The 115,343-nt window shown below is 60.5% G+C and carries 92 protein-coding genes, 4 tRNA genes and 1 pseudogene (1 of these 97 running past the window's edge); 49 read left to right on the top strand and 48 right to left on the bottom strand.

Features of this window, described 5'->3' with window-relative positions; genetic code table 11:
• A protein-coding gene (locus U0004_RS00485; RefSeq protein ID WP_051991465.1) for a UvrD-helicase domain-containing protein crosses the window boundary here: on the top strand, positions 1 to 341 show its end. The gene continues 1,720 nt to the left of window position 1, outside the view; 341 of the gene's 2,061 nt are visible here — the last part of the coding sequence; the start codon falls outside the window, past its left edge; its stop codon occupies positions 339 to 341.
• A gap of 7 nt (positions 342 to 348) precedes the next feature.
• Here the strand turns inward: U0004_RS00485 and U0004_RS00480 are convergent, their stop codons facing one another.
• Positions 349 to 705, bottom strand: coding sequence for an addiction module antidote protein (locus tag U0004_RS00480; protein ID WP_052140027.1), 357 nt, complete (start codon positions 703 to 705; stop codon positions 349 to 351).
• Positions 702 to 1,088: a type II toxin-antitoxin system RelE/ParE family toxin gene (locus U0004_RS00475; protein ID WP_070257801.1), complete on the bottom strand. Its 387-nt coding sequence runs from the start codon at positions 1,086 to 1,088 to the stop codon at positions 702 to 704. Before U0004_RS00475 ends, U0004_RS00480 begins: the two co-directional genes overlap by 4 nt.
• A 160-nt stretch (positions 1,089 to 1,248) precedes the next feature.
• Between U0004_RS00475 and U0004_RS00470 the strand changes: the two genes are divergently transcribed.
• The 22 genes and pseudogenes from U0004_RS00470 to ahpF all read left to right on the top strand — a co-directional run bounded on the left by U0004_RS00470 (position 1,249) and on the right by ahpF (position 26,914).
• Positions 1,249 to 1,467, top strand: a complete 219-nt coding sequence (locus U0004_RS00470; RefSeq protein ID WP_034753936.1) for a SlyX family protein — start codon at positions 1,249 to 1,251, stop codon at positions 1,465 to 1,467.
• Positions 1,468 to 1,621: 154 nt separating this feature from the next.
• Complete coding sequence (locus tag U0004_RS00465; protein WP_231958558.1) at positions 1,622 to 3,787, top strand: M3 family metallopeptidase; 2,166 nt, start codon at positions 1,622 to 1,624, stop codon at positions 3,785 to 3,787.
• 226 nt (positions 3,788 to 4,013) lie between these two features.
• On the top strand, positions 4,014 to 6,167 hold the full coding sequence (locus U0004_RS00460) for a M3 family metallopeptidase (protein ID WP_070257803.1): 2,154 nt from the start codon (positions 4,014 to 4,016) through the stop codon (positions 6,165 to 6,167).
• A 109-nt stretch (positions 6,168 to 6,276) separates the two neighbouring features.
• Positions 6,277 to 6,489 (top strand): VF530 family protein, encoded by a 213-nt coding sequence (locus tag U0004_RS00455; protein WP_034780902.1) that lies wholly within the window; start codon positions 6,277 to 6,279, stop codon positions 6,487 to 6,489.
• Positions 6,490 to 6,500: 11 nt separating this feature from the next.
• Positions 6,501 to 6,779: a DUF4404 family protein gene (locus tag U0004_RS00450; protein WP_034753883.1), complete on the top strand. Its 279-nt coding sequence runs from the start codon at positions 6,501 to 6,503 to the stop codon at positions 6,777 to 6,779.
• Positions 6,780 to 7,060: 281 nt separating this feature from the next.
• Positions 7,061 to 9,322, top strand: coding sequence for a YgiQ family radical SAM protein (locus U0004_RS00445; protein ID WP_034781012.1), 2,262 nt, complete (start codon positions 7,061 to 7,063; stop codon positions 9,320 to 9,322).
• A gap of 291 nt (positions 9,323 to 9,613) precedes the next feature.
• Positions 9,614 to 9,718 (top strand): annotated as a pseudogene (locus U0004_RS30075) (zinc-ribbon domain-containing protein); the annotation flags it as partial.
• A 168-nt stretch (positions 9,719 to 9,886) separates the two neighbouring features.
• A complete protein-coding gene (locus U0004_RS00435; protein ID WP_139144207.1) occupies positions 9,887 to 10,651 on the top strand; it encodes a hypothetical protein in 765 nt (254 codons plus the stop codon).
• A gap of 49 nt (positions 10,652 to 10,700) precedes the next feature.
• The gene (locus tag U0004_RS00430) at positions 10,701 to 11,426 is read left to right on the top strand and encodes a hypothetical protein (RefSeq protein ID WP_139144208.1); all 726 of its coding nucleotides are present in this window, start codon (positions 10,701 to 10,703) and stop codon (positions 11,424 to 11,426) included.
• 66 nt (positions 11,427 to 11,492) lie between these two features.
• Complete coding sequence (locus U0004_RS00425) at positions 11,493 to 12,608, top strand: zinc ribbon domain-containing protein (RefSeq protein ID WP_139144209.1); 1,116 nt, start codon at positions 11,493 to 11,495, stop codon at positions 12,606 to 12,608.
• 8 nt (positions 12,609 to 12,616) lie between these two features.
• Positions 12,617 to 13,696, top strand: a complete 1,080-nt coding sequence (locus tag U0004_RS00420) for a zinc ribbon domain-containing protein (RefSeq protein WP_070257807.1) — start codon at positions 12,617 to 12,619, stop codon at positions 13,694 to 13,696.
• Between the two features lie 161 nt (positions 13,697 to 13,857).
• Entirely contained in the window at positions 13,858 to 14,739 is an 882-nt protein-coding gene (locus U0004_RS00415) for an EamA family transporter (RefSeq protein ID WP_070257808.1), read from the top strand.
• Between the two features lie 208 nt (positions 14,740 to 14,947).
• Positions 14,948 to 15,907, top strand: a complete 960-nt coding sequence (locus U0004_RS00410; RefSeq protein WP_070257809.1) for a sugar ABC transporter substrate-binding protein — start codon at positions 14,948 to 14,950, stop codon at positions 15,905 to 15,907.
• 84 nt (positions 15,908 to 15,991) lie between these two features.
• Positions 15,992 to 17,542: a sugar ABC transporter ATP-binding protein gene (locus tag U0004_RS00405; protein WP_070257810.1), complete on the top strand. Its 1,551-nt coding sequence runs from the start codon at positions 15,992 to 15,994 to the stop codon at positions 17,540 to 17,542.
• Positions 17,543 to 17,559: 17 nt separating this feature from the next.
• The gene (locus U0004_RS00400) at positions 17,560 to 18,531 is read left to right on the top strand and encodes an ABC transporter permease (protein ID WP_034780885.1); all 972 of its coding nucleotides are present in this window, start codon (positions 17,560 to 17,562) and stop codon (positions 18,529 to 18,531) included.
• A gap of 14 nt (positions 18,532 to 18,545) precedes the next feature.
• A complete protein-coding gene (locus U0004_RS00395) occupies positions 18,546 to 19,604 on the top strand; it encodes a LacI family DNA-binding transcriptional regulator (protein WP_070257811.1) in 1,059 nt (352 codons plus the stop codon).
• Complete coding sequence (rbsK, locus tag U0004_RS00390) at positions 19,601 to 20,509, top strand: ribokinase (RefSeq protein WP_070257812.1); 909 nt, start codon at positions 19,601 to 19,603, stop codon at positions 20,507 to 20,509. Before U0004_RS00395 ends, rbsK begins: the two co-directional genes overlap by 4 nt.
• A gap of 13 nt (positions 20,510 to 20,522) precedes the next feature.
• On the top strand, positions 20,523 to 20,915 hold the full coding sequence (gene rbsD / locus U0004_RS00385; RefSeq protein ID WP_070257813.1) for a D-ribose pyranase: 393 nt from the start codon (positions 20,523 to 20,525) through the stop codon (positions 20,913 to 20,915).
• 134 nt (positions 20,916 to 21,049) lie between these two features.
• On the top strand, positions 21,050 to 23,893 hold the full coding sequence (locus U0004_RS00380; protein WP_231958562.1) for an EAL domain-containing protein: 2,844 nt from the start codon (positions 21,050 to 21,052) through the stop codon (positions 23,891 to 23,893).
• 170 nt (positions 23,894 to 24,063) lie between these two features.
• On the top strand, positions 24,064 to 24,468 hold the full coding sequence (locus U0004_RS00375; RefSeq protein ID WP_034780875.1) for a DUF3597 domain-containing protein: 405 nt from the start codon (positions 24,064 to 24,066) through the stop codon (positions 24,466 to 24,468).
• Between the two features lie 188 nt (positions 24,469 to 24,656).
• Entirely contained in the window at positions 24,657 to 25,220 is a 564-nt protein-coding gene (gene ahpC, locus U0004_RS00370) for an alkyl hydroperoxide reductase subunit C (protein ID WP_034780873.1), read from the top strand.
• 98 nt (positions 25,221 to 25,318) lie between these two features.
• On the top strand, positions 25,319 to 26,914 hold the full coding sequence (gene ahpF / locus U0004_RS00365) for an alkyl hydroperoxide reductase subunit F (RefSeq protein ID WP_034780871.1): 1,596 nt from the start codon (positions 25,319 to 25,321) through the stop codon (positions 26,912 to 26,914).
• Positions 26,915 to 26,984: 70 nt separating this feature from the next.
• Here ahpF and U0004_RS00360 read toward each other — a convergent pair whose 3' ends face one another.
• The 8 genes from U0004_RS00360 to U0004_RS00325 form a co-directional block, all read right to left on the bottom strand.
• The gene (locus U0004_RS00360) at positions 26,985 to 27,323 is read right to left on the bottom strand and encodes a CzcE family metal-binding protein (protein WP_070257814.1); all 339 of its coding nucleotides are present in this window, start codon (positions 27,321 to 27,323) and stop codon (positions 26,985 to 26,987) included.
• 136 nt (positions 27,324 to 27,459) lie between these two features.
• Complete coding sequence (locus U0004_RS00355; RefSeq protein ID WP_070257815.1) at positions 27,460 to 28,086, bottom strand: ATP-binding cassette domain-containing protein; 627 nt, start codon at positions 28,084 to 28,086, stop codon at positions 27,460 to 27,462.
• Positions 28,077 to 29,174 carry a hypothetical protein gene (locus U0004_RS00350; protein WP_231958567.1) on the bottom strand — a complete coding sequence of 366 codons (1,098 nt, stop codon included), beginning with the start codon at positions 29,172 to 29,174 and terminating at the stop codon, positions 28,077 to 28,079. The genes U0004_RS00355 and U0004_RS00350 overlap by 10 nt, the downstream gene beginning before the upstream one ends.
• Positions 29,175 to 29,286: 112 nt before the next feature.
• Positions 29,287 to 29,363, bottom strand: a tRNA-Asp gene (locus tag U0004_RS00345).
• Between the two features lie 57 nt (positions 29,364 to 29,420).
• Positions 29,421 to 29,496, bottom strand: a tRNA-Val gene (locus U0004_RS00340).
• Between the two features lie 217 nt (positions 29,497 to 29,713).
• Positions 29,714 to 29,790 (bottom strand) — tRNA-Asp (locus U0004_RS00335).
• A 54-nt stretch (positions 29,791 to 29,844) separates the two neighbouring features.
• Positions 29,845 to 29,920: transfer RNA gene (locus U0004_RS00330), tRNA-Val, on the bottom strand.
• 100 nt (positions 29,921 to 30,020) lie between these two features.
• Positions 30,021 to 32,195 (bottom strand): S9 family peptidase, encoded by a 2,175-nt coding sequence (locus U0004_RS00325; protein WP_070253902.1) that lies wholly within the window; start codon positions 32,193 to 32,195, stop codon positions 30,021 to 30,023.
• Positions 32,196 to 32,380: 185 nt separating this feature from the next.
• Here U0004_RS00325 and dinB point away from each other — a divergent pair, with 185 nt between their 5' ends.
• Positions 32,381 to 33,535, top strand: a complete 1,155-nt coding sequence (gene dinB / locus U0004_RS00320) for a DNA polymerase IV (protein ID WP_034781190.1) — start codon at positions 32,381 to 32,383, stop codon at positions 33,533 to 33,535.
• Between the two features lie 118 nt (positions 33,536 to 33,653).
• The gene (locus U0004_RS00315; RefSeq protein WP_034754435.1) at positions 33,654 to 34,550 is read left to right on the top strand and encodes a recombination-associated protein RdgC; all 897 of its coding nucleotides are present in this window, start codon (positions 33,654 to 33,656) and stop codon (positions 34,548 to 34,550) included.
• A gap of 136 nt (positions 34,551 to 34,686) precedes the next feature.
• Here the strand turns inward: U0004_RS00315 and U0004_RS00310 are convergent, their stop codons facing one another.
• A complete protein-coding gene (locus U0004_RS00310) occupies positions 34,687 to 37,431 on the bottom strand; it encodes a TonB-dependent receptor (RefSeq protein ID WP_070253900.1) in 2,745 nt (914 codons plus the stop codon).
• A gap of 520 nt (positions 37,432 to 37,951) precedes the next feature.
• Complete coding sequence (locus tag U0004_RS00305) at positions 37,952 to 38,437, bottom strand: asparaginase domain-containing protein (RefSeq protein ID WP_070253898.1); 486 nt, start codon at positions 38,435 to 38,437, stop codon at positions 37,952 to 37,954.
• Positions 38,438 to 38,615: 178 nt separating this feature from the next.
• Here U0004_RS00305 and U0004_RS00300 point away from each other — a divergent pair, with 178 nt between their 5' ends.
• The gene (locus U0004_RS00300; RefSeq protein WP_034781196.1) at positions 38,616 to 39,389 is read left to right on the top strand and encodes a hypothetical protein; all 774 of its coding nucleotides are present in this window, start codon (positions 38,616 to 38,618) and stop codon (positions 39,387 to 39,389) included.
• Here U0004_RS00300 and U0004_RS00295 read toward each other — a convergent pair.
• The gene (locus U0004_RS00295; protein ID WP_070253896.1) at positions 39,377 to 40,390 is read right to left on the bottom strand and encodes a D-2-hydroxyacid dehydrogenase family protein; all 1,014 of its coding nucleotides are present in this window, start codon (positions 40,388 to 40,390) and stop codon (positions 39,377 to 39,379) included. The two genes, U0004_RS00300 and U0004_RS00295, sit on opposite strands and share 13 nt — an antisense overlap.
• A 356-nt stretch (positions 40,391 to 40,746) precedes the next feature.
• Between U0004_RS00295 and U0004_RS00290 the strand changes: the two genes are divergently transcribed.
• Positions 40,747 to 42,618 (top strand): phosphoenolpyruvate carboxykinase (GTP), encoded by a 1,872-nt coding sequence (locus U0004_RS00290; protein WP_034781200.1) that lies wholly within the window; start codon positions 40,747 to 40,749, stop codon positions 42,616 to 42,618.
• A 276-nt stretch (positions 42,619 to 42,894) separates the two neighbouring features.
• On the opposite strand, the gene uvrA is transcribed toward U0004_RS00290, so the two are convergent.
• Positions 42,895 to 45,744 carry an excinuclease ABC subunit UvrA gene (uvrA, locus tag U0004_RS00285; RefSeq protein WP_070258657.1) on the bottom strand — a complete coding sequence of 950 codons (2,850 nt, stop codon included), beginning with the start codon at positions 45,742 to 45,744 and terminating at the stop codon, positions 42,895 to 42,897.
• A gap of 381 nt (positions 45,745 to 46,125) precedes the next feature.
• On the opposite strand from uvrA, the gene ssb reads away from it, so the two are divergent.
• The 6 genes from ssb to U0004_RS00255 all read left to right on the top strand — a co-directional run bounded on the left by ssb (position 46,126) and on the right by U0004_RS00255 (position 51,591).
• Positions 46,126 to 46,635 carry a single-stranded DNA-binding protein gene (ssb, locus tag U0004_RS00280; protein WP_034781209.1) on the top strand — a complete coding sequence of 170 codons (510 nt, stop codon included), beginning with the start codon at positions 46,126 to 46,128 and terminating at the stop codon, positions 46,633 to 46,635.
• A 283-nt stretch (positions 46,636 to 46,918) separates the two neighbouring features.
• Positions 46,919 to 47,143 (top strand): hypothetical protein, encoded by a 225-nt coding sequence (locus U0004_RS00275; RefSeq protein WP_131688859.1) that lies wholly within the window; start codon positions 46,919 to 46,921, stop codon positions 47,141 to 47,143.
• Positions 47,144 to 47,277: 134 nt separating this feature from the next.
• Positions 47,278 to 48,399 carry a tRNA lysidine(34) synthetase gene (locus U0004_RS00270; RefSeq protein ID WP_070258659.1) on the top strand — a complete coding sequence of 374 codons (1,122 nt, stop codon included), beginning with the start codon at positions 47,278 to 47,280 and terminating at the stop codon, positions 48,397 to 48,399.
• 108 nt (positions 48,400 to 48,507) lie between these two features.
• Complete coding sequence (locus U0004_RS00265) at positions 48,508 to 49,593, top strand: DUF455 family protein (RefSeq protein ID WP_070258661.1); 1,086 nt, start codon at positions 48,508 to 48,510, stop codon at positions 49,591 to 49,593.
• On the top strand, positions 49,590 to 50,348 hold the full coding sequence (locus U0004_RS00260; protein ID WP_070258663.1) for a nucleotidyltransferase domain-containing protein: 759 nt from the start codon (positions 49,590 to 49,592) through the stop codon (positions 50,346 to 50,348). The genes U0004_RS00265 and U0004_RS00260 overlap by 4 nt, the downstream gene beginning before the upstream one ends.
• Positions 50,323 to 51,591, top strand: a complete 1,269-nt coding sequence (locus U0004_RS00255) for an MFS transporter (protein WP_167468616.1) — start codon at positions 50,323 to 50,325, stop codon at positions 51,589 to 51,591. Before U0004_RS00260 ends, U0004_RS00255 begins: the two co-directional genes overlap by 26 nt.
• A gap of 6 nt (positions 51,592 to 51,597) precedes the next feature.
• Here U0004_RS00255 and U0004_RS00250 read toward each other — a convergent pair whose 3' ends face one another.
• The 3 genes from U0004_RS00250 to U0004_RS00240 all read right to left on the bottom strand — a co-directional run bounded on the left by U0004_RS00250 (position 51,598) and on the right by U0004_RS00240 (position 56,670).
• Positions 51,598 to 52,026, bottom strand: coding sequence for a hypothetical protein (locus U0004_RS00250; protein ID WP_070258665.1), 429 nt, complete (start codon positions 52,024 to 52,026; stop codon positions 51,598 to 51,600).
• A gap of 134 nt (positions 52,027 to 52,160) precedes the next feature.
• On the bottom strand, positions 52,161 to 55,742 hold the full coding sequence (locus U0004_RS00245) for an ABC transporter permease/M1 family aminopeptidase (RefSeq protein ID WP_070258745.1): 3,582 nt from the start codon (positions 55,740 to 55,742) through the stop codon (positions 52,161 to 52,163).
• A 10-nt stretch (positions 55,743 to 55,752) separates the two neighbouring features.
• Entirely contained in the window at positions 55,753 to 56,670 is a 918-nt protein-coding gene (locus U0004_RS00240; protein ID WP_070258667.1) for an ABC transporter ATP-binding protein, read from the bottom strand.
• A gap of 254 nt (positions 56,671 to 56,924) precedes the next feature.
• Here U0004_RS00240 and U0004_RS00235 point away from each other — a divergent pair, with 254 nt between their 5' ends.
• Complete coding sequence (locus U0004_RS00235; protein WP_070258671.1) at positions 56,925 to 57,434, top strand: GNAT family N-acetyltransferase; 510 nt, start codon at positions 56,925 to 56,927, stop codon at positions 57,432 to 57,434.
• 6 nt (positions 57,435 to 57,440) lie between these two features.
• On the opposite strand, the gene U0004_RS00230 is transcribed toward U0004_RS00235, so the two are convergent.
• Positions 57,441 to 58,289: a MipA/OmpV family protein gene (locus tag U0004_RS00230; protein ID WP_081345816.1), complete on the bottom strand. Its 849-nt coding sequence runs from the start codon at positions 58,287 to 58,289 to the stop codon at positions 57,441 to 57,443.
• A 177-nt stretch (positions 58,290 to 58,466) separates the two neighbouring features.
• Between U0004_RS00230 and U0004_RS00225 the strand changes: the two genes are divergently transcribed.
• Positions 58,467 to 59,033: a GNAT family N-acetyltransferase gene (locus tag U0004_RS00225; RefSeq protein WP_070258749.1), complete on the top strand. Its 567-nt coding sequence runs from the start codon at positions 58,467 to 58,469 to the stop codon at positions 59,031 to 59,033.
• The gene (locus U0004_RS00220; protein WP_070258673.1) at positions 59,030 to 59,767 is read left to right on the top strand and encodes a metallophosphoesterase family protein; all 738 of its coding nucleotides are present in this window, start codon (positions 59,030 to 59,032) and stop codon (positions 59,765 to 59,767) included. Before U0004_RS00225 ends, U0004_RS00220 begins: the two co-directional genes overlap by 4 nt.
• Here the strand turns inward: U0004_RS00220 and U0004_RS00215 are convergent, their stop codons facing one another.
• The 5 genes from U0004_RS00215 to U0004_RS00195 all read right to left on the bottom strand — a co-directional run bounded on the left by U0004_RS00215 (position 59,768) and on the right by U0004_RS00195 (position 68,268).
• Complete coding sequence (locus U0004_RS00215; RefSeq protein ID WP_034781227.1) at positions 59,768 to 61,111, bottom strand: sigma-54-dependent transcriptional regulator; 1,344 nt, start codon at positions 61,109 to 61,111, stop codon at positions 59,768 to 59,770.
• A complete protein-coding gene (locus U0004_RS00210) occupies positions 61,104 to 63,014 on the bottom strand; it encodes a sensor histidine kinase (protein WP_070258675.1) in 1,911 nt (636 codons plus the stop codon). Before U0004_RS00210 ends, U0004_RS00215 begins: the two co-directional genes overlap by 8 nt.
• A 121-nt stretch (positions 63,015 to 63,135) precedes the next feature.
• A complete protein-coding gene (locus tag U0004_RS00205) occupies positions 63,136 to 64,128 on the bottom strand; it encodes a porin (protein ID WP_070258677.1) in 993 nt (330 codons plus the stop codon).
• A gap of 108 nt (positions 64,129 to 64,236) precedes the next feature.
• On the bottom strand, positions 64,237 to 65,550 hold the full coding sequence (locus U0004_RS00200; protein WP_034781235.1) for a dicarboxylate/amino acid:cation symporter: 1,314 nt from the start codon (positions 65,548 to 65,550) through the stop codon (positions 64,237 to 64,239).
• Positions 65,551 to 65,934: 384 nt separating this feature from the next.
• Positions 65,935 to 68,268, bottom strand: coding sequence for a catecholate siderophore receptor Fiu (locus tag U0004_RS00195; protein WP_070258679.1), 2,334 nt, complete (start codon positions 68,266 to 68,268; stop codon positions 65,935 to 65,937).
• A gap of 291 nt (positions 68,269 to 68,559) precedes the next feature.
• Between U0004_RS00195 and nudC the strand changes: the two genes are divergently transcribed.
• Entirely contained in the window at positions 68,560 to 69,399 is an 840-nt protein-coding gene (gene nudC, locus U0004_RS00190; RefSeq protein ID WP_081345818.1) for an NAD(+) diphosphatase, read from the top strand.
• Positions 69,400 to 69,473: 74 nt separating this feature from the next.
• A complete protein-coding gene (folE, locus tag U0004_RS00185) occupies positions 69,474 to 70,040 on the top strand; it encodes a GTP cyclohydrolase I FolE (protein WP_034781250.1) in 567 nt (188 codons plus the stop codon).
• A 54-nt stretch (positions 70,041 to 70,094) separates the two neighbouring features.
• Here folE and U0004_RS00180 read toward each other — a convergent pair whose 3' ends face one another.
• A complete protein-coding gene (locus tag U0004_RS00180) occupies positions 70,095 to 70,937 on the bottom strand; it encodes an AraC family transcriptional regulator (RefSeq protein ID WP_231958568.1) in 843 nt (280 codons plus the stop codon).
• Positions 70,938 to 71,108: 171 nt separating this feature from the next.
• Here U0004_RS00180 and U0004_RS00175 point away from each other — a divergent pair, with 171 nt between their 5' ends.
• The gene (locus U0004_RS00175) at positions 71,109 to 71,534 is read left to right on the top strand and encodes a hypothetical protein (protein ID WP_070258683.1); all 426 of its coding nucleotides are present in this window, start codon (positions 71,109 to 71,111) and stop codon (positions 71,532 to 71,534) included.
• Between the two features lie 35 nt (positions 71,535 to 71,569).
• Here the strand turns inward: U0004_RS00175 and U0004_RS00170 are convergent, their stop codons facing one another.
• On the bottom strand, positions 71,570 to 71,935 hold the full coding sequence (locus U0004_RS00170) for a hypothetical protein (protein ID WP_034781254.1): 366 nt from the start codon (positions 71,933 to 71,935) through the stop codon (positions 71,570 to 71,572).
• A 313-nt stretch (positions 71,936 to 72,248) separates the two neighbouring features.
• Here U0004_RS00170 and U0004_RS00165 point away from each other — a divergent pair, with 313 nt between their 5' ends.
• Positions 72,249 to 73,901 carry a methyl-accepting chemotaxis protein gene (locus tag U0004_RS00165; RefSeq protein WP_034781259.1) on the top strand — a complete coding sequence of 551 codons (1,653 nt, stop codon included), beginning with the start codon at positions 72,249 to 72,251 and terminating at the stop codon, positions 73,899 to 73,901.
• A gap of 4 nt (positions 73,902 to 73,905) precedes the next feature.
• Here the strand turns inward: U0004_RS00165 and U0004_RS00160 are convergent, their stop codons facing one another.
• On the bottom strand, positions 73,906 to 74,331 hold the full coding sequence (locus U0004_RS00160) for a hypothetical protein (protein ID WP_070258685.1): 426 nt from the start codon (positions 74,329 to 74,331) through the stop codon (positions 73,906 to 73,908).
• Between the two features lie 177 nt (positions 74,332 to 74,508).
• Here U0004_RS00160 and U0004_RS00155 point away from each other — a divergent pair, with 177 nt between their 5' ends.
• A complete protein-coding gene (locus tag U0004_RS00155) occupies positions 74,509 to 75,207 on the top strand; it encodes a glutathione binding-like protein (protein WP_070258687.1) in 699 nt (232 codons plus the stop codon).
• Between the two features lie 7 nt (positions 75,208 to 75,214).
• Here the strand turns inward: U0004_RS00155 and uraH are convergent, their stop codons facing one another.
• Both uraH and U0004_RS00145 read right to left on the bottom strand, forming a co-directional pair.
• Positions 75,215 to 75,625 carry a hydroxyisourate hydrolase gene (uraH, locus tag U0004_RS00150; RefSeq protein ID WP_070258689.1) on the bottom strand — a complete coding sequence of 137 codons (411 nt, stop codon included), beginning with the start codon at positions 75,623 to 75,625 and terminating at the stop codon, positions 75,215 to 75,217.
• 11 nt (positions 75,626 to 75,636) lie between these two features.
• Positions 75,637 to 76,131: a GlcG/HbpS family heme-binding protein gene (locus U0004_RS00145; protein ID WP_070258691.1), complete on the bottom strand. Its 495-nt coding sequence runs from the start codon at positions 76,129 to 76,131 to the stop codon at positions 75,637 to 75,639.
• A gap of 138 nt (positions 76,132 to 76,269) precedes the next feature.
• On the opposite strand from U0004_RS00145, the gene U0004_RS00140 reads away from it, so the two are divergent.
• Complete coding sequence (locus tag U0004_RS00140) at positions 76,270 to 76,980, top strand: heavy metal response regulator transcription factor (RefSeq protein ID WP_070258693.1); 711 nt, start codon at positions 76,270 to 76,272, stop codon at positions 76,978 to 76,980.
• On the top strand, positions 76,977 to 78,377 hold the full coding sequence (locus tag U0004_RS00135) for a heavy metal sensor histidine kinase (RefSeq protein WP_081345817.1): 1,401 nt from the start codon (positions 76,977 to 76,979) through the stop codon (positions 78,375 to 78,377). The genes U0004_RS00140 and U0004_RS00135 overlap by 4 nt, the downstream gene beginning before the upstream one ends.
• Before the next feature lie 156 nt (positions 78,378 to 78,533).
• Here U0004_RS00135 and U0004_RS00130 read toward each other — a convergent pair whose 3' ends face one another.
• From U0004_RS00130 to U0004_RS00120, 3 genes are all read right to left on the bottom strand, one after another.
• Positions 78,534 to 81,872 (bottom strand): DEAD/DEAH box helicase, encoded by a 3,339-nt coding sequence (locus U0004_RS00130; RefSeq protein ID WP_231958569.1) that lies wholly within the window; start codon positions 81,870 to 81,872, stop codon positions 78,534 to 78,536.
• 174 nt (positions 81,873 to 82,046) lie between these two features.
• Entirely contained in the window at positions 82,047 to 83,753 is a 1,707-nt protein-coding gene (locus U0004_RS00125) for a methyl-accepting chemotaxis protein (RefSeq protein WP_070258697.1), read from the bottom strand.
• A gap of 206 nt (positions 83,754 to 83,959) precedes the next feature.
• Positions 83,960 to 84,850: a LysR family transcriptional regulator gene (locus tag U0004_RS00120; protein WP_070258699.1), complete on the bottom strand. Its 891-nt coding sequence runs from the start codon at positions 84,848 to 84,850 to the stop codon at positions 83,960 to 83,962.
• Between the two features lie 113 nt (positions 84,851 to 84,963).
• Between U0004_RS00120 and U0004_RS00115 the strand changes: the two genes are divergently transcribed.
• Both U0004_RS00115 and U0004_RS00110 read left to right on the top strand, forming a co-directional pair.
• Positions 84,964 to 86,145, top strand: coding sequence for a serine hydrolase domain-containing protein (locus U0004_RS00115; RefSeq protein ID WP_217495264.1), 1,182 nt, complete (start codon positions 84,964 to 84,966; stop codon positions 86,143 to 86,145).
• Entirely contained in the window at positions 86,142 to 87,332 is a 1,191-nt protein-coding gene (locus U0004_RS00110; protein WP_070258701.1) for an MFS transporter, read from the top strand. The genes U0004_RS00115 and U0004_RS00110 overlap by 4 nt, the downstream gene beginning before the upstream one ends.
• Here the strand turns inward: U0004_RS00110 and U0004_RS00105 are convergent.
• From U0004_RS00105 to U0004_RS00095, 3 genes are all read right to left on the bottom strand, one after another.
• Positions 87,297 to 87,842 carry a DinB family protein gene (locus U0004_RS00105; RefSeq protein ID WP_070258703.1) on the bottom strand — a complete coding sequence of 182 codons (546 nt, stop codon included), beginning with the start codon at positions 87,840 to 87,842 and terminating at the stop codon, positions 87,297 to 87,299. The two genes, U0004_RS00110 and U0004_RS00105, sit on opposite strands and share 36 nt — an antisense overlap.
• 18 nt (positions 87,843 to 87,860) lie before the next feature.
• Complete coding sequence (locus tag U0004_RS00100; RefSeq protein WP_034781292.1) at positions 87,861 to 88,460, bottom strand: MarC family protein; 600 nt, start codon at positions 88,458 to 88,460, stop codon at positions 87,861 to 87,863.
• A 116-nt stretch (positions 88,461 to 88,576) separates the two neighbouring features.
• Positions 88,577 to 89,365: an AraC family transcriptional regulator gene (locus tag U0004_RS00095; RefSeq protein WP_115057387.1), complete on the bottom strand. Its 789-nt coding sequence runs from the start codon at positions 89,363 to 89,365 to the stop codon at positions 88,577 to 88,579.
• Positions 89,366 to 89,467: 102 nt separating this feature from the next.
• Here U0004_RS00095 and U0004_RS00090 point away from each other — a divergent pair, with 102 nt between their 5' ends.
• The 3 genes from U0004_RS00090 to U0004_RS00080 all read left to right on the top strand — a co-directional run bounded on the left by U0004_RS00090 (position 89,468) and on the right by U0004_RS00080 (position 94,121).
• A complete protein-coding gene (locus U0004_RS00090; protein WP_070258705.1) occupies positions 89,468 to 90,382 on the top strand; it encodes a DMT family transporter in 915 nt (304 codons plus the stop codon).
• 41 nt (positions 90,383 to 90,423) lie between these two features.
• On the top strand, positions 90,424 to 92,037 hold the full coding sequence (locus tag U0004_RS00085; protein ID WP_070258707.1) for a toxin-antitoxin system YwqK family antitoxin: 1,614 nt from the start codon (positions 90,424 to 90,426) through the stop codon (positions 92,035 to 92,037).
• Between the two features lie 350 nt (positions 92,038 to 92,387).
• Complete coding sequence (locus U0004_RS00080; protein WP_070258709.1) at positions 92,388 to 94,121, top strand: methyl-accepting chemotaxis protein; 1,734 nt, start codon at positions 92,388 to 92,390, stop codon at positions 94,119 to 94,121.
• 1 nt (position 94,122) lies between these two features.
• On the opposite strand, the gene U0004_RS00075 is transcribed toward U0004_RS00080, so the two are convergent.
• Both U0004_RS00075 and U0004_RS00070 read right to left on the bottom strand, forming a co-directional pair.
• Positions 94,123 to 95,274 carry an AI-2E family transporter gene (locus tag U0004_RS00075; RefSeq protein ID WP_034781298.1) on the bottom strand — a complete coding sequence of 384 codons (1,152 nt, stop codon included), beginning with the start codon at positions 95,272 to 95,274 and terminating at the stop codon, positions 94,123 to 94,125.
• Positions 95,275 to 95,437: 163 nt separating this feature from the next.
• Entirely contained in the window at positions 95,438 to 96,448 is a 1,011-nt protein-coding gene (locus U0004_RS00070) for a hypothetical protein (RefSeq protein WP_139144242.1), read from the bottom strand.
• A 94-nt stretch (positions 96,449 to 96,542) separates the two neighbouring features.
• On the opposite strand from U0004_RS00070, the gene U0004_RS00065 reads away from it, so the two are divergent.
• A complete protein-coding gene (locus U0004_RS00065; protein ID WP_139144243.1) occupies positions 96,543 to 96,941 on the top strand; it encodes a hypothetical protein in 399 nt (132 codons plus the stop codon).
• On the opposite strand, the gene U0004_RS00060 is transcribed toward U0004_RS00065, so the two are convergent.
• The 12 genes from U0004_RS00060 to dnaA form a co-directional block, all read right to left on the bottom strand.
• The gene (locus U0004_RS00060) at positions 96,920 to 97,981 is read right to left on the bottom strand and encodes a GGDEF domain-containing protein (protein ID WP_070258715.1); all 1,062 of its coding nucleotides are present in this window, start codon (positions 97,979 to 97,981) and stop codon (positions 96,920 to 96,922) included. The genes U0004_RS00065 and U0004_RS00060 overlap by 22 nt on opposite strands.
• 204 nt (positions 97,982 to 98,185) lie before the next feature.
• Complete coding sequence (locus tag U0004_RS00055) at positions 98,186 to 99,106, bottom strand: bifunctional helix-turn-helix transcriptional regulator/GNAT family N-acetyltransferase (RefSeq protein ID WP_070258717.1); 921 nt, start codon at positions 99,104 to 99,106, stop codon at positions 98,186 to 98,188.
• Between the two features lie 22 nt (positions 99,107 to 99,128).
• Entirely contained in the window at positions 99,129 to 100,133 is a 1,005-nt protein-coding gene (locus U0004_RS00050) for a hypothetical protein (protein ID WP_070258719.1), read from the bottom strand.
• Complete coding sequence (locus U0004_RS00045; protein ID WP_071653727.1) at positions 100,096 to 100,818, bottom strand: TnsA endonuclease N-terminal domain-containing protein; 723 nt, start codon at positions 100,816 to 100,818, stop codon at positions 100,096 to 100,098. The genes U0004_RS00050 and U0004_RS00045 overlap by 38 nt, the downstream gene beginning before the upstream one ends.
• Positions 100,819 to 101,059: 241 nt before the next feature.
• Positions 101,060 to 101,482: a helix-turn-helix domain-containing protein gene (locus U0004_RS00040; RefSeq protein WP_070258721.1), complete on the bottom strand. Its 423-nt coding sequence runs from the start codon at positions 101,480 to 101,482 to the stop codon at positions 101,060 to 101,062.
• A gap of 785 nt (positions 101,483 to 102,267) precedes the next feature.
• Complete coding sequence (locus U0004_RS00035) at positions 102,268 to 102,951, bottom strand: DUF2026 family protein (RefSeq protein ID WP_115057386.1); 684 nt, start codon at positions 102,949 to 102,951, stop codon at positions 102,268 to 102,270.
• A 45-nt stretch (positions 102,952 to 102,996) separates the two neighbouring features.
• Positions 102,997 to 103,287: a hypothetical protein gene (locus tag U0004_RS00030; RefSeq protein ID WP_139144244.1), complete on the bottom strand. Its 291-nt coding sequence runs from the start codon at positions 103,285 to 103,287 to the stop codon at positions 102,997 to 102,999.
• A 116-nt stretch (positions 103,288 to 103,403) separates the two neighbouring features.
• Positions 103,404 to 104,846, bottom strand: a complete 1,443-nt coding sequence (locus U0004_RS00025; protein ID WP_139144245.1) for a hypothetical protein — start codon at positions 104,844 to 104,846, stop codon at positions 103,404 to 103,406.
• The gene (locus U0004_RS00020; RefSeq protein ID WP_139144246.1) at positions 104,843 to 109,771 is read right to left on the bottom strand and encodes an NACHT domain-containing protein; all 4,929 of its coding nucleotides are present in this window, start codon (positions 109,769 to 109,771) and stop codon (positions 104,843 to 104,845) included. The genes U0004_RS00025 and U0004_RS00020 overlap by 4 nt, the downstream gene beginning before the upstream one ends.
• Before the next feature lie 268 nt (positions 109,772 to 110,039).
• Positions 110,040 to 112,538 (bottom strand): DNA topoisomerase (ATP-hydrolyzing) subunit B, encoded by a 2,499-nt coding sequence (gene gyrB, locus U0004_RS00015; RefSeq protein WP_034781301.1) that lies wholly within the window; start codon positions 112,536 to 112,538, stop codon positions 110,040 to 110,042.
• 153 nt (positions 112,539 to 112,691) lie between these two features.
• Positions 112,692 to 113,798 carry a DNA polymerase III subunit beta gene (gene dnaN / locus U0004_RS00010; protein ID WP_034754341.1) on the bottom strand — a complete coding sequence of 369 codons (1,107 nt, stop codon included), beginning with the start codon at positions 113,796 to 113,798 and terminating at the stop codon, positions 112,692 to 112,694.
• Positions 113,799 to 113,948: 150 nt separating this feature from the next.
• Positions 113,949 to 115,343 carry a chromosomal replication initiator protein DnaA gene (dnaA, locus tag U0004_RS00005; protein WP_034781304.1) on the bottom strand — a complete coding sequence of 465 codons (1,395 nt, stop codon included), beginning with the start codon at positions 115,341 to 115,343 and terminating at the stop codon, positions 113,949 to 113,951.

Here is a 115,343-nt window from a genome sequence, read left to right as displayed (position 1 = left end):
CGAAAGGTCTCGAGTTTCCGCACGTGTTTCTGGTCGGCGTGGAAGAGGGCATCTTGCCGCACAAGGGCGACCCTGACGCGCCGGCCGAAACCATCGCCGCGCGCATCCAGGAAGAGCGGCGTTTGATGTATGTGGGCATTACGCGGGCCCAGCGCACCTTGCACATTACGTGGTGCAAGAAGCGCAAGCGGGCTGGCGAGCAAGTCCATTGCGACCCGTCGCGCTTCATCAAGGAAATGGAACTCGACGTGGGCGACGCCGTGCCGACGGAAGCGGAAGTGATTTCGCCCAAGGAGCGTTTGGCGCGCATGAAGGCGCTGTTGGCCGCGCCGAAAGGGTAAGCGGCGCTCAGGCTTCCACTGCGCCGTCTGGCGTGGTTTTTGGCACGATGGCCAGCTGCATGCCCAGCGCATCGAGCATCTTTAAAATGGTTTCGAAGCGCGGCTTGCTGCCTTCGCGCAAGGCTTTATACGCGCCTTCGCGCGTGATGTCGGCCCTGGCCGCCACCTTGCCCATGCCGTAGGCACGCACCACGTCGTTCATGGCGGACTGGAACAGTTCGGCATTGCCGGTGGCGACGATTTCGCTCATGTAGGCGGCCACGGCGGCCTTGCTGGTCAGGTGTTGTGTCGGGTCAAATTTGCTCAGTCCCAATGCTTCCAGGTCGTCGAGGTCGAAGGTGTCGTGGTCGATGTCGTGGTTCATTTCTTTCGTGCTCCTGTGGAGGGGCTTGCCGCCGCTTTTTTGAGGGCCGCCTGCCGGGCTTTCAGCTCCCGGAGGATCGCTTGCGCCTGCTTTATGTCGCGCTGCTGGCTGGATTTGTTGCCGCCCAACAGCAGCAAGATCAGGGTGCCCCGGTTCGTTTCATGAAAATACACGCGCCAGCCCGGTCCCGTCTGTAAAAAGCGCAGCTCGCACACGCCTTCACCCACTGGCCGCCAGTCGCCCTTTTTGCCGTGCTGTAAGTGCTTGATGCGCGCGTCGATGGCGGCGGCCGCAACATCTTGCAGCGAGTCTTCCCAGCGCCGGTATTCGGCCGTCTTGCGCGTGTCGATCAGCGGTGGTTCGGGTGGCGTGGATGCAGTCATTGTAATCGTTTGTTCTCATTCGTCAAGCGATTTGAGGGGGCCAAACGAAAGAATAGGCAGCAATGGCCGTCTGACCGATGGCGAATGGACGAGGTTTGTCCTGGCTCACGCTACTGCGGCGGTAGAATGCCGCTTTCAGTCAGAAATGAGCAGAAGCACCATGGACAATGCAGAACAGATGGAAGTACGTTTCGTCGATATTGAAATCAAGCTGGCGCAGCAGGAAGACCTGGTCGAGTCGCTGAACCAGATGGTGTACCAGCAGGGCAAGCGCATCGACCAGCTCGAGGCGATGCTGCACAAGCTGGGTGAACATGTGCGCGACGGGGCGCAGCAGGCAAATGGCGGGCTGGTCAACGAACGTCCGCCGCATTACTAAATCGGCATCGTGAAGCAGGACGCATGAAAACCATTCATTACCCGCCGACCCGTTAAGGTCAGTCGTTGCGGGTGACGCAAGTGTGTCAGGCTGTTATTATTTCAAGCTGGCCCGCGACACAATCGCGGCTCTCTTGTGCTCCTAGAAAGTAGACATGACCCGTCCAACAATGCTCGTCATCGCCGCCAGCCTGATGCTGGCGCCAGCCGCTGCCGCTTTTGCCGCCACCGCCACCACAGCACCTGCCACTGCCGCTACCGCGGCGGCAACGCTGCCCGCTTCGAACCCGTTTGCGCAGGCCAGCAGCCTGCCATTCAACTATCCGCCGTTCGACAAGGTGCAGGACGCCGACTACGCGCCCGCCTTTACGGCAGGCATGGCCGCCAACCTGGCGGAAATCAACGCGATTGCGAATAACAAGAAGCCAGCTACCTTCGACAACACCATCGTGGCCATGGAACGCTCGGGCCAGCTGCTGAGCCGCGTGCGCACCGTGTTTTCCGTGATGTCCGGTTCGAATACGAATGAGACGATCCAGGGCCTGGAGCGCGAATTGGCGCCGAAAATGGCGGCCCATAGCGACGCGATCATGCTCAACGACAAATTGTTCAAGCGCATCGACACCCTGTACGCCAAGCGCGACAAGCTGGGCCTGGATGCGGAATCGAAACGCCTGCTGGAACGCTACCACACCGATTTTGTACGCGCCGGCGCCAAGCTGTCGGCGGCGGACAAGGAAAAGCTGCGCGCCTATAACGGCCAGCTGGCTGCCCTGTCGACCAAGTTCGCGCAGAACGTGCTGAAGGAATTGAACGCCTCGGCCGTCGTCGTCGATACGCGCGAAGAACTCGACGGCCTGTCGCCGGCCGCCATCGAGGTGGCTGCCGGCCTGGCCAAGAAGCGCGGCCTGGATGGCAAGTATGTGATCGCTCTCGTCAATACGACGGGCCAGGCGCCGCTGTCGCTGCTGACCAACCGCGCCTTGCGCGAACGCATCATGGCCGCTTCGCAAGCGCGCGGCAGCCGTGGCGGCGAGTTCGACAATACCCAGGAAGTGCTGGAACTGGCAAAACTGCGCGCCGAACGTGCCGCGCTGATGGGCTATCCGAACTACGCAGCGTATTCGCTGGAAGACCAGACGGCGCACGACACGACCGCCGTGAACGCGCTGCTGGGCGAGCTGGCAAAACCGGCCGTCGTCAATGCGCGCCGTGAAGCGGACGATATCCAGAAGGTCATCGATGCAGGCAAAGGCGGCTTCAAGGTGGGCGCCGCCGACTGGGCCTTCTACAGCGACAAGGTGCGTGCCGAACGCTACAACTTCGACGAGACTCAGTTGAAACCGTACTTTGAAATGCACAGTGTGCTGACCAAGGGCGTGTTCTTTGCTGCTGGCAAATTGTATGGCTTGACCTTTAAGCAGCGCACCGACTTGCCTGTCTACACGTCCGACATGCTGGTGTACGATGTCTTCAATGAAGACGGCACGCAGCTGGCCATCTTTACGCTCGACCCTTACGCGCGCAGCAACAAGCGCGGCGGCGCCTGGGCGAATGCCTACGTGGGCCAGTCGACCTTGCTGAACCGCAAGCCCGTCATCGCGAATAACCTCAACATTCCAAAGCCGGAAGCGGGCCAGCCGACCCTGATGACGTTTGACGAAGTCAACACCATGTTCCACGAATTCGGCCATGCGCTGCACGGCATGTTTTCGAACGTGAAATACCCGCGCTTTGCCGGCACCAGCGTGCCGCGCGACTTCGTCGAATACCCGTCGCAAGTCAATGAAATGTGGGCGCTGTGGCCGGAAGTGCTGCAAAACTATGCCAAGCACTATCAGACGGGCGCGGCTATCCCTGCCGAACTGCTGGCGAAAGTGACGGCGGCCGACAATTTCAACCAGGGCTATAAAACCACGGAATACCTGGCATCGGCCCTGCTGGACCAGCGCTGGCACCAGCTGACCCCGGCACAGATCCCGACCGACGTGCTGGCGTTTGAAAAAGCCGCCTTGACGGATGCCGGCGTCGATTTCGCCCCGGCGCCGCCGCGCTACCGCACCACGTATTTCTCGCACGCGTTCGCGGGCGGCTATTCGGCCGGCTACTACGCGTATCTGTGGTCGGAAAAGCTCGATGCCGACACGGTCGAGTGGTTCAAGGAGAACGGCGGCCTGACGCGCAAGAACGGCGACTGGTTCCGCAGCAAATTGCTTTCGCGCGGCGGCAGCGCCGATGCGCTCGACATCTACCGCAACTTCCGCGGCCGCGATGCGAAGATCGAGCCGCTGCTGGAACGCCGTGGCTTGAACGGCAAGTAAGTGGTGTAATGCCGGCGTCAACGCCGGGTCAATGAAAATGGCTGCCAAGGGATTGGCGGCCATTTTTATTTGGAGTTTTTGATTGTAAACCGTGGTAAACCGCGCATTTGGCGTGATACACCACAGGATCGCCCATGTTGGATGACGCCTGTGTGACAGGCTGCTATGATCTGCCACTGGCCCGCGACGCGATCGCGGTTCTTCCCCGCGCTTCCTGAAAGATGTCATGATCCGTCCACAACTGCTCGTCATCGCCGCCAGCGTCATGCTGGCCCACGCCGCTCCGTCCGCCATGGCTGCCACCACCGCAAAATCCGCGCCCGCCGCTGCCGTCAGCGCCCAGAACCCCCTGCTCAAAGCCAGCCCGCTGCCATTCCAGATGCCGCAGTTCGGCTTGATCAAGGATGCGCATTATGCGCCGGCGTTTGCCGAAGGCATGAAACGCCAGTTGGCCGAAGTCAACGCGATTGCCAGCAACCGCCAGGCGCCCACGTTTGAAAACACCATCGTGGCCCTCGAGCGCACGGGGCAGCTGCTGCACCGCGTGCAAAGCATCTTCAGCAACATGACTTCCACCAACACGAACAGCGTGCTGGAAGCGGTGGAAGTGGACGTGTCGCCGAAGCTGGCCGCGCACGCCGATGCGATCACCCTGAATCCGAAACTGTTTACCCGCATCGACACCCTGTACGCCAAGCGCGACAAGCTGGGCCTCGACGCCGAATCCCTGCGCTTGCTGGAACGCTACCACACGGATTTCGTGCGCGCCGGCGCCAAGCTGTCCGATGCGGACAAGGAAAAATTGAAAGCCTACAACGCCGAGCAGGCGGGCCTGGAAACTGCCTTCGCGCAAAACGTGCTGAAGGAAACGAATGCCAAGAGCATCGTCGTCGACACGCGTCTTGAGCTGGCCGGCATGACGGACAGCGATATCGATACGGCCGCCTCGGCAGCCAAGGAGCGCGGCTTGACGGGCAAGTTCGTCATCGCCCTCGTCAATACCAGCGGCCAGCCGCCGCTGGCCGTATTGACGGATCGCAAGACGCGCCAGCGCCTGATGGATGCGTCGCTGAACCGCGGCAGCCAGGGCGGCGAGTTCGACAACCGCGCCATCGTGCTGAAGCTGGCCAAATTGCGCGCCGAACGGGCCACCCTGCTCGGTTACGCCAATTACGCCGCCTACTCGCTGGAAGACCAGACGGCCAAGACGACCACGGCCGTCAACACCCTGCTGTCGGAATTGGCGAAACCGGCCGTTGCCAACGCGCGCCGCGAAGCGGCCGACCTGCAGCAAGTGGTCGATGCCGAGAAGGGCGGCTTCCAGGTGGCGGCCGCCGATTGGGCCATCTACACGGACAAGCTGCGCAAGCAACGTTTCAATTTCGATGAAAACGAGCTGAAACCGTACCTGGAATTGAACAGCGTGCTGAACAATGGCGTCTTCTTTGCCGCCAATAAACTCTACGGCATCAGCTTCAAGCAACGCACTGATCTACCGGTGTATAACCCGGACGTGCGCGTCTACGATGTGCTCGACGCCAACGGCAAGCCGCTGGCCCTGTTCATCGCCGACTTCTATGCACGCGGCAACAAGCATGGCGGCGCGTGGATGAATGAATACGTGTCGCAATCGTCGTTGATGGGCACGCATCCGGTGGTGGCCAACCAATTGAACATTCCGAAGCCGCCCGCCGGCCAGCCGACCTTGCTGACGTTCGATGAAGTGACGACCATGTTCCACGAATTCGGCCATGCGCTGCACGGCATGTTTTCGAACGTGAAATACCCGCGCTTTGCCGGCACCAGCGTGCCGAGCGACTTCGTCGAGTATCCATCGCAAGTCAATGAAATGTGGGCCGTCTGGCCGGAAGTGCTGCAAAACTATGCCAAGCACTACCAGAGCGGCGCGGCGATGCCGCAGGAATTGCTCGACAAGGTCACGGCGGCAAAGAAATTCAACCAGGGTTTCATGACGACGGAATACCTGTCGGCGGCCCTGCTGGACCAGCGCTGGCACCAGCTGGCGCCGAGCCAGATCCCGACCGATGTGTTGGCCTTTGAGGCGGCATCGCTGAAGGATGCAGGCGTCGATTACGCGCCCGTGCCGCCGCGCTACCGCACCAGCTACTTCTCGCACAGCTTCTCCGGCGGCTACTCGGCAGCGTATTACGCCTACCTGTGGTCGGAAAAGCTGGACGCGGAATCGGTCAACTGGTTCAAGGAAAACGGCGGCCTGACGCGCAAGAATGGCGACTGGTTCCGCAGCAAATTGCTGTCGCGCGGCGGCAGCGTCGATGCGCTGCAACTGTTCCGCGACTTCCGCGGCCGCGATGCCACCGTGGAACCATTGCTGGAACGCCGCGGCTTGAACGCGAAGTAAGGCGTCCCCATCAGAAGCTTGCGTTGCGTTGACATGGCGCACGCAAGCTTTCCGTGCCGGCGGCGTAGAATTGAGTAAGATGTAAATAAGAAGGCAGTCGAAAGAGTATATGAGTCAGCAAGATTTGAATGGCATTACCCTGGAAGGTATCGTGACGCGCCTGCAAGCCCATTACGGCTGGGACGGCTTGGCCAAGCACATCGATATCAATTGCTTCATCAGCGATCCCAGCATCAAGTCGAGCCTGAAATTTTTGCGCAAGACCCCGTGGGCCAGGAGCAAGGTGGAACAGCTGTACCTGGACACGCAATTTACTGACTGACAGGAAAAAACATGGATAGCAAACTCAAGGAATCGCTGCAACAACTGCATTCGACACTGGAAACCAGCGGCCCCGTCGATGAAGAACTGCATGGTTTGCTGCAAAAACTCGATGTCGACATCAAGTTGCTGATGGAAAAGCGCGCCGCGCAGGAACAGGAAGAAGAATCGACCACCTATGGACTGGCCGAGCGGAGCCAGGAATTGTCGGCCAAGTTTGCCGTCAAGCATCCGAAACTGGAGCCGGCCTTACGCGAATTGGGTGAAATTCTCGCGAATATGGGGATTTGATCGGAGTCGATCGCTGTGCGCTGATCGGGGTCCGTCGCTACGTGATCGCAATGCGCCCCACTGGGGCGCGTTGCCCCGACGGGTCTGACCCCAAGGGCCTCTTTCTCCCAAGTAATTGAAAAATAAACGTTTTTTGTACTGAAATCCAACAGTAAAAAGCAGGCCGTCAGGTTGGAAATGGCCAATTCCGGTACAATCCGTACCCTATGAGCTCCCCTACCAATTTATTTGCGACCGTTCCCAAGCGGTCTGCCCGCGCTGCCGTGGCGCCTTTCCTGCCGATGTCGCGTGCCGAGATGGACGCGCTGGGCTGGGACCAGTGCGACGTCATCCTCGTCACGGGCGACGCCTATATCGACCATCCGAGTTTCGGCATGGCCCTGGTCGGCCGCCTGCTCGAAGCGCAGGGTTACCGCGTCGGCATCATCAGCCAGCCGGACTGGCTGTCGGCCGACGCCTTCCGCATCCTCGGCAAGCCGCGCCTGTACTACGGCATTACCGCCGGCAACATGGATTCCATGGTCAACCAGTACACGGCCGACCGCAAGATCCGCTCCGACGATGCCTACACGGCGAACGCCGAACCGAACAAGCGCCCGGACCGCGCCGTCACCGTGTACGCCCAGCGCGCGCGCGAAGCGTATCCCGACGTGCCTGTGGTCATCGGCAGCATCGAAGCGTCGCTGCGCCGCATCGCCCATTACGATTACTGGTCGGACAAGGTCCGCCGTTCCGTCTTGCCCGATTCCAAGGCTGATTTGTTGATCTTTGGTAATGCCGAGCGGGCGCTGGTCGACCTGACCCATCGCCTGGCCGCTGGCGAATCGATCAAGGATATCCGCGACTTGCGCGGCACGGCCTTCATGGTGCCGTCCGGCTGGCTGCCCGGCGACGACTGGGGCGTGCACAATTCCACCCGCGTCGACGTGCCCGGCAAGATCGATCCGCACTACAGCCCGTACGAGATGGTGCAGGAAGACAAGACTGCCTGCGCCACGGAAAATGCCTCGAAATCGGCCGAAGTCATCAAGCCGATCCGCATCATGAGCCGCGAAGAGCGCCTGGCCATGGCCAAGGAAAAGCATGACAAGACGGTCGTGCGCCTGCCTGCCTACGACGTCGTCAAGGACGACCCCGTCATGTATGCGCACGCGTCGCGCGTGTTCCACCTGGAATCGAATCCCGGCAATGCGCGCGCCATGGTGCAGGCGCACGGCGAACGCGACGTGTGGCTCAACCCGCCGCCGCTGCCGCTGGCCATGGACGAGATGGATGGCGTGTACGACATGAACTATGCGCGCGCGCCGCACCCGAGCTATGGCAAGGCGCATATCCCCGCCTGGGAAATGATCCGCTTTTCCGTCAATATCATGCGCGGCTGCTTCGGCGGCTGTACTTTCTGCTCGATCACGGAACATGAAGGCCGCATCATCCAGAGCCGTTCGGAACCGTCGATCCTGCGCGAAATCGAGCATATCCGCGATAAAACCAAAGGTTTTACGGGCACCATTTCCGATATGGGCGGTCCGACGGCGAATATGTATCGCCTGGCGTGCAAGGAAAAAGAGATCGAAGTCTCGTGCCGCCGCCTGTCCTGCGTGTATCCGTCCATCTGCGTGAACCTGGGCACGGACCACAGCAAGCTCATTTCCCTGTACCGCAAGGCGCGTGCCATTCCCGGCATTAAGAAAGTCTTGATCAGCTCGGGCTTGCGCTACGACCTGGCCGTGCGTTCCCCCGAGTACGTCAAGGAACTGGTGACGCACCACGTCGGCGGTTTGCTGAAGATTGCCCCTGAGCACACGGAAGAGGGCACCTTGTCGAAGATGATGAAGCCCGGCATCGGCGCGTATGACGAGTTCAAGGAAATGTTCGACCGTTTCTCCCTGGAAGCGGGCAAGAAGCAGTATTTGATCCCTTACTTTATCGCCGCCCATCCGGGCACGACGGACACGGACATGCTGAATTTGGCCCTGTGGCTGAAGAAAAACAATTTCAAGCTGGACCAGGTGCAAACCTTCATGCCCACGCCGATGGCCATGGCGACGACCATGTATCACACACGCAAGAATCCTTTGCGCAAGGTGACGGCAGACTCGGAAGTGGTGGAAACGGCCCGCAGCGGCAAGATCCGCCGCACGCATAAAGCCTTCCTGCGCTATCAGGACCCGGCCAACTGGCCGATCCTGCGCGAAGCACTGGTCAACATGGGCCGTGGCGACTTGATCGGCAATGGCGACAAGCATTTGATCCCGGCCTGGACGTCGTCGGAATCGGGCGGCCTGGCCGCAGGCGAACGCAGCCGCCAGACGCATGGCGCCGGCACGCCGGACAAGTTCAAGGTCACGCCAGGCAAGAACCGTATCGCCCTGGGCGGCACGGCCGCCGCACCGAAGGCGAGCGCCGTCGAATCGAAGGTGCGTCCATCGATCTTGTCGACCATCAAGACCAAGGCCAAGCCGGCCGCCGTGCCGATGGGCCGTGGTAGCAAGCCGCCAGCCAAGGGCGGCCATCCCGCGCCGGCACGGGGCGGACGCAAGTAAGCCAGCGTCACTGTTCTCGGCACCTGGGGCATCCTCTCGAAACCCGGCAACGCGTACTGCGTTGCCGGGTTTTTTGCTATCTGCGCCCCGGGATGGCGTGGCGGCAAGCCTTGGCAGCAGGATTTTTACCAATATTTAAAAAATGAATAGAGCAAAAGGCAATTTTCCCTTGTGGCAACTCAGTGTTTGAAAATATACTCGTTGGATATTTAGCCGTACGGCAACAAAGCTGCCATTCTGGCAAGCGCCAGCGTACGCGCCACCCAGTGTTTAGATGAAAAGAGATGCCAATTGAAATGCCTTTCCTGCCAGGCCGAGAATAAGCCGGGCGCAAAATTCTGCTCTTCCTGCGGCACGACGTTTGCCGCCGCTCCTGCCGCCGTCCCGCTGCCGGGCAAAGCCTGTGGCCAATGCGGCCATGACTGCAAGCCCGATGCCAAGTTCTGCCCCAAGTGCGCATTCAGCTTTGCCGTGGCGCCAGTGGCATCGCTGGCACCGGTTTTTGAGCCGATTATTGATCCCATTCCTGCGCCGATTCCTGAGCCGATTCCTGAACCAGTGCGTGTGTTCGTTCCTGAGCCCGTGCCTGTGGCAGAAGTGGTCGCGGAAGCTGTCCCGGAACCGATTCCCGTTTCCATCCCGGCGCCTGTCGCGCCGCCGCCACCGCCCGTGCTGGAAAAGCGCCGTGCCGATCCCGTGCCTGCACCGGAACCAGAAGCCACTCCCGCACCCGTGGCAGACAGCGTTCCCGACACGCCGCTTGACAGCCAACCGGGCGGCAACCGCATGAAACTGATCGCCGCAGCCGTCGCCGCGGTGGTGCTGCTGGGCGGTGCTGGCGCTTACTATTTCTTGTCAGGCAAGCCGGCTGCACCGGCATCCGAACTCGCTCCAGCCTTGCCCGCGCTGGAAGACCCTGCGCCTGCCGCCGAGCAGCCGCTGGCCATCAGCGACCCTGCGCTCGATGGCGCCACGACGGCCGATTTTGCCGCGACACCTGCTGCGGAGCCTGAGCCTGAGCCAGCGGCAGCTCCCGCACCTGCTCCGGCGCCAGCGCCGGCACCGGCACCCGTCGTGGAAAAACCAGCCAAGCCCGTCAAGGTGACCCCGCCACCGGCGCCTGTCAAACAGACGACCGGCCTGGAAAGCGTCATCACGGACAGCCTGTCGGAAGCGAGCCATTGCATGAGCCAGCGCAAATACGACTGTGCCATTGCCAACGCGAATGCCGTGTTGCGCATGGACACGGGCAACCGCTACGCGCTCGATATCAAGCGCAAGGCGAAAGAAGCGCAGGACAAGGCGCTGTCGCAAATCCAGATCGAGTAAGCCGCGCTGCTTGCCTTCCATTCCTATTTTGATCTTTCCGGAGAATAACGTGAAAAACTTGAAACAAATTGCCAAGCCCATGGTGGCGATGCTGGTCGTGTCCTCGATGCTGGCCGGCTGCGCCGCGCCGGGCGGCCCTGGCGCCACCGGCAATACCACCACCGCAGGCACGGAAGCGGCCAGCGGCGAATGCAATACGGCCATGCTGGCCGGCATCGGCGCTGTCGTGGGCGGCTTGCTGGGCGGCGGCAACAACACCGTGCGCGGCGCGGCACTGGGTGCCAGCCTGGGCGCGCTTGCCTGCGTGGCCTTGAATTATCAAAGCCAGCAAGTCAAGACGGCGCAGCAGGTGCAGACCGACTACAAGGTGGCCAACAAGGGCAAGCTGCCCGAGCAGTCGACCCTGGTGAAGTACGAGACGGGCTTTACGCCATCTTCCGTGCGTCCGGGCCAGAAGGCGCAGACCAATTCGTATATCGAAGTGGCGGCCGGCACGCGCGATCCGAACCCGCTGGTGGAAGAGGAATTGAGCCTGTACAAGCCAAATGGCGAGCTGATCAAGACCGTGCGCAAGGTCGTCAGCAGCAATAACGGCAGCGGCGCCTACAAGGGCGGCTTCTCGATTCCCATGCCGGAAGGCGTGCCGCAGGGCATTTACCCGGTGCGCACGGCGCTGTACCTGAATAGCAAGCGTGTCGGCGGCCAGGACGTCAAGCTGCAGATCGTCCAGCGCCAGGCGCCCGCGAGCGAACTGCAACTGGCGCTCGCCTACTAACACCTTGGTACCACGGGGCGGCCCGGCATGCCGCTCCATTCCCGATTCATTTCCACTAGGCTTTACATGACCACTTCCACCGAAGCACATAACCCTCTTCCCTTTTCCTCCGCCGTGGGCTCGCTGATCGAAGCGACCGATGCCATCAAGAACTTCCGCGCGATTGCCCTGCTGGCCCTGACCTTCATCGGCGCCGTGCTTGTCGGTGGCGTGCTGGCGACGCTTGCCGGCGGCATGAGCAGTCCGCTGCTGGCCTTTTTCGGCGGCTTGATGGCCTTCCTCGTGATGTTCTACGGTTCCAACGCCGTGGGCATCCTGCTGATGCGCGATGCGCAAGGCCAGCCGGGCATGAGCCTGGTGGATGCCGTGCTCGTTTCGCTGTACACGAGCCACCGCCTGATCGCGGTCGTCTTCCTTGAATTCCTGATCGTGCTGGCGGCCATGATCGCCATCGCCATCATCTTGTTCGTCTGCAAGATCCCCGTGCTCGGCCCCGTGCTGTACACGGTTGTCTTCCCGCTGTCGGCCATCGTGCTGGGCGTGCTGGTGTTTGCGCTGTTCTACGTGATGCTGCCGCTGGCCGGTCCTGCCGCCTGGTCGGGTGCCAGCGTGTTCCAGATCATTGCCCGTCTGAACCTGATCGTGCGCACCAAGCTGGTGTCCGTGATTTTGCTGGAAGTGCTGCTGTTCCTGATCACCTCGTTTGTGGCCCTGCTGATCTTTGGTGTGCTCGGTACCGGCGTGTCGCTGACCAGCGGCATGTCCGCAGGCATCCTGGGCCTGGGCGGCCAGATGAATATGTATTCCCTGGCTTCGGGTCTGAGCGGCGGTTCCGGCTACATCATCGCAGCCGGTCTGGGCGGTGGCTTGCTGCTGGCGGCTGCGGCCGTAGTGCCTGGCCTGATCTTTACCAAGGGCGTGTGCATCATTTACCTGAACGCCACGCGCAATGTCGATTTCAGCGCCTCCGAAGCAAGCCTGAACGACGGTCTGGCGACGGTCAAGAAAAAAGCCGAGGAAGCGCGTGAACGCGCGCGCGCCCTGGCCGAGCAGGCGACTGCCCCAGCCGCACCTGCCACGCCGGCTGCCGCACCTGTTGACAGCCTGCAATGCCCAAGCTGCAAGGCACCGGTCGCGTCCGATGACGTGTTCTGCGGCGAATGCGCGCATAAACTCAAGTAAGGCATACCATGGCTCACTTCTGCACCAAATGCGGCACCGCCCATGTCCCCGGCGCGCGCTTCTGCGATGAATGCGGCAAGGCCGTGAACGCCGCAGCAGCCGCGCCGGCGCCCGCCGCGCCCGCCAGGCCGGCTGGTGTGCAGCGGCGCCACCTCATCCTTGCCGGCGGTGCGCTGGCGGTGGTCATCGTGGCCGGTGGCGTCCTGGCGTGGCTGCTGGCGCCAGAGGCGGCCTCGGCCAGCAGTTTCAGCCGCGCCATCGATACCCACCTGGCGGCCGACGAGGCGGTGCGCGACAAGCTGCTGTGCCTCACCAACTTGCCGTACCAGAAGGAAGAGATCCGCGTGGCCTCGTATGACAGTTCGACCCGGCAATGGCTCGATATTCTCGTGCGTAGCGGACTGTACAACGCTCCCGTGGAGCAAAGCAGCGGTGGCTGGGTTGCGCAATCGCAATTTGTCTACGCGCTGGCAGCCCCGGGCAAGGCGGCCTTGCGTGGCGACAAGCTGTGCGTGGCCAAGGGCGTGAAAGTGGCCAAGGTCAGCGGCTATGACCAGGTGCGCGACCTGGGCGCACAGCACGTGGCGATGGCCAAGGCCACCCTGGCATTGACCGATGAGGCGGCATGGTTCGCCAAGTCGGCGGACCGCGCGCTGATCCTGCAACGCTTGCCGGATGGCGACCTGGAAGTGCGGTTGCCGCTGGCGCTGGTCGACAAGCAGTGGCAAGTCATCGACGAAGCGCAGATGAGCCAGGCGGCCATGACCGGTGTGATAGGCACTGCGCCGGCTGGGCAGGGCGCGGGCATGCTGGACAAGCTGAAGAGCGCGTTCCGCTTTGGCGGCCACCCGGCGGTGGGGAAATGGCAGGCGGCGATGGGCAATGTTCTGGAATTTACAAGTGACAGCGTGATCAATAACGGGACGTCGACCAAGGCCACCTTCAGCACCAAGGGCAATACCGTGACGATCACGCCGGAAGGCGCGGGCGAGGCGGCCATGGACATTATCGTCAGCGACGATGGCAGCACGGCGCAGATCAGCATGGGCGGCATGCGGGTGACGACCCTGCGGCGCATGCGCGATTAAGCGGCGATCCAGGCGGTGCAGTTTGCCGCCTTGTATCCATCACAGAGCCCGGCCATGCCGGGCTTTTTTACGCTTGTCAGCCGGCGGCGCAGCGAATGGTTTATCTTGACATCAAGATAGTTCGCGTCCACACTCACTTTATCTTAACGTCGAGATAGTCCATGCCTGCCTCCACTGCCCGTCCCGCCTGGGGCGACATTCTGCTCACGGCGCTGGCGCCCCTGATCTGGGGTTCCACGTACATCGTCACGTCCGAACTGCTGCCGCCGGACCGGCCCTTCACGGCGGCCCTGATCCGCGTGCTGCCGGCCGGCTTGCTGTTGCTGCTGCTCATGCGGCGCCTGCCCGCGCGGCGCGACTGGGTTCGCGTGCTGCTCCTGTCCGCGCTGAATATCGGCGTGTTCCAGGCCTTGCTGTTCGTTGCCGCCTACCGCTTGCCGGGCGGCCTGGCGGCCGTGGTGGGGGCCATCCAGCCGCTGCTGGTGATGGGTCTCGCCTGGGGTGTGGAAGGGCGCCGTCCGGCCCGCCTGGCCTTGCTTGCCAGCGTGCTGGGCGTGGCCGGCATGGGCGTTTTATTGTTGTCGCCGCGCACGGTATGGGAACCCGTCGGCATCGCCGCCGCGCTGGGCGGCACGGCCTGCATGGCGGCCGGCACCTACCTGACGCGGCGCTGGAAGCCGGACTTGCCCGTGCTGGCGCTGACGGGCTGGCAATTGCTGCTCGGTGGCCTGATGCTGGCGCCTGTCGCCTGGCTGGCCGACGCACCGCTGCCGGCCTTGTCGCTGCAGCAAGTATTGGCCTACGCCTATCTGTGCCTGGCCGGCGCCCTGCTGGCGTATGCGCTGTGGTTCCGCGGTATCGCCAGGCTGTCGCCCGTGGCCGTGTCCTCGTTGGGCTTGCTCAGTCCCCTGATGGCCGTGGTGCTGGGCTGGGCCGTGCTGGGGCAGGCCATGACGGGCTGGTCGATGCTGGGCTTGCTGCTGGTGCTGGCCAGCGTGCTGGCCGTGCAGTGGGCCAGCGCCCGTCCCGCAACAAAGTCCTGACTTCCGCGCATTTCCCTTCGGCAGGCTGATCGCATCGGCCTGTTTGTTTCCCTCTGGGCGCTGCCTTTTTGCTGCACCGCACATACAGTTTTGCTTGCACTGGTATGGGGCATTGAGGCACTATTCGCTTCGCGCAAACGTTTGCGCGCAACGAATTTCCTAAAAAGCATGCAGTACACGTGCTTGACCAACAACTCTGGAGACGCTCATGACATCCCGTATTCGCCTGAAAATGATTGCCGCCGCTGTCCTCGTGTGTGCCTTGCCCGCCGTGCCGGCGATGGCGCAGACGCCAGCCAAACCAAAGGTGGCATTGGTGATGAAGTCGCTCGCCAATGAATTTTTCCTGACCATGGAAAATGGCGCCAAGGCGCATCAGAAGGCCAATGCCGCCAAGTACGACTTGCTGTCGAACGGCATCAAGGATGAAACGGATACGTCGAGCCAGATCAAGCTGGTCGAGCAAATGATCGTTTCGCGCGTCAACGCGCTGGTGATCGCCCCGGCCGACTCGAAAGCGCTGGTGCCGGTGCTGAAGAAAGCCATCGACGCGGGCATCATCGTCGTCAATATCGACAACAAGCTCGACGCGGGCGCCCTGAAAGAGAAGGGCATTTCCGTGCCATTCGTCGGCCCGGACAACCGCAAGGGCGCCAAGGTGGTCGGCGATTACCTGGCCCAGCAGATCAAGAAGGGCGACCCCGTCGGCATCATCGAAGGCGTGTCCACCACCTACAATGCGCAGCAGCGCACCCTGGGCTTCCAGGACGCCATGACGGCGGCCGGCGCAAAAGTTGTCAGCGTGCAGTCGGGCCAGTGGGAAATCGCCCCAGCCAATACGGTGGCGGCCGCCATGCTGAACGCCAATCCGAATATCAAGGCTTTGCTGTGCGGTAACGACAACATGGCCATCGGCGCCATTTCCGCCATCAAGGCGGCCGGCAAGACGGGCAAAGTGCTCGTCGTCGGCTACGACAACATCAACGCCATCAAGCCGATGCTGGCCGATGGCCGCGTGCTGGCTACCGCCGACCAGTTCGGTTCGCAGCAAGCCGTGTTCGGCATCGAGACCGTGCTGAAAGCCCTGGCGCAGAAGAAGAAACAGGCCGAGCTTGGTGGCGTCATCGAAACCAAGGTCGAACTGGTCGCCAAGGGCGCCAAGTCCTGATCGTTTGATCCCGCCGGGGTCGGCGCCTGCGTACTCACCGAGTAGGCGGCGCCGGCCCCGCCGCCACTACCGCGGAGTTTTATCATGCCCACCGACATTCCCCCGGCGCCAGCCGCCATTCCCCTGTTAACGCTCGACAACATCGGCAAGTCCTATGTCGGCCCCGTCCTCGGTGGCGTGGGCCTGCGCTTTGCCCCTGGCCAGGTGCTGGCGCTGACGGGTGAAAATGGCGCGGGCAAGAGCACGCTGTCGAAGATCATCTGCGGCCTGGAGCAAGCCACCACGGGCACGATGTTGCTCGACGGCAAGCCCTACCAGCCCGCCTCGCGCGGCGCCGCCGAAGCGCTGGGCATTCGCATGGTGATGCAGGAACTCAATCTGATTCCCACCCTGTCGATCGCGGAAAACCTGTACCTGAAAAATCTGCCGCAGCGTTTCGGCTTCATCGACCGTGCGCGCCTCGAACGCGACGCGCGCGAACAGATGGAAAAAGTGGGCCTGGGCGGCCTCGATCCGTGGACTTTGGTCGGCGAACTGGGCATCGGCCACCAGCAGATGATCGAAATCGCGCGCAATCTGATCGGCGCCTGCCGCCTGCTGGTGCTCGATGAGCCGACGGCCATGCTGACGCACCGCGAAGTGGAATTGCTGTTCCTGCAAATCGAGCGCCTGAAGGCCGAAGGCGTGTGCATCATCTATATTTCCCACCGCCTGGAAGAACTCAAGCGCGTGGCCGACCGCATCGCCGTGCTGCGCGACGGCCAGCTCGTGTGCGACGACGATATCGCGGGCCACTCCGCCGCCGACCTGGTCAGCCTGATGGTGGGCCGCTCGGCCGACGATGCCGTCGACTTGAGCGGCCGCACCATCGGCGCGCCGCTGCTGCGCGTGCGCGGCCTGGCGCGCGGCAAGGTGGTCAATCCGACCTCGTTTGACTTGCGCGCCGGCGAAATCCTTGGCATCGCCGGCCTGATCGGCTCGGGCCGCACGGAATTGCTGCGCTTGATCTTTGGCGCCGACCGCGCCGACGCCGGCGACGTGTATCTGGGCGACAGCGCAACGCCCGCCGCCTTGCACTCGCCGCAGGCCGCAGTGAAAGCCGGCATCGCCATGATCACGGAAGACCGCAAGGGACAAGGCTTGTTGCTGCGCCAGTCGATTGCCGTCAACACGACCCTGGCCTCGCTCGATACCGTCAGCGGCGCCGGCTGGCTCAACGATACGGCCGAAGCATCGGTGGCCGACGACTATATCCAACGCCTGGGTATCCGCTCGCGCAACAGCGCGCAAACGGTGGCCGAGCTGTCCGGCGGCAACCAGCAAAAGGTGGTGATCGCCCGTTGGCTGTACCGCGACTGCCCCGTGATGCTGTTCGACGAGCCCACGCGCGGCATCGATATCGGCGCCAAGTTTGATATTTATCAGGTGCTGGCCGAACAGGCGCGCCAGGGCAAGGGCCTCGTCATCGTCTCGAGCGACTTGCGCGAACTGATGCTGATCTGCGACCGCATCGCCGTCATGAGCGCGGGCAGCATCGTCGACACCTTCGAGCGCGGCGCCTGGAGCCAGGACGCCCTGCTGTCAGCCGCCTTCTCCGGCTATTTGACCCCCACTTCCACTCCAGCTGCGGCCTGATCGCCGGAAAGATTCCCATGACCACCAATTCCTCTCCTTCGTATCTGCAGCGCAGCCTGGCCGACCTGAAAAACTATGCGGGCCTGATCGGTGCCCTGGTCGCCATGTGCGTGCTGTTCTCGTTTGCCAGCGAAAACTTCTTTACCCTGGCGACCTTGAGCACCCTGTCGAACAACATCCCCACCCTGGTGGTGATGGCCGTCGGCATGACGTTCGTGCTGATCATCGGCGGCATCGATTTATCGGTCGGTTCCGTGATGGCGCTGGCCGCTTCCGTGCTGTCGCTGGCCGTCGTGCATTGGGGCTGGCCCGTGTGGAGCGCGGCCCTGCTGGGCATGTTCGTTGCCGCCCTGTGCGGCGCCACCACGGGCCTGATTTCCGTCGGCTGGCGCATTCCCTCGTTCATCGTCTCGCTGGGCGTGCTGGAAATGGCGCGGGGCCTCGCGTATCAAGTGACGAACTCGCGCACGGAATACATCGGCAGCGCCGTTGACGGCATCAGCTCGCCGATCGCGTTCGGCCTGTCGCCCGCTTTCATCGCCTCGATCGCCATCGTTGTCATCGGCCACCTGGTACTCACGCGCACGGTGCTGGGACGCCACTGGATCGGCATCGGCACGAATGAAGAAGCCGTGCGTTTGTCCGGCATCAATACAAAACCGTCGAAAGTACTGGTGTTTGCCTTGATGGGCTTTCTGGCCGGCGTGGGCGCGCTGTTCCAGGTGTCGCGCCTGGAAGCGGCCGACCCGAACGGCGGCGTGGGCATGGAATTGCAAGTGATCGCCGCCGTCGTGATCGGCGGCACGAGCCTGATGGGTGGGCGCGGTTCCGTCATCAGCACCTTTATCGGCGTGCTGATCATTTCCGTGCTGGAAGCGGGCCTGGCGCAAGTGGGCGTGTCCGAACCCGTGAAACGCATCGTCACGGGCCTGGTGATCGTCGCCGCCGTGGTGCTCGACACCTACCGCCGCCGCGGCGAACGCGCCTAAGCGCCACATCGCCCATGGCAACCATCAAACAAGTGGCGCAGGCGGCGGGGGTGTCGTTTACCACCGTCTCGCACGTCCTCAACAATACCCGCCCAGTCAGCGACGAGGCGCGCCGCGCCGTGCTGGCGGCGGCGGAGCAATTGCATTACGTGCCCAGCGCGCTGGCGCGTTCCTTGCGCAGCCGCAGCACGGGCACTATCGGCCTGATCATTCCGAATAATACGAACCCGTATTTCTCGGAAGTGGCGCGCGGCATCGAGGACAGTTGCTACGCGGCCGGCTACAGCGTGATCCTGTGCAATTCCGATGACGACCCCGTCAAGCAGCGCGACTATCTGAACGTGCTGCTGACCAAGCGCTGCGACGGCCTGATTCTGTCCGCGCTGGCCGACAGCGATGGCGAATTGCTGCGCAAGATGAAGGTACCGGCCGTGCTGCTCGACCGCGCGCCCAGCGACCTGTCCATCGATGCCGTGGCCGTCGACAACCGCGCCGGCGGTGCCCTTGCCGCGCGCCATCTGCTGGGCCTGGGACGCCGGCGCCTCGCCTGCATCGCCGGTCCCCGCGAAGTGAGCATCTCGAATGACCGCATAGCCGGCGTGCGCAGCGCCATGGCGGAGGCGGGCGTGGCTCTGGCCGATACGCTGTGCCGCCATGGCGATTTTACGAGTGCGGGCGGCTATGCGGCCGCGCTGGACTTGCTGGCGCTGCCGCCAGGCCAGCGCCCCGACGCCTTGTTCTGCTGCAATGATTTGATGGCCTTTGGCGCCTTGCGCGCCGCCGCCGAGCGCGGGATTGCCGTGCCCGTGGACTTGGCCGTCGTCGGCTTCGACGATATCGACCTGGCCAGCTTCGTGCATCCGGCCTTGACCAGCGTGGCGCAAAATACGCGCGAACTGGGCCGCATCACGGCCGCCTGCCTGCTGGCGCGCATCGCCGATCCCGCCTTGCCGCGCCAGCAGCGCAGCATTGCGCCGGAACTGCACGTGCGCGGCTCCAGCGTGGCTGCCGCTGTAACTTCTTCCGCACCTACTTCTTCACCTGCAACTGAACTGATGGGAATGACATCATGATCGTGGTTATCGGCAGCATCAATATGGACCTGGTCTTGCGCGTGCCGCGCATGCCCCTCCCCGGCGAAACCCTGACGGGCGGCGCTTTTCGCACCATTCCTGGCGGCAAGGGCGCCAACCAGGCCGTCGCCTGCGCCCGCCTGAGCGGCAAAGTGGCGGGCGCCCAGCAAGTGGCCATGGTCGCTTGCGTGGGCGACGACGCGTTCGGTACCACCCTGCGCGCGGCGCTGGTGGGCGACGGCATCATCGATAGCCACATCACCACCTTGCCGGGCGTGGCGTCCGGCATCGCTTCCATCCTGGTGGACGACAACGGCCAGAACAGCATCGTGATCGCTGGCGGCGCCAACGATCTGCTCAGCCCTGCGCACATCGACGCGGCGCAAGGCTTGATCGAACAGGCGGATATTGTCGTGCTGCAGCTGGAAACGCCGATGGCCACCGTCGTGCACGCGATCAAGCTGGCCCGTTCGCTGGGCAAGACCGTGGTGCTGAACCCGGCCCCGGCCGCCAGCCTGCCGGAAGGCGTGCTGGAACTGGTCGACTACCTGATCCCGAATGAAATCGAAGCGGCCATGCTGGCCGGCGTCAGCCCGGAAGGCGCGGATGCCAAGGCGCTGGCCGCGGCGCTGCAAAAGCTGGGCAGCGACAACGTCATCATCACCCTCGGTTCCAAGGGCGTGCACGCGGCCCTGTATGGCGGCGATTTCACGTTCCCCGCCGAAGTGGTGAAAGCCGTCGACACGACGGCTGCCGGCGACACCTTCATCGGTGGTTTTGTGGCAGGCCTGGCGTCCGGCATGGATGAGGCGGAAGCGATCCAGCAAGGCCAGCGCGCGGCCGCCTGGAGCGTCACCAAGCCCGGCGCGCAAACGTCGATCCCCCACTTGCACGAGCTGTTCTAACGACACCACGCCCATGAAAAAATCACCGCTGCTTAATATTTCACTGTCGCAACTGATCGCTTCGCTGGGCCATGGCGACATGCTCGTCATCGGCGACGCGGGCCTGCCGTCGCAGCCGGGCGTGCCCCTGATCGACCTGGCCCTGACGCGCGGCATCCCCGGCTTCATCGATACCGTCAACACGGTATTAAGCGAAATGCAGGTGGAATACCATTTGCTCGCCAGCGAGTTGCCGCAGCATAATCCGGCCATGGCGGCGCAGGTGGCGGCCCTGGCTTTGCCCGATGCGCGCCAGGTGACGCACGACGAGTTCAAGCAATTGAGCAAGGGCGCGCGCGCCATCGTGCGTACGGGCGAGTGCAGTCCGTACGCCAACGTGATTTTGGTGGCCGGCGTCGTGTTCTAGCGCAAACAAACGCGAAATTGTTTGCCAAAAACATCAACGCTATTGTCCTCACTGAAATAATTATCCATCGGCAAAAGGGGCGGCTACAATAGCCTTACCCCTGCCAGCTCGGCAGCTTCCTGTGGTGTTCCGCCATGCCGATGAAAGCCCCCGACGCTTTCCGCTTTGTCTTGCCGCTCGCCGGCAGGCTGGCGCACGGCTGGCGCGGCTTTTTCCTCCTGCTGCTGTGCCTGGCCACACCAGCCCGGGCGCTGGAACCCGTTACCCTGCAACTCAATTTCACGCACCAGTTCCAGTTTGCCGGCTATTATGCGGCCATCGAGCAAGGCTATTACCGCGAGGCGGGGCTGGAGGTGAAGCTGGTCGAAGGAGGTGGTGGACGGCTGGCCGAGGCGGCCGTGTTGACGGGCCAGGCCGAGTATGGCGTGGGCAACAGCACCTTGTTGCTCAGCCGGCTGGCGGGCAAGCCCGTGGTGGTGCTGGCCGTGGTGTTCCAGCATTCGCCCAGCGTGCTGCTGATGCGCCAGCATGGCGGCGCGCCCGACGTGCGCAAGCTGGTGGGGGCGCCCGTCATGATCGGTACGGCCGCCGACGTGGCGCTTGCGGCTGATGAAGTGTCGCTGTTCCTGGCGAAAATGGGCGTCGCGCCGCAGCAGATGCGCCACTTGCCGCCCAGCTACCGTATCGAGGATTTGATCGATGGCAAGGTCGATGCGATTGCCGCATATTCCACCAACGAACCGGATTACCTGGACCGGGCGGGCTTTTCCTACTACCAGTTTACGCCGCGCACGGCCGGCATCGATTTCTACGGCGACAACTTGTTTACCAGCGAGCACGAAATGCGCCGCCATCCCGAGCGTGTCAAAGCGTTCCGCGCGGCCAGCTTGCGCGGCTGGCAATATGCGATGGCGCACCGCGAGGAAATGGCGCGCGTGATTCTTGCCAAGTACAGCCAGCGCCACGACCGCGCGCACCTGCTGTACGAGGCGCAGCAGATGGAATTGCTGCTGCAGCCCGTGCTGGTGGAGCTCGGCTACATGAATCCCCAGCGCTGGCAGCACATCGCCGACACGTATGCCAGCATGGGCGTGCTGCCGCGCAATGCCACGGACAGCCGCGTCTACAAGGGGTTTTTGTACCGTGCCGTGCCAGGCGCCGACCTGGGCTGGCTGTACCTGTCGCTGGGCCTGGCGGGCAGCTTGCTGGCCGTGTCGGCCGCCTTTCACTTCAACAACCTGGCGCGCGAGCGCCGCCGCACGGAGGACACCATCCGCCAGGGAGAATTGCGCTTTCGCACCATCTTCGAGGAAGCGCCCATGGGCATCGCCCTGATCGATACCGTGAGCGGACAGTTTCTCGACATCAATCCGCGCTACCTGGCCATCAGCGGGCGCAGCCTGGAACACATGAAGCAAACGAGCTGGATGGAAATCAGCCATCCCGACGATGTGGCCGGCGAGCAAGAGCAGGTGGCGCAGTTGCTGGCGCGCAGCCTGCAGGGCTTTCGCCATGCCAAGCGCATCGTGCGGCCCGATGGCGGCGTGGTGTGGGTCGACGCTTCCGTGACGGCCATCGCCACGGCGCGTCACGGTGGCCCGCACCACCTGTGCATGCTGGAAGACGTGACGGACAAGCGGCAAACGGAAGCGCTGATCTGGCAGCAAGCCAATTTCGATACCCTGACGCAATTGCCGAACCGGCGCATGTTCCACGAGCGCCTGCGCCAGGCGTTGGCCCAGGGGCGGCGCGATGCGAGCCGCGTGGCCATCCTGTTCATCGACCTCGACCACTTCAAGGAAGTCAACGACACCCTGGGCCACCACCAGGGCGATATCTTGCTGATCGAGGCGGCGCGACGCATCCGCGTGGGCGTGCGCGAGACGGACACGGTAGCGCGCCTGGGTGGCGATGAATTCACGGTAATCCTGTCCGACCTTGATGATCTGCAGCAAGTTGACCGCATCGCGCGGCAGATACTCGATGGCTTGCTGGCGCCGTTTCTGCTGGGACAGGAGCAGGCGTTCGTCTCGGCCTCGATCGGCATCACCCTGTATCCGGACGACGCGGGCACGATCGAGGATTTGCTCAAGCAGGCGGACCAGGCCATGTATGTGTCGAAAGGGGCGGGGCGCAACCGCTACAGTTACTTTACGCCTGCCATGCAGGTGGCGGCCGTCAACCGCATGCGCATGGGGGCGGATTTGCGCACGGCCCTGCGCGAACAGCAGATGCAGCTGTATTACCAGCCCATCGTCGAGCTGCATAGCGGCAAGCTTGCCAAGGCGGAAGCCTTGCTGCGCTGGCACCATCCGCAGCGGGGTGTGGTCTGCCCGCCGGATTTCCTGGCGCTGGCCGAAAGCAGCGGCCTGATCGTGGAGATCGGCGACTGGGTGCTGCACACGGCGGCCGCGCAACTGCTGCACTGGCGCGCGCAGGGCCATGCCATCGGTTTGCCGGGGCTGCAACTGTGCCTGAACCAGTCGCCGCTGGAGCTGCAGCGCGAAGTGGAGGCGCCCGGCACCTGGCTGCGCCAGCTGATGGCGCTCGATGTGCCGGCCTCGGCTATCGTGCTCGACATGCGCGAAGATGTACTTTTACCTAGCGGCAATAGCATGGCGCCACGCCTGCAGCACTTGCGCGAAGCGGGCCTGCAGATCGCCCTCGACGACTTCGGCAGCGGCCATGCCTCGCTGACGCAGCTGCAGCAGTGCGGCATCGATTACCTGAAGCTCGATGGCGTGCTGGTGCGCAAGCTGGCGCCCGGTGCCAGCGAACTGGTACTGTGCGAAGCCATCGTCACTATGGCCCACAAGCTGGGTTTGCAGGTCATTGCCGAAGGGGTGGAGACCGAAGAGCAGCGCGCGCTGCTGCTGGAGATCGGCTGCGATTTTGCGCAAGGCGAGCTGTTTGCGCCGCCGCTGACCATCGAAGCGTTCGATGCCCTGCTGCACGCGCAGCGGCCCTTGCACCCTTGAAACAGGCGTCGCATGTCACCAGATCTGACGCAAGCCTGCGGGACAGGGCTCCCGGCTTGAACGGGCTTATACTCGACGGGCTGGCGCCTGCGCCCGGCTTTGCTGTCACCGGTACCTACACCGGGTGCGCAGGCAATATTTCTTCCATTCACTCAACTCGAGGTGACCTCATGGGCATTTTCAGCAATATCTACAACAAGATCTTCCACCATTCGTCCGACGCTGCCCCGGCAGCCACGCCGGCCGCCGCCACGACAGCACCTGCCGCAGCACCGGCGGCCGCACCTGCACCTGCTGCACCAGCGGCTGCCGTGCCCGTGGTGGACGTGGAAGTGGTGCTGGTCGACCTGGCCAGCAAGAACGCGGAAAAACTCAATTGGCGCACGTCCATCGTCGACCTGATGAAACTGCTTCAACTCGACAGCAGCCTGGCTTCGCGCAAGGAACTGGCGCAAGAGCTGCATTTCACGGGTGACACCAATGATTCGGCCAGCATGAATATCTGGCTGCACCGCCAGGTGATGATCAAGCTGGCGGAAAACGGTGGCAAGGTACCGGACGAACTGAAGAACTAAACACCTGGCGGTGGCAGGGGTATCCACTGTCACCGCTATCCAATCCCGTGCGAACTGCCTATCATGGAGTTCCCATGGCGTCGTGATAGCTAAAACTAATTGAAACTATTGTGACAATCAATTTTGCATATGGAATAAAACCCCTTACACTAGGGTCTTACTGATTCACCACACGAGAGGAAATGACTATGTCGCTCATCAATACCCAAGTTAAACCATTCAAGGCAACCGCATTCCACAATGGCAAATTCGTCGACCTGACGGAAGCGTCGCTGAAAGGCAAGTGGTCGGTATTCGTGTTCTACCCAGCCGACTTCACCTTCGTTTGCCCAACCGAACTGGAAGATCTGGCCGATCACCACGCTGAATTCCAGAAGCTGGGCGTCGATGTCTACGGCATCTCGACCGATTCGCATTTCGCGCACAAAGCATGGCACGACACCTCGGACGCGATCAAGAAAGTGCAATACGCACTGATCGGCGACCCAACGGGTACCCTGTCGCGCAACTTCGAAGTCATGATCGAAGAAGAAGGCATGGCACTGCGCGGTACCTTCGTCATCAACCCGGACGGTTTCATCAAAGTACTGGAAGTGCATGACAACGGCATCGGCCGTGACGCATCGGAACTGTTGCGCAAAGTTAAGGCAGCTCAATACGTTGCCGCTCACCCAGGCGAAGTTTGCCCAGCCAAATGGACGGAAGGCGCAGCAACCCTGACCCCATCGCTGGACCTGGTTGGCAAGATCTAAGTCTCGATGCAGCACGTAGCAAACAAGTAGTTACCGCGATGCCGGACCGGGCGTCCGGCCCGGCATTCGCCTAAATATTTGTAAAGGAAGAAAAAATCATGTTAGATGCAACCCTCAAAACCCAACTGAAATCCTACCTGGAAAAAGTGGTGTATCCGCTTGAGCTGGTCGCCTCTCTCGATGACAGCGCAAAAGCCCGCGAGATGAAGGAATTGCTCCAGGAAATAGTCCTGTTGAGCGACAAGATCACGCTGGTCGAGCGCCTTGACGCTGGCGTACGGGCCCCGTCGTTCAGCATCAACCGTACCGGCTCCGACATCGGCGTGCGTTTCGCCGGTGTGCCGCTGGGCCACGAATTTACCTCGCTGGTGCTGGCGCTGCTGCAAGTGGGCGGCCACACCATCAAGTTCGACGACGCCGTGATCGAGCAGATCCGCAACCTCGACGGCGATTACGAGTTTGAAACATTTATTTCGCTCTCCTGCCATAACTGCCCGGAAGTGGTGCAGGCATTGAATGCCATGGCCGTGATCAACCCGCGCATCAAGGTCACCACCATCGATGGCGGCGTGTTCCCGAAAGAAGTGGAAGCGCGCCAGATCATGGCCGTGCCGATGATGTTCCTGAATGGCGAGCACTTTGGCCAGGGACGCACGAATGTCGAGGAAATCCTCGCCAAGCTCGACACCAACGCCGGTGCACGCCAGGCGGAAGCGTTGAACAAGAAAGACGTCTTTGATGTACTGATCGTCGGCGGCGGCCCTGCCGGCGCGGCAGCGGCCATCTACGCGGCCCGCAAAGGCATCAAGACGGGCGTGCTGGCCGAGCGTTTCGGCGGCCAGGTGCTCGACACCCTTGCCATCGAGAATTTTATTTCGGTCAAGGAAACGGATGGTCCGAAGTTCGCCATGGCGCTGGAACAGCACGTCAAGGAATACGAAGTCGACATCATGAATACCCAGCGCGCCGCGAAATTGACGCCAGGCAAGTTGGTGCAGATTGAAACGGCCAATGGCGCCATCTTGAAAGCCAAGACCGTCATCCTCGCCACCGGTGCCCGCTGGCGCGAAATCAACGTGCCGGGCGAGAAGGAATACCGCAACCACGGTGTCGCCTACTGCCCGCACTGCGATGGTCCGCTGTTCAAGGGCAAGCGCGTGGCCGTGATCGGCGGCGGCAACTCGGGCGTGGAAGCGGCGATCGACCTGGCCGGCCTGGTGAAGCACGTGACCCTGATCGAATTCGGCGCGGAACTGCGCGCCGATGCGGTGCTGCAACGCAAGCTGCACAGCTTGCCTAACGTGACCGTGATCACGTCGGCGCAAACGACCGAAATCCACGGCGACGGCAAGATCGTCAATGGCCTGAGCTACACGGACCGGGTCAGCGGCGAGTCGAAAAAGGTCGAACTGGAAGGCGTCTTCGTGCAAATCGGCCTGGTGCCGAACACGGAATGGCTGAAGGGCACGGTAGCGTTATCGCGCCACGGCGAAATCGAAGTCGATGCACGCGGCCAGACTTCGATCCCCGGCGTGTTTGCGGCCGGCGACGTCACCACGGTGCCGTACAAGCAGATCATCATCGCCACCGGCGAAGGCGCCAAGGCAGCTTTGTCCGCCTTTGACCACCTGATCCGCTCGGATGACGAGGAAGTGGTCGAAGAGTCCGCAGCCAAGGAAGCACTGACGGCGTAACTATTAGCCGTATCAAGAAAAACCGGAACTGCCGCAAGGTGGTTCCGGTTTTTTTATGCATAGAAGAAACTTAGCTGCCCGCGTACAGCGGGTTGCCGGCCACATACACTTGAATCCCATCGACGGGCATGTCCTTCGGCGCGATCTCGGCCAGGGCGAAGACGGTCTTGTTGCTGAAGGTTTGCACGTGCCACGTAAAACGCTGGCCGGCGCGCGCGATGGTGACGGTTTCGCCGTGCGTGACATTGATGTGGCGCGTGTCGGGCTGCAGGTCGATGCTGCGTTGGGCGGCGGCGTGCGGGGCGCTGCTGCCATAGTCGGCGGCCGTGCCTGTCGGACCGGCCGCGATGGCCGAGGCGGCGAAGGCGGCGCACAAAATCGCCAGGGCGCTGCGGTGGGTGTTCAACATAGTAATCTCCAAGAATAAGCCTGGCGCGGTGAATAAGCGCGCCGTGTTATGGGTAATGGCTGCACCGGGATCGCCGGATTTTGCAACACGGCATCGTAAGCTGTCCTTGGTCGATCTGCAAAGCTGTATTTCCTGTCTATATTTCCACCGTGGCCGCCAGCGGCACATCCGGCGCCAGGTGGCTGGTCAGCACGATGCACTGGCGCGCCAGGCGGGCGGGATCGGCCAGGCGAGCGCGCAGGTACAGCATGGCCGCCGCATCGAGGCCGTTGAACGGTTCATCGATCAGCAGCAGGCGCACGGGCAAGGCCAGGGCCAGCGCCAGTTGCAGTTTTTTATGCTGGCCCAGGGACAGGGCGTTGATGCTTTGCTGCAAGGTCGACGTCATGGCAAACGCGCTCAGCTCGTCGTTCAGCAGGGACTGGTCGCTGCCCGGATACAGGGCCAGGTGCAGGTCGAGAAATTCGTGCACTTGCAGCCAGGGCAGGGCGGGTAGGTCGCCGCCGCAATAGAAGGCCAGGGCGCGGTAGGCCAGCGGCATGGCGACGCTGTCGACGTCATTCAGGCGGATGGCGCCGCGCGCGGGCAGCAGGGCGCCGCCTGCCAGCTTCAGCAAGGTCGTCTTGCCGGCCCCGTTCGCGCCGCGCAGCCAGTTGATGCCGGGGCCGAATTGCAGATTGCAGCCCTGGAAGACGCTGTGCGTGGGGAAGTGGAAATCGAGGTGTTCGATCTGCAGGGTGGGGGACGACAGGTTCAATTCCATAATTCGCTTCCGATGGCGCTCAAGGCAAGGATGGACAGGACGATGAGGGCGACTCGGCCACGCGCCGTGAGGCGGGGCAGGCCGACGATGGCCAGCAGGGCCAGGCTGGCGGTGATGGCGTACACGCTGGTGACGCGCTGCCGCAAGGCGGCGGGATCGGTGGCGTACAGCAAGACGGCGCCTGCCAGTAGCACGGCAAACGGCGGCAGCAGGCTGGCCGTGCAGGCCAGGCGCGTCAAGGCCGTGCTGGCCATGGGCCAGGCGTTCAGCGTGGGGCGCAGCACGGCGATCTGCTCGCGCACGGCCTTGTCGCCCCGGTCCGTCAGAATGACCAGGCTGGCGCTGGCCAGCAAACCCAGCAGTGGCGCCGGCACGAGCGGTGCGCGCAGCAGCCAGGCCAGCATGCTGGCGCCAGCCGTGGCCAGCAGCACGCTTTGCTGCAGGCCGATCACATTGTCATTGCGCCAGAACGGCAGCCAGAACAGCTGGCGCCACAGGTACGCGGTGCGCCAGCGGGGCCGTTGCGGCACGTACGTCGTCATCGTTGGCGGGCGCGCCCTTGCTGCGGGCCGCGGCGCGCGCAGCCGCTGCGCCACGATGAGCGTTGTCAACAGCCAGGCCAGCAGCCAGACGGCGATGGTGGCAGCGATGCCGGGCGCGGCAATCGGGCGCAGCCAGGGAGGCGATTGCGCCAGCCAGATGCTGGCCGAGACGGCATAGGCGAGGCCCAGCGGCAGCATCAGCAGGCCGGCCACGGCGACATCCGCTTGCCAGCGCAGGCGCGGCGGCAAGGGCAGCTGGCGCAGCCAGGCGGCGAGGGGGGCCGGCAATAATCGCTTGCGCAGCAGCCAGGCGGGCAGGCATGTGAACAACGCTTGCGCGCCCAGCAGGCCCAGGGCGGCGGGCCAGGGCAGGCCCACGGCGAGAAAGCCGGGCAAGGCGATGACGCTGAGTAAGCCCAGCAAGACGGGGCCGGCCAGGAAAAAGAAGATTTCCATGGAACTGGTCAGGCTGGCGGCAAATTGCAGCAAAGCATGATGGGCCAGGCGCAGCCGCAGAGCGATATAGGGATGAGTACTACGGGGCAAGCGCATCGAGGCAGGAGCGGCAGAGTCAGCAGGAGCGCTGATTCTAGAGCATTTGTGGTCCCGAAATGGGAAAAGCCCTTCGGTTCTGGGAACCAAAGGGCTTTTCTTTTATTGGCGGAGCGGACGGGACTCGAACCCGCGACCCCCGACGTGACAGGCCGGTATTCTAACCAACTGAACTACCACTCCAAGCTCGTATGATCTGTGTTGCTGATCCATGAAGCACTGGATAATTTTCTGTATTGGTGGTGGGTGCTGAGAGGCTCGAACTCCCGACCTACGCCTTGTAAGGGCGCCGCTCTACCAACTGAGCTAAGCACCCGCATACCCAGAAAACTATCCCGACGTTTGTCACCACGTCTGGAAGAGGCACTATTATAGGGGGCGCTTTCCCCCTTGTGCAACTATTCTTATGGGATAAAAGCTTTTTTTTGCTGAAAAACGCAAAAATATTCGGGGCGAGGGAGGGTTGACGCTTTTTCTGCTTCTGAAATGGGAAAAGCCCTTCGGTTCAGAGAACCAAAGGGCTTTTCTTTTATTGGCGGAGCGGACGGGACTCGAACCCGCGACCCCCGACGTGACAGGCCGGTATTCTAACCAACTGAACTACCACTCCAAGCTCGTATGATCTGTATTGCTGATCCATGAAGCACTGGACAGTTTTCTGATTTGGTGGGTGCTGAGAGGCTCGAACTCCCGACCTACGCCTTGTAAGGGCGCCGCTCTACCAACTGAGCTAAGCACCCGTTGCTTGTCTCAGAAAACCATCCCGACGTTTGTCACCACGTCTGGAAGAGGCGCTATTATAGGACGGGCGAAATCCTTCTGCAAGCGCTTTTTTTCACTTTACTCTGTAATACCCCATTGCGATAGCATCCACGCCATATTGAACGCATTCTCGGCGATGGCGTTATAGCGGCCCGAGGCGCCGCCGTGGCCGGCGCCCATATTCGTTTTCAGCAGCAGGGGATTGCCATCCGTTTTGTACGCGCGCAGCTTGGCTACATACTTGGCCGGTTCCCAGTACATGACCTGGCTGTCGTTGAGGCCCGTCGTCACCAGCATGGCTGGGTAATTTTTGCGCGCAATGTTGTCGTACGGCGAGTAGCTGAGCATGTAGTCGTAGGCCGCCTTCTGGTTCGGGTCGCCCCATTCCAGGTACTCGCCCGTCGTCAGCGGCAGGCTGGCGTCCATCATGGTGTTCATCACGTCGACAAACGGCACGGCCGCATGCACTGCGTGGAACAGGTCCGGGCGCATGTTGACGACGGCGCCCATCAGCAAGCCGCCCGCGCTGCCGCCCTGGATGATCAGGCGGTTCGGGCTGGTCCATTTTTCGCGCACCAGGTAGTCGGCGCTGTCGATGAAGTCATTGAAGGTGTTTTTCTTCTTCATCAGCATGCCGTCCTCATGCCAGGCTTCGCCCATGTCGGTGCCGCCGCGGATATGGGCCTGCGCATAGATGACGCCACGGTCCAGCAGGCTGATGCGGCTGATGGCAAAACTGGCTTCCGTGGAAATGCCATACGAACCATACGAGTACAGCAGCAGCGGCGCGGAACCGTCGAGCTTGACGCCTTTCTTGTAGACGATCCACAGCGGTACTTGCACGCCATCGCGCGCCTTCACCCACAGGCGCTGCGTGGTGTACCGGCTGCCGTCAAAGCCGCCGACGATTTCCTGCTGCTTCAGCACCGTGCGCTTGCCGTCTTGCATGCTGACGTCGATGATGGTGGGCGGCGTGACGGGCGACTGGTAGGACATGCGAAATTGCGTGGAGGAAAATTCCGGTGTTCCGACGGATGTCGCCAGGTAGACGGGGTCGTCGAACTGCACCGTTTTCCAGTTTTTATGCGCGAAATCAAGGATGCGCGCGCGGTTCAGGGCACGGGCCTTTTCCATCACCACCAGGTAGCCCTGGAAGACGTCGATGGACTGGATCACGGCATCCTTGTTGTGCGGTACGACGGTCTTCCAGTTCTTCGGCTGCGGCGCGGACAGCGGCGCGCTGACGATACGGAAATTCTTCGCCTCCTTGTTGGTCAGAATATACAGCTGGCCGTCGCGGTGCTCAATGCCGTAGCGGTGGCCTTTTTCACGCGGCAGCACGCTCTGGAAACTGCCTTGCGGCGTGCTCGTTGGCAGCAGCAGCACTTCGCTCGTATCCGTGCTGCGCGCGGTGAGCACAAAGTAGCGATGGTCGCGCGTGCGGCTCACGCCGATGGCGAACTGTTCCACAGGCTCGTGGTAGACCTGCTGCAAGGTGCCGCCCAGCGGCAGGCGGAACAATCGGTCCGCGCGCTTGGTCGTGGCGTCTTCCTGCGTAAGCATCAGGGTGGCGTTATCCGCCGCCCAGGCCAGCGATGTCACGCGCGGCATGCTGTCGCCCAGCAACTTGCCCGTCTTCAAATCCTTGACATGCAGCTCGTACTGGCGGAAACCCGTCGTGTCGGTGGTGTAGGCCAGCAATTGTTCATTCGGGCTGATGCTGAATGCGCGCACGGCAAAGAATTTGTGGCCTTCGGCCAATTGATTCTGGTCCAGCAAGATTTCCTCAGCCGCCTGCGCATCGTAGGCGCCACCAGCGCCGACGGGGCGGCGGCAGTGAATCGGGTATTGCTTGCCCGCTTCCGTGCGCGTGTAATAGTAGAAATTGCCCTGGCGCGCAGGCACGGACAGGTCCACTTCCTGCATGCGGCCCTTGACCTCCGCAGTCACCTTGTCGGCCAGCGGCTGGATCGGCGCCGTGACGGCGGCCGTGTAGGCGTTTTCCGCATTCAGGTAATCGATCACGGCAGGATCGGTTTTCTTTTGCAGCCAGCGGTAGTCGTCCGTGACGAGCGTGCCGTGGCGCGTTTCCTGCCACGCCGTCTTGGCGGCGACAGGCGCGGTGGCGAAGGTGGCGGCAACGGTGTTGGTGGCGTCGGCCAGCGCGGATGGCGCCAGCGTGGACAGAAGCAGGGCCGGCAGGATGGATAACCAGGCGGACCGGCGGCGCGAAGCGTGATGTGCTGTGGACAAGGCAACTCCCTAGGTTTCGTTGTTGTGCAGCGATTCTATTCTTGCTAAATAGAAAAGCCAATCATGATTTCAGTCAATACCGTTCCGGCGCTTGCATCCACGGACATTTGCAGTGATACTGTATATAATTACAGTATCCGACAGCATCCCGCCGCGAGGTGCCCTTGACCACATCTGCCCTTACATTGCCTGAAACCCGCCGCTGGATTGCCCACCTGGACATGGATGCCTTCTTTGCCTCAGTGGAACTATTAAAATATCCGGAACTGCGCGGCGAAGCCGTCGTCATCGGCGGCGGGCGCTTGCAGCAGCCCGTGCTGCAGGAAGACGGCACGCGGCAGTTTGCGCGCATGCGCGATTATGTGGGGCGCGGCGTCGTCACCACGTCGACCTATGCGGCGCGCGCGTTTGGCGTGTTTTCCGCCATGGGCATCATGAAGGCGGCCAAGCTGGCGCCCGACAGCATCCTGTTGCCGGCCGACTTCGAGGCTTACCGCGAGTATTCGGCGCGCTTCAAGCAGGCCGTGGCCCAGTTGTGCCCCATCATCCAGAACGTGGGCATCGATGAAATCTATGTCGACCTGACGGAGTATGGCGAGCAGGCGCCGGCCATGGCGGCGCGCCTGAAGGCGGCCGTGTCCGAGGCGACGGGCCTGTCGTGCTCGATTGGCCTGGCGCCCAACAAATTGCTGGCAAAAATCTGTTCCGACCTGGAAAAACCGGACGGTCTCACCATTTTGCAGCCCGAGGATATCGAAGCGCGCGTGTGGCCCTTGCCGGCGAAAAAGATCAATGGCATCGGCCCGAAGGCGACGGCCAAGCTGGAGGCCCTGGGCATCGTCACCATCGGCGAGCTGGCACGGGCCGACATGGCCATGCTACGCACGCAGTTTGGCGACTTGTACACGGGCTGGCTGCGCCAGGCGGCGCTGGGCATCGATGACCGGCCTGTGCAGACGAGCCGGGAAACCAAGTCCGTCAGCCGCGAAACGACGTTCGAGCGCGACTTGCAGGTGGTGCGCGACCGCGCCACCCTGTCGGAAAAGCTGGAAAGCCTGTGCACGCGCGTGGCCGGCGACCTCGACAAGCAATCGCTGGCCGGGCGCACGGTGGGCATCAAGCTGCGCTTCGAGGATTTCAGCACCGTCACGCGCGACATCACCTTGCCCAGCGCCACGGCGGACGCGGCCGCCATCCTGCGCGCCAGCCGCGATTGCTTGCGGCGCGTGCCATTTGAAAAGAAAATCCGCCTGCTGGGCGTGCGTATCTCGACCTTGTCCGATCCGGCCATCGTGACGCGGCAGGCGCCCGCCCAGGCGGAGCTGTTTCCCGCCCTGTAGCGGCATTCCCCACGCATCAACAACACCGCGCCAGTCCGCGCTTTTGACGGCATTCCCGTGTCGAAAGTGTAGAATGGCGTTCCCCTGGCACTACTGAAATAAACGGAAGACAAAAACTATGTGGTTCAAGAATCTTCAGATTTACCGCCTGCCCGCACCATGGGCCTATACGCCAGAACAACTGGAAGAGGCCTTGTCCTCGAACAAATTTACGCCGGCGACCAGCATGGATCTGATGCGCCAGGGCTGGGATACGCCACGCCCGAACGGCGGCCTGGTCCACGTGGTCAACAAGCAGATGCTGATCTTGCTGGGCACGGAAAAGAAACTGCTGCCAGCGACCGTCATCAATCAGGTGGCCAAGGCCCGCGCTGCCGAGATGGAAGAAGCGCAAGGCTTTGCGCCTGGCAAGAAAGCCATGAAGGAATTGAAGGAACGCGTGGCCGACGAGTTGCTGCCGCGCGCCTTCAGCATCCGCAGCAACGTCTGGACGTGGATCGACCCCGTCAATGGCTGGCTGGTGGTCGATGCCGCCAGCCCGGCAAAGGCCGATGAAGTCATCAAGCTGCTGTTGAAAGCCGTCGACAAACTGCCGCTGGAAAGCCTGCGCGTGCAGCGCTCGCCCGTGGCGGTGATGACGGAATGGCTGCAGGCCGACGACGCGCCTGCCGGCTTCACGGTCGACATGGATACGGAATTGCGCGCCACGGGCGAAAGCAAGGCCACCGTGCGCTACGTGCGCCACACCCTGGAAGCGGACGACGTGCGCCGCCACATCGCGGCCGGCAAGCAGTGCACGCGCCTGGCGATGACGTGGAACGACAAGATTTCGTTCGTGCTGACGGAATCGCTGGCCATCAAGAGCGTCAAGCCGCTGGACGTGATCAAGGAAACGGAATCGAGCACGAAGAACGACGAAGAACGTTTCGACGGCGACGTGATGCTGATGACGGGCGAACTGAGCAAGCTGATGGCCGACGTGGTCGAGGCATTGGGCGGCGAAGCGACGGCGTAACAGCAGCCATGCTGCTACAAAAAAAGGAGCTGCGGCTCCTTTTTTTTCGCCTGTGCAATATGTTGCAACATAAAAAAAGCGCCTTGCACGGTGAAGTGCAAGGCGCTTTCAGGACAATCTAATTTAAGACATCAAATTAGAACTTGTAGCTACCGGTGAAGTAGAACGAACGCATCATTGGATCAGCATAGCGTGGATCGAAGCCAACCTGGTGGCCCGACGAAGCGCGCAGCGACAGAGGCGGTTCACGGTCAAACAGGTTCTTGATACCAGCGCGCAGCGTCACAGCCGAGTTGAAGGCATAGCGGCCTTGCAGATCGACGGTGGTGTACGAAGGAACTTCCAGACGGATCGTTTCCAGTTTCCTGGTATCGACGTTCAGTACCGAAGCGGCTGCATCGGTGTAGCCGTTACGATAGCTGACAACCATGGTGCTGGTCAGTTTGCCGGTTTCCAGGCTCATGTTCAGCTTGACCAGATTACGGAACGTGACTGCATCGGTGATGCCGAAGTAGTTCATGTTGGTCGTCCACTGATTCTTGGTGCCTGGCACGGTGTAGTCAGCCTTGAGCATGTGGGTGCCGCTCAGGTTGGCCGTCAGGTTACCGAAATCAAAGCGATGACGCGCCGTCATGTCCCAGTCGATACCGCGGTTATGCGTCTGGCCGATGTTCATCGACAGCGATTTGAAGGCGAAGTAAGGCAGGCCGGTCGATGGCTCGATGTAGGTGCCGAACAGGTCTTTGTACAGCGTTGGATTGCCGAAGGCCTGGGTTTCGCTGACGGCCGAGACCGCGTCGGTGATCTTCACGTCCCACAGGTCGGCGCCGAACGAGAATGCCGAGCTAGGTTCGATACGGAAACCGACGGTGTATTGCTTCGATTTTTCCGGTTTCAGGTTTTCGTTACCACCAGCCAATTGGTTGTACTGGGTTGCTGCTGGACGGCACATGGCGTCGCCTGGGAACGGGCAGTTCCATGGTTTTGCCGTGAAGCCGTTGTTGACCAGCGGCTGGCCGATGTCCAGCATGCTCGGTGCCTTGAAGCCCGTGCCGTACGAACCGCGCAGCAGTACTTGCTGCACTGGCTGCCAGCGTGCCGTCACTTTGTAGGTGCTGGCGCTTTGGTCTTTACCGATGGACTTGTTCACCACGCCGTTGTCGATCTTGGTGATGGTGTCGTAACGGCCAGCCAGGCTCACTTCCACCGTTTTGGTGATAGGTGCCAGCAACTCTGCAAACACGCCGTAGGTTTCGCGGCTCAGGTCGTAACGTGGCGAGGTGTTGAAGTTGTAGATCGTGCTGGTGCTGGCACCGGCGCTTGGCGATTGCTCGTACTTGTATTCGCGGTAGTCGCCGCCGATACCGATATTGGCCTTGCCGCCTGGCAGGGTGAACAGTTCGCGCGAACCGTGCGCATCGATACCGCGCATGGTGGTCGATGCCGTACGGATCGAACCGTTGAATTGCGAATCGTTGATCAGCTTTTGCAGTTCTGGCGATGCGTTACCGGCTGGCAAGAATGGGTTGAACTGCGGATTGCTCTGCATCTTGACGAAGTCGGCGTTCTTGGCATAGCCGCCCACGTAGCGCTCGTCGATCGCGTTTTGCGACCAGGTCAGGGCCGATTCCACGTTCCATTCGCCGACTTCGCCTTCCACGCCGACGACGAAATGCTTGGTGTCGGTGATGGTGTTGCTGGCGCGGGTGCCCCAGTCGACCATGCGGTAGTTGGCGGTAACGGATTTCACGTCGTCATGCTGTGCTTGTGTCAGGCCTGGGCGCACGTACTGGTTGTACAGTGCGCTGTTCTTGGCGATGCTGATCGGTACCGGGTTGGCGGCGATACGTGCCGTCAGGTCAAAGCGCGACAGGGCCACTTCGGCAAACGCATTCAGGTTGTCCGTCAGTTTGTAGGTACCGCGAGCGAACAGGCTGTCGCGTTTCGATTCTGGAACGATTTCAACCGTCGAGCCGCCATCGAAACCGCAAGCCTTGCTATTGGTTGCCGTGACGTAGTTGGTCGGACCGCAATCGTTGCTGGCGCCACTGGCTGCCAGGTACGGATTGAACATGATCGGTTGCGTCGCGCTATTGTTGAACGCAACGGTGGCATTCGCTGGCGCGGTCGAGGTGCTGGTACGGTCGTAGATGTAGTTCTTGCCGCCATAGCTGACAGGAATGAACGACGAACGGGCGAACGAACGGTCCGTTGCGCGCAGTTTCGACTGCTCATCGTGGCGGTACGATACCAGCACGTTGAAACGGTCTTCGTCAAGATCGCCGAAGCCGTAGGTGACGTTGGTGTTCCAGGCGTTGCCGCCTTTATTTTCCGGGCCGCCATAGGTGGCTTCCAGAGTGCCGCCTTGGACATTTTTCTTCAGAATGAAGTTGATCACGCCGGCAATAGCGTCCGAGCCGTACAGTGCCGAAGCGCCGTCGGTCAGGATTTCGACGCGCTCAACCGCGCTCATTGGAATGGCGTTCAGGTTGACGGAGGTGCCCGAGCCTTGTGGCGCGATGCGGCGGCCGTTCAACAGGACCAGGGTGTAGCTTTCGCCGATATCATGGATCGACGCGCTGGTGCGGCCGCCCGAGTTGGAACCGGCAGCCACGGCGCCGATGGTGAAACCTTGCATGGCTGGCAGGCTTTGTACCAGGTCAGCCACGGTGGTAGCGCCGGTACGGGCGATCGCTTCTTGCGTCAGGCGCTGCACTGGCAGTGCGCCTTCGACGGCGATACGTTTGATACTCGAACCGGTAATTTCAACTTTTTGAATTGCTTCGTCCGCCATGGATTGGCCAGAGAACAAGACACTACCTGCCAGGACGGTCAGGGCCAGGCGTACGCTGCGCACGCCAATTTTTTCTTTAAATGCCATTATAACAATTACTCCGTAGTAGTTTTAATAACGACAAGCAGTACACGAGCACCGCTCAAGCCATCGGATGGATGGCCAGCGGAGGCGTGTACGGTAGGCGGAACCACGTCTGGGGGAGGTGGAAGACTACTTAGCGCAATATTGTTATAAATGCACTTCTTACTTGTCGAGGCAAACATTATGTCGTCTCAGCAAGAAAAAATGCACCTCAACCGTGTCGGATTTGGCAATAAATTGTGGATACAGAAGAATATTTAATTTAACTGTTAAATTACAGTTTTATATTTATATATATCGTCGTTTTTAAAAATGATCAATGGTGTTTTTTTACAACATAAAATTATTCTATTGGCAATTCGATGTTTTACCTACAATAATTCGAGAAAAACTATTGCTTTGCAGAATTTATGAAAGGTAAAAAAACGTAAAAAAAGCCCGTTAAAACGGGCTGGTCGAATTGTGACAGAGTGTCAGTCAGACCGTGTGCCGGTCTGCTTGCCGCGCCCCGTCTGCCAAAGGCTTACAACGGTTGGAACACGCCGGCGGCGCGGTTCTTTTGCACATTGTCCCAGGCGAAGATCTGGCCATTCATGGCCACATATACGCCGGCTGGCAAGGTTTGCGCCACACCGCAGGCAAAGCCCAGGTTGAACAAGGCATCGGAGTTGTCGATTTCGTAGGGAATCATGGCGCCCGTCAAGATCACCGTTTGCTTCAGGTTCGCCGCGCCCAGCACTTGCGCCGTTTCGCGCATGGTGTCGGTGCCGTGGATGATGACGATGGCTTTTTCCTGTGCCGCGCGGCACGAGGCCAGCACGCGCTGGCGGTCCGCATCTTGCATGTCGAGCGAATCGAGCAGGGGCAGTTGCTCCAGCGCCACGGGCGCCGTCATGCGCGCGCGGGCAATCGCTGCCGGCAAATGACTGTCGGAAAAGCCCAGGGTACCGTTCAATTCGTTGTAGTGTTTGTCGAAAGTGCCGCCAGTGGCGAGTATGCGCAAAGTCATGATGTGGTCACGATGTCAGTGGAGAATGACGCGCATGATAGCGTGGATTGGCACCGTTGCGTGAATGCCGCCGCAGATGGGGCAGCGTGCCTGCCGCCCTGCTGCCGCGCCGCATCTGGAAAATTTGGCCATCTGTGAGTACACTGGTTTCTTTGTTTGCCTGCCACCCCGACTCCGTATGAAAGCGCTCGCTCCCGGCACCGTCATTTTTCACCGCCACCGCGGCTACGGGGTGATTACGTCCGTCAATTTGCTGACGGGCTGGATCGCCGCCCGTTTCGGCAGCGAAGCGCGGACCCTGGACCTGAACCTGTCGACCGACGACGTGCAATTCGCCGATGGCGAAGCGATCCTGTTTCGCCGCGCGCCGCCGGACCGCATGCCGCATGCACGCCTGATGGCCATGGTGCGCGAGCTGCACCAGGCTGGCTATCAAAAACTGTATCTGTATTCCTGGCCCAAGCCTTCCGGCCTGCACTGGCGCTGGCATTTGTTTGCGGGGCCGCGCGACTGGATGCAGCGGCCCTGGCGCGAAGGCTGGTACGGCTCGGGCGCCGATTACAACGTCAACCCCGTGATGGGCTGGGGCGATACGCCCGGCGCCACCACTGGCGAGCTGATCGATGCCCTGGCCCGTTTCGATCCGCAAGGCCTGGCGCAGGCGCTAGGGCGCGACGACGACCATAGCGACTGGTTTGGCCGCGTCTGCGATGCTTTATTGCCTAATTACATGTACAGCCTGGACATGCAGCGCACGCCAGGCGAGCCCTTGCAAGACATGCCGCCCGTGCCGGTCGTCGCCGTGCGGGCCGGCGTGGCACCGTACGGTGGGCCGGACATCGCCTGGCCGCCCGGCTGGGCCGGCCTGTGGCGCGGCCGGCACGTGCTGCCCGCGCCCGCCATCCGCATCACGGGCGAGCCCGATTTGTTGAAGGGCTTTCAGCGCTCCTGAGGGGCTTGCCGCGCGTGTTGCAATGCCTCGGGATTGAGCAGGCGCGTGCATTGACCTTGCGTAAAATCGACGATGTTTTGCAAGGCGTAGCGGAAATACAGCTCATAGCTGTCACGCTCGACGTAGCCCAGGTGTGGCGTGGCCAGCACGTTCGGCAGCAGCAGCAATGGCGAGCCTGGCGGCAGCGGCTCGTCCGTGAACACGTCCAGCGCTGCGGCGCCCGGGCGTCCCTGCGGCAGTGCCGCTTCCAGTGCCCCATCGGCGACCAGTTCGGCGCGGCTGGTGTTGACGAACAGGGAAGTTGGTTTCATGCGCGCCAGGTCCTCTTTTGTGACCAGGCCGCGCGTCTTGTCGGACAGGCGCAGGTGCAAGCTCAGCACGTCTGCCTGCTCGAAGAAGGCTACACGCGATTCTGCCGCCGTATCGCCTGCCGCCACGGCTGCCGCGCGGCTCGCTTCGCTGCCCCACACGAGGATGGTCATGCCGAAGGCGCGGCCATAGCCGGCGATCAATTGACCGATCTTGCCATAGCCCCAGATGGCCAGGGTGCGCCCTTTCAATACCGTGCCGAGCGTGTTGCGCGCCGGTTCGATGGATGACGTTTGCCACAGCCCTTCCTGTAAATGTTGCGCGTACGGCACGATCTTGCGCTGCGCCGCCATGATCAGCGCCCACGTCAGTTCGGCCGGTGCCGTGGGCGAGCCGATGCCTTCCGCGATGGCGATGCCCAGCTCGGTGGCGGCCGGCACATCGATGTGTCCGCTGACCTTGCCCGTTTGCGAAATCAGTTTCAGATTCGGCAGTTTCGACAGCAAGGCCCGGTTGAAACTGCTGCGTTCGCGGATCAGCACCAGCGCATCGAACGGCGCCAGACGGATCGCCAGCTGGCCCAGGCCCCGCGCCGTATTGCTGAACACTTTGACCTCATGGCCATCGAGTAGCTGGAAACAATCGAGGCTGCGCACGGCATCCTGGTAATCATCAAGTATGGCAATTTTCATGGTGGATGGCCGATTTTAGCGAGGATTTGGTAGGGAAATAACAGGATACGGGAAATGCTGAATAGCCTACTACATTAGTCAAGCTATTCTCCTACATTTTTGCGAGAATAGCTGTTTGGCGGGTGTACAATCGCCGGCACTTTTGAAGCTTCCTGATTATAGTTATAGCGCAAACTGTTCTTGCAGCCTGGGAGCATGATCCAGGTAAATGCCGCTGGCGCGAACGCCGCGGCTGACACGACACCAGAGCCCTGCCCGCGTGAACACGCCGCCCGCAGTGAGCCGCAGCCACCTCTCAACGATGCTGCCTGTCTTGCAGAACGACCAGAATTTCTTTTATTGGTATTGGAGGTAATATGAATCAGCCCGTCATGGGTGGCGTCGCCGCACTCAACGTCCCAGCTTATATTAAACAACAGAAACTGATCAACTGGGTGGCCGACATTGCTGCGCTGACCAAGCCAGAGCGCATCTACTGGTGCGATGGTTCGCAAGAAGAGTACGAGCGCCTGTGCGCCGAAATGGTTGCCAGTGGCACCATGAAAAAACTGAATGCGCAAAAGCGCCCGAATTCCTACCTGGCCTGCTCCGACCCGAGCGACGTGGCCCGCGTCGAAGACCGCACGTATATCTGCTCGGCAACGAAAGAAGCGGCCGGCCCGACGAACAACTGGACCGAACCAGGCGAAATGCGCCATACCTTGAACGGCCTGTTCGACGGCTGCATGCGCGGCCGCACCATGTACGTCGTGCCCTTCTCGATGGGCCCGCTGGGTTCGCCGATCGCGCACATCGGCGTGGAACTGTCCGATTCGCCTTATGTCGCCGTCAACATGAAGATCATGACCCGCATGGGCCGTGCCGTGTATGACGTGCTGGGCACCGATGGCGCATTCGTGCCGTGCGTGCACAGCGTGGGCGCACCGCTGGCAGCCGGCCAGGCCGACGTGAAATGGCCGTGCAACAGCACCAAATACATCGTGCATTTCCCGGAAACGCGTGAAATCTGGTCCTTCGGTTCGGGCTACGGCGGCAACGCCTTGCTGGGCAAGAAATGCTTCGCCCTGCGCATCGCCTCGAACATGGGTTACCAGGAAGCGCAATCGGCCGATAACAACCCGGGCTGGCTGGCCGAACACATGCTGATCCTCGGCGTGGAATCGCCGGAAGGCAAGAAGCATTACGTGGCAGCAGCCTTCCCGTCCGCTTGCGGCAAGACCAACTTCGCCATGCTGATCCCGCCGGCAAGTTTTAACGGCTGGAAAGTGACCACCATCGGCGACGATATCGCCTGGATCAAGCCGGGCGCGGATGGCCGCCTGTACGCCATCAACCCGGAAGCGGGCTACTTTGGCGTGGCGCCGGGCACCAACGAAAAAACCAACTACAACTGCATGGCGTCCATGCGCGACAACACGATCTTCACCAACGTGGCGCTGACGGACGATGGCGATGTGTGGTGGGAAGGCTTGACCAAGGAAGCACCAAGTCACCTGATCGACTGGCAGGGCAAGGACTGGACGCCTGCGTCCGGCACCAAGGCCGCGCACCCGAACGCGCGCTTCACTGTTGCTGCTACGCAAAACCCGGTGATCGACGCTGCCTGGGACGATCCGGCCGGCGTGCCGATCTCGGCCTTCATCTTCGGAGGCCGCCGCTCGACCACCGTGCCGCTGGTCACGGAAGCGCGCAACTGGGTTGAAGGCGTCTACATGGCCGCCACCATGGGCTCGGAAACGACGGCTGCCGCCGTGGGCCAGATGGGCGTCGTGCGCCGCGATCCATTTGCCATGTTGCCGTTTATCGGCTATAACATGAGCGATTACTTCCAGCACTGGCTGGACATGGGCGTCAAGGTGGGCAAGGTCAACCCGGCCGCCTTGCCGAAGATCTATTGCGTCAACTGGTTCCGTACGGACGAGGCTGGCAAATTCGTCTGGCCTGGCTTTGGCGACAATATGCGCGTGCTGAAATGGATGCTCGAGCGTATCGAAGGCAAGGCGGGCGGTGTGGAAAACCTGTTCGGCACGACACCGCAGTATGGCGACCTGAACTGGGATGGCTTGCCATTCACGCAGGAACAGTTCGACACCATCACCTCGATCGACAAGGCCGCGTGGGTGGAAGAATTGAAATTGCATACGGAGTTGTTTGAAAAACTCGCGTATCATCTGCCGCAAGAATTGGCAGATAACAAGGCTGCGCTGGAAAAGCGGCTGAGTGCGTAAGTAAGTTAACGTAAAGCGGCATATGACAAGCGTAGCGAGCGGCAGTGATTTGTGGCTAAGAAGCGCAACCGTACTTTAGTACGGTGAGCATCGCAGGCCGCAAAGCGCGCCGCGCAGTAGCTTGTCAGGTGTTGAGAGTTGTAGTGGGGGAGAAACACGCCGGCAAAGACTGGCGTGCGATAAATGACACGCCGGCAATGACTGGGGTGCTAGCAAAAAGAGAAACGGCGCGGATTGCATGAGCAATCCGCGCCGTTTTTTATTGCGCTGCCGTCGTTACTGCTTCAGCAGCGGCCCCAGGTACTTGCCCGTCACGCTGGCCGGGTTCAGTGACACGTCTTCCGGCGTGCCCGTGGCGATGATCTGCCCGCCGCCGGCGCCGCCTTCGGGACCCAGGTCGACGATCCAGTCGGCCGTCTTGATGACGTCGAGGTTGTGCTCGATGATGACGAGGGTGTTGCCCTGGTCGCGCAGGCGGTGGATGACTTTCAGCAGCAAGTCGATATCGTGGAAGTGCAAGCCCGTCGTCGGTTCATCGAGGATGTACAGGGTGCGGCCCGTGTCGCGCTTGGACAGTTCCAGCGACAATTTCACGCGCTGCGCTTCGCCGCCGGACAGGGTGGTGGCGCTCTGGCCCAGCTTGATGTAGCCGAGGCCCACGTCGAGCAGGGTTTGCAGCTTGCGCGCGATCAGTGGCACCGGCTTGAAGAATTCATGCGCCTCTTCCACCGTCATGCCCAGCACTTCGGTGATGTTCTTGCCCTTGTATTGCACTTCCAGGGTTTCGCGGTTGTAGCGCTTGCCGTGGCAGACGTCGCATGGCACGTAGACGTCGGGCAAGAAATGCATCTCGACCTTGATCACGCCATCGCCCTGGCACGCTTCGCAGCGTCCGCCCTTGACGTTGAACGAGAAGCGGCCCGCGCTGTAACCGCGTTCCTTGGCTGTCGGCACGGTGGAGAACAGGTCGCGGATCGGCGTAAACAAGCCCGTGTAGGTGGCCGGATTCGAACGTGGCGTGCGGCCGATCGGTGCCTGGTCGACGGAAATGACCTTGTCGAAATGCTCCAGGCCGCTGATCGAATCGTGCGGCGCCGGTTCCGTCTGCGAACCATACAAATGGCGCGACAGGGCAGGATACAAGGTATCGTTGACCAGCGACGATTTGCCTGAACCGGACACGCCCGTCACGCACGTCATCAAGCCCACCGGCAAGCTCAGCGACACCTTTTTCAGGTTGTTGCCCGTCGCGCCCGTGATCACCAGCTGCTTCTCCGGATTGCTGGCGTGGCGCTTGGCGGGCACGGCGATTTTCAGCTTGCCGTTCAGGTATTGCGCCGTCAGCGATTTCTTGTTCTTCAAGATCTCGGGCAGGGTGCCTTCGGCGATGATTTCGCCGCCGTGCACGCCCGCGCCGATGCCCATGTCGACGATATAGTCGGCCGTGCGGATGGCGTCTTCGTCATGCTCGACCACCAGTACGCTGTTGCCGATGTCGCGCAAGTGTTTCAGTGTTTCGATCAGGCGGTCATTATCGCGCTGGTGCAAGCCGATCGACGGTTCATCGAGCACATACATGACGCCCGTCAAACCGGAGCCGATTTGTGATGCGAGGCGGATGCGTTGTGCTTCGCCGCCGGAAAGCGTGTCGGCGCTGCGGTCCAGCGACAGGTAGTCGAGGCCCACGTTGTTGAGAAATTTCAGGCGCGAAATGATTTCCTTGACGACCCTGTCGGCGATCTCTTTCTTGGCGCCCGTCAGTTTCAGTTTTTCAAAGAATTCCAGCGTCTCGCGCAGTGGCTTTTCCGCCACTTCATAGATGGCCCGTTGCTGCTTGCCCGTGCCGACCTTGACGAAGCGCGCTTCCACGCGCAGGCGCGCGCCATCGCATGAGGGGCAGCATTTTTCATTGATGAACTTGGCCAGCTCTTCCTTGACGGCCATCGAATCCGTCTCACGGTAGCGGCGCTGCAGATTGTTGACCACCCCTTCGAACGTGTGTTCCTTGATGACCGTGCGGCCCCGTTCGTTGACATAGCTAAACGGAATCACTTGCTTGCCGGAACCGTACAACACGGCTTGCTGTGAGTTCAAGTCCAGCTGTTCGAACGGCATGTCCAGGTCGAACTCGTAATACGCGGCCAGGTTCGACAGCATCTGGAAGTAAAACTGGTTGCGGCGGTCCCAGCCCTTGACGGCGCCGGAAGCGAGCGACAGGTTCGGGAACGCGACGATGCGTTTCGGGTCAAAGAATTCAATGTGTCCCAGGCCGTCGCATTCGGGGCAGGCGCCCATGGGGTTGTTGAACGAGAACAGACGCGGTTCCAGTTCTTGCAGGGAATAGCCACACACATTGCAGGCAAACTTGTTGGAGTACACGTGTTCCTGGGCGGTATCCATTTCGTAGGCAATGGCGCGGCCATCGGCCAGACGCAGGGCCGTCTCGAAACTTTCCGCCAGGCGCTGCTTGATCTCCTGGTTCACCTTGACCCGGTCGATGACGACGTCGATCGTGTGTTTTTCTGTTTTCTTCAGTTTCGGGAGGTCATCGACTTCATAGATCTTGGCCGCATGCGTGCCGCTCTGCACGCGAAAGCGCACGAAACCCTGCGCCTGCATCTGCTCGAACAGGTCGACATGTTCGCCTTTGCGGTTGGCGACGACGGGCGCCAGTATCATCAGCTTGGTGTCTTCCGGCATGGCCAGCACGGCGTCGACCATTTGCGATACGGACTGGGCCGCCAGCGCGTTTTCCGGGTGGTCGGGGCAGTAGGGTGTGCCCACGCGCGCATACAGCAGGCGCAGATAATCGTGGATTTCCGTCACGGTGCCGACCGTCGAGCGCGGGTTGTGTGAAGTTGCCTTCTGTTCGATGGAGATGGCGGGAGATAGGCCTTCGATCAGGTCGACGTCGGGTTTTTCCATCAATTGCAGGAACTGGCGCGCATAGGCCGACAGCGACTCGACATAGCGGCGCTGCCCTTCCGCGTATAAGGTGTCGAAGGCCAGCGAAGACTTGCCGGAGCCGGACAAGCCGGTAATCACGATCAGCTTATTGCGCGGCAAATCGAGATTGATATTCTTGAGGTTATGCGTGCGAGCGCCGCGAATGCGGATCTGTTCCATGTGATTGCCTTGCTTTCAGTGAGTGGTGCGGCCGGCGCATTGTGCCTGGGTGCGGATGAGGAGCCACAACGGGTCAACCTGTAACTATAGCCGGGTTTTGCTCTGCATGCCTGGGGCAGCCACGGGCGGATTGCGCCGCCAGGCGAACGTGCCCTGACAAAGTTTGATACAGATGCGTGCAGACGTTTGAACACTGTATATAATACCAGTATTCAAGTTTCTTGTTTTCACCTGCCGTGAAAAAAACGTGCTGCCGCACGGGAGAGGGCGTCCGCCAGAAAGCGGGTGCTTTGCGCCGCGTGGTCGCTTATAATCCTCGTTTAGTACACTAAACTAACGCGCGGGACACCGGCTCCCGCTGCAGTTCATCAGGAGTTATTCATGGCATCAGTCAACAAAGTCATCATCGTCGGCAATCTGGGCCGTGACCCGGAAATCCGCTACATGCCTAGCGGCGACGCGATCGCCAACATCGCCGTGGCCACTTCGTACAAATCGAAGGACCGCAACACGGGCGAACAAAAAGAATTGACAGAGTGGCACCGTATCTCGTTCTTCGGCCGTCTGGCGGAAATCGTCGGCCAATACCTGAAAAAAGGTTCGTCCGTCTACGTCGAAGGCCGTTTGCAAACCCGTAAATACACGGACAAGGACGGCGTCGAGAAGTACGCAACCGACATCATCGCGGAACAGATGCAAATGCTGGGCGGTCGTTCCGGCATGGGCGGCGACGCCGGCGGTGGTGATGACAGCTACGGTGGTGGCGGCGGCTACGAAGCCCCGGCCCCGCGCCAGGCACCGGCTCCGCGCCCAGCCCCGGCACCGGCGCCACGCCCGGCACCGAAGCCAGCACCGAACTTCTCGGATATGGATGACGACATCCCGTTCTGATCGGAACACATCGTGTCATCAGCAATGCCCTGCACATCCTTGATGTGCAGGGCATTTTTCTTTGGCGCGGCACAAGCGCGCACGTCCAGCGCACAGGCCGAAGCGCACTATTGTTTGAGGGAGCAAAAACCGCTGTCGATACAGTTTACTGCCCGGTGGTGACAAAACGAGAGAATGTCGTAGATGAAAGCTTATAAAATAATCTACGCCGCCCTTTGCCGGTGGCCGGGATTGTGCATTTTTTGCGGTTCCGAGCGCAGGTCCATCACTCAAGGAGAAACTTATGATTAGTAACACTCAAGTGGTTCATGGTACCGGGTCTTTCAATACCTCTGGCTATTCCCTGAAACGCGCCAGCCGCGATATCGCTCCTGCCAGCAACGTCGCCGTTGCCGCACTGGATATTGCCGCGCTGGAAAACAGCCGCATGCACGGCGCCGCTCCGAAATGCTCGCGCAACAACCTCGAGTGCATCGTTGGCCCGAGCACCGTACTGTCGTCGATGTAATCACTGACTGTGCCCAAGGTGGTGCTAGGCCTAGCCCACCTTGGGCTTTATCCGAGGGAAGCTCAATGAATCGAGAATTAATTGTAGTAACGACCCATGGAACATCCAGTTTTGACATCGGCGAAGACGAGCGCGTGCTCGATGCCCTGGCGCGCAATCATGTGCCCTGGACGGCGGTGGCGACCTATCTGCGCGACCCATCCGGCGCCTATACCCTTTTTCCTTGCCTGAGTGAAACTGGCAGTTCGATTCCGCCGGACCGGCAAGTCTTTGCATTTTTTCAAAGAAATATTGATCCTTTCCTGCACACCAACAACACCTTGCAGGTTTCCCCGCCAGCCAACAATGAAGAAGCCGTTTCCGAATATATCTACGCCAACGGCGCGGCAAAGGGTGGCCCGAATATCCTGAAACGCCTCTCGTCGAACGAGTGCAAGCTAGCCGTGCGCGATGCCGTGGCACAAACGCTGCGCGACACCCTGTCGCCTGGCGACAAGCTGGTGGTCGGCGTGAGTGGCGGAGGCGACAGCAATGCCCTGCTGTATGCCTTGTCGCAATTTGACGAGTTCCCGATTGACATCCATCCGGTCATTATCGAAGGACCGGGCGAGTGGAATTCCGGCGTTCCGCGCGCGCGCGAGCTGGCGCAGGCCTACAATCTGCCGCTGACCGTGGTATCGGAAGAAGAATCGAAAGCGATACTCGGCGCCAGCGCTGGCGGCCTGGGCATCACCGACCGGTTTGCCCGGGAATTTCCCGACGATGACTTCGAATTCCTCGGCACCCTGATCATCCGGCGCGTACTGACGAGCGTGGCCAAATCGCTCGATGCGAAATTCATCGCCACCGGCCTGAATTTCGAAGACTTGCTGGGCGAGATGTTCGCGATCATGGCAACCGAGCGTCGTTTATTGCCCCTGCCGGCCCGTCCGATCGGCGACGTCACCCTCGTCTATCCCCTGTGGATGACGCCCAAGAAAATTATCGATGGCTGCTTCCCCAAGTATTCGTTCTCGAATTACGCAGACCGTTATCCCGGCTATGCGGAGGGACGCAACGCATACTATTCGATGGCGTACTGGATGGCGTCGGCGTTTCCCGGCTTGCCCGAGAAAATGTTGCGCTGGGCGGCAAAGGAAGGTTCTGCCGGGGAGACGGTGTTCCCTGTGGATGAGGTGCTGGGCTATGAGACGCTCGAGCCCGTGAACTGGGCACTGAGGGAGCGCTTCCTCAGGATGTTGCGCACGACCGCCTAGCCTGCCGGACAACCGCTGGCGCGCCTTGCCCTGGGCATCCTTCGCATTGCCGCGCGCCACGGTTGTTCAGATGCTGTTGATACTCCATTAGCTACCGTTGGGAATGATATGTCCGTCATCAAAGAACACACGGCACACCTGGCTGCCGCCGCCCACGCCCTCGCGGCCATCCGGAACGCCTCGGCGCACGCGTTGATTACGGAACGCGAGGTGGCTGGCAAGATCGCGTGGTCCATGACCTTGCATGCGGCGCAGCAGGCACTGTCGACGGTACAGGATTGCTGCCAGAGCTTTGCCCTGGGTGAAGCGCCCGGCGCCCCGCATTGCGCGGACGAGGGCGTGCACATCGACGCGCATTTCGCCGCCCTCCGGCACAGCATGCAGGCGCTCGCCTCGCTCGGCTTGTGGGCCAAGAGCGAGCTGGCGGCACAGAAGGTCCTGTGGTTACTGCCTGCCATGCAGAGCGGTTGCCAGCGCCTCGAAGGCCAGGTGCTGCCGGCGCAGTGGGATTGTCCCGAGCTGCCCGGGCGCCCCGAGCAGCTGGAGATCGTCGACTACGTGCGCTATGAGCTGGACCGTGACTATCCGCGCAGGAAATTGCACCAGCAGATTTTCAATGTGGAAGTATGCGCCGGCGAAGTGTGCGCCATGCTGGTGCTGCGATTCCCTGAGTTGCCGGGCGCCGTGGCCGAATCGCTGACCCTGCAGTGCGCGGAAGAATTCCGCCACGCGCAGCTGCTGCTGGGCGCATTGGCGAATGAGGGGGGCCGCATCGGCGAAACGCCGGTATCCCTGGGCATCTGGAAAAGCTGCCGGGCGGCGCAGAATGCGGCAGACTGCATCGGCCTCGAGCAAGTGATCGGCGAAGGCTTTTCGCTGGGGGCCGACCTGTACTATGCGGAGCTGTACCGTGCCATCGGGCGCGCTGATATTTCCCTGCTGCATGAATGCATTTATATCGACGAGGTCAACCACGTGAAGAATGGCCTGGCCAGTTTTCACACCCTGCTCGGTGCGCAAGCCGTGCAGCGTTTGCGCACCTTGGAAGAGTCGTCCAAGGTGAGCGTGATCGGCGGACGGTTTTTCAATGCCGCCGCGCGCCAGTATGTCGGTTTCAGCGCGACGGAAATCGAGCGCCAGCGGGACCGTTCGCAAGCGGTGGAGTTACCTGATCTGCAGGGGATGATGGAATGAATTTCGACGCAGCCCGCCAGTTGGTGGAACAACACATCCTGCCCGCCTATCCGCATGCCCAGGCGGCGATCATCGGCGGTTCCATCGCGCGCGGCCAGGGAACGGCCACCTCGGATATCGACCTTCTGGTCCTGTTCGAGAACGTGCCGCATGCCTGGCGCGAGACGCTCAAGCTGGACCGGCAGACGGTGGAATTATATGGCCATGACTTGCGCTCCTTCGATTACTTTTGCCGCAAGATGGACCGTCCCGGTGGCCGGATCCCGATGGCGATGATGGTCATCGAGGGCAGGAATCTCTTGCCGCAGACGAGCGCGTCCGCCGCCCTGTACCAGCTGGCGCAAGCCATATACGATGAAGGCCCGCCAGCGCTGACGCCCGATGCCCTGGCCAGCCGGCGCTATGAAATCACGACCTTGCTGGAAGACCTCGTTGACAGCACGGTAGCCGAGGAAACACTGGCGATCGCCACCAAGCTGTATGACGTGCTGGCCAATTTCGTGCTGCGTGCCGGGGGCGCGTGGAGCGGCGTCGGCAAGCATCTGGCGCGCCGGCTCAGGGCCCATAACCCGTCGATTGCGGATGACCTGCATGCCGCCATGCGCGCGATCCTGCTCGACCCACCCGCCGGCAAGCAGGCGTTTGGCGACCTGGTCGCGCGTGCGCTGCAGCCGTATGGCGGGCCCTTGCTCGACGGGTATGCCTTGCATGCGCCCGCGGAATGGAAGAGTGACACGCCCGCGCTTGCCGCCTGAGACGGCTGGCACTGTGTTGATGCGCACGGTGCAGGGCCGGCCGGTACAGCTATTCGGTTTTCCGCTGGTCTTCATGACCGTCCTGATCGACGTCCTGTGCGCGGGACTGGTGGCCCCCGTCTTGCCGCGCCTGTTGCTGCAATTGAGGGACAGTCCCGCCCAGCCCGTGTTATGGCTCGGTTATCTGGGGATGCTGTTTTCGCTGTCGCAAATGTTTGCCTTGCCACTGCTGGGCGCATTGTCTGACCGCTTTGGCCGGCGCCCGCTGCTGTTATTGTCGAACCTGGGCGTGGCCGTGTATTTCTTCTGCCTGGCGGACACTGAAACGCTGGGCCAATTGGTGCTGGGGCGTATCTTGTGCGGCATCACCGCCTCCAGCTTTGGCATCGCCTATGCATTTATTGCGGACTGTTCCGAAGGCGCCGCGCGCACCCGCGCGTTTGCCTCGATGGGCGCGGCGTACAGCATGGGACTGGTGGCGGGGCCGGCCCTGGGCGGCTGGCTGGGCAATATCGATGTGCGTTTGCCCTTCTACCTTGCCGGCTGGCTGTCGCTCGGCAATCTCCTGTATGGCGTGCTGGTCTTGCCCGAGTCTTTGCCGCCGGACAAGCGCGTTCCCGTCAGCTGGCGCATGAGCAATCCATTCGGTGCCGTGTTCGAGCTGGCCAGGCGTCCCGAACTGCGTTTCCTGACGCTCGCGTATCTGCTGGTGGCCAGCGCGCACTGGTCGATTTCCGTGGCGTTCGTGTTTTACACGCAACAGCGGTATGGCTGGAACTCCACCCAGGTCGGCTTGATGCTTGCCGTGCTGGCAGGCTGGGGCGGCGTGGCGCAGATGAAGTGTGCACCGTTTCTGATGACACGATACGGCCCGCGGCGCACGGCCATGCTGGCCTATGCCGGCTGCTGTGCCGGCTTCCTGTGCCTTGCCCTGTCGCGCCAGTCGGCGGGGGCATATTTGGCCATTTTCCTGCTCGGCGTGGGAGAGATGGCCAACCCGGCCCTGCAGGGTCTGCTGACCAGTGCCGTATCGGCGCGGCAGCAGGGCTGGCTGCAGGGCGCCGTCAAGAGTGCCGGCAGTCTGGCGGGGCTGGCGACACCGGCCCTGTTCGCCATGCTGGTCGCCGTTGATCCTGCCAGCCACGACAGCGGTGCGGCATTTGTCCTGGCCGCCATCCTGTTGCTGGCCGCGTGCCTGGCGATCGCCGCCAGCAAATACTCGGCTGGCAGCAAGCCGGCATGATGCGCATCAACGCGCTGCGGCTTCTTTGATGCTCATTTCCAGGCTGTAATTCGCCACCGCATTCCTGTGCGCCGCATTGCGCATCAAATACACCTGCACCGTGTACTCGCCATCGGCCGGCAGTGCCGCCTGGTACGTGTTGCCGCTGGTCGAGCCGATGAACAGGGCTTCATCCTGGCCTTGCTGGCGGAGGTTGAAGTAGTTCGATGGCTGATTGGTTTTCAGCTTGACGCTGAAGGTCTGTCCCGCCTTGCCTGACACCGTGTATTCGGCCGTGGCATAGCCCTTGATCTTGCCCTTGACCGTATGCGTGGCCTGGTTCGCCGTCAATGTCACGCTTTCCTTGTGGATGGGATCGGCGCTCCAGGCGGGCGTGGCAAAGACGAGCGCCGCCAGCAGCAGGCTGGCGCGGATGGGCAGTGGACGATGCGGCATGCGGTTTTCCCCTTGAAGTGGACACCAGCGCGGTTGCTGGCGATGCTTGCCATCTTACGCCAGGCACAAAAAACGGCCGCGCACTGGTCGAAGGCGCGGCCGGTTTGCGTTGCGTCAAGCACGTTGACGCAAGCCTAATTGAAACTGACTTCCTTGCGGTTATCGCGCGAGACCCGGTCGATCATCTTGTTGTACGGATCGACACCCACCTCAAACGGTTTTTCCTTCACCGTGATGGTGATCACCGGGTCGCTGCCGGACAACATGCGCTTGTCGGTGAACACGACTTTTTCATCTTTCTCCTTGGCGCCCGGCGCGCGCGCGAAGATGGCGATTTCCACCGGCTCGTCATAGGCGCGCGCGCTTTCCTTGCCCTTGCCATCGGACTCCAGTTTGGCCAGGTGCAACTGCATGGTGACATCCCACTGGCCATCCGGGCGCTTGACGGCCGTCGCTTGCGTGACGCGGTTGTCGTAGAAGACGATCTTTTCGAACAGGTCCGTGATCAGGGCTTGCTTGTCCTGCGGCGCTTCGGCGCGGATGTACGCCAGCAATTCCGACGAGGTGGTGAACGGCGCCTGCTGGTAGCCCTTGTCCTGCAGATAGCGTTTCAGGGCACGGTTCAGCGCCTCTTCGCCGAGCTCGTCGCGCAGGCGGTAGAACACCAGGCTGCCCTTGTTGTAGTGGATGTATTGCTGTCCTTCCACGCGCGCCAGCGGCAATTCCTCGATGGCTTCGCCGCCGCGTCCGCTCAGGTAGCGGTCCAGTTCATAGCGCAGGAAGCGGCGCATTTTGTCGCGGCCGTATTCCTTTTCCATCACCATCAGGGCCGAGTATTGCGACAGCGATTCCATCAGCATGCTGGCGCCTTGCACGTTTGCGCCGATTACCTGGTGGCCCCACCACTGGTGCGCCATTTCATGCGCCGTGACGTAGAACACATAGTCGATGTCATCCTTGTCGCGCAGGTCGGCGATGAAGCCGATGCCTTCCGAATACGGAATCGTATTGGCAAACGACTGCGCAAAGCTCTGGTAGCCGGGAAATTCCAGGATGCGTACCTGCTTGTGCTGGTAGGGCGTGAATTGGGTCGTGTAATAGTCGAGCGACTTTTGCACGGAAGTGATCATGCGGTCCGTGTTGTAGCCGTGTTTCTTGTCGACATAGATTTCGATCGGCAAGCCGTGCCACTCGCCTTTTTTGACTTCCCAGCGCGCCGACAGGTAGGCAAAAAAGGGCAGCATCGGCTGGTCCATCTTGTAGCGGTAGTAGCGGCGGCCATCCTTTTCCCAGCTGCCTTGCAGATAGCCGGGCGCCAGGGCGATCTGCTCGCCGCTGGTGGAAACTGTCGTGTCGAAATGGATCCAGTCGGCATCGCCGCCCAGCACCGTGTTGCCATACGCGGAAGAGTCTTCCAGCTTGGCCATGCGCTGCGGCTCGCCCAGGCCCCGCTTGCGGCGCTCATTGCGGTCCAGCAATTCCATTTCCTTGGCATAGCCGAAGTGGGGGAAAAAGGCCTGGTTGTTGAAGAAGCTGCCGTTCAGGTTGAGCTGGTCCGGCGCGCCGCTGTTGGTGAAACCCTGGTGCGTAACGGCCACCGTGAAGTCCAGCGGCAGCGTGGCGCCCGGTGCCAGGGGCTGGGTCAGCTTGAGGATGCTGAAACCGAGTTCCTTGTCGTCCAGTTCGACCTTGTGCGCGGGCAAGTTCAGCCATGCCGTTTTCAGCTCGGGGTCGAGCTGGATGCGCAGGGTGTCGAGCGCTTGCGCCGTCTTGTTTTGCAGCACGTAGTGGCCCTTGATCAGCACCTTGCGTTGTTCAGGATAAATATCCACATTGGCCTGGACTTCCGTGATCTTCGGCTGCGGCAAGTGCTGGTACCGCTTGTACAATTTTTCATAGCGCGCCTGCTTGTCCATGCCGATGTTCGATGTCTCGTACCGGTTCAGCACATTCGTGTTGTAGAAGATCCAGCTGCCCGTGCCTATCCAGCACAGCAGCACCGCTGCCAGTGCGGCACCCGTACGGCCTTGCAATCGCTGGCCTGCCAGGCGCACGCGTGCCGGCCAGCCGTTGGACAGGCCGCGCACCCAGAACGCTTGCGCCAGCATGACGAGGGCCACGGTAAACAGGCTCCAGTACAGCGCAAACCAGGCCCAGCCCGTCAGGAAGTGGCCATAGCCGTTCATGTCTGAATACTTGATGGACGGCGTGGCGGCGAAGTTGTACAGCTTGTGTTCGAAGTGCAGCATGCCCTGCACGGCTTGCGCCACCATCAGCAGGATCACCAGCAGGTAGCCGATGAACTTGTTGTTCGACAGCACTTGCAGGGTCAGGGCGCACAAGCCCATCAGCACGAAGAAGAGGGCGCCCAGCAAGGTGCCTTGCAGGTACAGTCCCAGTTCCACGGGCGCGCCGCCCTTGACGAGCTGGAAGCCGATGGCCGTGAGGACGCCCGCCAGCAGGTAGCCGGCGATGACGCCGATTAAAGCCGTGCATTTGGCCAGCAGGGGCACCCAGTCGGGCACGGGCATGGCGTCGCCGACGTCGGCGATCCTGGCTTGCCGTTCCTTGAAGATCAGCTCGCCTGCATAGAAGGTGACGATGATGATCAGGAGGAAGCTGAAGCTGTTGCTGATTTGCTGCAACAGCAAATGCGTCATCGGATACACGGCCGTGCCATACATGTTCTTGTCGACATTGGCGGCCGCGATCAGGTTGATCATGCCGAACAGCAGCATGACGAGGAAGGGCAAGCTCTTGAAGACGCCGGCGGCGTCGAAGCGCAGGATGTGCCACCACTGGCGCCAGGCTGTCGCGGCAGTAAATGCGGGAGTGCTGCGCGGCAGGTGCAGCGGCGCCGTGACGGCCGGTGCGGCTGCCACGGCCTTGGCCTTGCCGAACAGGCGTTTTCCCGTCCCCGTGCGCTGCGGCTTGAACAGCACGACGGTGGCGAGGAACAGCAGCGCCGTGATGCCCAGCCACAGCAAGCGGTTGGCCAGCAGGAAACCGGAAAATGGCGGCAGGCCCGCGTTCGATTCGGCGGAGGTGAAGTAGCGCGTCATGCGGCCAAAGGCGCGCACGCCGAACGGGTCGAGCAGGACAGCAAGCCATTCGTTGTTGATGTCGCGGGTAAAGGCGCCGGCCACGGCCCACAGCACGAAGAATCCCAGCACGCCCACGTAGACGAGCATCATCGAGCGCGTGGTGGCGGCCAGCAGCATCAGCAGGGCGCCGATGAAGAGCAGGTTGGGGATGACCAGGACGGCGAAGCTCCACGCATAGGTGTGCAGCGAGAACGCGCCCACGCGCTGGGGATCGACCCATGGCATGAGGGGCCCCAGCATGGTGGCCAGGGCGATGGCGACAAAGATCACCAGGCAGGTGACGAAGCCGGCGCCGAAGCGGCCGAACAGGTAATCCCACTTGCGCATGGGCGTGGCGAACAGCATGTCGGCCATGCCGACTTCGCTATCGCGCAACACGGCGCCGGCGATGAACACGGTGACGAGAAACATCGCCAGCAGGCTGAAGATCCCCAGCATCTGCGCCACCACGGTGGGCGCATTGCGGTTGATATTGCCGATGGCGCCGCCGATCTGGATCGAATCGCTGCTGCTGGCGCCAAAGGCCATCAAGGCCATGACGGCGGCAAATACCCACAGCAGCGGCTGTTTCAGCTGATAGCCGAGGTCAAACTTGAAAAATTCCTTCCACATGGTGTGCTCCTTACGCCGCGACGGCGGATGGTGCCGCAGCGGGAACGGCAGCGCCGTCGCGGGCCGCGTTGCGCACATGCAGGAAGTACACGTCTTCCAGGTCCGGAGCGATCTGCACGAAGCCGCTGTCGGGCTGGCTGTCGGCATACACATTGATTTGCGGTTTGCCGCCCACCAGGCGCGTCGACAGCACATTGTGCAACTGCTGGTACTGCGCCAGTTCTTCCATGCTGACGCTGCGGCGCCACACCTTGTTGTGCAAGGTGTCGATGGCCGCCTGCGGCTCGCCCTGCACCAGCACTTGACCCTTGACGATCATGGCCATGCGCGGGCACAGGTCCGTCACGTCGTCGACGATGTGCGTCGACAGGATCACCACCACCTGCTCGCCGATCTTTGCCAGCAGGTTCAGGAAGCGGTTGCGCTCATCCGGGTCCAGGCCGGCAGTGGGCTCGTCGACGATCACCAGGCGCGGCGCGCCCAGCAGCGCCTGGGCGATGCCGAAGCGCTGGCGCATGCCGCCCGAATACGTGCCCAGGTTGCGCTTGCGCGCTTCCCACAGATTGGTTTGCTGCAACAAGGCTTCCACGGCTTCCTTGCGCGGCCCCTTCTCCGTCAAGCCTTTCAGGACGGCAAAGTGGTTGAGCAGGGTTTCCGCACTGACCTTCGGATACACGCCGAAATCCTGTGGCAAATAGCCGAGCTGGCGGCGCAAGCCGGCCTTGTCCTGCAACACATCGACGCCGTCGAAATGGATGCTGCCGCTATCGGGATCTTGCAATGTCGCAATGGTACGCATCAGCGACGACTTGCCTGCGCCATTCGGCCCCAGCAAGCCGAACATCCCATTGGGAATTTCCAGGCTGACATTGTTGATGGCCTTGACGCCATTCGCATATGTTTTGTTCAGCTGTTTGATCTTTAGCATGCAGCACTCTCCAGGACATGGGTCTAAAAGCCGGCAGATGCATGCCTGCCGGCCTGTGGAAGGGGATCCCCCTTGTTTTTATCAGCCGCGATGGCGGACGTTACTTAAAAACAATAATGTATATGCAACTGAAAGGAAAAGAATGGTTTTGCGACCAAGGGAGGAAATGCAGGCATGAAATGCCGGAGGGCGGGGATGAGTGACGGTGATAAGATCGCGGACTGGATCAACGCCATCGTGCGGGAAAGTTCTTCATGCATGCAATAAACAAGGTCATCGCGTTGCGCGCCATTGCCCCGGGCGAAGAGGGCGCATTGGCGCGGCTGTTTCAACTGTACTGTTATGACAATTCCGCCTGGAGCGGCGAGGCGCTGCTGGCCGACGGCCGCTATGAGGTGTGCGATGCGGGGCTGGCATCGTATGTGCATGGCGCCGGCCACACGGCCAGCTGGATCGAGGTCGATGGCGAACTGGCCGGTTTTTTCATCACGGAGCCTGGCATGGCGGGTGAGCTGGCCGTGCAGGAGTTCAGCGACTTTTTCATCCTGAAGAAATACCGGCGCCGGGGCGTGGCGCTGGAAGTGGTGCGGCAAGTGTTGCTGGACAGCGCGCAGACGTGGCTGGTGGCGACGTTTCGCGACGATGCCGCTGCCTGCGCATTCTGGCGGCAGGCGTTTGCGCGCCTGCCGTTTGCCAGCGTCGAGGCGTGGGACGATCCGGACTTGCCGCAGTTCCAGCTGACTTTGCTGAAACCGGCGGCTTGAACTCGTTTAGAAGCGCACTTTCACATACGCCGACGGCCCAGTCAGGCGCACGTTCAAGTCGGCATCGCGTTCGCTGTCTCGGTGCAGCTTGATTTTCGAGATGCCATAGTCGGCCACGAAACCGATATTTTTGAACGGAAACCATTCCACGCCAATATTGCCACCGTAGATGTGGCCGTTGATGCGCCCGCCATTTTTCTTGATGCCCGACGCTTCCGCATACATGCGCAAGTCCGGCGTGAAGGCGTGGCGCCAGCCCACTTCCAGCAGCGGCGCGAACGCGTGCTCGCCGATGGAATCGCGCGCCGTGGCCGTTTCGCCATTGACGACGCCGGTGGCCGTGCCGTTCAGGTTGGCATTGTAGTAGGCGGCACCCAGGCCGATGCCGAAGGTGTCGTTGCCGCTGCCGAGCCACCAGCGGTAGGACATCTTGGCCAGGTCCAGCTTCAGGTCGGCGTCCGCCGTGGCGGTGCCGGAAACCGGCTGGCCATTGATGGTGGTCTGGCCGGTCAGCGTTGGCGTGTAGGATTTGTCGTAGCGGTAGTAGTCGAATGCCAGGGCATGATGGTCGCCGATCAGCAATTCGGCCTTGATGCGGGGAATGGTGGTGCGGCTGGGATTCGATTCGGGCGCGTCGATGCGGCCAAACTGCGTGTCGGCGCCGACATTGATGCGCGGATCGGCGGAGAACGCTCCCACCGAAATGCTGACACGGTCCAGGGTCGGCGACGGTTCGGCCCGCGCCGTGGCGGCGGCCGTGGCAATGCCCAGCATGCCCAGCATCATGGCGCCGCGCAAGGCGAGGTGGTGCGGGCGTGGTGGGGACAGGCGGGTGGACACGGACATGGCAGACATGGGGCTACTCCTCAAGATAAAGTGAAAACTGTCGCGACGCTTTGGGCAACAGTGCAATGAGGAAATGGTAGCAATTGTTACTTTTAAATTACGTAGCCGCACGTCGCAAGTGGCCGTCGGACTTGTCCTACCGCCGGTAAATCCACTGTAACGACTGGTAATGAAGGGATGGAAACGATGCAGGAGATTATGGAACTGATGACGCCGCGACTGGTGCTGCGGCAGTGGCGCGACAGCGACCTGGCGCCGTTCGCGGCCCTGAATGCCGATCCCCGCGTGATGGCATATTTCCCGACGGCCCTGTCGCGCGAATCCAGCGACGCCATGGCGCGGCGCTGTAGCGGCTTGATCGACGAGCGGGGCTGGGGCTTATGGGCCGTTGCCTTGCGAGAAAACGATGCCTTCATCGGCATGACGGGCTTGCATATTCCCGCTGCGCAACTGCCATGTTCGCCGTGCGTGGAAATCGGCTGGCGCCTGGCGTTCGATTACTGGGGACAAGGTTACGCGCAGGAAGCGGCGCAGGCCGCCTTGCACGCAGGTTACGAGCGCTTGCAGCTGCCGGAAATCGTCGCGTTTACGGCGCTGCCCAACGTGCGCTCGAGCGCGCTGATGGCGCGTCTGGGCATGCGCCGCGAGGCCGCCACTTTCGAGCATCCGGCCTTACCGCCAGGACATGCATTGCGCACGCATTGCCTGTATCGTCTGACGCGTGCAGAATGGTTGCACAGGGAGGTAACATGAGAATCGCCACTATTTCCGATATCCACGGCAACCTGGATGCGCTTGAGGCCGTGCTGGACGACATCGCCCGGCGTGGCGTGGACGTGACTGTCAACCTTGGCGATATCGTTTCGGGCCATTTGCAGCCGCGCGCCACGGCGGCGCGTCTGATGGCGCTCGATCTGCCCACCATCCGCGGCAACCACGAGCGCCAGTTGCTGGGCGATCCGGCCCGCATGGGCGTCTCGGATGCCTATGCGCGCGCGCAACTGCTGCCGCAGCAACTGGACTGGATCGCGGCACTGCCCGCCACCGTGCGCCTGCGGCAGGACGTGCTGCTCGTGCATGGCACGCCCAGCAGCGATCTCGTGTATTTTCTCGACAGCGTCACGCCGCAAGGCAGCCGCGCCGCCACGCCGGAGGAGGTGGCCGAACGGGCCGGTATGACGGACGCGGCCTTGATCCTGTGTGGCCATACGCACATGCCGCGCCAGGTGCGCCTGCCCGATGGGCGGCTGATCGTCAATCCGGGCAGCGTGGGCTTGCAAGCCTACGACGACGACCATGGTTATCCGCACGTGATGGAAAACGGCACGCCGCATGCCCGCTATGCCATCGCCGAACAGGGAAGCGATGGTGCCTGGACGGCGCAGCTGCATGCTGTGGCATATGACTGGGAAAAGGCGGCCCGGCTGGCGCTGGCGAATGGGCGGCCCGACTGGGTCACGCCCTTGCGCACGGGCCGGGTCGGCTGATTAGCGGAACTCTTCCGCCACCAGGTTGTACTTCTGCATCTTGTGATACAAGGTCTGTTTCGGCAAGCCGAGCACTGTGCTCACTTCGCTGACGTTGCCGGAATATGCGCGCAATTCCTGTTCGATCAGCGCGCGTTCGAAGCCGTTGACCTGTTCCGCCAGCGACAGGGGACTGGCCAGTCCGGCCGCCAGCAGGCTTGAGGCGCCACCGGCGATGCCCAGCACGAAGCGGTCGGCGATATTGCGCAACTCGCGCACATTGCCGGGCCAGGAATGCGCCATCAGGTTGCGCATCTGCGCGCTGGAGACCACGGGCGCGGCGCGGTTGTAGCGGGCGGCGGCGGCCAGCACGAAGTGCTCGAACAGGATGGGAATATCCTCGCGCCGCTCGCGCAGCGGCGGCAGATGCAGCACGATCAGATTCAGGCGGTAGTACAGGTCGCTGCGGAATTTCTGTTGCTGCGACAAGTCTTCCAGGTCCAGTTTGGCTGCCGCGATGACGCGCACGTCGACGGGCGTGGGCACGTTCGAGCCCAGGCGCTCGATATAGCGTTCCTGCAGCACACGCAGCAATTTGACTTGCAGGGACAGGGGCAGGCTTTCGATTTCGTCGAGGAAAAAAGTGCCTTGATCTGCGTGCTCGATCTTGCCCACCTGCCGCTTGGCCGCGCCTGTAAACGCGCCCGGTTCGTGGCCGAAGACTTCGCTTTCAAATATGCTTTCCGGAATCGCGCCGCAGTTGACCGCGACGAAGTTGTGCTTGCGGCGATGGCTGAAGTCGTGCAGGCAGCGGGCTACCATTTCCTTGCCTGTGCCCGTGTCGCCATAGATCAGCACGTCGGCCGGTTCGTCCGCAACGTCGAGGATCAGGCGCCGTATGTCGCGCATCGCCACGGAATTACCCAGTAACCGCGATTCGATGCCGCCGCCGTCTTCCAGTTGCCGGCGCAAGCTGTGCACTTCCAGGGTCAGGCGCCGCGTTTCCAGCGCGCGCAGGATGACGTCGACCAGTTGCTCGGACGAATACGGCTTTTCGATGAAATCGTAGGCGCCCGTGCGCATGGCGTGCACGGCCATCGTGATGTCGCCGTGGCCCGTGACGAGGATCACGGGCAGGTTGGCATCGAGTGTCTTGACCGCTTGCAGCAATTCCAGGCCGCTCATGCCGGGCAGGCGCACGTCGCTGACCACGATGCCGGGAAAATCCGGCGTCAGCAGTTTATAGGCCAGCTCGGCCGAGTGAAACGCCAGCACGTCCAGGCCGGCCAGCTGCAGTGCCTGCTCGCTGCCCTCGCGTACGGTGGGGTCGTCCTCGACCAGCAAGACCTTCAAGCCGTCAAACATGTTTTTCCTCCTGCGTTGCAATCTGTAGTTCGATGGTGAAGATGGCGCCGCCGCCGGGAGCGTTTTCGGCGCGCAGCACGCCGCCGAACTGGCGCGTGATCTGTTCGGAAATGGCCAGTCCCAGGCCCAGTCCCAGGCCTTGCGGCTTGGTGGTGAAGAACGGTTCGAACAGGTGTTCGCACACTTCCGTGGACAAGCCGGGCCCCGTGTCGGCCACGTGGATCAGCACGTGCTCGGGCGTGCATTCGACGGCCACGCGCAGGCTGCGCACGTCGCTGCCATTCATGGCGTCGAGCGCATTGGCATACAGGTTCACCAGCACCTGCTCCAGGCGGTTGCTTTCGCACATGGCGAAAATGTCTTCGGGCGGCAATTGCAGGGTGAAACGCACATTTTCCACCTGCAGCCGGCGTTCGACGAGGAACAGGGCGTTGCTGATCGCCGTGGGGATCGAGACGGAGGTCAGGCTGGTGGTCGACTTGCGCGCAAAAATCTTCAATTGGCCCGTAATGGTCCCCATCCTGGCCGCAATTTGCGAAATCTTCGCCAGATTGCGCCGCGCGTCGTCGAGCCGTCCCCGTTCCAGCAGGATGACGGCATTGTCGGACATGGTGCGCAGCGCCGTCAGTGGCTGGTTGAGTTCATGCGTGATGCTGGCCGACATTTGTCCCAGTACCGCCATCTTACCTGCTTGAAACAGTTCGTTTTGCGTGATGTGGAGTTTTTGCTCGGCCTTGCTGCGCACCTCGATTTCCTGGCTCAGGCTTTGCGTCATGGCATTGAGTTCCGAGGTGCGCTCCTCGACCATGGCTTCCAGGTTGTCGTAGGCATGCTGCAGATCTTCGCGGGCGCGCAGTTTTTGCGCCACGGCCGCGCGGCGCTGGCGCAGGTAAAAGAACAGCAGCATGAAAAAGCCCAGCAGCACGCAAGAGAAGGCGGCCGCAGCGCGCGCGCTGGCCTTCGCTTGCGCCAGGTCGGACAAATAAATAAAAGTCCAGCCTTGCGGGGACTTGAGCTTGATCTGCGTCATGACGCTCGAGCTGATCTTCGGTGGCGTGTCGGCATGTTCCTGTTCGCGCACGCTGATCACGCGCGCGCCATTGCCCAGCTGGCGGTCGGAAACGAAGGGGATGGCTGCGAGCTGCTTCGAATAATACTGGCGCGTGCGGTTGAGTTCCTCGACGATCGCGGGCGACAGCGGCGCCAGGGTCTTGTACTTCCAGTCCGCCATGGAGCTCAGGAAGATCACGCCATGCTCGTCGGCCAGCATGACCTTGTCGGCGCCTTGCACCCAGCGTTTTTCCAGGTTTTCCAGATTCACCTTCACCGTTGCCAGGCCCAGCATGTGGCCATTCTGGTAGATGCCGTGGGCAAAGAAGTAACCGGGCTCCAGCCGCGTCGTGCCCACGCCATAGAAGCGGCCCGGCGTGCCGCGCAACGCGTCCTGGGCGTAGGGGCGGAACGAGATATTGTCACCAATAAAGCTGTCGGGCTGCTGCCAGTTGCTGGCGGCCCGCGTGTTGCCGTCGAGGTTGCTGATGAAAATGGTCGAGGATTTTGCTTGGTCATTCATCTGCTCGAGGTAATGGTTGACCGTATCGACCAGCACCGGGTCTTCCGGGTGCTGCAGCAGGCGAATCACGTCGCGGTTCAGCTCCAGCGTCTTGGGCAGGAAGTCGTATTTCTCCAGCGCATTTTCCAGGCTGTTGACATACACTTCCAGGCGTTGCGCACCGCTGGCCTGCAGCTTGCCGATGGCGATGCGTTCGGTCCAGAAATACACGAGCCAGACGGTGGCCAGGCAGGCGGCCAGCACCACGCCCCAGGCCAGCGTTTCGCGGCCCGACCGTTGCGACAGGCGCTGGCGCCAGGAAAGGGAGGGTTTCGTAGTACTGCTATTCATAAAATCAGCTGCCAACTTGCAAGAACCCACAGTATCGCATTTAAATATTGCGTAAAAAGAAAAAGCCGCCGGATATGCATCCGGCGGCTCACACTTCTATGTCACGGACAGCTCGACGTCCTTAGAAGGTATGGCGCATGCCCAGGTTGAAGCCGCTGTTGCCGGTGCCATTGTCGGTGGCATTGCCGACGACGAAGGTGGCGCCGTTCTTGTTGCTGATGTGGCCGTAACCGGTGTACAGGTCGCTGCGCTTGGACAGGGCGTAGAAGGCGCCGATGGCCCACTGCTGGGCGTCACGGTTGGCATTGCTCTTGTCGTTGTGGCGGATGTAGGACGCGACCAGCTTGGTGGCGCCGAACGGTGCGCTGAAGCCAAGCAGGATGTCGTTGCTCTTGCTGTTGTCGAGGGCGCGGTTGTCGGCGTAGCCGAAGTTGCCTTGCAGCACGCCAAAGTCGTAGCGCGTGGCCAGCAGGGTGTTGCGCGTTTGCTGGGTCGCCAGCGCATTTTCCTTGCGGTGGTGCGTCAGGGTCACGTTCAGCGGACCGTCGATGTAGTGCACGGCGCCGCCCATGCTGCGGTTTTTCGCATTGTCGCCAGCCACTTCGCCAAAGCCATACGCCAGGTCGGCCGACAGGTGGCTATAGGTTGGCGTGGTGTATTGCACCATGTTGTCAACGCGGATATTCGTCGCCATCAGGTTCGATGCCGTGCCGGCCAGGCCGATGACAAACGGATCGGCCACGTCGCGCAGGGCCAGGTAGTACGGAGAATATTGGCGGCCCAGGGTGACGGCGCCGGCGCTGCCGGTCAGGCCGACATATGCCTGGCGGCCGAACAGCAAGCCGCCCTGGCCCGAGGTGCCGGTGTCGATATTGAAACCGCTTTCCAGCACGAAGGTTGCGGCCAGGCCGCCGCCCAGGTCTTCCTTGCCTTTGAAGCCGATGCGCGAGCCCGAGGCGACGCCGGAAGCGACGCGGTTCAGGCGGTCTCCAGCCGCATCCTTGTCGAACACCAGGCCGGCGTCAGCCACGCCATAGATGGTCACGCTCGATTGGGCCAGCGCGCCGCCGGAAGCTGCGCCAAGGGCCAGCAGGGTAAACAGGACTTTTTTCATGAAAATCTCTCTAATAAGTTGGGATGACTACTGATCGCACTACCTGACTGCTTGTTACTCAACATGGACAACAAATAAATGGCCCGCTTGTGGCGGGCCATGGCGCTATCAGGCTTTGCTAGCGTGATCCGCTTCGCCCCAATGGCTTTCCGTGTTCTGGCTGGCCGCGTTGGCCGCGGCTGCTTCTTCCTCGGTGGCCAGGCCACCTTCCCACTTGGCGACGACGGCCGTGGCGACGGCATTGCCGACCGCGTTGGTTGCCGAACGGCCCATGTCGAGGAATTGGTCGACGCCCATCAGCAATAGCAGGCCCGCTTCCGGAATATTGAACTGGTTCAGGGTAGCGGCAATCACCACCAGCGAGGCGCGCGGTACGCCGGCCATGCCTTTCGAGGTCAGCATCAGCAGCAGCAGCATGGTGATCTGGGTGCCGATCGACAGGTCGATACCATAGGCTTGCGCAATGAACAGCACGGCAAAGGTGCAGTACATCATCGAGCCATCGAGGTTGAAGGAGTAGCCCATCGGCAGCACGAAGCTGGAAATCTTGCGGTCCACGCCGAACTGGTCGAGCGCCGTCAGCAGTTTCGGATACGCCGCTTCCGAGCTGGCCGTCGAGAATGCCAGCAAGAACGGTTCGCGGATCAGGCCGACCAGTTTGAAGATGCGTGGGCCGATGACGACGAAGCCGGCGCCGATCAGCAGGGCCCACAGGCACAGCAGGCCTACGTAGAAGCCGCCCATGAACTTGGCAAACGTGACCAGCACGCCCAGGCCGTGGGTGGTGATGACGGAGGCCATGGCAGCGAACACGGCCAGCGGGGCCAGGTTCATGATGGTGCCGGTGATGCGCAGCATGACTTGTGCCAGCTGGTCAACGACGGCCGTCAGGGTCTTGCCCGATTCGCCCAGGCCGGCCAGTGCGCCGCCGAAGAAGATCGAGAACACCAGCACTTGCAGGATTTCATTGTTGGCCATGGCCTCGATCGGCGACTTCGGCACCAGGTGCGTGAAGAAGTCTTTCAAGGTGAAGGCGGCCGTTTTCAGATTCGTCGACGCGTGGATGTCCGGCAATGGCAAACCGAGGTTGGTTCCCAGCTGCATCAGGTTCGACAGCACCATGCCCAGCGCCAGCGACACCAGCGAGGCAACGACGAACCAGCACATGGCTTTCAGGCCGATGCGGCCCGCCGTCTTGCCGTCGCCCATGTGGGCGATACCGACCGTCAGGGTGGAGAACACCAGCAGCGCAATGATCATCTTGATCAGGCGCAGGAAGACGTCGGTGACGATGGAAATATTGCCAGCGATCTGAGCGCTGAGCTTGGCATCAGGGAAGGCGGTGTTGCATCCATAGCCCACGGCAATGCCGAGGATCATGGCAATCAGGATGTACAGGGTTAATGGCCGTTTCTTTTTCATTTTGACTCCTCCGGTGAAACGCCGCTGTGAGCGGATTATTGATAGCGAGCAACTCAAGCTTGGAGTCAATATTTCTCAAAAACAAGCCCTTGCGTGCCAGCGATTATTTGCAGCAAAACCTGTACATAGCAAAGGATATGCCTGAAATGGGAATTTGGAACCTAACTTCTTAAGTTGTTGATTTAAGGAAGCTTTTTTGTTGTTTAGATGTCGCAACTTGGCGTGCTTGCGCGAAATATTGGACGCGGCGGGATATCGCTGTATGACTTTTCATACGCTAGTCGCGGCAGGGCGGCGGTGCGCCAAAAAGACAAGATTGGCAGGACAATAAAAAAGCCCCTCCGAAGAGGGGCTTGATGTGGTGGAGTTTCTGTTCTATTGATTTCAGAACTTGATATTCGCCGTCAGGCTGAACGAACGGGGCTGGCCCGGGGTATAGCGGAAGCCGGATTTGTTGATGGCCGCCACATAGGTCTTGTCGGCCAGGTTGTAGGCGTTCAGCTGCAAGTCGAGGTTCTTGTTGACGGTATAGGTTGCCATGGCATCGAAGACCCAGTAGGCATCCACGCGGGCCGGCGTGCCGACGGCGCCATCGGTGCCGCGCAGCATTTCACCCACGTAACGCGCGCCGCCGCCGATTTTCAGGCCGAACGGCAGGGTGTACGAGGTCCAGCTGGTGAACGCCTGTTTTGGCGTGTAGCTGAGGTTATTGATGCCGCTGGCCGTGACGACCTTGCCCGACTCGACCTTGGTATTCATGCGCGTGTAGCCAGCGCTGACCAGCCAGTTTGGCATGATCTCGCCCACCACGCCCAGTTCCAGGCCTTCCACGCGCTTCTTGCCGGTCTGATAATAAATGGTCGGGATGACTGGGTCCTGTTCCACTTCATTCTTGACGGTGGTCTGGTAGACGGCGGCCGACAGCGACAGTTTTTGCTTCAGGAAGTCCCACTTGGTGCCGATTTCCTTGGTGATGGTTTCCTGCGGGTCATAGTTCGGGTTTTGCGCGCTGCTGGCGCCCGTGCTCAGGGCGAAGTTGACGCCAGGCGGCGCTTTCGACGTGGCCAGCAAGGCGTACACGCTGCTGTCCGGCGTCGGTTTGTACATGGCCGAGATCTTGCCGTTGGCCAGGGTGTCGCTCAGGGTCAGGTGGGTAGGAATCGGCGTGCCCACTGGCAATGGCTGTACCGCAGGCGCAGTCACGGCCGTTTGCAGGGTGATGGCGTCATACGTGGTATTGAAATGGTCGAAGCGCACGCCGCCGTTGAACAGCCACTTGTCGCCGAACTTGATGGTGTCGAAGACATACAGGCTTTGCGTGTTGACTTCGCCTTCCGTGAAGGCGCCGCTGCGCACGGGGTTATGGCCGGTGACGGTGTCGCGCGGATTCGGGTGGTACAGGTTCGCTGCCGGCAAGGTGCCCAGGCTGGCGGGCACATAGCTGTAGTTGGTCTGTTTTTCGCTGGTGAATTCGGCGCCGGCCACCACGGAGTGCTTCAGCACGCCCGTGTCGAATTGCGCGCTGACCACGGTCTGGTTGGTCAGGATCGTGTTTTCCTGATCCTTGACGGTGCGCAGCGAGCGCGCCAGGGTCCAGGTCGATGGATCGGTGGTGACTGGTGTCTTCAGGTTGGCGGTGTTGGCCATGAAGGCCGTCAGCAGGTAGTCCTGCTGGGTCTTGCCGTAGCGCGTGGTGTTCTGGATTTGCACGTTCGGCGAGAAATCATGGTCGATGCGCAAGGTGCCCATGTCGGCCTTGATCTTGTCGTAGTCCGAGGTGGAACCGTAGAAATTCTTCGGATCGACCTTGGCCGCGCTGTTCAGGTAGGTGCGGATGATCGGCTTGTCCTTCGTTGGGACGTCCGGCGTCGAGTAGCCAGGCAGGCCGATGGTCGGCACGCCGCCGTCGGGCACGTTGTTTTGATCCACGTGCAGGTAGCTGGCCGTGATGCGCGTCGGCTTGCCGATACCGAAGGTGACGGTGGGCGCGAAGGCCCAGCGCTTGTTCTTGACTTCATCGCGCGCCGCGTTGCCGCTGTCCTGCGTCATCAGGTTCAGGCGCAAGGCCGTGCCCGTATCGCTGTCGAGGATGCGGTTCCAGTCGGCCGTGGCGCGTTTCTGCTTGCCGCTGCCCGCCGTCAGCAGGGAATTGAATTTGTTTTCCATGGTGGCCGTCTTGCTGACCAGATTGATCGAGCCGGTCGGCGAACCGCGGCCGCTGTCCGTGCCCGCCGGGCCCTTCAATACATCGATCTGTTCGATGTTGAAGACGTCGCGCGAGATGGAACCCACGTCGCGCACGCCATCGACATAGATGCTGCCGGATGAATCAAAACCACGCATGTAGACGGCGTCGCCCGTGTTGGTGTTGCCGTTTTCACCGAGGAAGAAAGTGCCGACGCCCGGCGTGTTGCGCAGCGCGTCCGTCAGGGTCAGCGCGCCTTGCTGTTCGATCAATTCCTTCTTGATCACGACGATGGTTTGCGGCGTATTGACCAGCTCTTCCGTGTATTTTGGCGACGAGGCTTTTTCGGCCTTGAAGTCGTTTTCCTTGGAACCAATGACCTTGACTTCGTTCAGGGTTTGCTGCGATGCAGGCGCGCTTTGGCCGGCCGGATCGGCGGCCTGGGCGGCGACGGGCAGCAGCATCACGGCCAGGGCGGCGCCGATGTGCTGGTTGAAACGGGTTGGGGCGTGTTTGCGGCTCTTGATTGCCATCTTGCTCTCTCGATAAGGTCAGGTAGTGGTTCCTGGCTGGCTCTGCGCCGCTGTGCTGTGGCAAGCGGGCAAGTGGCTGGCGATGGACGGGTTGACAGACATTGTAATTATTGGGCACTCATTCGTAAATGAGAATCGTTATCAGTCTCGTTTACGCAACGAATTGGGTGTGCCGCAAAAAAAACACTGTCATGGCCCATGAATGCTTGCTTTGCGGCCTGGCCGCTGCTATGCGCGCAGGCGTCCGCCGGCGGGAGTATGATGAGCAACCTTTACAAATTTCCGCCAAGCATGCTGCAAACTCCCGAAGCCTTTGTCCCCCTGATCGATACGCCCGAACCGGCCCCGGCGGCAGCCGACACGCTCACATTCGTCTTTCACCGCGGACGTTTATTGTTGCGCACGTCCGAGCTGTCCTTGCCCAATGCCGCCGAGGCGGCCGCGCTCGATATCGACCTCAGCCGCGCCCAGCCCGTGGGCCTGTGGCAGGGCCGTTATTGCCAGACCGTCTGGACGGATGAGGAGCTGTTGCCCGCCGATAGCACTCTGGCCTGGCACGGCATGCGTTCGCTGTTTAATGCCATCGACGATGCTTTCCTGGGCTTGGCCAGCCGCGCCGCGCAACTGGCCGAGTGGGCGCGCACGCACCGCCATTGCGGCGTATGCGCCACGCCCATGCAGCGCACGCCTGGCGAGCGCTGCTTCACATGCGCCGCCTGCGGCATGCTCGCGTATCCGCGTATTTCGCCAGCCATGATGGTACTCATCCGCAAGGGCGACCAGGTACTGCTGGCCATGCACAAGCATTCGCCATCGCAGCGTTTCAGTCCGCTGGCCGGCTTCCTGGAAGCGGGCGAATCGATCGAGGAAGCCGTGCACCGCGAAGTGATGGAAGAGGTGGGCTTGCGCGTGCATAACTTGCAGTACTTCATGAGCCAATCCTGGCCGTTCCCCCATTCGCTGATGATCGCGTTTACGGCCGATTACCTCGATGGCGAGATTCGCCTCGACGAGAATGAAATCGCCGAGGCGCGCTGGTTTGGCCCCGGCGATGCGTGGCCGGAAGCGAGTTCGAGCGTGTCGATTTCCGCGCTGCTGGTCGGCGCCCACCGTCCGCCGGCAGTGTCGTAAAGCGGGGACTGCTCGGGCAGCTTGCCGCATTTTCTATATACTGGCGGCAATTGAAAATTTTAGGGTGGTTTAGCATGTCTCAAGAAGAATTCTCCGAAAACGACTGGCGCCGGTTGATCAGCAGCCTTGGCGAAGATCCGCAGCGTCCTGGCTTGCTGGAAACGCCGGCGCGCGTGGCAAAAGCCTGGAAACACTGGACGTCCGGCTATGGCCAGGATCCGGTGGACTTGCTGAAAGCCTTCGAAGATGGCGCGGAACAGTACAACGAGCTGATCGTCGTGCGCGGCATTCCCGTCTACAGCCATTGCGAGCACCATCTGGCGCCGTTCTTTGGCAAGGCCACCATCGGCTACGTGCCCAACGGCAAGATCGTTGGCCTGTCGAAACTGACGCGCCTCGTCGATTGCTTCTCCAAGCGCCTGCAAGTGCAGGAACGCATGACGATGCAGATCGCCAATGCCCTGATGGAAGTGCTGGAACCGAAATCGGTGGGCGTGGTCGTACGTTGCCGCCACCTGTGCATGGAAAGCCGCGGCATCCGCACGCCGGGCGAAGAAACCATCACGTCGGCCATGCTGGGCGAGATGCAGCCGAACCTGGCGCTGCGCACGGAATTTCTGGCGCTGGCGCGCGAAGTCTGATTTTCATCGACGATGCAAGATGAAGGCGGCATATGCCGCCTTTTTTTATGCGTTTTATAGTCTCTTCGATTCCCGTTCCGCCAGGTAGCGCGCCGGTGGCTTGCCCACGGCCTTGCGGAACATGGTGACGAAACCGCTGGTATTTTCATAACCGAGTTCCAGCGCCACCGCTTTCACGCTGCGCCCTTGCGCCAGCCGTTGCAAGGCAAGGATGACGTGCAATTGCCGGCGCCAGCGGCCTACACTCATGCCCATTTCCTCCAGTGATTGCCGGGTCATGCTGCGCTCGCTCATGCCGATGCGGCTGGCCCATTCGGCCAGGGTACTTTTATCGGCAGGCTGCGCCAGCAGCAGGGAAGCCAGGCAGCGCAAGCGCGCATCGCGCGGCATCGGCAGATGCAAGTCTTCCACGGGCGCGGCCGCCAGCTCGTCGAGCAAAGTGAGCACGAGGCGTTCCTGCGCGCCCTGCAGCACGGTCAGGGTGGGAAAACCGGCCGCCTTGGCGATCAGTGCGCGCAGCAAGGGCGAGACGGCCACGGTACAGCAGACGGCGGGCAAGGCTGGCGCCATGGCCGGTTCGATAAACAGGCAATAACATTCCGCCTCGCCCACGCCCTGCGCAGCATGCATCAGGCCGCCTGGTATCCACACGGCGCACTGCGGTGGCACGATCCACACGCCGCTTTCCACCTCGCAATGAATCACGCCCCGCGTGGCATACAGCAACTGCCCCTTGCGGTGCTGATGCGGCGCCTGCTCCGCATCCTCGGGCACGCTGGCCAGGCCCACGGCCAGCAAGGGGCGCAGCACGCCATCGACGTCGAAATCGAGGATGGAGGCGTCGTCGTCCAGACCCAGGTGGGCCGTCAGCATGCTGGGCAAGAGGGGATGGGGCATGGGGTTACTTTGGCTGGATTGAATAATATTGTGGCTATTTTATGCAATGACGCGCAGCGCTGCCAACGCTATCGTATGGGCATCCGCAGCCCCGCTTCAACGGCAACCGCCGCCGCCCGTGTTCTGATGAAGGTGAGGAGGAACGGCAACCCCCTTGAAGGAGTCATTACCATGCAGCTTGATCTATCCACTTTCCCCCTCGTCTGGATGCGCCGCGAGGCCGCGCCTGTCCAGCCCGATATTCTGTTTGCCCAGTTCGACGCGCTGCTGGCGCGCCGCCAGGCGTTTGTCATCCTCAGCGAAGAAGGCTTTGACGAAGATGGGCATGAACACCCGCAGGAAGAGCGCAAGCGGGCTTCACTATGGATGAAGCAGAACAAGGCCGCCATCCGCGCGTATATCCAGGGCATGGTGCTGGTCGAACCGAGCGCCGCCAAGCGCCTGGCCGGCAAGGCCTTTGCCGTGATGTTCGGCAAGTTCTGGGGTTATCCCCTGCATTTCGGCACCAGCCGCGACGACGCGCTCGACATCGCCCAGCATTTGCTCAGGGCGTGGCTGCCGCCCCACAATGATCCGACAAGGCGTCGCGACGCTTGACCAAACCGACGCGCAGCAGGTTGGGTCAGGTGGGACTAGTAGCGGTAGTCGTTGACGAAATGCTTGGTGAAGTTGTACTTGCTACCGCCGTCGAGCAAGTCGACCAGGCGTTTCGGCGCCGAGGCCGACATGAAGGCGTCGGCCGCGCCGCCCGTGCTGCGGAACTTCATGCCGGGGCTGAGGATCTGGTTGGCGCCGATTTTCAGGTGCTGGAAGCTTTTCGTTTTTTCATTGTTGAGGATGAAGTGCAATTCCTGCTTGAACGTCAGGAAGGGAATCTTCAGCCACCAGCCTTCGTCCGTGCCATAGCTGGCGACGCTGGCAAAATGCGTGTTCTTGTCCGTCAGGGTGGGTTTGCCCAGGCGGTCGTTGATGCGTTTCATGGCTTCATTCTTGGTCATGCTGTTCTTTCGTGATTCGTCGAGTATACGGCGTGCATTTTGACACAGGCACGCCACCCCCGCCTGCCTTGCCGATGCCTATCTGCATGCCTTTTTACTGCAATGCAGCATCAATTCTCATCAATTGTCGCAACGCATTAACAACACCGGGCAAAAATCATTGCTTCCCGGCATTGTAAATATCGGTCGTTCAAGCGTATGCTGAAGCAGTCTGAACGGTGCCGCCAGAGCACCGTCGCCGCCGCATTCCTGGCTTGCAGGGCAGGATGCGGGCCACGCCCCATCGCCGCAAATAGATAGTTGGAGACACAGCATGAAGAAATTGACGTTCCAGCAGAAGTTATGGATTCCCCTGATTTGCAGCTTGTTGTGCATCACCGTTATTTTTGTCTATAACGCGCTGGAAGTTCGCAAGATCCGCATCGAAGAGCGCAGCGCCGACCTGAGCAATGCCGCCGACCTGGGCCTGGGCGCCGTCAAGATGTTCGGCGACCTGGCCGCCAGCGGCGCCTTGACGAAGGAAGAAGCGCAGAAGCAGGCCACGGCCGTCATCAAGAGCATGCGTTTCGGCGAAACCGGTTATTTGTCCATCATCAACCTCGATGCCGTCGTCGTGATGAATCCCGCCGCACCGCAAACCGATGGCAAGAACATGTCGGATTTTAAAGATGCCAACGGCACTTATCTGTACCGCGACATCGTTGCCGTGGGCAAGACCGATGCGGGCAAGGGCTTCGTCCACTATTATTTCCCCCGTCCCGGCCAGAAGACGCCGGAACCGAAGATGAGCCGCGTGGTGGCCTACAAGCCATGGAGCTGGACCATCGTGACGGGCGTGTACATGGATGATATCGATGCGGCCTTCCGCCAGTCGCTGCTGACTTCGCTGGGCGTGCTGGTACTCGTGTGCGCGCTGCTGGCCGCCGTCGTCGTCGTGATCAACCGCAGCTTGCGCCATGCGCTGGGCGGCGATCCCGAGTATGCGGCCGACGTGGCCGAAAAGATCGCGAATAACGATTTGAGCGGCGTCGTGCGCACGCATGCCAACGACCGCCACAGCGTGCTGTACGCAATGAAAACCATGCAAGCCAACCTGGTCGATGCGATCAGTGAAATCCGCCACAGCGCCGAGACGATTGCCACGGCATCGAGCGAGATTGCCAGCGGCAATATGGACTTGTCGGCACGCACGGAAATGCAAGCCAGTTCGCTGGAAGAAACGGCGGCCTCGATGGAGGAATTGACTTCGACCGTGACACAAAACGCGGGCAACGCCGTGCAGGCGAATGAACTGGCGCAGTCCGCTTCCGCCGTGGCCCGCCAGGGCGGCGCCGTGGTGGCGCAAGTGATCGGCACCATGGATACCATCAATGCATCGTCGCGCAAGATCGTCGACATTATCGGCGTCATCGATGGCATCGCTTTCCAGACGAATATCCTGGCCTTGAATGCGGCCGTGGAAGCGGCGCGCGCCGGCGAGCAGGGACGCGGCTTTGCCGTGGTGGCGTCGGAAGTGCGCAACCTGGCCCAACGGTCCGCTGGCGCGGCGAAGGAAATCAAGGAGCTCATCGGCGCTTCCGTCGACAGCATCGCGGCAGGCAGCACGCTCGTCGCACAGGCGGGCACGACCATGGATCAGGTGGTGGCTTCCGTTTCGCGCGTGACCGACATCATGGCCGACATCACGGCCGCTTCGCACGAGCAAAGCACGGGCATCGGCCACGTCAACCAGGCGATCACGGAAATGGATAGCGTGACGCAGCAAAATGCGGCACTGGTGGAAGAGGCGGCGGCCGCGGCGTCGAGCATGCAGGACCAGGCGGCCGTGCTGGCGCAACTGGTGGCGCGCTTCAAGCTGTCGGCGCAGGAGCCGGGGATGGGGACGTCGCCGCGCCTGGCGGCAAGTTCGGCTGGCGCGCCACGCGCCGTGGCGAAAAAGCCGCTGCGCAGCCTGGCAGCGCGCTAGGACTTTATTGGGCTGGCGCCGCCGCCTGCGGCGCCGGTTCGAATTCCAGCTTGTCATCGACGACCACGAATTGCCCGACCAGCTGGCCCAGGTCGGCTTTCGGGTCGTTTTCCATTTCCGTCAGCGCATTGCAGGTATTCGTTTCCGCCTGCCACAGCTGCTTGCCCATGCGGATATTCCAGATGCCATCGCCGGCGGCAAACAGCTCGACTGTGATGTCGGCTGGCGCATCCGTCGACAGGGTATGCAGGCGCTGGCATTGCGGCAGATTGGTCGCCATCAGCTGCACTTCCACGGTATCTTGCCAAAAATAACGTTGCTGGCGGCGCACGGTCAGGGAATGGTCCTGTCCATCGAACATGTAGATGGCGAAGTCCTGGACACAGCCTGACAGCAGGACGGACAGCGTGACGATCAGGAGTTTGCGCATGGTCGGCTTTCTTGGTTGGTGCTCGGGAATGTCGTGATGCCTGCGTGACGGCGCTAGTGAATGCTTGCGCCGTCTTGTTTTTCGCTTACGTGGCATTATATCCATGCATATCAGTTGCGGCGCGACAATAGTGATGCGGAGGCCGCCTGCCCTACTTATCTATCTGGAAAGACCACGATGATCGACCTGTATTACTGGACCACGCCCAACGGGCACAAAGTGACGATGTTCCTGGAAGAAGCGGGCATCCCCTACAACATTATTCCCGTGCATATCGGCAAGGGTGACCAATTCAAGCCCGAATTCCTCGCCATCGCGCCGAACAACCGCATCCCCGCCATCGTCGACCAGGCGCCGGAAGATGGCGGCGCGCCCTTGTCCCTGTTCGAGTCGGGCGCGATTTTGCAATACCTGGCCGAGAAAAGCGGGCAATTCCTGCCGGACGACGTGCGGGGACGCGCCGAAGTCATGCAGTGGCTGTTCTGGCAAATGGGGGGGCTTGGCCCCATGGCCGGGCAAAACCACCATTTCGTGCAATATGCGCCCGAAGCCATCGACTACGCCATCACGCGCTACGTCAACGAAACGAACCGGCTATACGGCGTGCTGAACAAGCGCCTGGCGGACCGCGCATTCGTGGCCGGCGACACGTATTCCATCGCCGACATGGCGATCTACCCGTGGATCGTGCCGCACGAGCGCCAGCGCCAGAAGCTGGAAGATTTCCCGCACCTGGCGCGCTGGTTCACGGCCATTGCCGCCCGTCCCGCCACCGTGCGCGCGTATGCGCGGGCGGCTGAAATTAATGTGCAGCCCACCGTCAGCGGCGACGCGAAAAGCGTGCTGTTCGGGCAGACGGCGAAGACGGTGGCGTGATCAACGGTCAGCTCCCCCGGTAAGTGGAAAAACCGAAAGGGCTGAGCAGCAAGGGAATGTGATAGTGCTGGTCGGTCTTTTCCACGTGGAATTGCACGGGGATTTCCGGGAAGAAGGTTTCCTGTTTCAGGCGCGCATAGTGCTCGCCTGTCTTGAACACGATGCGGTAATCGCCCGCCTGCATGGGAGCATCCTCCGGATACATGGCCGCGATGCGCCCCTGCGCATTTGTCACGGCGCTGGCCAACTGTTGCCAGCCTTCGCCTTTCTTTTGCTCCAGGGTGACCGTCACGCCCGCTGTCGGCAGGCCGCTCTGCAAGTCGAGGATGTGCACGCTCAAGGGATTGGCGGCGGCCAGGGCCATGCCGGACAGGCTGGCGAAGGCCAGGGCGGCGGTGATCTTTTTCAGGTACGTCATCGTCGTGTCTTTCAAAGGGTGGGGGAATCGAGTTCGGGGATGGCGGCCAGGGCAGCCTGGGCGCAGGCACGGTCTTGCTGCGCGCCACCGCCACCGGCCACGCCGATGGCGCCGACCACTTCTCCCTGGGCCCGCAACGGCAGGCCGCCGCCCAGCAGCAACAGTTCCGGCACGGTGGTCAAATTACTCATGTCCGGATTGTTGCGGGCCGCCACGGCCAGCGCATAGGTATCGCTCCTGGTGGACAGCGCTGTATACGCCTTGCGCCGGCTGGCTTCCGTGTTGTGCGGTCCGACGCCGTCGGCGCGCTGCACCGTCACGACATTGCCGCCATGGTCCAGCACGGTAACGACGATATGCCGGCCTTGCGCCTGGCACGCGGCCATGGCCGCGTTGGCCAGCTTGTTGGCCGCTGGCAGAGAAAGATCATCGACCTTACGCAGCTGGGCGTGTGCGGGGCTGGCCAGCAGGCACAGCAGGGTACTGCCGAAAAGAAGGGTTTTCATGTGGCGTCCAGGGAATCAAGTGACGCCAGTATGGCCAGTGTTACCCTACGCGAAGATGATCGCCGCATGACATTTTTATCATCCGCGGCGCTCTGCGCGCGGCGTAGAATGGTCTTATATTCTCTTTAGAAAGTGGCCATGCGTATCCTGGTAATCGAAGACGAACCGAAGACGGGCGACTATCTGTTGCGCGGCCTGGCCGAGTCCGGCTTTACGGTGAGCCTGGCGCGCAACGGCCGCGACGGCTTGCACATGGCCGGTACGGAGTCACCCGATCTCATCGTGCTCGACGTCATGCTGCCCATCATGGATGGCTGGCAAGTCTTGCGTGCGCTGCGGCTGCAGGAGGGCGGTGCGGACGTGCCCGTGATTTTCCTCACGGCGCGCGACGAAGTGCAAGACCGGGTCAAAGGGCTGGAATTGGGGGCCGACGATTACCTTGTGAAACCGTTTGCCTTTGCCGAACTGGTGGCGCGCATCCGCACCTTGCTGCGGCGCGGGCCGCCGCGCGAGGACGACGTGATCCGTATCGGCGACATGGAAATCGACGTGATGAAACGCAAGGTCAGCCGGCAAGGCCAGCGCATCGCCCTGACGGCCAAGGAGTTCGGTTTGCTGCATCTATTGGCGCGGCGCCAGGGCGAGGTGCTGTCGCGTTCCATCATCGCCTCGCAAGTGTGGGACATCAATTTCGAGAGCGACACCAACGTCATCGACGCGGCCATCCGACGCCTGCGCAGCAAGCTCGACGATCCGTTCGAGCCCAAGCTGATCCACACCTTGCGGGGCATGGGCTACGTCTGCGAATTGCGTGCGCCCACGGTACCTGACAACGGCGCCGCCGCATGAAGCTGGCAGAACTGCGGCGCTCGCTGACCCTGCGCGTCACGCTCGTCTTCGTGCTGATCGTGGCGCTCGTGTCGGCCGGGCTGGGCATGCATTTGTACCGTTCATTCGTCGCGGAAATCGAGCGCCGCGATGATATTTTGTTGCTGGGAAAATTGCGGCAAATCCAGCAGCTGCTGGGCAATGCGGGCACCCTCGACATCATCCGCGAGCGGCCCCAGTATTTCCGCGACACCATGAGCGGACAAGAGAATTCCCTGGTCCGCATCGTGCGCGCCGATGGCACGCGTTTGATCGATGTCAATCCAAACGGCGAGACGGTGGCGCATCCTGTCCCCGTGGCCGTCGATGCGCCCGTGACAAGCAGCGCCATCGTCAGCTGGACCAGCCGCGACGGCTACCCGGCCAGGGTCGTGGCGGCCAGTGCGCGCATTGGCGACCCGGCGCAGATGGCCGACATATCCGTCGCCCGGGTCTATGGCGACCGCACGGCCATGTTTGCCGCCTACCGCTGGCAGATCGTCGTGTCCGTCGCCGTCAGCGCGCTGGTGGCGGCTTTGTTGTCGAGCGTGATGCTGCTGCGGGGACTGCGGCCGCTGCGCAATATCGCCGCCCATGCGGCCCTCGTGCGGCCGGGCAAGCTGGAGCAGCAACTCGATGCACGCGGGGCACCGACGGAGCTCTTGCCGCTGATCCAGGCCTTGAACGCCATGCTGGCGCGGCTGCAGGAAGGCTATGCGCGGCTGTCGCAGTTTTCTGCCGATCTGGCGCATGAATTCCGCACGCCCGTCACCAATCTGCTGGGGCAAAGCCAGGTCATGCTGGCCCGGCCCCGCAGCGCGCACGAGTATGAACAGCTGGTGTCGTCGAATGTGGAAGAGCTGGAACGGCTGTCGCGCATGATCGACAGCATGCTGTTCCTGGCACGGGCACAGCAGGATGAAATGGTGCTCGTCAAGCAAGTCTTGCCCGTGCAGGATGAGTTTGCAAGGCTGGCGGATTTCTTTGAAGGCTTGGCCGAAGAACGCGAGCTGGCGCTGGCTTGCCACGGCAGCGGCAATGTGACGGCCGAGCCGCAGCTGCTGCGCCGCGCGCTGGGCAATTTGCTGTCGAACGCGATCCGCCACGCGGCGCCGGGCAGCACGATTCTGCTGCGCTCGCATGCGACGAACGAGGGAGTGGAATTGAGCGTGAGCAACCTCGGCCCGGCCATCCCCGCGCGCCACCTGCCGCACCTGTTCGAGCGCTTCTACCGCGCCGACCCGGCCCGCAGCGACTCGGCCGCCTCTACCGGCCTGGGCCTGGCCATCGTCACGGCCATCATGCAGCTGCACGGCGGCAGCGCGAGCGTGGCGTCAGATGCGGCCGCCACGACGTTTACCCTGGTTTTTCCGGCGTAATTGACTGGGGTGGTGTCGGATTACGCTACGCTAATCCGACCTACGCCGCATTCCGGCACAGGGTAGGTCGGATTAGCGAGGCGAAGCCAAGCGTAATCCGACAAGAGCCGTCAATAATATTGTCGGATTACGTGGTCCCGTATGGTCTCGGGGCCGTCAGCCCATTTCCACCAAAAACTCATGCATGCCCGTATGCGCCAGCTGGGCACACGCTGGCGCAAAGTGCGGCAACTGCCCCCACAGCAGCGGGTTGCCGACGATGTACACGTAATGCTGCGCGCGCGTCAGGGCCACGTTGAGCAGGTTCGGCGTACTGGCCGCCCATTGCGCGGCGCCGGCCGTGCTGTCGTCGGCGCCGAGGACCAGCATCACCACGCTTTGTTCCTTGCCCTGGAAGGTGTGCACGGTGCCCACCATCTGGCTGCTCCACTGGCGCAATTCGCGCGCCGTCGGCGCCTTGCCGTAGCCAAGGCGGCGGTCCCAGTCCAAGTCCATGATGCGCGAGCGCAATTCGTTGCGCACGGCCTTGAATGGTGTAATCACATACATGTCCGGCAGCTTGCCGTCGCGGCGGTACAGTTTCAGCAGCACTTCCAGCACGAAATCGAGCTGCACCGGCACGACTTGCTTGTAGCTGACGGCGCCGACGGCGTCGATCCAGCGGCTGGGGCCCCGCGTAAGTCCTCGCGCGCCATCGGGCGGCGTGCGTTCGCTCAAGCCATACACCATCTTGTCTTCATAGGCGATGCTGTTGGCCAGCGAAAACATCGGTTCCACGCAGCGGCGATGCACGCGCAGGGGGCTGCCGATCCACAAGGGCTGCGTGCTATTGGCGGCGACATGCGCGCCATAGCGGTTGGCCTTGTCGGCCAGGGTCTGCACGGAAACGGAGGTTGGCGCGTAACTGCCATCGCGCGTGTGCGGCGACAGGGCGGACAGGGTGTGCACCAGGCGGCCCGGCACCGTGAACACGGGTTCGATCTGCAGCGGGTCGCCCACGACGACGGCGCGCTTGGCGCGCCACAGGCTGCCCAGCGCCGCTTGCGGCACGGCCTGGCCCGCTTCATCGATGAACAGCCAGCCCAGCGATTCGGGGCCCATGCCCTGGAACTGGCGCGCGAACGAGGCAAACGTGGTCGACACGACGGGTACGACCATGAACAGGCTGTGCCAGACCATGGCGATGTGCGACTGGTCGTAGGCGCGCTTGTTTTTCAGCAATTTCGACACGGCCAGCAAGTTGCCGCCAAAGCCGGGGCCGCCTTTTTTTGCCACTTCCGCCAGCCATGCTTCATGCAGGGCCAGGGCCTTGGCGAACAGGCGCGAGCGCAGGCGCGCCAGCGCCGGTTCATGCCACAGGCCGCCAATTTGAAGGGCGTCGCCGTCCAGCTCGTCCAGGCTGGCCGGCGCGATGATGGTGGGGAAACGCATGCGCGCGCGGCGCAGCAGTTCCGTGCTGTCATCCCATTCGCGCTGGCGCGATTGCGCCGTGCGCAGGGCGATGTGCAGGCTATTGCGGGCGCGCTCGCAGCGCGGCTCCAGTTCGCCTTTCAGCAGCAGCTTGATGGCGGACACGTCGCGCGCGGCCTGGCGTTGCGCTTCCGCGTTGGCGACGACGGCGTCCTTGAAGGCGCGCGCCGGTGCGGTGCGGAACAAGCGGGCAAAGAAACCGGGCTGCGTCAGCGCCACCAGGCGTTCTTCTTCCAGCAATTCCTTCTTGCTGGCGAGCAATGTCTCCTGCTGCGCCAGCGCGGCGGCCAGGGCGCCATTTGCCGCATCCATCTCTTGCTCGGCAGCAATCAGCGCTTGCTGGCTGGCCTGCATGAAGTCTGCTTCCGTGCAAGTGCCCACGGCTTGCCACAGGGCCGCGTATTGGGCGTGTTCGGCCAGGGCCTTTTCCACCACGTGTTCCGTCTCGCGGAACTCGCGCGCCGCCTGCGCGAAGCTCACACCCTGGTAGCTGGCCAGCCACTGGCGGATATTTTGCGCATTCGGCGTCTTGCGCGCCGTGGTCTTGTCCCAGTCGTCGTCATAGAAATTGCTGATGAAGCGGCGGCGGTTCGCGCTGTTTCCCAGCGCACAGGACATCAAGCCCCATGGCGCTTCCGCCTCGCCCAAGGCGCGGTTGGCGCCATTGCCATCGGCCACGACCCGGCGCGCCACGCTTTCAAAATAGCGCGTGCGCGCCCATTCCTTGCCCAGCTGCTTCGGTTTCGGGAGGTCGCCGGAAATGTTTTCCACCGCCGCGTTATTCGACGAAGCGACGACCATTTCAAAGCCCGTCAGTTCCGGGCGCAAGCGGGCGATGGTAATCGGGTCGCGCACGCCTTCGAAGGCCACGGCCACCTTGCCGATGAAGGCGTCGCCGGCGCGGTCCAGGCAGGACAGCACGCTGGCGCGGCGCACGATGTTGTCGGCGAACAATTCACGCAGCAAGGTCGTCTTGCCCGTGCCCGGCGGGCCGTTGACGGAAAAGATGCCCCGCTCGCTCAAGCCCGTGCGCGCGCCGTGGATGGCGAACTGCTGCATCAGGCTCATGGCATAGCTGGCGTCTTCCAGCCAGTGTCCGCGGTTCATGTTGCCCGGATTGAGCATGGCGGCCAGCGCCTGGCGTCCGGCCGGGCTGTACAGGTCGATGCGCTCATCCTGCGCCAGCGGCGTCAGATAGGCGGCGACCGTCGCGGGTAGCTTGCCGCCACGCAAGGCGCGGATGATCTGCTCCAGGTCATCGAGGTAAAAGCTGTTAAGGATATCGATCGATGGTTCCACCGCGTCGCCAAAGTCCAGGCTGCGGTTCTGGCTGGACTCCAGCGCATCGGCTTCCGTCACGGCGGCGCGTTTTTTGCGCGTGCGCAATTCCAGCACGGCCAGCGGCTGGCCGGCCGACGGGTGGAAACCGGCCCAGTCGCGCAGCAGGTCGGCCAGGGCTGCGATTTCCATGCCGGACAGGGGCGACGAGACATTGCCTGCCTCGTCCGTCACTTGCTGCGGGGCGCGGCTTGCCGCGAAATTGCGCAGGCTGTCTTGCAGCGCCAGCTGGCTGTCGCTGAAGGCGTCCAGGTTCAGGCCCGACCAGTCCGGCGTGCGGGCGCGGCCCAGGGCCCACGGCAACGTTGACACGGAAACGGGGTCGAACTGCGGCTCGCCCAGCGCATTGAGGTTCAGGCGGGCAAAGCACGAGCGTCCCAGCAGTTCTGTTTTTTCTGTTTCGGCAATATTTTCCGGGCCATTGGCCGGCGGACAGGCCTTGTTGATTTCGGCCTTGTCGAACACGCCGAGGAACAGCGAGAAGCCGTCGATCTCGCGGTCGGACGGCACTTGCCATTGCGTGGCGAACTGCAGCGGCAATTGCGCCAGCTGTTCGCGGTGCAGGAGGCGCACGGTGGACTGGTCTTCAACGTCCGTGATTTGATTCAGGTCAAACGGGATAAAGAATTCGATCTTGTGCCAATACTCCAGGATAGCCAGGAGGCGCTGCTGTTCTGCCTGATTCATGATGACCAATATTTTGTAAAGCGAGCGAGGATTGTAAAGCGTATGCGCGGTGCACGTTTTGCACTTTTGCCTATTGCGCGGGCTTTGCCGCAAAAAAAGTGGTGATTGCGGACGAAAAAAAGCCAGGCAGCAACTTCCTGCCTGGCTTTCCCGTGGGGAGGACGTTGCTATTGGTTAAAACTCTTCCCATTCGCTCTCGGCGGCAGCATTGCTGCGGCGTGCCGGCGCGGCTGCGACAGCCTTGCGCGCGGGTGCTGGCTTGGCGGCGGGGCGTGCGATGGCGGGCGCTGCTGGCGCGGCGCGCACAGGCGCCAGCTTGGATGCGCTGGCGACATGGTTGCCGGTTTTAAAGAAACCCACCACGTGCGCCAGTTCGCCCGCCTGCTCCTGCATGCTTTGCGAAGCGGCCGCCGCTTCTTCCACCAGGGCCGCGTTTTGCTGCGTCACTTCATCCATCTGGGCAATGGCCATGTTGATCTGCTCGATGCCGATGGTCTGCTCGTGCGTGGCGGAAGTAATCTCTCCCATGATGTCGGTCACGCGCACGATGCTGTCGACAATGTCGCCCATGGTCTGGCCCGCTTCATTGACGAGGCGCGAACCCGTGTCCACGTTGGCGACGGACGCGGCGATCAATTCCTTGATTTCCTTGGCGGCCGAGGCCGAACGGTGCGCCAGGTTGCGCACTTCCGTTGCCACGACGGCGAAGCCACGGCCCTGCTCGCCCGCGCGTGCCGCTTCCACGGCCGCGTTCAAGGCCAGGATATTCGTCTGGAAGGCGATGCCGTCGATGACGCCGATGATGTCGACGATTTTCTTCGACGACTCGTTGATGGTGCCCATGGTGTCGACCACTTGCGAGACGATGCTGCCGCCGCGCACGGCCACTTCCGACGCGCTTTTTGCCAGCTGGTTGGCCTGGCGCGCATTGTCCGCGTTCTGCTTCACGGTCGAGGTCAGCTCTTCCATGGCCGACGCCGTTTCTTCCAGCGAACTGGCTTGCTCTTCCGTGCGGGACGACAGGTCGAGGTTGCCGGCGGCAATTTCGCTCGATGCCGTGGAGATCGCGTCCGTGCCGTTGCGCACTTGCGCCACCACGCCCAACAGGCTGTCGTTCATGGCTTTCAGGGCGCCCAGCAGGCGGCCCGTTTCATCGCTGGAATTGACGACGATGTGCGACGACAAGTCGCCCGAGGCCACGGTTTCGGCCACGCCCACGGCTGCATTGATGGGGCGGGTGATCGAGCGCGTGATGATCCAGGCAACAAAAGCGCCCAGCAGCACGGCCACGCTGCCCAGGGCAATCATGGAGGCGCGCGCGCTGGCGCTCAGCGTCTCGGCATCCGTCGCCGCCTGCGCTGCCTGCTCGCCTTCATACGCGACGAGGCTATCGAGTGCGCCCAGCACGCGCTTCAGGCTCGGTGCCGCCTGCTGCGTCAAGAAGGCGATCGCTTCTTCCGTCTGGCCCGCATTGCGCAGCTCGATGACCTTGTTGTTCAGCGGCGCGCCCGATTTCAGGGCAGCGTCCAGCTCGGCCATCAGTGCCGTTTCCTTGTCCGTCGAGATTTTCTTTTGCAAGGTTTCCTTGGCGGCACCATATTTCTTGCGCGCCTCGCCGATCTTTGCCAGCTCCGCCTGCACCAGCGCTTCCGTCGGCGCCACCACGATGCTCGTGATCGCCAGCGTAATGTTGCGCACGTTGTCGCTCATGGTATTGGCGGCCGCCATCTTGACGTTCTTGTCGGCCACGATGTCGTGCGTGCGCGCGCTCAGTTGCCCCATGGAATACAGGCCGACGAGCAAGACGGCCACCAGCAGGCCGAGGACGACAGCAAACCCGATCCCGAGCCGGGTGCCGATTTTGAATTGTGTGAGTGACATGATTGCTTTCGTGTTGCGGAAGTGAAGGAAAACGTCGACAGGCCCGGGCTACGGGTTTATACGTAAGGGCGGCCAGCCTGTAATTGTTCCTCAAAATTCCGCACTGCAATACAAAAACTTGTATCAAGTCCGCGAAAAGTTAAAAAATTGGTAGCAAATTAAATAAGTTGTCGTGTGGAAACAACGAGCGCGGCGCTGGATGCGGCTCAGTTTTCCGGAAACACGTGCGTGGCCAGGAAATCGATGAAGGCGCGCAGTTTCGGCGTCAGGTGGCGGCTGCTGGGCCACAGGATGCGAAAGGCGCCGTCGTGCTGGCGGTGCGCGTCCAGCACCGGCTGCAAGCGGCCTGCGGCGAGCGCCGCGCGCACGGCAAAGTCGGGGAGGGCGGCGATGCCCAGGCCGCTTTCGGCAAAGTGCAGCAGGGTGTCCACATTGTTGCAGTTGAGCAGCGCCGGCAAGCCGGCTGCCTGCAGGCTATTCCACTCGGGCAAGGGCCAGGCTTCGACCTTGCCGCTGCTGGGAAATTTATACAGCAGGCAAGTGTGCTGCGCCAGGTCGGCGGGAAGCAGCGGCGTGCCATGTTGCGCCAGATAGGCGGGCGCGGCCACCAGTTGCAGCTGAAACTGGCCCAGTTGGCGACTCATCAAGCGGCTGTCGGCACTTTCTCCCGCGCGCACGACGGCGTCATAGCCTTCCTCGATCACGTCGACCCGGCGGTCGCTGAAATCGAGGTCGAGTTCCACCTGCGGATAGGCGCGCGCAAATGCGGCCAGCACGGGATTGAGCAGGCTGCCCACCTGCGGCAGGCTGACGCGCAGGCGCCCTTGCGGTGCGCTCTTGCTATTCGATAACTCCAGCTCGGCCGCCTCGATCTCGCCCAGAATGCGCCGGCAGCGTTCGAGAAACACAGTCCCCTCGCTCGTCAGCGCGATGCTGCGCGTACTGCGGTGAAACAGGCGCACACCGAGGCGCTCTTCCAGTCGCGCGATGCTCTTGCCCACGGCCGAGGCGGAAATACCCAGCACCCGGCCCGCCGCGACAAAACTGCGCGTTTCGGCCGCCTGCACGAAGGCCGTGAATCCCGCCAGGTTATCCATTTTTTTACCCTTTATTGCGGATGCAAATGTCCGCACAGACAGAAACTATAGCCTATTTTTCTTTGATCGCACCTGGCTTACCTTGGCAGTCTGATCATTTGAAAGGTTACGTCATGATGTACAACTTCTCTCCCGCGGCCCTGTCCGTCCGCATCGATCCCTTGCTCGATGCCGTCTTGCGCCAGCAGCGCCTGGTGGGCGCCGTGGTGCTGGTGCGCCAGCGCGGCCAGGACGTGTACTGCCGCGCGGCCGGCCACCTGGACCGCGAGGCGGGCACGCCCATGATTGAGGACGCCGTCTTCCGCCTGGCGTCCGTGAGCAAACCCATCGTCTCCACGGCCGCGCTGGCGCTGGTGGGACAGCACCGCCTGAGCCTGGACGACCTGGTGACGCGCTGGCTGCCGTATTTTGCGCCGCGCCAGCCGGACGGCACGGTGGCGGCGATGACCGTGCGGCACTTGCTCACGCACACGGCCGGGCTCGACTATGGCTTTTTCCAGCCGCCGGGCGGCGCGTATGCGCAGGCGGGCGTGTCGGACGGCATGGATGCGTCCCGTATTTCCCTGGCAGACAACCTGCGCCGCCTGGCCACGGTGCCGCTCGCATATGCACCGGGCGAGCGCTGGGCCTACTCGATCGCCACCGACGTGCTGGGCGCCGTGATCGAAGCGGTGACTGGTTTGCCGCTGGCGCAGGCCGTGGCACAGCTGGTGACGGCGCCGCTGGCCATGCGCGACACGGGCTTTTTGGCTGCCGACCCGGCGCGCCTGGCCGTGGCCTATGCGGACCGCGCAGCGGGAGAGTCCCGGCCGCGCCGTTTGCTGGACGAGGGGAAAGACCATCTGCCGTTTCTCGACGGCATGGCAGGTTTTACCTTGTCGCCGGCCCGTGCCCGCGATGCGCACGCTTACCCATCCGGCGGCGCCGGCATGGTCGGCTCGGCGCCCGACTTCATGCGCCTGCTGGAAACCCTGCGCCTGGGTGGCGCGCCGTTGCTGCCGCCGGCGCTGGCGCGCCAGATGGGAGCAAACCAGACGGGCGGCTTCGACTTGCCGTTCTGGCCCGGTCGTGGCTTCGGCCTGGGGGTTACCGTCTTGACGGACCCGCTTGCCGCCGCCACGCCGGAGTCCGTGGGCACGTGGCGCATGGGCGGCACGTATGGCCATTCGTGGTTTGTTGACCCGGCGCAAGAATTGTCGGTGGTGACATTCACGAATACGGCGCTGGAGGGCATGGCGGGGCCATTCGTGACGGAACTGTGCCAGGCCGTGTATGGCGCCAAGGAAATGCCATGACGCGCCCGCACCCCATCGTCTTTCTGGCGCTGGGCCTGTTCGGCGTGTATTGCATCGAGTTTGGCGTCGTCGGCATCTTGCCGATGATCATGCAGCGCTACGGCGTGACGGCCGCGCAGGCGGGCTTATTGGTGAGCCTGTTCGCGCTGGTGATTGCCGTGGGCGGCCCCTTCCTCGTGCTGCTAGCCACGCGCTGGCGCCGCAAGCGCGTGCTGATCGTTTCCCTGCTGGTGTTCGCGCTGGCCAGCGTGGCATCGGCGTATGCACCGCGCTTCGGGCTGCTGCTGGCGCTGCGCATCGTGCCGGCCCTGTTCCACCCCGTGTATTTCTCGCTGGCCATGGTGGCGGCCGTCGCCCTGTATCCGCCGCAGCAATCGGCGCGGGCCGGCGCGCATGCGTTCACGGGCACCAGCATGGGCATGGTGCTGGGCATCCCGCTGACGACGTGGATCGCGGCCCAGTATGGCTATGAGGCATCGTTCCTTGCCTGCGCGCTGGTGAATGCGCTGGCGGCGCTGGGTTTGACCCTGTTCTTGCCCGACACGCCGCAGGAGGCGCCGATGGCATATGGCCGCCAGCTGGCCGTGCTGCGCAAGCCTGCTCTGTGGTTCAATATTGCCGCTGCCGTGCTGGTGTTTGCCGCCATGTTTGCCGTGTATGCGTATGCGGCCGCGTATCTGCAACAGGAAGCGGGCTTGTCGGCGCGCCAGACGGGGCTGGCGCTGGTGGTGTTTGGTATCGGTGGCGTAGCGGGCAATCTGTTCGCGGGGCGCCAGCTGGGCACGCACGTGCTGCGCACGGTCTTGCTGCAGCCGCTCTTGCTGGGGCTGGCGTACTGGTTGTTGTACCAGTATGCGGGTGGCGATATCGGCTGGGCGGCGCTGGTCGTGCTGCTGCTGTTCTGGGGCGCCGCGCACACGAGCGGGCTGATCGTGACGCAAGTGTGGCTCAGCAGCGAAGCGCGCGAGGCGCCCGCGTTCGCCATCGGCGTGTATATCGCCGCCATCAATCTGGGCGTGACCGTAGGCGCGCTGGCCGGCGGCGTCGCCATTGAGCACTACGGCATGCAGGGGGCGCTGGCTTGCGGCGCGCTGCTGGGGGCGGTGGCGCTGGGCTTGATCTTGCTCAAGGCGTGGCTGTATCGCCCGTCGTCAGTCGGCAATATGGTTGGGGATGCGAAACAGTAGATCCGTGTCGCCGATGTCCACGCCCACTTGCGACAGCAGGGTGCTGGCCTGGCCCCGGTGGTGCGTCTGGTGGTTGAAGAAATGCATGAGCAGGCTGAAAAACTCGCGCCGGTTCGGGCCCTTGCTGTTGCGGTAATCGAGCAGGTGATCGAGGTCGGCTTCCGTGATCGAGGCGGTCCAGTCGATGATGAGCTGGTCCAGCCATTGCCGGTGCGCGTGCATGGCGGCAAAATCGTCGGCCGCGAACAGCGGGTGCGTGAGCGAGGCGGGCGGGGTGATGGCGCGGATGGGGTCGAGCAGGGGAAAGCCGGCCGGGTGCTTCGCATAGCGCTGCAGCCACAGCGTGTCGCCCACCATCACGTGGTTCAGGGTGGCCAGCAGGGAGCCGAAGAAGGCGCCCCGCTCGCGCTGCAGCTCGCCGGGTGGCAGGCTGGCCGCCGCCGCGTACACCTTGGCATTCATCCACTGGTTGTAATCGGCCATCAGGCAAAGGTGGGCGCAACGGCTCATGGTGATGAATGTTCTATATCAGACGGATTTCAAAAACGCGCGTATGCCGGCCAGCAGCATTTCAATGGCCATCGCCGTCAGTATCAAGCCCATCAGGCGTTCAAACGCCGTCATGACTCTTGGACCCAGGGCCCGCTGCAAGCGTTCGGCGCACAGGAAGACGGCCAGCCAGACGACGGCCACGGCCGTCAGCCCCGCCACGTGGGCAATGACTTCGTTCATTTCATGCGAGGAAAACAGCAGCACGGTGGCCAGCGCCGACGGGCCGGCCAGCGCGGGGATGGCCAGCGGCACGATGAACGGTTCGCCGCCCATCTCGTGGTCGCTATTGCCGGCGTTGGGCTGCGGAAAGACCATGCGCATGGCGATCAGGAACAGGATCACGCCGCCGCCGATGCGCAGCGCCACTTCCGACAATTGCAAGGCGTTCAGGAAATGGCGGCCGAAGAACATAAACAGCAGCAAGATGCCGAAGGCGATCAGGCATTCGCGCACCACGACTTTCCAGCGCCGCTCGATGGGCACCCGTTTCAGGGCATTGACGAACAGGGAAACGTTGCCGAACGGATCGGTCACGAGCAGGAGCAGGATAAATGTCTGGAAAAAATTCTGTGTCATGGTGATGTGATTGAGGTCAACACCGCTGCCAGGATGGGCGCGGTGCGATAAGGCTTGCGATGATAACAAGAGCGGCGGCTATCGCCCATGATTATTGATGCATAGCAGCATTTTTTTTACGCAGCGATGACTTTTGCCTGGTAAAACGCGCTGGGCGTGGTGCCGAAATGCTTCTTGAACATGGCCGTGAACGCACTCTGGCTCGTGTAGCCATTGTCCATGGCCACGTCGATGACCTTGCTGCCGTGCGCCAATTGTTCCAGCGCCCGCAGCAATCGCGCCTGCTGGCGCCACTGGCCAAAGCGCATGCCCGTCTGTTTCTGGAACAAGCGGTGCAGGCTGCGCTCGGTGATCGCCAGTTCCTGCGCCCAGTGCGCCACCGTCTGCTGTTCGCCCGGCTGCGCCATCAGCCGCGCGCAAATGCCGCGCAGGCGCGCGTCAAAAGGCAGCGGCAGATACAAAGGCAGCACGGGCAGGCTGTCGAGCTCGTGCAACAGCAATTGCAACAGATGCCAGTCGCGGCTGCCTTCCGTGAAATCGGGCGCGATGTCGACGGCCGCCACGATCAATTGCCGCAACAGGGGGCTGATGTCGAGCACGCAGCTGTGGCGCGGCAGCAGCGGTGAGCTGGCGCAGTCGATGAAGACGGTGCGCATTTTCACCGCGCCGCTCATGCGTACCTGGTGCGCGATGCCGGGCTGCAGCCATACGCCGCGCGTGGGCGGCACCACCCAGCGCCCGCCTTGGGCCTCGATGGTCATCACGCCCTCGATGGCATACAGCAATTGTGCATGCGTGTGGCGGTGCACGGAAATCACGTGGCCATGCGCATAGTCGACGGCCAGCGCCATGGCGCGCGCCGTGACGGGCAGCAATTCCTGAAAGGCGGGGGAGGTGCAATCCATGAAAATGATGTCAGTTTTGCGATAGGTCCAGACATTTTAGCGCGAGAAGGCGCGACGCACCTGCGGCATGATGGTTTCCCGCAACTATTCCTGGAGCCTCGCATGCCTGTGCGCGCCTATCTGTATCCATTTCTGGCCATGCTGCTGTGGGCCGGCAACGTCGTCGTCTCGAAGCTGGCCGCGTCCAGCATCGCCCCCACCGCCATCACTTTTTACCGCCTGGTGCTGGTCTTGCTGGTGATGACGCCGTTTATCGCCCGCCCCCTGTGGCGCAACCGCGCCGCCATCCGCCGCCAGTGGTGGCAGCTGGCCCTGTGCGGCGTGATGTCGATGGCGCTGTTCCAGAGCCTGTCCTACCGCGCCGCCGAATCGACGACGGCGACGAATATGGCCATCGTCACGGCGCTGGCGCCGCTGATGACGGCCTTGCTCAGCGTGCTGCTGCTGGGCGAGCGATTGACAGTCGGCATGGCGGCCGGCGGCGTGCTGTCGTTTGGCGGCTTGCTGTACCTGGTGGGGCGCGGCGACGTGCTGGCCTTGCTGCATCAAGGCGTGCATGCGGGCGATGCGCTGATGCTGCTGGCTTGCCTGAGTTTTGCCCTGTATGGCGTGCTGCTGCGCCGTTGGCGTTTATCCATTCCCGCCTGGCAAGCCATTTATTGCCAGGCCTTGGCAGCCCTGGCGTGCATGCTGCCGCTGTTCCTGCTGCTGCCGGCCGGCAGCGCCAGGCTGGACGCTACGACCTTGCCGCTGATCGGCTATGCCGGCATCGGCTCGTCCATCGTGCTGTCCTACCTGTGGATTGAAGGGGTAAAACTGCTGGGACCGAACCGCTGCAGCATTTACGTCAACCTGCTGCCCCTGCTGACGGCCTTGCTGGCCATCGTCTGGCTGCACGATAGCATGCATGTGTACCACCTGGTCGGCGGCGGCATTTCGCTGCTGGGCGTGCTGCTGGCGCAGACGGTGCAGCGGCCCCTGTGGCGCCAGCGTCCTGGCGTGTCCGGTCTTGCCTGAACGGCCATGCATAATGGCGGTTTTCAGGCAGTGGAGTTGGCATGCGGCAAACATTTTGGATCAGCACGATGGCGGCGCTGCTGGCGCTGGGCACCTTGGCGCCGGTGCAGGCGGCAGTCCGGTTCTACGAGGGTAAACCGATGGCCACCGCCAGCGTTGTCGAGCGCCGCGATGGCGGCGTGGTGCTGGCCTTCCTGCGGGAAAATGGCGAAGTCAACGGCTACTATTGCCAGTGCAACGGGGATAGCGAGAAGCGCATGAACCTGGACAAGTATGGCAAGGCCAGCATCGCGGCCGTGTTCCAGCTTGACCTCGACAGCGAAGGCGAAACCACGTTCGTGCTTAGCCGCAGCAGCGATAAGCTCTTTGGCTTGCATGCCTACCGCTATGAGCGCAGCGGCGGCAGGATGTTCAAGGTGGCCACCCTGCAGCCGACCCTGGATGCCATCGTGCGCGGCGCGAAAACCATGGACGAGGCGCGGGTGCGCGCCGCGCTGGCCCGCTTGCAGCTGATCGACTACAGCATCGCGTACGCACCCACGGCCGTGGCCGAGTTCGACGCCATCGAGCATGGCCACGGCACCCTGGTCGGCTATTTCAATATCGATGGCGAGTTATTGCCCGGCAAGCCGACGGACGCCCCGGCGTTTGCCTATAAAAAAACTTTCCAGGAAAAAGAGGGCCATTTCCTCACGGTGACCTATCTGCTGGGCAAGGGCTGGGAAGGCGGGCGCGCGCCCAGCTATCACGTCAAATGGATCACCTGGGAAACGCAGCCGCAGCGCTTTGCCGCCAGCCAGGATGGGCTGCTCATCGAGTACGACGTGAATTGCTGCACGGGCAACGTGTATGCCCGTGGCCGGTATGCGCAAGGCAAGCGCACTGGGCAGTGGCACTATGAAGAGCCGCTCACCATCCGCTCGGTTGGCGCGTTTGTCGACGACAAGGCCGAAGGGCCGTGGACGTATGAAAGCGGCGAGGAAACGACAACGGGCATGATGCAACGGGGCCAGCGCACGGGCCGCTGGGAAGTGAGCCCGGGCGTGGACGAATGGCGCGACGAGGGCAAGGGCAATTACGAGGGTTTCGATACCTACGTCAAAGACAGGCTGGACGGCCCCAGCGAGCGCCGTATCGGTACGCTGGTGCACTGGCAGGGCAACTATGTGAATGGCAAGAAGCAGGGCCAGTGGATCGAGCCGGGCGGTGGCGGCCTGTATGTCGATGACATCAAGCAGGGGCCGTGGAAGAAGGCGACGCCGGATGGCGGCTGGCAAGTGCTGACCATGCGCGATGGCGAACCGGAAGGCAAGCTGGAACAATATGCGGCCGGTGGCCAGCTGGAACTGGTCGAACATTACCGCTTTGGCGAGCTCGACGGCCCGATGGAGAGTTTTTATCCGGATGGCAAGCGGCGTTACCAAGGCGCGTTTGCCAGCGGCAAGCGCGATGGGGCGGAAACCCTGTTTTATCCCGATGGCGAAGTGCCGCAATTTCACCGCAACTGGCACAAGGGCGTGCTGCATGGCGTCAATATCGAGAATTTCCAGAACGGTAAACCAAAGCGGATAGGCGCCTACAACATGGGCATGAAAACGGGCCGGTTCCAGTATTTCCGCGACGATGGCCAGCTCATCGAAGAAACCATGTATTAACTTGTTAGCTAGCATAAATGGCATTCCCACGCGACCTTGCAAGGCAGCGGAATGCCAGTTCTGCGCAAAAAACATCATCCGCTTGTTACAAAGCGTGAAAATCAATACTGGATGTTGCTACTAGTAAACTTTCCCTGTATCTTGCAGTCAGGAAATTAAAAGTACAGGAAACCTCGACCTCGTTGCCCTGTATTGCACTCCTGACGATATGCGCGGGCCGCCTTCCCCCCTGCCGCCTTACACGCCGTATCGATCTGTCCTGAACAATTCACGTGACCCGCCCATCTGGCGCTTGTTGCTATCCCGTTTGGTGAGCGCAGGCATGGTTACGCCCCTACCAAGGAAACTGCATGCTGTCGAACATAACAATAAAAATGCGCCTGATTGCCACCATGAGTGTGCTGGGCTTGCTGATCGCCGTGTTGGGCGTCATGAGTATCATCAGTCTGAAATCGGCCAACCACAACCTCAACGAGGTCTACAGCAATCAGCTGGTATCGACGCAAGCCATCGGCGAGTCGCAGATTCTGCTGGGCCGCGCCCGTTTCACGATGGACCGCGTGATGGTGCATCCCGATGCGGCCGACGCCAAGGATATCCTGGCCCGTGCCGAACAATTCATGGAAGCGTCCAACAAGTCCTGGAAGGTGTACCTGGCCTTGCCGCAAAGCACGGACGAAAAGCGCCTGTCCGACGACATGGACAAGAAACGCAGCGATTACATGAGCAACGGCTTGCTGGTCATGAGCAAGGCTTTGCGTGAAGGCAACGTCGCTCAAGCGGACGGTTTGATGATGACGGGGCTGACGCCGCTGTACCGCACCCTGGACCAGGCAGCCGAAACATTGACGCAATACCAGGCCACGTCGGCCGCCGCGATGTATGCGACCAGTCAGTCCAGTTACCGCACCCAGGTGGCCATGGCCACCGGCGGTATGATAGTCGGCGCCTTGCTGACGATTATTTCCAGCATCTTGCTGCTGCGCGCCATCTTCGGCCCGCTGGACCAGGCCCTGCGCCATTTCGGCGCCATTTCCGACGGCAACCTGGCCAATGACATCGTCATCACGCGCAACGACGAGATGGGCGCCTTGCTGACGGGCTTGCAGAAAATGCAGGAACGCCTGTCGAACACCGTGCGCGGCGTGCGCGACGGCAGCGGCGCCATCGCCACGGCCAGCAATGAAATCGCTTCGGGCAACCTGGATCTGTCCAGCCGCACGGAGCAGCAAGCGTCGAGCCTGGAAGAAACGGCTTCCTCGCTGGAAGAGCTGACCTCGACCGTCAAGCAGAATTCCGACAATGCGCGCCAGGCAAACCAGCTGGCCGTGTCCGCATCGGACGTGGCCGTCAAGGGTGGTGCGCTGGTGGCGCAAGTGGTCGATACCATGGGCACCATCAGCGAATCGTCGAAAAAGATTGCCGACATCATCGGCGTGATCGATGGCATCGCCTTCCAGACCAACATCCTGGCCTTGAATGCGGCCGTGGAAGCGGCGCGTGCCGGCGAACAGGGACGTGGCTTTGCGGTCGTCGCCACGGAAGTGCGCAACCTGGCGCACCGCTCGGCCAGCGCCGCCAAGGACATCAAGATGCTGATCGAAGCGTCGGTACAGAACGTGGGCGCCGGTAGCGAACTGGTCAGCCAGACGGGCACGACGATGGACGAGATCGTGGCCAGCATCCGCCGCGTGACGGACATCATGGGCGAAATCAGCGCCGCCGGCCGCGAGCAGGAACTGGGCATCGGCCAGATCAATCAAGCCGTGGCGGAAATGGATACCGTGACGCAACAGAATGCGGCGCTGGTGGAGGAAGCGGCAGCCGCTTCGGAATCCATGCAGGAGCAGGCGGCCGCGCTGGCCGAGATGGTCAGCATTTTCAAGCTTGACGCGGCCCACAGCGGTCCGGCAGCGGCCAAGCCTGCCTTGCGCAAGCCTGTCGTGGCCGCCGCCAGCACGGTCTTGAAACGCCCGGCGCTGCGCCTGGCGCCGGCCCGCGCCGCTGCTGCACCTGTCGCTGCCGCAAAACCGCGTCCCGCCAAGCCTGCTGCCGATAACAGCGGCGAGTGGGAAGAGTTCTAAGTTACTGCGCTTCCAGGGCAACTTTGCTGCCCTGTTCCTGCAAGCGCGCCGCCTCGGCCAGGGCCTGGGCGCGCGCTTCTTCCGCCGCCTGTTCCGCTTTCTCATGCGCATCATGGCGCGCCTGCAAGGCCGCCCTGGCACGCACGAAGACGATCTTGATGGCCGCCATCACGGGCACGGACAGGAAGATGCCGACCACGCCACCCAACTGGTCGCCGGCCAGCAAGCCGACGATCACCATCAGCGGGCTTACTTCCACGCCTTCGCTCATCAAGTATGGGTTGACCACGTAATCCTGGAACAAACGGTAGGCGGCAATAAAGCCGATCAGCCAGAACACGTGCTCGAAGCCGCTGAAACCGGCCACGACCACGGCGATGACGGCCGCCGCCAGCGGGCCGGCAAATGGGATGAATTCCAGCAAGGCGGCCGCGCCGGCCAGCAGCAGGCTGTACGGCACGCCCATCAGGGAAAAGGCGATGCTGTAGGACACAAAAGTGGCGATCGACAACAGCAGCAGGGCGCGCACATAGCGCGACAGCAAGATGTCGAGGTCATCGATGATGGCGCCCCAGAGTTTCTTGTTCGGGCGGTTCAGCAGGGACAGCAAGCCGTCGCGCATGTCCGGCCCTTCCTTGATCAGCAAAAAGCTCAGCACGGGCACCAGCACCAGATAGATCAGGTTGCTGGCCGCATGCATGACGGTCAAGCCCAGTTCTTTCGCCAGCGGCATGGCTTGTCCCGTCCCGCTGCTCAGCTGTGTCTGCATGAACGACAGCAGGCGCGCGCGCAACGGTTCCATGAATTCCGGCAAAGGAATGCGCTCGGCAAAATTATTCCCCTTGAGTAAGGTCGGCAATTGATCGCTGAGCTTGATCGCCTCTTCCTCGATCCGCGCCCCGAAGATCGACCCCAGCACCGCCACCAGCAAGATCACCACCAGGAAGACGATGCCGATACTGGCCGTGCGCGGCAGGCGCTTCGGCCCATACCGCTCCAGCAGCCCGATCAGCGGATACACGAGGTAGCTGAAGAACACCGCGAACACCACCACGATCAGGGTCGACGACACCTTGTACGTGATGAATAACAAAAAAGCGACGAGAAAAGCCGTCCACACCATCTTGGCGACGCGCAAGTTAAAACCGAACATATGAATTCCTTAGGGCAGGATGCTACGCAAGCGTGGCTGGCTTGAAGGGCAGGGTGGGCAAGGCAGGGATCGGGCCGCGCCGCACGGCCGGAAATCATACCGCAAAATGCCAAAATGCCATGCCCTTGTGCGGAATGGCAATGTTTTCCCTGTGTGCCTCCGCTTATTTTGTCCGCCAGCTGGCCACGGTGATGAACACACTGTCTTTCTTGCCCTGCTCGCGCAGGGTCACCGTGTAGCGGCCGCTCGTATCGCTGCCCGTGAACACGACCTTGTCCTCATGCCCCTTCACTTGCGCACCCTTGGCCAGTTTGGCGTAGGTGTTGAGCACCCAATGGAAATCGGCATAGCTGCGCAGGGTGATGCTGGCATCGGGCATGGGCTCGTCGCCGGCCTCGGCCGCTTCCGTCGGCGTGCGCATGGGCAAACCCGCCAGGCCCGCCGGCGCGATGAGTTTGCCGCCGCTGGAACTGCTGTTGAGTTCCGCATTCGGCAGCAGCAGGTGCAGCAAGCTGGCGGGAAAGCCGGGCGGCACGTCGCGCTGTTCCCAGCCGGGCTGGCCGGGGCGGGTCGTGATGTATTCCACCACAGCAATGCTTTGCCGCTGTTCCGGCGCAGCCTGTGCCAGCATGGGCGGCAGTTGCCGCGCCCAGACCAGCAGCGGCGCGGCCATCTCGTCCTCCGCGCCGGGCGGCAGGAACAGCGTCAGCACGGCATGCGTGGATGGCAGGCAGGCGGGCGCGGCGTCGCCGATGGCGGCCTGGCAATGGCCGTTGACAAGGCCCAGGGCCAGCAGCTTGCGTTGCGGATCGAACAGCATGGCGGCGCGCCACGCACCGTGCGTGCTGGCATCGATGGAGGCCAGTACCGAGCGCCCGTCGGGCAGCATGGTGCGCGTGATGTCATCGAGTGAATGCATGCTGTCGAGCACCTGGCGCGCGATCAGGGTATCGCCTTGCGTATAGCTGCCGCGCGCATAGCCGAGCAGTTTCAAGACGTCGGCGCGGATCTCGGGATGCGCGCTCAGGCGCAGCGGCGGCGATGGCACGGGCACGGTGGCGGCCACGAAGGCGGCATCCTCGGCAGCAATGGCTTGCGCCATGCTGGAAAGCGGCAGGCACAGGGCGGCGCACAGCGACAGCATGCGAAAAGTGATGTTTCCTCGGGTGTTCAATGGCAATCCTTGTCGAGACGCCATGCCGGGCCGGTTGCCGGCATGCGCGCGCCGCGATCTTAGCATTTCAGGAATGAAACGCTTTCTGCTAAGCTTGGCTATTGAATCACTGTCCCTCGTTATCATGGCCAAGATCACCATTTCCTGCAGTATTCCCGTTGACGATGAGGTCGTGACCGAGTTCCTGTACAAGTACGTGGTCTACTCGCGTCTCGGCGCGGCCAGGAAATTGCGCATGGGAGAGAAGGGCTGCTTCTATGCCTGTTCTTTGTACCAGGAAGACCACGCCAAGGTGAGCCGTTTGCTCCGCCGCATGCTGGCCTTCTTTGAGAGCAAGGACATTCCCTTGACCATCCTCAAGATCGGGGCCCAGGACAGCTGGTACGAGGTAGATCCCGAGCAGCGCGATCCCTGGAAGATTTCCCCGCAAGCCTTGCTGGCGCTGCTCGATGCACACCCGGACGGCGGCGTTCAGGCGGCGTTGAGCACGTAGCGGTTCTTGCCGTTTTTCTTGGCCTGGTACAAGGATTCATCGGCGCGCCGGTAGCTGTGCGACAAGTCCGCTTCCTTGATCAGTTCCGCGATGCCGATGCTGACGGACACCTTGCGTTCCGGTACAAAGGCCGCTTCGACGGCATCGACCAGTTGCGCGGCAAAGGCGCAGGCCGCGTTCTTTTCACCCAGGTAAATGACGGCAAACTCCTCGCCGCCCAGCCGGCCGCACAGGTGCTCACCCGCTAGCCCGCCGATGACCTCGGCGATCTTTTTCAGCACCTCGTCGCCCACGTCATGGCCATACACATCGTTGATCTGCTTGAAGTCGTCGATGTCGATCATCAGGAAATACGCGGGTGTGCGCGCCGTGCGCTGCAAGGTGCGGGCGCTTTGCGTGAACATGCGCCGGTTGTTGAGTCCGGTCAAGCCATCCTTGTAGGCCATGGTCGCCAGTTCGCGCTGGGAACGGTAGTTATGGATGCGCAAGACGAGAAAATAGATGTTCAGCGCCAGGCCGATGATCACGCTGATGGTGACGGCCAGCACGGGCCAATGCTGGTCAGCCTGGCCCGCATGCACGGGAAACTGCCCCAGCCCAAGGATGGCCCACACGCACAGTGATACGCCCAGGTAGTACGCGATGCCGCTGAAGATGGGCGCCGTCGTCAGGGTGATCATCACGCCCAGCGGCAATACCCAGAAAGCGGGATCGTCCGTCCCCAGCATCAGCACGCGAAAGCTGAAAGCGATGAACAGCACGCTGATCGTGCCGCTGGCGATGATGGCTTGCAGCGACTTCGCATACACGGTCAGCAGCAGCCCGACTACCATGCCCGTCACGCCCAGCGCCGCTTGCGCATGATCGAGCGAAGCGCGCGACAAGGTCAGGCTGAACGTGACCAGCCAGCAAGCCAGGCCAAACGTCAGGATGGCTATCGAAATGAAATGCAGTTCCTTGAAAAAGCGCTGCTGCTGCTCCCGTTCTCCTGAAAAGAACAGGTAATAGAAGGCAGGAGACAGGCTGCGCGAAGTGAACATGACATTTGTCCAGGCAGACAACACGCCTTGCGGCAGGGGCGCCTCCCGGCAACGGCAGGCGGCATGGCGCGCGCACAAAATTAGTTGCGCTCAGGAACTAGTGTACTGGTTTCTTGGAGGAAATGGTGATAGTGGCGAGGAAATTGGCGGCCACTGTCCTCGTGCCGCCACAGTCGCTTTCACCTCAGGAGCTGGAGCGCCTGCTTACAGGTCACGCGCCAGCACCTGGCCGACCAAGTCCTTGCCAAAGCTGTGATGCGTCTCTTCCTCGACCAGCTGGAAGCCGGCCTTGTCGTAGATGCGGCGTGCGCCGGTGAGGATGCTGTTGGTCCACAACACCATTTTCGTGTAGCCCACCTGGCGGCTGAAGCGCAGGCATTCATCGACCAGGCGGCTGCCGATGCCCAAGCCGCGTGCGCAGGGATCGACATACAGCAGGCGCAGCTTGGCCGTCGTGTCGTCCTGGCGCACGATGAAGACGGAACCAATCACCTTGCCGTCCTTCTCGGCTATCCAGCAACGCTCACGGGCCGGGTTGAATTCCCGCACGAATTTGGCGAGGATGTCGGCAACGAGTGCCTCGTACTCGTTGTTCCAGCCATATTCCTGCGCATACAGCACGGCTTGCCGGTGGATGATCCAGCCCATGTCGCCCGGCTGCGGATTGCGCAGGAGATAGCTGGGCGATGGTTCCCCCAGCAAACCCTGGATTTGCTCCATGGCAGCGACCAGCTCCTGCTGCGCCGTCGGCGGCAAGCGTTCCAGCATGGTCGCCACTTCGCGCCGCGACGCGTGGACCAGGGGCGCGAGAGTGCGCTGTCCCTGTTCGGTCAGCTGCAATTGCGTCGCGCGCGCATCCGTCGGCGAGCGCGTCTTGGCGATTAGCCCCTGCTTTTCGAATCCGGCAATGACACGGCTCAGGTAGCCCGCGTTCAGGCCCAGCTCGCGGCACAGGTCCGCACTGGTCAATTGCTCCCGATGCGCCAGTTCATACAGGATGCGCACTTCCGTCAGAGAGAATGCGCTGTCCAGCAGGTGTTCATGCAGCACGCCAATCTGGCGCGTATAAAAACGATTAAAACGGCGCACGATCTCCGTGCGTTCGCCGAGTTGGTCCGTATGCATCTGACGCCTCTCATATACTTGCTTATGGCAGATTATTGATTGCTTTTGGCAAGTATGTCAATATGGCGGCGGGATTTTGAAGCGCATAAAAAAAGCGGCCCCGAGAGGGCCGCCTTGGCTGCAACGCAAACCAGCAAGCTGGCTTATGTCGGGTGACACCGAGCGTCGGTCGACCAAGTGGGAGCAAACTTTTTTCATCTATGAGGAAGAGATCGAGAGGCGTGTGGTCAATCTCAACGCGTTCCAAGATTTGTGTGGTTTCTGTAGAAAACTTCGCGAGCAAGAATTTCTTCTCGGCGAGTGCCTTTCCATCCTTTAGTACTGCTTGGTCATAGGCCTCTACCCGGCCCAACATCCGGTAGATGGTTCGCAGGCAAGGGAGTTTGAGTTGCTCAGCCTTTGGAAGGAAATGATTTTCTGAGTTGACCTTCGCTGCCAGCCTTGTGTTGATGCTTTGTCCTGTCGCATGCGGTGATGCTTGGAATGCTTCGCCGATAGCGTCCCGCGCGAGCTGGAGCAGCCTGGAGTTTTGCTTCATATTTTTCGAACCGCGCCGGTCGAATCGTGGAATTAGCGCGCGCGAATCCTTGGATTGTTGAAGAAGGCGGTTCCAGCGATATATTGTCGTAGCGCTAGGCGGATTTTGATCGTTCATTTCCTCTGCGACGTGGTGAATGAGTGGGGTCAAGAGCTCTCTCGTATAGACCACCTTGTCGTCATGACCGAAGATCGCTTGAAGGTAGCGGTACCGGCGTCTGACCTCGCTTTGAACTTGGCTAGATAGCTCGTCCAACGGTCGGGAAAACATCTTGGCGTCATGCGGAATTGTCCTAACGCTGTCGTTGGCCGACGCGGAGATTCGACCCTCTCGATACTCAGATAGAAGGTGATCAAGGCGCTGGATCGAAAGCAGTCCATCGTCGATACGCACCAACAGAACGTCACCGTTTTCCTGTATGCGATCGATCAGAAATGCCGATCCCGACCAGTCAAAAACTGTATTTTTCCGAAATCCGAAACCATTCATGATTGGCCTCCGTTGCGATGTTGAGTTGTGTGTCGTAACTGATTTGCCCATCTAGTGAGCATTGAAGGGCGCCAGCAAGCAGCATGCTGAATGGTTCGATCCCAGTGTCTTGCGTGAGATTGATGGCGGCCTGGATTGCCAGTGGAAAACCAGCACGGTGCCGGTCAACGACTCGCTCTATGGAAGCAGGGGTTGGTGGGGTTCGCGCAGCGCGATGGTAAATCCAGCGTAAATTTGCAAGTCGCGGAGCTAGTCGAATCGTCACTTCCGTAAGTACTTCGAACTGAGAGCTATTGCGTTGCATGTGTTCGTGAATGCAATTAAGCTTGTGCCGGACTTCTTCGTTACCAAGGCTACGGCTCGGTTTGATCTCTATCGTGATGAGTTCGCCGGATCTCAGTTCCAATTCAAAGTCCGGGGTGTAGCGCCGAAGGCGTACGCCATCGGGGAACTGAATTAGTCTTGGCTGTTCGCGATACTTGGAAATCAACGGTGATGCTTCAAATAAATAGATCGCATCGAGTTCGAGCAATCCTTCGTGGTGGACCATGCGACCATTCTTCCTGCTGGGGAACTTGCCGCGCATGATGCCACCGGACGGGCGCAAAATTTCCCGTGCTCGCTGATGATGTTCTCCATCTGGTGAGCTACCGCACCATCTTCCTCTCCAGAAATGTTGGGACATGACTGTTTCTCCTGGCTGAGCGAAGGTGCAGCGCACCCTCCAGCACCGATTCAGGGTATGGATATGTCTGATTTTTGGCGTATGAACACCCACACCGCGATCTATAGGCGCAGCGAGAAGCAGACGTGTTTAGTTTTGGGGCTTGACGTTGGCAGGGGCTTTGGAGATACTGAAGATGTCCGTCTTGGGTATCGTTCGATGCTCTGGGCCAACGGGGCAAGCCGAAAGGTTTGTCCCGTTCTTACATGGTGGCCTCCTCTCGCCTGCGTCTTTTAATACGACGCAGGGGCTCGGGTTGGCGATCCACAAGTGATCCCTTCAAGTTCAGCGCATCTTGGATTATTTTGATTTGGACAGGATGCAAGCTGTCTAGTTGCTCGCGAAGTCCCTGGATCATCCAGTACATGTCCTGCGGACTATCTAGCGGAAGGGCTAGCTTTCGTTGGGATGCTGTGGCCGCTACGCGTACTTGCGTTTGCTCGCTAGGTGGCAAGCTAAGCGCGGCTATTAGCCTTTCAACAAATTCTTCTGTTGGTGGCCCTTTTGCGCCAATCTCAAGCGCAGAGATATAGCTTTGCTCATATCCCAGCAGCTCGGCAAGCTCAGACTGGCGAATTTGATGCCGAAGACGTAATTCATGCAGGAAGTGCGAAAACGGGCTCATGTTTCTCAGATCCGGTGGTCTCTTTGCTTAAAACAATAGCTAAGTAGCACTGGGATGTCAAGAAGGGATGCGCCTGTAAGTATTTGAAAAATATAGGTTATTTTGGTTGCCAATGTATGCAAATTTGGTATGCTGCTCTCCTATGGGCGTGTAAAAATTTGGGTAATCTATTTATACTTTTTTGGGCCAGAGGTACCGTCAAACTATATTTTTGCACAGCGTGGTATTCATGTCTTAGATGATCTGTTCCAGGGCACCAAAGGCAATCGTTCGTTAAATTTAGGACTTGTACCTATTAGTCTCGCCGTGGATCTCTCATCAGGTCTGCCGCCACTCGCAGCTTGTAACAGGCTGATGAGATTTCTAGTCGTTCTGAACAATTTGCTCAGTTCAAGTCTGAACTATTACCCAGTAGTTGCACTAGCTCAGACTTGAACTGATACAAGCTGTCAGATGAGTCTAAGTTTTTATGGCACGCTATTTGCGCTTACTCGCCGAAGCCCTCGGCATGCCATTAACGTATGCGATCTGTGAAGCGCGACGGTGCTACTCGATGAAGCCCGTCGAATCAAGGGATGCTATGTCTGCTTCCTAGACGAAGGAACGGAGGCATATTTCAGGTCCCCTCTCGGCGTGCCTGAGAACGGGTCTCAGACAGGCGATGGGGTGCTGACTGGAGCAGTACCGGAGATTTACTATCCAAGATCGAGAACTAGCTATAGATCCGCGATTTGATTAGGTCTCTGCACAGCGTGCGCAAGCGGGCGCAAACATAAGCTTTGATATTACCACTTACCGACCAACTCACGCTTGATGAGATGGACAGTCTGGATTTCACCATAATTGTCTCCGATGGTTATCGACGGTTCCATTTTTTGGGGAACAGGGCGATGCCAGTTGTACGCAATATTGATTACGTCTCCGAGTTGGACCTGCTCGAATGCGTTATCAATTACGTCCTTGGTTATATCTGAATCGGGATAGAATGCGCAATCACCAGACTTATGCATCTCATCTAGTTCGCGCTCAGTCTCAGAGATGAGTTTTTGCATCATCATGCGAGGTACTTTGAGCGCAGGGATAGATTGGCGCTCGTTGGTTGGGTTTTGAAACGTCGCACCTATGACTGCTTCATGGTAGTTGGGTGCAGTGAGATCGATAAGCCAGTCCTCGCACGAGATCCAAGCGTGAAACCCTTCTGCTCCCGTGGTGATGGTTCCATCTGGTCTCTTAACGAACCATGATAGTGCTGTTTCTGTTTTTTTGTCCAACAGCACAGCACCACCACCGCAGACCACTTTCGCGTCTAACTGATAATGCTTGTGCATCAATGCTGCGCCGGTGATACTGAAGAATACGCATGAGCGTTCTGGCCCGTGAGCGAATTTTTTAGATAAGCTGTAAATGACGTTGTGAAGCCGCTGGTATGCTGCAAAGGATAGGGGCGGTGTTTTTCTTTTTGGCATCATGATAGATATATCGTGAGTTAGCTAGGTTATTCTATCTTTTCCAGTTCAACTAAAGTAATTCACTTGATGAAACTGAAGTGAATTACTTGGTGCTGATATGTAAATTTTAATTTTCTCGCTAGGTGATAAGCTAAGCACAGCTATTGTCCTTTCGGTAAACTCTTCTGTTGGTGGCTCTTTTGCGCCAATCTCAAGCGCTGAGATATAGCTTTTTTCATACACAATCTTGCCAAGTACGACATGTACCAATTTCTCTAATAATGTAGAGGAATTAAAAATATTGTTTTTTTGGCGACAGGAACAGTTTTTTGGGGCATGCGCCAGCTTTGGCGCCATATTCCATTGATGTATACAATGATGACGCGAGTTAAAGCCAGTTTAACCCAAGCCGAAGCCAATTTACTGGACGAAAAAATGTCGGACATACAGGTCACCATATGGTCACGCTCCTCTTATTTCTTCGCGCATGGAAGCGCATCTGTCCCAGTTGGCCAACACCTTGTTAGATAGGTGCAGCGCTGACAGCACATATGAGTCTCGAAAGATTGTAATATGCATTTCCCGTCGCGGCCGGCATGGACATTCTTATGTGCGCAATGCATTTTTGATCCGGATGGAAAGTACACGGGAGGCGTCCTGCTTTGCCGAATGATGGGCTGATTCGTAGCTGCACTTCCAGCGTTCAAGCAAGGGCCAAAGGAGTGGAAACTACAGTCATCAAAGGCGTCGTGACTTGTAACGTAGAATGCGCCATCACCTAAGGTTAAATAATGTAGTTCTGGCGAGGGGCTCGAATTTAGTGCCGATGAGTGCCATCCGGAAACCATGCCATCATCTGCGGCGACGAGTTCAGCTTCACTTGGTGTCATGACAGTTACATTGGCATATTTTCGAAGTTCGGCAATTAGGTCGTTTGCAAGGTCTTGCAGAATGCCTATGCGTTCTATAAACGCATCCTGTTTTCCTGGCATGATCTCGTACGGCGGTTCGTAATCCTTACGAAATTTTATCCACACTCCCCTCATGGTTCTCACGAGAGCGTAGACACGCACGGCCATCGAGGGTTGAATGTTTCCGATGACATTGAAGCTAAGTTCAACAGCGAGGGCCGCTCTTACATCTTCTCCAATAGACGCAAATTTCTGCAAATCCGTCGGATGCTGCGTTGGGATTTTGGAGCTCAGACTAGCATATTCTAGAGACTCGCAGAACTCATTCGCCCGTTCAGCAACTTCATCCAAATTCTGAAATACAAGGACTTCGTCCGCTGAGGGATTTTTGCCTATCAGTGCGCTTTCAGGATTCAAGAAAACGATGAACCATTCGCCGTTCGTAATGACGACCCTGCAGGGAGCGTCGCCGCTTTGCTGTTTTACTCGAGTCGTATAGTCAGCCAATGTATTTAGTCTGTCGAACCAATCGGTGGTGAAATGCTTGCACCTTGACTTGCCTGATCGAATAGCCGCGAAAGCGTTTACTATCTCTACGGACAAATTTTCGGACGATGTGATCGATGGGCCTGGCAGTAGAACACTGGGGCGCTTTGCCTCAACAATTAAAAGTGAGGTATCGACGCCGCAGGGCTTTATCTCTTTGCCATGATAGTCCATGAAACGACGATGTTCGCCTTCTTTGGCTGCATCAACTGCATCTTCAACTAACATTGCACTTGGATTTCCGAGATCCCATCCAAGGAACGTTAGCGTCGGATCTAGCAAGTACTGACGCACCTGCGCTTCGCGCACAATCGTTCGCCCTTGACCTTTCAACGCATCCGTCATTTTCTTTTGTGCGGCCGCCGTAGTGCGTTCAATCTCTGGCAAGTGGATCGTCTCGTAATTCGTCTTTAGATTGGCAATCTGCCGCCTGAATTCAAAGAACCGACTGGTACTCACCTCAGCATCTCCGGCAACTGGTAGACGAGTTGGCGCGCTTCTGGCCAACCAGCTTCGGCGAAATAATCCAGCGCCTTCACTAATCCAGTTCTGAATTCTTCGCGGCCCGAAATCATAGGAGCATAATCGGCGAGAAATCTACGAACGAGGCGAACGAGCAAATCTGCACCCATGCTTTCCAATTGGTAGCCGCCACTTGCACCTCCATTGTGAACGCACCGGATCATCAAAGAGAGACACTGTTCAGGGGCCTCAGGAATGAAAGCCTCTAACGTTTCTAGGAGGTAGTGGGTAACGGATGGGTATGGGACATCAGCGAGACACTCTAGAGTGCTATTTATCTCACTTAGGAATCTGCGCCTGCTTTGCAATAAATCGGAATCCGACTCACCTATGCTTTCGTGACCTTTGCTTCGTTTGTAAGCGCCGGAGCCAAAGTAGATTTCGTGCGTGGCAGTATCCAGAACTCGAAATGTATTTTCTAACTGTTTTTGTTCATAGGTAGTTCTATCGTGAACAAGTGCGAGCCGACTAAACTCCTTGGCAGCTTTCGTCACACTTTGATTAAATATTTGGATTGCTCGTGTCCTAATTGTGGTTTCACGACTCTGGGGGGCATCAATTTTTCCCATCAAGAGTGTATCTCTAAGGGAGGTGAGCATTGTTTGTATATGCGAAGAATAGATCGAAGGATTTCCAGTCCATTCTTCGACCCGATTATTTGCTGTGGTTAGATCATTCAGCAACCATAGGCGAACAATAGATGTCACCAATTGTCTACGAAGATCTCTTTGGCCTTCCTCTTCATTAGAAGAAATCCGTTTATCCAGCGCTAGAAGCTTCTCGGCCGTACCAACATCCATGCTTCCAATGGCGCGGTGCAAGGCTCCAAGAAAAAAACTAAGAATTCCTAGATTATTTTCTTCATTAAACACCACATCTATGAGTGTCTGCATTAATTCTGGATCCGCTTCACATAGCATATTGAGACGCGATGCGATTGTGTGCCTGATTTCTACAGCAGGATCTCGTATTAGACGCAGAATCTCGGCACGGTACGTTTGTGACGGAACTCCATTCGCACGTGCTAGGGCCATAGTGGCGGCCGCAGCTTCGGTCCTGGGAGCTGGACGACCCCAGGATGGATGTTTCGCGAAGGCATGTTCTCGCGCCGGATCGTGCTGGGAGAGAGGTGGAAATTTATCGTTCGATGCTGAGTGAACTATTTCATGCAAACTCTGAAATTTTTCCAAATCAGAGGCGCTCTTGCAGCTGAGCGCGGCTTTTTCTGCGGCTTCCGCGAGCTGATCCCATGCTTGCTGTTCCAGACGCTCAGGGATCGAATTATTTTTTAGAAGAATCTCATGCAACGCGAGAATAGTTGGCCAATTATTAATCCAAACATCTATGGGGCCGGCCGACTGTTCATTAGATGAAGCAAGCACCTTCACGGCTTCAACGGCGTTGTGAATGGATGAAAAGGGTTCCTTTGAGATATCGATACCGCCCTCCCGATACCACCAGTTTTCATCGTCACTCCAACCGCTCTCGAGAGTGAACGGTGGTCGGTTTTGTACCGACCTACCTTCCGCATCGAGTTGAGCCAAACGAGAAAGTGTTTTGGTAAGCGTAACGTTCTCGCGTGATAAACAGCCGATTAGGCCATCTCTTTGATGCTCACTCTCCATCTGCCAAATGGCAGTCTCAATTTGTTCTTGTTCCTGTCGTGCCAAGTGAGGGCTAAGAATACGTAATAATTCTCCGGCCGGGTAGGTCGTAGAGTGAGCACCAAGTACTGATGAGACCTTGAGTAGGGGGAGTATGGCCCTGCCAATTGTCGCAGGTCGTGATTGGCCTGCAATGAGCAATACAGACCACAGCGATGCCCATATATTGAACTGGACTACATTTGTAATTATGGTCTCAACCGCGTGCGTGTTACCGATTTCATCTAATTCTAAAATGGTTTTCAAAACGATATCAAGTAGTTTTTCTTCGCCACGGTTGTGTGATTCGGATGCCGTCCACCAGATTGCAGACAGGTCCTCTCTAAACCTTGCAGTGCAGTTCAGAAATTCAAAGGTATCGATCGGTGTGTCATCCTGTATCTGATGCTCAGCGGGAATGCGGTAGTCAAGAATATCAATGATGGTTTTAATCGCAATCGCTGGAGTGGCTTGCAGGTATTCTCCTAGATGATCTTCTAGCTGATATTGCACGCCTTCAATGTCTTGGCGCTTATTTGACGTAAGCGAAAAAATCTTGCTCGATCCAAGGTGAGAAATTTCCTTTCGAGAAGGAAGGGGAGCACAGTACGCAGCTAAATACAATTTATGGACCAGTTGAGGCGCTGACGCTATTAAATTCTTGGTTTCAATTGCGAAACGGAATAGCTCAATGTGTCCATAAACGGCGACGCGGTCTGGCGCCAATAGGGCTTCTAATGCTACTTCAGACTCAGGTTTTGCTGACTCGAAGGTCCGAGCAATCGCTTGAATACTACTGATGACTGCGCCTTGGTCGTAGTTACTTTGATTTTTCCAATTTTGCGTAGCGTTTCTCAATAGTAGACGAGCAGCGGCCCCTAAGTCCTTCTTCTGCTGCTTGCTAAGTGAAGCCGGAGTATCGGTCCAATGCCCGATAACTGCCTTTATTGGCCAAGTTAGGCTTGCCATATCCGTCTCGCAGAGGTTTCTAACTATGCCGCACCATGGATCGGCGTCGTTTCCCCACATTGGCCGGTTTACGATTACGTTTGCGAGCAAGGTTCCAAATACGTGCCGCACAAGAAATAGTGCAGCGTCTTTGTGTGCGCCGTTTGTAGAGATAGCTTTAGTTAACGGGGAAATATCATCAGGAAGAGCGATGAGCTCAGCAGCGACCCTAGCGGGAAGCATGCGGGAAAACGAACCCGCTGACTCCTGCGCCGCTACGCCGATAGCCAATTCCCAGTAGGGGTGTCTATTTAATTGTTCCCCCCACACAATCCGAAGGGCTATCATTGCGGCGGGGGCAAGTAGTAACGCCTGATCGTCTGAAAGGGCCAAGCGTTCAATCAGGGCTTTATCATCATCGTCCATCATGATGGTCCTGGCTACAGCGTAATCAAACAACATGTGATGTGAAAATGAGATGCGGCCCTGTGAGTGGTGGTCGAGCAAAATTCCACTCTGCATTAGCTGCTCGAGGTGGCGGCCATCATACCCGGCGAGGTCGATTCCTCTCGCAAAGAGTTGACGCTTATTGACCATGACTTCAGTTGCTGATCGCAATAAACGTACGCGATTGATTCGGTGATTGTCTGCAGGACTCTCAACTCTATATGCCCAGTATCTTTCCAATAATTCGACTTGGGTGCCGATACTCTCTAGTTCTGGGGAGTCGCCGACTGGGGGAAGAACAGTCGACAAGAGAAATAGGTTGAACGGGGATGTAAGCAGGTCTCGGAACGCTGAAGTTCCCGAATCATGAGCAACTGCCATTCGCGGCGATTTCTCCCAAACTTGAGCCAGTTCTTGCTCGCTTAGTCGAGGAATATCGAAATGTCTTACGTTGGAGAAATCAGCGTCTCTAAACAGTTTTGATGCTGGCGAGCCACGAAAAAGATCTTGATACTTGACTCCATATCGAAGGTCAAACTTTCTAATTGATGCTAGGACATTCCATCCGCTTGCGCGATCGAGAATTGTTGCAATTACGTCGAAAAAGACCTCATCCGAAGAGTTGCCCCTGCTCGCATCAAGTGCATCAATGATTAGAATTCCGGGTTTTCCTCCGCTCCATGCATCAAGCACTTCGTCTAACGGATATTTCAGCTCAAGTTCATGCCGCAATGCCTCTCTTGAGGTTGCTGACCACTCATCAACAGCTAGCACTACAACAGGGTGACCCAATTTGATCAAAGAGTTGGCAACGGAATGGATCGCGCCGGATTTCCCTGCTCCTGGTGCCCCAACTAACAAGAAAGAGCTTGTGGTGGCAGAACTCATAATTTCTGGCACGCAATTTCTATCAATTTCGACTCTTATCGTACCGTTTTCCGTTGGAACAGAGAGTCGTGAATATCGTGAAAGTGTTTCAAGTGTTCGTTTCGTGATCTGTTTCAAACGCTCAATATCGCGAGCGAAAGCAGGTTTTTCTCTTAATGCTATTCCACCGGCACGTAAGCATTCCCTAAATTTTTGCGAATCTGCCCCGCTACGTAGCTGTGCGAGTTGCGCGCATTCGTTCACAATGACGTTCCAAGCTGCTGATGCATCGTTACGATTTTCGACTACTGTTGCTGTTAATAGACTACTAATTTCGGTTGCGGTGGCGCTGTCAAAATCTAGTTGGATTAACCGAACACACGAGAGTAAATCGCATACTTCGCCATCAGTGGGGGGGATACCGGTATGCCTAGTCCAAGATTGTTGAACCAAGCTCGTCCATGCCTCGTATGCGACTTTTTGTTTTTGAGTTGTAGCGATTTGATCAACGGGAAGAATTGATTTTATATTTCTTATACGCTCAAGTATTGGCCTTGTGGAGTCTACAAATCCAAGTGTTCTAGCAGAACTGACGGCGAGAACAAGACAGTCTTTGGTTTTGTCAAGTGGCCGGTCCCAGCCTAAATCTCCGTTCCCTTGGCGGCAAGCAAGGTGTTGGCGTACAAATTGATCCACAACGGACCCCAATGGCGACCTTAACAATGAACTGAGCGACACAGTTGTCTTTGCATTTAAGAAGATATTGCCGCCTGCTACCGTTGTAATTCGAAGGTCGTCAACTGGCGCCTCTGATTCCAGATATAGCGATTGGGGCGAACTATCCTCAAGGCCCGACAATTGTGGTATTGGTTTTTCGCAAAGCGCGTGAACGCCGAACCACGAGGCGACATTGAGTTGAAATATTACGCCTGCTGTTGTTGCATGTCCGCCTGCCATAGCACTCCTACACGGTTTTCTTATTCAATTTGGAATTATTTCTTAGATAATACCGAAAAATGGTCATCGTCGACAGAATTGGATTTCGCAAAAAAAAAGCCAACTTAGCTAAGTTGGCTTTTTGTCACTATTGAAAGCTTAGGTTTTTGCATTTTCGTCGCACAGTTTTCACTTTCAGTGTTACCTGACATGCGTCTTTTTCCATTAACTGTGTCAGTAATTTTTCACTAACTTGGCACGTTTTTCACTTTCTGTGTCACCCGACAGCTTACACGTCAATATTCCCTGCGCGCAACGCATTATTTTCGATGAAGGCGCGGCGTGGTTCCACGTCGTCGCCCATCAAGGTGGTGAAGATTTGATCCGCCGCAATCGCGTCTTCGATCTGCACCTTCAGCAAACGGCGTACGGTCGGGTCCATCGTCGTTTCCCACAGTTGATCCGGGTTCATTTCGCCCAGACCTTTGTAGCGCTGTTTCGAGACGGTGCGTTCGGCTTCGTCGCGCAGCCATTGCATGGCCTGGTGGAAGTCGACCACGGCGATTTCCTTGATGCGCTCGCCTTCGCCGCGGCGGACAAACGCGCCTTCGCCGATCAAGCCTTCGAAGGTGGCGGCGCCGCTGCTCAGTACGGCGTAGTCCGGGCCTTGCACGAAGTCGGCGTCGATGGCGCTGACTTTCACGTTGCCGTGGTGCATGCGCTCGATGCGCAGCATGTGTTTTTCCGACAAGTCGTCGGAACGCACATGCACGCGCACGGCGCTGTCGTTGATGGCCGTCTGCAGGGCCAGGGCGGAGGTTTCCGCCAGGTCCAGGGTCGACAGGTCCAGCTGCACGCCCGTCATGATGGCCGTCAGGGCGGCGCGGTCGATGACGCGCGTCAGACGGGTCATGATGGTGTTCGACAGGTTGAACTTGCGCACCAGTTCCGTCAGGGTCTCGCCGGAAATGCCTTCCGCGCCTGTGCGCGGTACCAGCACGGCCGTGTTTAGCGCCACGGTCATCATGTAGCTCGCTTCCTCGGCGTCATCTTTCAGATAGCGCTCGTCGCGGCCGGCTTTCACCTTGTACAGCGGTGGTTGCGCGATGTAGATGTGGCCGCGCTCGACCAGTTGCGGCATCTGGCGATAGAACAGGGTCAGCAGCAGGGTACGGATGTGGGCGCCGTCGACGTCCGCATCGGTCATGATGATGATGCGGTGGTAGCGCAGCTTTTCGACGTTGAATTCGTCCGGTCCGATCGAGGTGCCGAGCGTGGCGATCAGGGTGGTGATCTGCTCCGACGACAGCATTTTTTCGAAACGGGCTTTTTCCACGTTCAAGACTTTACCGCGCAGCGGCAGGATGGCCTGGAACTTGCGGTCGCGCCCTTGTTTTGCCGAGCCACCTGCCGAGTCACCCTCGACGATGTACAGTTCGCACAGGGCGGGGTCTTTTTCCTGGCAGTCGGCCAGCTTGGCCGACAGGCCCAGGCCGTCCATGATGCCTTTGCGGCGCGTCAGATCGCGGGCCTTGCGTGCCGCTTCGCGCGCGCGCGCAGCTTCGACGATCTTGCCGCAAATGATCTTGGCGTCGTTCGGTTTTTCCTGCAGGTAGTCGGCCAGGGTCTTGGCGACGATCTCTTCGACGGGACCGCGCACTTCGCTCGACACCAGCTTGTCTTTCGTCTGCGACGAGAATTTCGGTTCCGGCACTTTCACCGACAAGACGCAGGTCAGGCCTTCGCGCATGTCGTCGCCGCTGATTTCCACTTTCGCCTTCTTGGCAAACTCGTGTTCATCGATGTATTTGTTGATCACGCGCGTCATCGCCGCGCGCAAGCCCGTCAGGTGGGTACCGCCGTCGCGCTGCGGGATATTGTTCGTGAAGCACAGCACCTGTTCGTTGTAGGCATCGTTCCACTGCATCGACACGTCGACCGAGATGTTCGTGCCCTGGTCCGACAGGCGTTCGCCCGTGGCTTGGAAAATGGTCGGGTGCAAGACCGATTTGGCCTTGTTGATGTATTCGACGAAGCCGCGCGTGCCGCCTTCGAAGGCGAAGATTTCTTCCTTGCCCGTGCGCTGGTCGGACAACTTGATGTTGACGCCATTGTTCAGGAAAGACAGTTCGCGGATGCGCTTGGCCAGGATTTCGTAGTGGAATTCCACGTGCGTGAAAATCTCTTCATCGGCCCAGAAATGCACGTCGGTGCCGCGCTTGTCCGTGTCGCCGATGACCTTGATCGGCGAGGTGGCGATGTCGCCGACCATGACGATCTGGCGGTCTTGCGGCACGCCGCGCACGAATTCCATGTGATGCACTTTGCCGTCGCGGCGGATGGTCAGTTTCAGCAGTTTCGACAGGCCATTCACGCAAGACACGCCCACGCCGTGCAAACCGCCCGAGACTTTGTACGAGTTCTGGTCGAACTTGCCGCCCGCATGCAGCTCGGTCATGACGATTTCCGCCGCCGAACGCTTCGGATCGTGCTTGTCGTCCATTTTCAGGCCGGTCGGCACGCCGCGGCCATTGTCGGTGATCGAGATCGAATTGTCGCTGTGGATGGTGACGTGGATTTCCGTGCAGTGGCCGGCCAGCGATTCGTCGATCGAGTTGTCCAGCACTTCGAATACCAGATGGTGCAAGCCGGTGCCGTCCGAGGTGTCGCCAATGTACATGCCCGGGCGTTTGCGTACGGCTTCCAGGCCTTCCAGGATCTGGATGGAGGCGGCGCCGTATTCTTCCGTTTTGGCCTGGATCGGGGTGTCTTGTGGATTCTCGGACATGGACTGCTTTCTCAAATAACGATTGCTGATTGATTCGGGGCTGCTGGCTGATGACCGTCTGTCGGGTTAGCCGGAACGGCGTAACCCGACAGATGGCGATTCAGCATGTCGGATTACGCTGCGCTAATCCGACCTACGTCACTGCTGTGGTCTTTAGATGCGCATCGGCATGACGACATACTTGAAGTCGGCATTGTCCGGGATGGAGATCAGGGCGGACGAGTTCGAGTCGCCCAGCGCGATGTTGACGTATTCGCATTTCAGGTTGTTCAGCACGTCCAGCAGATACGTCACGTTGAAGCCGATGTCAACGGAGTCGCCGCCGTAGTCGATTTCCAGCTCTTCGACGGCTTCTTCCTGGTCCGCATTGGTCGAGCTGATCTTCATGCTGCCCGGGGTGATGATGCAGCGCACGCCCTTGAACTTGTCGCTGGTCATGATGGCGGCACGTTGCAGCGAGCGCAGCAATTCATCGCGGCCGATGGTGAAGTCGTTTTTGTAGCCTTTTGGAATCACGCGCGTGTAGTCGGGGAACTTGCCTTCCACCAGCTTCGAGATCAGCTCGATGTCGGCAAAGGTCAGTTTCACCTGGTTGGCGGCGATGTCCAGCTGCACCGGCTCATCGTTCTCTTCCAGCAGGCGCTGCAGTTCGATGATGGTCTTGCGCGGGATAATTACTTCCTGGCGCGCAAACGTCTGCTCGGTGGCGACCTGGCAAAACGCCAGGCGGTGGCCATCGGTGGCCACGGCGATGACATTATTGCCATCCAGAACCAGCAGCAAGCCGTTCAGGTAATAGCGGATGTCTTGCTGCGCCATCGAGAAATGCACCATGTTGAACAGGTGCTTCAGCGTTTTCTGCGGCAGGGTGACGGACGCGTTGTAGCTTTCTGCCTGTTGCACGGTTGGAAATTCTTCCGCCGCCAGGGTTTGCAGGGCGAAGCGCGACTTGCCCGTTTGCACGGTCAGGCGCTTGTTCAGCAGGGTCATCGTGACGTCGCCCGATTCGGGCAGGGCGCGCAAAATGTCCAGCAGCTTGCGCGCGGCCACGGTGGTGCCGGTGACGTCCGCGCCGGAACCGATTTCCGCGTGCGTGGTGATCTGCACTTCGGTGTCGGTCGACAGGAAGGAGACATTTTCACCGTCTTTGCGGATGAGGATATTGGCCAGAATCGGCATAGTGTGCCGACGCTCGACAATACCGCTCACGATCTGCAGTGGCCGGAGAAGGGTATCTCGGGTGGTTTTGACCAATTGCATATTTATCCTCAATGTATAGGTTGAACAGTACGACGTTTAACGTATTAATTTAACAATTGTTGCCATGGGAAGCCCCGACAGACCGGCTGCGGTGCCCTCCCAGATAATAAGGGTAAAGCACGTTTTGAGCCAGTCTTGCCAAAGCCGTGCTTAGCCCTTCAACGTTTGCTCCAGCACATGCAACTCGTGGTTGCATTCCGGGTTTTTGGTACGGTCCAGCGCGATCTTGCGCACGGCATGCAGCACCGTGGTGTGGTCGCGGCCGCCGAACAGCTCGCCGATTTCCGGCAGGCTCTTCTGTGTCAATTCCTTGGCCAGGTACATGGCGATCTGGCGCGGCCGGGCGATATTCGCGGGCCGGCGCTTCGAATACATGTCGGCAACCTTGATATTGAAGAAGTCGGCCACCGTTTTCTGGATGTTTTCCACGGAAATCTGGCGGTTCTGCACCGACAGCAAGTCCTTCAGGGCTTCCTTGACGATATCGATGGTGATGTCTTTGCCATGAAAACGCGAATACGCCAAAATTTTGCGCAGCGCGCCTTCCAGCTCGCGCACGTTCGAGCGCAAGTGCTTGGCGACAAAGAAGGCCACGTCGTCAGAGAAGGTCACGCCTTCCTGCTTGGCTTTTTTCAGCAGAATCGCCACGCGCATTTCCAGTTCCGGCGGTTCGATGGCCACCGTCAGGCCCGAGTCGAAGCGCGAGATCAGGCGGTCGTCCATGCCCGTGATTTCCTTCGGATAGGTATCCGAGGTGATGATGATTTGTTTCTTTGCGGCAATTAATGCCTCGAACGCATAGAAAAACTCTTCCTGCGTGCGGCTCTTGCCGCCAAAGAACTGGATATCATCGATCAGCAGCATGTCGAGCGAGTGATAGTAATGCTTGAAGTCGTCGAAACCCTTGCGCTGGTAAGCGGTCACTACGTCGCGAACGTACTGTTCCGCGTGGATGTAGCGGATCTTCGCGCCCGGATTGTCGGCCATCACCTGGTTGCCGATGGCGTGGATCAAGTGGGTCTTACCCAGGCCGACGCCGCCGTAGAAGAACAGCGGGTTGTACGACACGCCCGGATTGTTCGCCACCTGGATGGCGGCGGCGCGCGCCAGCTGGTTGGCTTTACCCGTCACGAAGCTGTCGAAGGTCAGGTCGGTGTTGATGCGGCTCTGCTCGCGGCGCGGCGCCGCGCCAATGCTCAGTTCCGGCACGCTGGGCTGCGGCTCCGCGGCGCGCGCGCTGGGCGCGCCGCCATTCGGATCGCTGGCCGGGGTGCTGGCGGTGACGGGTTTCTTCGGCAGGGCCAGGCGCGGGTCGAGCACGAACTGCACTTCCGTCGGCGCTTCGAAGTACTGAATGGCCAGGGCAGTGATGCGGCTGGCGAACTGGGTCTTGACCCAATCGAGCTTGAAGCGATTGGGCGCAGCAATGCGCAGCTTGCCCTCTTCGTAATCGAGAGGGATAAGCGGTTTGATCCACGCACTGAATTGTTGCGGTGTCAGCTCCAGTTCCAACTGCGCGGAACAGGCCTGCCAGAAATTATCCAT

The sequence above is a fragment of the Janthinobacterium lividum genome (assembly GCF_034424625.1).
GTDB lineage: Bacteria > Pseudomonadota > Gammaproteobacteria > Burkholderiales > Burkholderiaceae_D > Janthinobacterium > Janthinobacterium lividum.
This window is presented reverse-complemented; position numbering and strand designations above follow the sequence as displayed.

What these genes read in the sequence shown, in the direction of transcription:
- ahpF (WP_034780871.1), top strand. Translation starts at nt 25,319, where the DNA reads ATGTTAGATGCAACCCTCAAAACCCAACTGAAATCCTACCTGGAAAAA.
- U0004_RS00020 (WP_139144246.1), bottom strand. Translation starts at nt 109,771, where the DNA reads ATGGCAGGCGGACATGCAACAACAGCAGGCGTAATATTTCAACTCAAT.
- U0004_RS00450 (WP_034753883.1), top strand. Translation starts at nt 6,501, where the DNA reads ATGGATAGCAAACTCAAGGAATCGCTGCAACAACTGCATTCGACACTG.
- rbsK (WP_070257812.1), top strand. Translation starts at nt 19,601, where the DNA reads ATGATCGTGGTTATCGGCAGCATCAATATGGACCTGGTCTTGCGCGTG.
- U0004_RS00220 (WP_070258673.1), top strand. Translation starts at nt 59,030, where the DNA reads ATGAGAATCGCCACTATTTCCGATATCCACGGCAACCTGGATGCGCTT.
- uraH (WP_070258689.1), bottom strand. Translation starts at nt 75,625, where the DNA reads ATGACGTACCTGAAAAAGATCACCGCCGCCCTGGCCTTCGCCAGCCTG.
- gyrB (WP_034781301.1), bottom strand. Translation starts at nt 112,538, where the DNA reads ATGTCCGAGAATCCACAAGACACCCCGATCCAGGCCAAAACGGAAGAA.
- U0004_RS00145 (WP_070258691.1), bottom strand. Translation starts at nt 76,131, where the DNA reads ATGAAAACCCTTCTTTTCGGCAGTACCCTGCTGTGCCTGCTGGCCAGC.
- U0004_RS00120 (WP_070258699.1), bottom strand. Translation starts at nt 84,850, where the DNA reads ATGGATAACCTGGCGGGATTCACGGCCTTCGTGCAGGCGGCCGAAACG.
- U0004_RS00405 (WP_070257810.1), top strand. Translation starts at nt 15,992, where the DNA reads ATGCCCACCGACATTCCCCCGGCGCCAGCCGCCATTCCCCTGTTAACG.
- U0004_RS00055 (WP_070258717.1), bottom strand. Translation starts at nt 99,106, where the DNA reads ATGCATACGGACCAACTCGGCGAACGCACGGAGATCGTGCGCCGTTTT.
- U0004_RS00160 (WP_070258685.1), bottom strand. Translation starts at nt 74,331, where the DNA reads ATGCGCAAACTCCTGATCGTCACGCTGTCCGTCCTGCTGTCAGGCTGT.
- U0004_RS00235 (WP_070258671.1), top strand. Translation starts at nt 56,925, where the DNA reads ATGCATGCAATAAACAAGGTCATCGCGTTGCGCGCCATTGCCCCGGGC.
- U0004_RS00045 (WP_071653727.1), bottom strand. Translation starts at nt 100,818, where the DNA reads ATGTCCCAACATTTCTGGAGAGGAAGATGGTGCGGTAGCTCACCAGAT.
- U0004_RS00030 (WP_139144244.1), bottom strand. Translation starts at nt 103,287, where the DNA reads ATGGCGCCAAAGCTGGCGCATGCCCCAAAAAACTGTTCCTGTCGCCAA.
- U0004_RS00085 (WP_070258707.1), top strand. Translation starts at nt 90,424, where the DNA reads ATGCGGCAAACATTTTGGATCAGCACGATGGCGGCGCTGCTGGCGCTG.
- U0004_RS00215 (WP_034781227.1), bottom strand. Translation starts at nt 61,111, where the DNA reads ATGTTTGACGGCTTGAAGGTCTTGCTGGTCGAGGACGACCCCACCGTA.
- U0004_RS00295 (WP_070253896.1), bottom strand. Translation starts at nt 40,390, where the DNA reads ATGAAAATTGCCATACTTGATGATTACCAGGATGCCGTGCGCAGCCTC.
- U0004_RS00125 (WP_070258697.1), bottom strand. Translation starts at nt 83,753, where the DNA reads ATGTCACTCACACAATTCAAAATCGGCACCCGGCTCGGGATCGGGTTT.
- U0004_RS00105 (WP_070258703.1), bottom strand. Translation starts at nt 87,842, where the DNA reads ATGAGCCGTTGCGCCCACCTTTGCCTGATGGCCGATTACAACCAGTGG.
- U0004_RS00040 (WP_070258721.1), bottom strand. Translation starts at nt 101,482, where the DNA reads ATGAGCCCGTTTTCGCACTTCCTGCATGAATTACGTCTTCGGCATCAA.
- U0004_RS00275 (WP_131688859.1), top strand. Translation starts at nt 46,919, where the DNA reads ATGATTAGTAACACTCAAGTGGTTCATGGTACCGGGTCTTTCAATACC.
- U0004_RS00415 (WP_070257808.1), top strand. Translation starts at nt 13,858, where the DNA reads ATGCCTGCCTCCACTGCCCGTCCCGCCTGGGGCGACATTCTGCTCACG.
- U0004_RS00240 (WP_070258667.1), bottom strand. Translation starts at nt 56,670, where the DNA reads ATGCTAAAGATCAAACAGCTGAACAAAACATATGCGAATGGCGTCAAG.
- U0004_RS00290 (WP_034781200.1), top strand. Translation starts at nt 40,747, where the DNA reads ATGAATCAGCCCGTCATGGGTGGCGTCGCCGCACTCAACGTCCCAGCT.
- U0004_RS00035 (WP_115057386.1), bottom strand. Translation starts at nt 102,951, where the DNA reads ATGATGCCAAAAAGAAAAACACCGCCCCTATCCTTTGCAGCATACCAG.
- U0004_RS00480 (WP_052140027.1), bottom strand. Translation starts at nt 705, where the DNA reads ATGAACCACGACATCGACCACGACACCTTCGACCTCGACGACCTGGAA.
- U0004_RS00130 (WP_231958569.1), bottom strand. Translation starts at nt 81,872, where the DNA reads ATGAATCAGGCAGAACAGCAGCGCCTCCTGGCTATCCTGGAGTATTGG.
- U0004_RS00425 (WP_139144209.1), top strand. Translation starts at nt 11,493, where the DNA reads ATGACCACTTCCACCGAAGCACATAACCCTCTTCCCTTTTCCTCCGCC.
- nudC (WP_081345818.1), top strand. Translation starts at nt 68,560, where the DNA reads ATGCTGCAAACTCCCGAAGCCTTTGTCCCCCTGATCGATACGCCCGAA.
- U0004_RS00375 (WP_034780875.1), top strand. Translation starts at nt 24,064, where the DNA reads ATGGGCATTTTCAGCAATATCTACAACAAGATCTTCCACCATTCGTCC.
- U0004_RS00310 (WP_070253900.1), bottom strand. Translation starts at nt 37,431, where the DNA reads ATGGCATTTAAAGAAAAAATTGGCGTGCGCAGCGTACGCCTGGCCCTG.
- U0004_RS00205 (WP_070258677.1), bottom strand. Translation starts at nt 64,128, where the DNA reads ATGAAAAAAGTCCTGTTTACCCTGCTGGCCCTTGGCGCAGCTTCCGGC.
- U0004_RS00445 (WP_034781012.1), top strand. Translation starts at nt 7,061, where the DNA reads ATGTCGCGTGCCGAGATGGACGCGCTGGGCTGGGACCAGTGCGACGTC.
- U0004_RS00165 (WP_034781259.1), top strand. Translation starts at nt 72,249, where the DNA reads ATGAAGAAATTGACGTTCCAGCAGAAGTTATGGATTCCCCTGATTTGC.
- U0004_RS00135 (WP_081345817.1), top strand. Translation starts at nt 76,977, where the DNA reads ATGAAGCTGGCAGAACTGCGGCGCTCGCTGACCCTGCGCGTCACGCTC.
- U0004_RS00455 (WP_034780902.1), top strand. Translation starts at nt 6,277, where the DNA reads ATGAGTCAGCAAGATTTGAATGGCATTACCCTGGAAGGTATCGTGACG.
- U0004_RS00170 (WP_034781254.1), bottom strand. Translation starts at nt 71,935, where the DNA reads ATGACCAAGAATGAAGCCATGAAACGCATCAACGACCGCCTGGGCAAA.
- U0004_RS00090 (WP_070258705.1), top strand. Translation starts at nt 89,468, where the DNA reads ATGCCTGTGCGCGCCTATCTGTATCCATTTCTGGCCATGCTGCTGTGG.
- U0004_RS00195 (WP_070258679.1), bottom strand. Translation starts at nt 68,268, where the DNA reads ATGGCAATCAAGAGCCGCAAACACGCCCCAACCCGTTTCAACCAGCAC.
- U0004_RS00050 (WP_070258719.1), bottom strand. Translation starts at nt 100,133, where the DNA reads ATGAATGGTTTCGGATTTCGGAAAAATACAGTTTTTGACTGGTCGGGA.
- U0004_RS00265 (WP_070258661.1), top strand. Translation starts at nt 48,508, where the DNA reads ATGTCCGTCATCAAAGAACACACGGCACACCTGGCTGCCGCCGCCCAC.
- U0004_RS00465 (WP_231958558.1), top strand. Translation starts at nt 1,622, where the DNA reads ATGACCCGTCCAACAATGCTCGTCATCGCCGCCAGCCTGATGCTGGCG.
- U0004_RS00355 (WP_070257815.1), bottom strand. Translation starts at nt 28,086, where the DNA reads ATGGAATTGAACCTGTCGTCCCCCACCCTGCAGATCGAACACCTCGAT.
- ssb (WP_034781209.1), top strand. Translation starts at nt 46,126, where the DNA reads ATGGCATCAGTCAACAAAGTCATCATCGTCGGCAATCTGGGCCGTGAC.
- U0004_RS00210 (WP_070258675.1), bottom strand. Translation starts at nt 63,014, where the DNA reads ATGAATAGCAGTACTACGAAACCCTCCCTTTCCTGGCGCCAGCGCCTG.
- U0004_RS00075 (WP_034781298.1), bottom strand. Translation starts at nt 95,274, where the DNA reads ATGTTCGGTTTTAACTTGCGCGTCGCCAAGATGGTGTGGACGGCTTTT.
- U0004_RS00305 (WP_070253898.1), bottom strand. Translation starts at nt 38,437, where the DNA reads ATGACTTTGCGCATACTCGCCACTGGCGGCACTTTCGACAAACACTAC.
- U0004_RS00470 (WP_034753936.1), top strand. Translation starts at nt 1,249, where the DNA reads ATGGACAATGCAGAACAGATGGAAGTACGTTTCGTCGATATTGAAATC.
- U0004_RS00200 (WP_034781235.1), bottom strand. Translation starts at nt 65,550, where the DNA reads ATGAAAAAGAAACGGCCATTAACCCTGTACATCCTGATTGCCATGATC.
- dnaN (WP_034754341.1), bottom strand. Translation starts at nt 113,798, where the DNA reads ATGCAATTGGTCAAAACCACCCGAGATACCCTTCTCCGGCCACTGCAG.
- U0004_RS00315 (WP_034754435.1), top strand. Translation starts at nt 33,654, where the DNA reads ATGTGGTTCAAGAATCTTCAGATTTACCGCCTGCCCGCACCATGGGCC.
- U0004_RS00110 (WP_070258701.1), top strand. Translation starts at nt 86,142, where the DNA reads ATGACGCGCCCGCACCCCATCGTCTTTCTGGCGCTGGGCCTGTTCGGC.
- U0004_RS00460 (WP_070257803.1), top strand. Translation starts at nt 4,014, where the DNA reads ATGATCCGTCCACAACTGCTCGTCATCGCCGCCAGCGTCATGCTGGCC.
- U0004_RS00300 (WP_034781196.1), top strand. Translation starts at nt 38,616, where the DNA reads ATGAAAGCGCTCGCTCCCGGCACCGTCATTTTTCACCGCCACCGCGGC.
- uvrA (WP_070258657.1), bottom strand. Translation starts at nt 45,744, where the DNA reads ATGGAACAGATCCGCATTCGCGGCGCTCGCACGCATAACCTCAAGAAT.
- U0004_RS00475 (WP_070257801.1), bottom strand. Translation starts at nt 1,088, where the DNA reads ATGACTGCATCCACGCCACCCGAACCACCGCTGATCGACACGCGCAAG.
- U0004_RS00400 (WP_034780885.1), top strand. Translation starts at nt 17,560, where the DNA reads ATGACCACCAATTCCTCTCCTTCGTATCTGCAGCGCAGCCTGGCCGAC.
- U0004_RS00095 (WP_115057387.1), bottom strand. Translation starts at nt 89,365, where the DNA reads ATGGATTGCACCTCCCCCGCCTTTCAGGAATTGCTGCCCGTCACGGCG.
- dnaA (WP_034781304.1), bottom strand. Translation starts at nt 115,343, where the DNA reads ATGGATAATTTCTGGCAGGCCTGTTCCGCGCAGTTGGAACTGGAGCTG.
- U0004_RS00380 (WP_231958562.1), top strand. Translation starts at nt 21,050, where the DNA reads ATGCCGATGAAAGCCCCCGACGCTTTCCGCTTTGTCTTGCCGCTCGCC.
- U0004_RS00410 (WP_070257809.1), top strand. Translation starts at nt 14,948, where the DNA reads ATGACATCCCGTATTCGCCTGAAAATGATTGCCGCCGCTGTCCTCGTG.
- U0004_RS00230 (WP_081345816.1), bottom strand. Translation starts at nt 58,289, where the DNA reads ATGTCTGCCATGTCCGTGTCCACCCGCCTGTCCCCACCACGCCCGCAC.
- U0004_RS00360 (WP_070257814.1), bottom strand. Translation starts at nt 27,323, where the DNA reads ATGTTGAACACCCACCGCAGCGCCCTGGCGATTTTGTGCGCCGCCTTC.
- rbsD (WP_070257813.1), top strand. Translation starts at nt 20,523, where the DNA reads ATGAAAAAATCACCGCTGCTTAATATTTCACTGTCGCAACTGATCGCT.
- U0004_RS00420 (WP_070257807.1), top strand. Translation starts at nt 12,617, where the DNA reads ATGGCTCACTTCTGCACCAAATGCGGCACCGCCCATGTCCCCGGCGCG.
- folE (WP_034781250.1), top strand. Translation starts at nt 69,474, where the DNA reads ATGTCTCAAGAAGAATTCTCCGAAAACGACTGGCGCCGGTTGATCAGC.
- U0004_RS00175 (WP_070258683.1), top strand. Translation starts at nt 71,109, where the DNA reads ATGCAGCTTGATCTATCCACTTTCCCCCTCGTCTGGATGCGCCGCGAG.
- U0004_RS00250 (WP_070258665.1), bottom strand. Translation starts at nt 52,026, where the DNA reads ATGCCGCATCGTCCACTGCCCATCCGCGCCAGCCTGCTGCTGGCGGCG.
- U0004_RS00180 (WP_231958568.1), bottom strand. Translation starts at nt 70,937, where the DNA reads ATGCCCCATCCCCTCTTGCCCAGCATGCTGACGGCCCACCTGGGTCTG.
- U0004_RS00260 (WP_070258663.1), top strand. Translation starts at nt 49,590, where the DNA reads ATGAATTTCGACGCAGCCCGCCAGTTGGTGGAACAACACATCCTGCCC.
- U0004_RS00225 (WP_070258749.1), top strand. Translation starts at nt 58,467, where the DNA reads ATGCAGGAGATTATGGAACTGATGACGCCGCGACTGGTGCTGCGGCAG.
- U0004_RS00060 (WP_070258715.1), bottom strand. Translation starts at nt 97,981, where the DNA reads ATGTTCACTTCGCGCAGCCTGTCTCCTGCCTTCTATTACCTGTTCTTT.
- U0004_RS00155 (WP_070258687.1), top strand. Translation starts at nt 74,509, where the DNA reads ATGATCGACCTGTATTACTGGACCACGCCCAACGGGCACAAAGTGACG.
- U0004_RS00245 (WP_070258745.1), bottom strand. Translation starts at nt 55,742, where the DNA reads ATGTGGAAGGAATTTTTCAAGTTTGACCTCGGCTATCAGCTGAAACAG.
- U0004_RS00100 (WP_034781292.1), bottom strand. Translation starts at nt 88,460, where the DNA reads ATGACACAGAATTTTTTCCAGACATTTATCCTGCTCCTGCTCGTGACC.
- U0004_RS00395 (WP_070257811.1), top strand. Translation starts at nt 18,546, where the DNA reads ATGGCAACCATCAAACAAGTGGCGCAGGCGGCGGGGGTGTCGTTTACC.
- U0004_RS00115 (WP_217495264.1), top strand. Translation starts at nt 84,964, where the DNA reads ATGATGTACAACTTCTCTCCCGCGGCCCTGTCCGTCCGCATCGATCCC.
- ahpC (WP_034780873.1), top strand. Translation starts at nt 24,657, where the DNA reads ATGTCGCTCATCAATACCCAAGTTAAACCATTCAAGGCAACCGCATTC.
- U0004_RS00080 (WP_070258709.1), top strand. Translation starts at nt 92,388, where the DNA reads ATGCTGTCGAACATAACAATAAAAATGCGCCTGATTGCCACCATGAGT.
- U0004_RS00140 (WP_070258693.1), top strand. Translation starts at nt 76,270, where the DNA reads ATGCGTATCCTGGTAATCGAAGACGAACCGAAGACGGGCGACTATCTG.